Source organism: Microvirga sp. BF8 (genome assembly GCF_059888585.1).
On the sequence record NZ_CM187619.1, the window covers coordinates 968,104 to 1,079,910 of the forward strand.

The window sequence follows — 111,807 nt, forward strand, 5'->3', positions numbered from 1 at the left end:
GACGATGAAGCGCGCCGCCTCGAGAAGCGGGACGCGGGCCGCGCGGGCATGGTTGTGCAGAACCTGGATCGTGGCGTCGCCGAGGCCACGCTTCGGAACATTGACAATGCGCTCGAAGGCGAGATCGTCCGCGGGCTGGTTGACGACGCGCAGATAGGCGAGGGCGTCCCGGATCTCCGCGCGCTCATAGAAGCGCGGACCACCAATGACGCGATACGGCACGCCGAGCGTCACCAGCCGGTCTTCTAGCTCGCGCATCTGGGCGGAAATGCGCACGAGAATGGCGATCTCGGAGAGGGAATGGCGCTTGGCATGAAGCGCCTCGATTTCCTCGCCTACCAGGCGCGCCTCGTCCTCCGAGTCCCAGGCACCGGTGATCGAGACCTTCTCGCCCGGCTCGTCCTCCGTCCGCAGGGTCTTGCCGAGGCGGCTCTGGTTCTTGGCGATGAGGCCCGAGGCGGCGGACAGGATATGTGCCGTGGAGCGGTAATTGCGCTCGAGACGGATCACGGTGGCGCCAGGGAAATCGTGCTCGAAGCGCAGGATGTTGTCGACCTCGGCGCCGCGCCAGCCATAGATCGACTGGTCGTCGTCGCCGACGCAGCACAGGTTCTTGCGGGCCTGGGCGAGGAGCCGGAGCCAGAGATACTGGGCGACGTTGGTATCCTGGTACTCGTCCACCAGCATGTAGCGGAAGCGGTTTTGGTATTGCTGGAGGATGTCGGGATGCTCACGCCACAGGCGCAGGCATTCCAGCAGCAGATCTCCGAAATCGACGGCGTTCAGGGTCTTCAATCGGTCCTGGTACGCACGGTAGAGCTTTCCGCCCCGGCCATTGGCGAAGGCGCCGGCTTCTCCCGCGGGCACCTGATCGGGGCCGAGACCGCGGTTCTTCCAGCCGTCGATGATGGAGGCGAGTTGCCGTGCCGGCCAGCGCTTCTCGTCGATTCCCTCCGCCTCGATCACCTGTTTCATCAGGCGGAGCTGATCGTCGGTGCCGAGAATGGTGAAATCGGAGCGCAGATCCACGAGCTCGGCATGGCGGCGCAGGATCTTGGTTCCGATGGAGTGGAACGTGCCGAGCCATTGCATCCCCTCGGAGACCGGGCCGATCAGGGATGCCACGCGCTCGCGCATCTCGCGCGCCGCCTTGTTGGTGAAGGTCACGGCGAGGATATCGAAGGGACGGGCCTTGCCCGTCGCGATCAGGTGGGCGATGCGGGTGGTCAGCACCCGCGTCTTGCCGGTGCCGGCGCCCGCCAGCACGAGAACGGGACCCTCCGTGGCTTCCACGGCGGCGCGCTGTTCCGGATTGAGGCCGGAGAGATAGGGCGATTGCGGCGCGACCGCCGCACGGGCACGGGCGCTCAAGGAGGCAGACGATGGCTCCCGGGCGGATTCGTCCTGCGGATCGGGTCTTGGATCAGGCTGATTCATTGGCGCGACCATGGATCAAAAGGCGAACGACGTCGAGCCCGGAATAGGGGCGATCCTGCCGCAGGCGGAACTTCGTTGTCGAGGACGGCCTCAGGAGCCATATGGTCATAGTCGGCGTGGAAAGGAATGGACCATGCGCAATGCGCTGAAGGCTGTCGTCTGTTTAAGCGTGGCTTTGCCTCTGGCCCTGCCTGCGGCGGCGCAGACCCGGCTGCCGCGCAAGAGTCCGGCCGAGCGCCAGGTGCAGGGCATCAACCGGGACCTGCAGCAACAGCAGCGCCTCCAGCGATTCGAGCAGCAGAACCAGTTCGAACTCAATCAGATGCAGCAGAGGATCGACCGACAGAGGACGTTCACCAATCCGACGCCGCCTGCGGGGATCAGGACCTGCCCGCCCGGCTCGGTCGGTTGCTGAGAAGGAAAGGCACGACGGCCCGTCGTCCTAATGGCAGGTGCCCGAGGCGAGCATCGGTTCGCGCAACGGGCTGGCCGTCTCGGACCGGCCCGGGATTCCCATGATGCGCCCCAGCGTCTGGGGCTTCGCAAGGCGGGAATGGGTTGCCTTCATGATGGCGAGATTGGTGAGGATATCGTCCGGGAAAGGCACGACCTTCCGCGTCTCCATGTCCACATGGAGGGCCATTCCTTCGGCGGTCGCCGAAAGCCATCCTTCCGTCGCATGGCGGATTTCCATGTAGAAATGAAGGCGCTTCTCGTCGAAGTCGATCAGCTGGAGGGTCACCCGGACCGCATCCCGCATCTGCAATTCGCGCTTGTAGAGGGTATGGGTCTCCGCCATGAAATACGAGGCGTTGCGCTCCTCGAGATAATCCTCGCCAAGGCCGACAAGGCCGAACGCTTCCTCCACGGCGCGGTCGAAGAGCACGTGGTAATAGGCCATGTTCATGTGGCCGTTGTAGTCGATCCATGCCGGCTGGACCCGCATGGTCGAGGATACGAACGGAGCGAAGAAGAAAACCGGCGCGCGCTCACTCATGATCAGTATGCTCCTCCGACCCCGACCATGCTCCCAACGCCTCCTCGTCTCGCAACACTAGCACATTTCCCGCGTCTCACCAGAGGGTTGCAGCGTCATTCTCACGCAGAGTGTTGCCTTTGCAACGGTTCTGGTAGCTATGGGACGAGTCAGCATCGCAACCGGACCTGAAGCACCGATGAACGCATCCTACCCGTCCAGCCGCACCAAGCCCTCCAAGACCGCCCTGGCTTCCCTAACGGATGAACTCATCAAACGGTTCGGCAATCAGGTCGTGACCTCGGACGCCGTGCGCGAGCAGCATGGTCATTTCCTGACCTGGATCGAAAACCAGCCGCCGGACGCCGTGGTCTATCCCCGCACCACGGACGAAGTGTCCGAGATCGTCAAACTGTGCCTCACGCACGATGTGCCTGTCATTCCCTTCGGCACCGGCACGTCGCTCGAGGGCCACATCAACGCCCCGTTCGGGGGCGTGTCCGTCGATCTGAGCCTCATGAAGCGCATTGTCGCCGTCCATGAGGAGGATCTGGATTGCGTCGTCGAGGCGGGCGTGACCCGGAAGGAGCTGAACGAGCATCTGCGCGACAAGGGCCTGTTCTTTCCCATCGATCCGGGAGCCGACGCCTCCATCGGCGGCATGGTCGCGACGCGGGCCTCCGGAACCAACGCGGTCCGATACGGCACCATGAAGGACGCGGTGCTGTCCCTGACGGTGGTCACGCCGGACGGGGAGGTGGTCAAGACCGCCAGCCGGGCGAAGAAGAGCGCCGCCGGCTACGACCTGACGCGCCTTTTCATCGGCTCCGAGGGCACGCTCGGGATCGTCACGGAGATCACCCTGAAGCTGCACGGAATTCCCGAAGCGATTTCTGCCGGGATCTGCCCCTTCCCCTCCGTCAAGGCGGCCTGCGATGCGGTCATCATGACCATTCAATCGGGCATTCCGGTCGCCCGGATCGAACTGCTCGACGAGTTGCAGGTGAGGGCGGTCAACCAGCACTCGAAACTCACGCTTCCCGAAAGCCCGCTGCTGCTCCTGGAATTCCACGGATCCGTCGCCGGCGTGCAGGAGCAGGCGGAGCGTTTCGGCGAGATTGCCGCAGAGTTCTCCGGCGGCTCCTTCGAATGGGCGACGAAGCCCGAGGAGCGCTCCCGCCTGTGGCAGGCGCGGCATGACGCCTATTGGGCCGCGCGCGGCCTGCGACCGGGGGCTCAGTCGGTCGCGACCGATGTGTGCGTCCCGATCTCGCGGCTGGCGGAATGCGTCGACGAAACGAAGCGAGACATCCTGGAAAGCGGGCTCGTTGCGCCCATCGTCGGCCATGTCGGCGACGGCAACTTCCACGTCCAGCCGCTCGTGAACACGGACGATCCGGCGGAGGTCGCGGCCTGCGAGGCCTTCATCGACCGCCTCGTCCGGCGGGCGCTCGCCATGGAGGGCACCTGCACGGGAGAGCACGGGGTCGGTCAGAAGAAGATGAAATATCTTCAGATCGAGCACGGGCCGGCGGCGCTTGCGCTCATGCGCACCTTGAAACAGGCCGTCGATCCGCGCAACATCATGAACCCAGGAAAGATTGTTGCGTTTTGACGGTGGATGGAAACCGCAATCCGCTCCCGCTGTTTTTGCCTTTGAGATAAAGAGCTTGCGACGACACGGAGAAAAGGCCGCCTCTTGCGCGACATTCTGACGATTATCGCATCGATCGTGATCCTCATCCTGGCGGTTGCGGTGGCGGCTCCTCCCTTTGTGGATTGGGAGGCGCACCGCGCCTCCATCGATCACCTGATCTCGCGTGCATCGGGGACGGAAGCCCATACGGAAGGCCGCATCGGCCTGCGCATCCTGCCGTCGCCGCGCCTTCGCTTCGACCGTCTGAGGCTCGGCGGCAAGACGCCGGACTCACCGTCCTTCACCGCCGACTTCGTCTGGGCCGAGCTGGCGTTGACCCCTCTCCTGCGCGGCGAGGTGCGCTTTACCGAGACCCGGATCGGCCGCGCCGACATCCGGGTTCCCGTCGGGCCGGACGGAGGCTGGCGCCTGCCGCAGGACCTCACCGGGGGAAGTAACCGCGGGCGTGAATGGGCCATCGACAGCCTCAAGGTCGCCCAGCTCCTGGTGACGACGCAGACGCCGACCACGGGCCGTACGGACCAGGCCTACGCGGAGAACGTCTCCATCGAGGGCCAGCGGCTGATCGGCCCCTGGCGAGTCGAGGGCACCACCGCGGGCGTTCCCTTCCGGCTTGTGACCGGGGAACTGACCCCTGACAAGAGCGTCCAGGTGAGGCTGTCCGGCGGCGGCGACATCTATCCCCGCTTCGACATCGACGCGAAGCTTGCTCTCGAAGGCGACAATCCCGCAGCTTCCACCCCGAGCCTGGCGGGGAAGGCCAAGATCCTCTTCGGCCCGCCGGCCCAGGTGGCGGCCGCCGGCATCCCGATTCCAATCGCCATCGAGGCCGACTTCAAGGCGGATTCCGGGGCCGTCATGCTCAGCCCCGTCAGCCTCGAAGCGGGCGAGGGTGGTGCCAGCCTCCGCATGGCGGGCGAGGGAAGCATCCAGCTTAACGATCCCCGGATCTCCCTGAAGCTCGAAGGCCGGCGGCTCGACGCCGACAGCTTCATCCTGTCCTCCAACGGGCAGGATTTCAAAAGCCGGCTGGCGGCATGGTCGCTACCGCGGATCACCATCCCCATCGATCTCGATCTGAAGATCGACAGCATCGGGCTCGGGCAGGACGACCTGTCGAACGCGGCGCTGCGCCTGTCTCTCGAAAAGGGCGAGGCCAGGATCAAGCGCATCGACTTCCAGGCGCCGGGAGAAACCCGCGTCGCCATGGAGGGAACGGTCGGGCTGACCGTCAAGGGCGGGGCGGAGGGCAAGCTCGCCCTCGCATCCAATGTCTCCGACCGGTTTGCCCGCTATCTCGACCGCATCGGCCTGCGGTCGCCCTTCCTCAAGGTTCTCGACGGACGTCCGCTCGAGATGTCTTCCGATGTGGCGTTCTCCAATCCCGTCCTGTCGTTCAGCCGGCTTCGGGTGAAGACGGGCGATGCGGTGATGACCGGCAACGTGCGCTATACGGCGCCGGAATCCGATGCGCGCGGCAGGCTGGAGGCGCAGGTCGCGATCCAGAACCTCAACCTCGATCAGTTGCCCCGGGTATCGAGCGTGTTCGAGGCGACGCAGAATCTCGATGTCGGGTTCATTCTCGATGCGCGCAATGTCCGCGCCGGCACGCGTCCCGAGGCGGGGCGGATCACGGCGCGCATCCTTTCGGATGGTCCGGCCCTGCTGGTCGAATCCCTCGACATCGTGAATCTCGCGGGGGCCAATGCCCGTGTGAGCGGCCGCATCGCGCCGGACGGCTCGGGACGCATCGCTGGAAAGGTCACGGCCCAGCGCGCCTCACCGCTGGTCGATCTGCTCGGGAGCGTGTGGATCGGCGGCATCTCGAAGCTCGTTCCCTATTTCCTGCGTGAGGGCGATCTGAACCTCGATATCGTGACGGAGCGCGTCGCGCCTCCGCCGAACTCGACCGAGTTGCGCCTTCGCACCACGGCCAACGGCACCGCTGCCGGCGGCAGCTTTCTCGGATCGGTCGATTCCCTCGACGGTCGGACCGAGAATCTCGATGTGACGCTCGCGACCGACAATACCGGGCGATGGGTCAACCGTCCGTCCGTGAGTTCACTGAACCGCCCGTCGAAGGTGGTTCTGCGGGGCACCCGCGTCAGTTCGGGCCAGTTCAATGTGACCGTGTCCGGTGACGTCGGCGGCGTCCGGGTCACGACCAAGCGTCCCTTCACCCTCAGTGCGGACGACGATGTGGTCGACAGCGGCGAGGCGGAAATCGCCACGGCCGATATCGCGCCCTTCCTGCTTCTCCTCGGTGATGGATCCGGCGTTGCCTCGCCGGTGCCGGCCGAGGCGCGGATCACTCTCGGACGCGAGCGCGACGCGTCTCTTCTCTCCGTGACGGGGCAGGTGGCCAAAAGCAATGTCCAGGCCCGCCTCGCGGTCCGTTCGCGCTCCGATGTCACCGGCGATGTGTCGCTCGACCGATTGTCGCTTCCGTGGCTCGTGACGACATTGGCGCTCAACACGCCTCCGAGCCCCGATGCGAACGCGATCTGGTCGACCGCGCGGTTCGGACAGAGTGCCCGGCTGATCACCGGCGGTCAGGTTGCGTTCAAGGTCGGGACGCTCGATCTCGGACGGGAGCTGCAGGGAACGCGCGCGGCCTTTACGGCCGAGGCGACGGCGGACGGCGTCACCATCCGCAATTTTGAGACCATCCTCGGAGGCGGGAAGCTGACGGGATCCACGACGATCACGCGCCAGGGTTCCCTTGCCTCCATTGTCGGGGAAGGAGCTGTCACCGACATTCCACTCTCGTCCCTGGGCGGCGCCACGCCGTTCGATGCACGGCTGTCCGGTACGCTGAAATTCGGATCGGCGGCCGACAGCATGGCGGGTCTCGTGGCGAATCTCGGTGGCGCGGGAGATTGGCGGATCACCAATCTGCGCTTGCCCGACACGGACCCGTCGGCCTTCGATCGGGCCCTCAAGCGCCTTCTGGCCGACAACGAGCCGCTGCTCGAGGGCAGGTCGGAAATGGTGCTTGGCGCCGAACTCAGCCGCGCCTCGCTCGCGGCTCCGTCGGTTGCGACATCCGCAGCCCTGGTGGCGGGCGTCCTGCGGCTGTCGCCCTTCGTCGTTCAGAACCCGGCGGCCATCTGGCAGGGTGCCGTTACCTACGACCTGAAGTCGCTGGCATTCGAAGCCCGCGGATCGCTCGCAGCGAAGACGTCGCCGCCCGGCTGGGTCGGCGCGCCGCCCTCGGTCGGGCTGACCTGGCGGGGCTCCCTGGCCGCCCCCGTGCGCGAGATCGATGCCGGGCCGTTCCGCAACGGCCTCGCCGCCATCGTCCTGAAGCAGGAGCTGGAAAAGATCGAGGCCTTCGAGAAGGCGCAGGCGGAGCGGCAGCGCCAGATTCAGGCACAGCAGGAGGCGGAGCGCCGGGCGAAGGCGGCGGCGGAGGAGGCCGCGCGTCAGGCAAAGGCACGGGAAGAGGCGGAGCGTGCGCGCATCGAGGCGGAGCGGATCCAGTCGCAGCAGCAGAACGATCCGAATGCGGCACTGCCGCCCCCCGACGGCCAGAGTTCATCGCCGTTCGTGATGCCGCCCCTGACGCCGCCGCTCGAAATCAATCCGCCGCCGCAGATCAATTCCCGTCCGGGCGGCTGAGGCTTTCCCGCAGGTTTTCGAGCACGAAGACGCGGATCGCGGAGGAGAGGTTCTGCTCGCCCCGCTCCGCGTCGATGCGGCCGATCAGGGCCTGGACCGAAAGGGAGCGCTGCGTGGCGATCGCGCGCAGGGCGTCCCAGAAGGGTTCCTCCAGGGAGATGCTGGTGCGGTGCCCGGCGATGGAAACCGAGCGCTTGAGGATGCCGGCGCCCATGTCAGGGCTTGTCCTCGTCGCGCTTGTGTCCGTCGAGGCGGCGCTCGTTCAGGGTCTTCTGTGCGTCCGTCCGCTCACGCTCGGCCCTGGTTCGGCCGAACTGGACGCGGTTCTCGGCGGCGCGGGCCTCTTTCTCGGCCCGCGCCTTGCGTTTGCGCGCCTGGCGCAGATTGACGATCTCCGCCATCAGCCCGGCGACAGCATGGTCTCGGGCCGCACGACCGCATCGAAATCGGCCTCGGAGACGCCGGCCTTCAGGGCCTCCTCCTTCAAGGTAGTGCCGTGCTTGTGCGCCGCCTTCGCGATGGCGGCGGCCTTGTCGTAACCGATCTTCGGGGCCAGTGCCGTCACGAGCATGAGCGAGCGCTCCATCAGGTCCTTCAGGCGATCAAGGTTGGGCTCGATGCCGACCACGCAGTTGTCCGTGAAGCTGACGGCGCCTTCCGCGAGGAGCTTGATCGATTGCAGGACGGCGTTGGCGATCACCGGCTTGAACACGTTCAACTCGAAGTGTCCCTGGCTGCCGGCGAAGGTGACGGTGGTCTGGTTGCCCGCGACCTGGGCGCAGATCATCGTCAGGGCTTCCGCCTGCGTGGGGTTCACCTTGCCGGGCATGATCGACGAGCCGGGCTCGTTTTCGGGCAGGGAGATCTCGCCAAGGCCGGAGCGCGGGCCCGAGCCCATGAGACGGATGTCGTTGGCAATCTTGAACAGTCCTGCGGAGAGGCTTGCCAGCGCGCCCTGGGTGAAGACGAGTGCGTCATGCGAGGCGAGAGCCTCGAACTTGTTCGCGGCCGAGGTGAAGGGCTGCGCGGTCAGCTCCATCACCTTCGCGGCGAAGCGGTCTGCAAATTCCGGATGGGCGTTGAGGCCCGTGCCGACGGCGGTGCCGCCCTGGGCAAGGGCATAGATCCCGGGGAGCGTCATTTCGATGCGGGCGATGCCGAGTTGGACCTGCATCGCATAGCCGGAGAATTCCTGTCCGAGAGTGACCGGGGTCGCATCCTGGAGATGCGTGCGGCCGATCTTCACGATGTCCTTGAACTCCTCCGCCTTCCTGTTCAGCGCGGCGTGCAGGTGCCGGAGCGCCGGGAGGAGCCGGTTGTTGATCTCGCGCGCCACGGCGATGTGCATCGCGGTCGGGAACGAGTCGTTGGAGGACTGGCCCATGTTGACGTGGTCGTTCGGATGAACGGGCTTCTTCGAGCCGCGCTCTCCGCCGAGGCGCTCGATGGCGAGGTTCGAGAGAACCTCGTTCATGTTCATGTTGGACTGCGTGCCCGAGCCTGTCTGCCAGATGACGAGGGGAAACTCCTCGTCGTATTTTCCCTGCACCACGTCCGCGGCAGCGCTCACGATGGCGTCTGCAAGACGCGGATCGAGCTTGCCGAGATCCTTGTTTACCAGCGCCGCGGCCTGCTTCACGATGGCGAGAGCATGGACGAGCGGAATCGGCAGGCGCTCTCCGCCGATGCGGAAATTCTGAATCGAACGCTGAGTCTGGGCGCCCCAGAGCCTGTCTGCGGGAACTTCAATGGGGCCGAAGGTATCTGTTTCGGTACGGGTTGAGGGCGACATCCTGACCTCTTTCGATGGGAATGGGTGTTCTTATCTCAAGTTGGGTGGCCCGCAACAGCGAACGAGCGCGATGGCATGGCAAATTCTACGACTGGGTCCTTCGATGCGCCGCTTTTCAGGCCGCCGGCGCCGGAGCCTCGCACCGAGCCGATGGGATTGCTGGCCTTTCTCCTCGCCATCCGCCGAAATCCCCTGACCACATGGATGGACCGGCATTTCGAGGAGGCCGTGATCGCCGGGGACGGCGTGCTGGGCCGCATGACCGTAGTCAATGAACCCAGTATCATCCGGCATGTCCTTCTCGACAACGCCGCCAATTACCGCAAGGACGACCTTCAGATCCGCGTTCTGGCGCCGGGCCTGGGAAGGGGGCTGCTGACCGCCGACGGTGAGGACTGGCGGCTTCAGCGGCGGATCCTGGCCCCCCTTTTCACGCCGCGGGTGGTGGGCAGCTTCTTTCCGGCCATGGTGGAGGCCGCGGACCGGCTCGTGCGGCGCTGGCAGCGGCGCCCGGACGGCCGCATCGTCGATGCCTCCCTCGAGATGACCCGGATCACCCTCGATGTCCTGGAACGCACTATCTTCACGCAGGGCGTCGCCCGCGATCCGGATGGGCTGGCGCGGGCGATCAGCCGCTATTTCGAAGGGATCGGACGGCTCGACCCCATGGACATCTTTGGCTGGCCAAGCTGGATCCCCCGCGTCGGACAGCTCCGGGCGCGGCCCGCGATCCGCTATTTCGAGGAGCTCGTCGATGAGCTGATCGGGACCCGCAAGGCTCTTCTCGCCCGTGGAGAGCCCGCGCCGCAGGACCTGCTGTCGTTGCTCCTGAAGGCCTCGGATCCGGAGACCGGACAGGGACTGAGCGACGGGGACGTGCGCGCCAATATCGTCACCTTCATCGGTGCCGGGCACGAGACCACGGCCAACACCCTGTCCTGGTCTCTCTTCCTGCTCTCCCAGGATCCGAAATCCCGCGCCCGGATCGAGGAGGAGGTGGACAGCGTCCTCGGCGACGGGCCGTTCGAAGCGCGCCATCTCGAAAAGCTGGTCTTCACCCGGGCAGTCATCGACGAGGCGCTGCGCCTCTATCCGCCGGCGCCATTCCTGAGCCGGGCGGCCATAAAGGCCGAGGATATCGGATCCCTGCACATTCCCGCAGGTTCGGTCGTAACCATCGCGCCCTACGTCCTGCATCGGCATCGGAGGCTCTGGGACGACCCGGATGCCTTCAATCCCGAGAGGTTTCTGCCGGAGAACAAGGAGAAGATCGACCGCTTCGCCTATCTCCCGTTCGGAGCGGGTCCGCGCGTCTGCATCGGCGCGAGCTTCGCGCTGCAGGAAGCGACCATCGTCCTCGCAAGCGTCGTACGCGCCGTCAGGCTGGATCTGATGGAGGGACACGTCGTCCGCCCGGTGCACCGGATCACGCTGCGGCCCCAGGGCGGCCTGCCGATGAAACTTGCCCATCGCAGGCAGGAGCGTCCCATGCGCCGGGCAGCTCCGCTACCACAGATCGGAGGTTGATGCCGCGGATGCGGGGCTCCGGCTAGTTCTTCTTGCGGAAGGAGTCGAGACTGACGACCTGGGCTGTGCCTTCGCCGGTCTTCGGCTCCTCGGCCTTCTCGGCGTCGGCCGGCTCCTTCGCCTGGTCGGCCTTGGCGGCGGCATGCTTCTTCTCGTCCGGCTTCCTGGCGGTCGAAGCAGGGCCGGCCTTGGGCCGCTTCATCTCGACGGGCTGAGAATCGCCCGTGCGCGCCGGCGGTGGCGGCGGGGCCGGTTCCGTGGCATCGGTCTCCTCCTCCTCGCCTTCCGTATTGAACTTGAGGCCGAACTGGACGGAGGGATCGAAGAACCCGGTCAGCGAATCGAACGGCACCAGAAGGCGCTCCGGCACGCCCGAGAACGACAACCCGATCTCGAACGTGTGTTCGGTGACATTCAGGTCCCAGAACTGGTGCTGGAGGACGATCGTCATCTCCTGCGGATATTTCTCACGCAGGCGGTTCGACAGGCGCACGCCGGGAAAATCGGTGCGGAAGGAGATGTAGAAGTGATGCTCGCCGGGCAGGCCGTCCTTTCCGGCATCGATCAAAACCTTGCGGACCACGCCTTTCAGCGCGTCCTGCACAAGAAGATCGTAGCGGATCAGGTCTTTGCCGGCCATGAGGGATCCTTCGAGGATGAGAAAGTGGAGGCTTCTGTTGCCAGGTGCCTCCGGACCCCGCCTAACGGTGCTACCCGCTAGGACTTTGAATCGGCTTTAGGGACCGCTTACGCAGCCACTGCAACCGGAGCATAGTTGTCGTTGGCAACTATTGAATCGGCCCGATAACGGCGGAACCATGCCGAGCAAAAGTCTATCCTTTACGCCCTCGTCGATCCTATTTCGCCCCCGCCGAAACCCAAGCTCAGCCTGGGTTTTGGTGGAGGCGCCGGGTACCGCCCCCGGGTCCGATGGGTTTATTCCGATAGCCGTTTATCGCCATAGCTGACCTCGCGGCCAGCGCCCTCAATATAGGAAAGGACGCGGCAATTTGAAAGAGTGGGGGACAAGTTCTGCGGGGACGAATTGCGCTCTCGGAACCTTAGGGCGCGCTGGCCTATAAAAGGGGCGAGGAGCATTCCATGCAGGCCTATCACGATCTTCTCAAGCGCATTCTGGACGAGGGCGTCCGCAAGGACGACCGGACCGGCACCGGGACCCTCTCGATCTTCGGCCACCAGATGCGCTTCGATCTCAGCCAGGGATTTCCCCTGGTGACGACGAAGAAGCTGCACCTGCGCTCCATCGTCCACGAACTGCTCTGGTTCCTGAAGGGCGATACCAACGTCCGCTATCTGCGGGAGAACGGCGTCACGATCTGGGACGAATGGGCCGACGCGAACGGTGATCTCGGCCCGGTCTACGGCAAGCAGTGGCGCTCCTGGGCCAAGCCTGACGGCGGCACGGTCGACCAGATCCAGTGGGTCCTCGACGAGATTCGTCGCAACCCCGATTCACGCCGCCTCATCGTCTCCGCCTGGAACCCCGCCGAACTCGACAGGATGGCGCTGGCGCCCTGCCACTGCCTGTTCCAGTTCTATGTCGCGGAAGGGCGGCTCTCCTGCCAGCTCTATCAGCGCTCGGCCGACGTCTTCCTGGGCGTGCCCTTCAATATCGCATCCTATGCCCTGCTTACCCATATGATGGCGCAGGCGACCGGGTTGCAGCCGGGCGATTTCGTCCATTCCTTCGGAGATGCCCATCTCTACCTGAACCACCTCGAGCAGGCCCGCCTGCAATTGTCGCGGGAGCCCCGGTCCCTGCCGAAGCTTCGGCTCAACCCGGCCGTGCGCTCCCTGTTCGAGTTCACATTCGACGACATTTCCATCGAGGACTACGATCCCCATCCCGCCATCAAGGCGCCCGTCGCGGTCTGAGACCCATGAACAGGCGCGAGATCATCGAGAGCGCCGTCAGGATCCTCGCCCCCCGAATTCCGCGACACGAATTCGAGGCGGTGACGGACCATGCGCTCGGCAGCCGCGGCCTTCACACGGCGACGCCGGAAACTGCCGCCTGGCTTTCCCTCGTCTCGTATATCCGCCACAGGCTGACCGACTACGACGCGCTTCTGGACGACGGCTACGACGTGGACAGCGCCCGCTTCTTCGTCCTCGACGACATGAACGGGATCCTCGAGGAATGGGGATCGCCGCGCCGCGTCGAGGTCGAGGATACGGCGGATTGAGGCTCGACAGCGCCAGAAAGCTTGGGCACAAGGTTGCCATGACGCTGACCATCCGCCGCGCCGAAGCCCGCGACGCTTCCCTGATCCTCACGTTCATCCGCGAGCTCGCCGCCTATGAACGCCTGGCCCACGAGGTCGACGCGACGGAAGAGGGGCTCTCCGAGGCCCTGTTCGGATCCCAGCCCCGTGTTTTCGCCGATATCGCCGAATGGGAGGGCGAGCCTGCCGGCTTCGCCCTGTGGTTCTACAACTTCTCGACCTTCCGTGGCCGCCACGGCATCTATCTCGAAGATTTGTTCGTCAGCCCGGCCTTCCGGTCGAAAGGGGTCGGACGCGCGCTGCTGCGGCATCTGGCCCGGCGATGTGTCGCGGAGGGCCTCCCGCGCCTCGAATGGTGGGTTCTCGACTGGAACGAGCCGGCTTTGCGTTTCTATCGCTCCATCGGAGCCATTCCCATGGACGAATGGACCGTGCAGCGCGTGACCGGGGAGGCCCTGGAGAGGCTGGCGAAGGATGGTGGTTGCTAGACGGCCGATTCCCGTGTCTCCATAGCTGGATGCGGCGTCTGAAGACGCTCTCGCGGCCTGATCGAATTTCATCGCTTCCCGAAAGTCACCATGACCCTGCCTCTCATCCTCGTCGTCGCGGTCGCCGATAACGGCGTCATCGGGCGTGACAATCAGTTGCTTTGGCGCCTCCGTACGGATCTCAGGCGTTTCCGGGAACTCACTTGGGGCAAGCCGATGATCATGGGCCGCAAGACGTTCCAATCCATCGGCAAGCCTCTCCCGGGGCGCGAGACGATCGTCCTGACGCGGGATCCGGGTTTCTCCGCGGAGGGTGTCCATGTGGCCCATAGCTGGGAGGACGCCATGTCACAGGGCTCGACACTCGGCGAGAGAGCCGGGGCCGACGCGGTGGCAGTCGTCGGAGGTTCCGAAATCTACGCCCTCGCGCTGCCCCACGTGGCTAAAATCCATCTCACTCTGGTTCACACGGCCCCGGAAGGCGACGCCTCCTTTCCGGATTTCGACCGCTCGGCCTTCAAGGAAGTCAGGCGCAGCGATCATCCGAAAGCGGCGGATGACGAGCATCCGTTTACCTTTATCGATCTGGAACGTCGTTCCTGAGTGCTGCCAAGGTTGACGAAAGCCGCCACAATCCCCAAGTCGCAGCCTTGACAGGCGGGAGAAAGACCACCCACAACCGCCACTTATCCCATCGGCTCGAGCGGCCGGTCTTTTCAGAGTGAGGAAAGGCGATCATGCCTTGGAGTAACCAAAGCGGCGGCGGCCCCTGGGGGCAGCGCGGTGGATCGGGAGGCGGCAAGAGCCCATGGGGTTCGGGCGGCCCGCAGGGCAATGGAACGCCGCCCGACCTGGAGGACATCCTGCGCCGCGGTCAGGACCGTCTCAAGGATTTCATTCCGGGAGGATCGATGGGCGGCAAGGGGCTGATCGCCCTTCTGCTCGGTGCCATCGTCATTTGGCTGCTCACCGGCTTCTATACGGTCCGACCCAACGAGGTCGGCATCAACATGATCTTCGGCCGCTTCACCGGAACCTCCAGCGAGGGTCTGCGCTACAACCTGCCGTATCCGATTGGCCGGGTGATCAAGCCGAACGTGACCGAGCAGCAGCGCATCGAAGTCGGCTACCGCTCGACTCCGACGGGGCAGGGCCGTGCCCGCGACGTTCTCGAGGAGAGCCTGATGCTCACCGGCGACGAGAACATCGTCGATATCGATTTCGACGTGGTGTGGCAGGTCAATCCCGTCCGTCCGCAGGATTTCGTCTTCAACCTCCAGAATCCCGAAGGGACGATCAAGGCCGTCGGCGAGAGCGCCATGCGCGAGGTGATCGGCCGCCGCCAGATCCAGAACATCCTGACCACGGAGCAGGCGAGCGTCGCCCAGGAAGTCCGCCAGATCATGCAGACGACCCTCGACGCCTATGGGGCCGGCGTCCTCGTCAACGTGGTCCAGCTCCAGGCCGCCCAGCCGCCGGCAGAGGTCCGTCAGGCCTTCTTCGACGTGAACGCGGCTCAGCAGGACGCCGTCCGCGTCCAGAACGAGGCCGAGACCTTCGCCAGCCGCGTCGTCCCTGAGGCCCGCGGCGAGGCGGCCCGGACCGTCCAGCAGGCCGAGGCCTATCGCGAACAGGCCGTGGCCGACGCCACCGGCCAGGCAGCGCGGTTCCGCCAGATCTACGAGGCCTATCGCCTCGCGCCCGACATCAGCCGGGAGCGGATGTTCCTGGAAACCATGGAACGGGTCATGAGCGGGGTCGACAAGGTGATCATCGATCAGAACGGGCAAGGGGTCGTTCCCTATCTGCCGCTCACGCAGTTGCCGCGCCAGCAGGTCCCGCAGGGCCAGCAGGGTCAGGGCACCACAGGCCAGCAGGGAGCCACGCGATGAACAGCTCAGCCATCAGGACGGGCCTCGTGATCCTCGCGGCGCTCGCGGCGATCATCCTTTACAGCGCGATCTTCATCGTGCAGCAGACCCAGTATGCCCTCGTGCTGCGCTTCGGCGCCGTGCAGTCGGCGCTCCGCGAGCCCGGGCCGTATTTCAAGCTGCCTCTGATCGACACCGTCACCTATTTCGACAAGCGGGTGCTGGATCTCGACCTTCCGGTCCAGACCCTTCTCTCCGCGGACCGGCAGAACCTGGAGGTGGATGCCTTCACGCGCTACCGGATCATCGATCCGCTGAAGTTCTACCAGGCTGTCGGCAGCATTCCGCTCGCCAACCAGAGGCTGGCAAGCTTCACCAACTCGGTGATGCGCAACGTGCTGGCCAGCGCCTCCCGGGATGCGATCGTTCGCACCGACCGCAGCAATCTGATGCAGCGCATTCAAGAAGACGTGAACAAGCAGGCGCAGAGTCTCGGCATCGAAATGATCGACGTGCGCCTGACCCGCGTCGACCTTCCGGCCGCCAACAGCCAGGCCGTCTATCAGCGCATGCGCACCGAGCGCGAGCGCGAGGCGGCTGATCTGCGTGCCAACGGTCAGCAGCAGGCGCAGACGATCCGCGCCCGCGCCGAGCGCGAGGCCACCATCATCCGTGCCGACGCCAATCGCAAATCGGAGGAATTGCGCGGCACGGGCGATGCGGATAGGAATCGTATTCTGGCCGACGCTTTCAGCCAGGATCCGGACTTCTTCGCCTTCTTCAGGTCGCTGCAGGCGTATGAGACGGGTCTCAAATCAGGAGAGACGCGCCTCGTGCTGAGTCCGAATTCCGATTTCTTCCGCTACTTCAACGACCCGACGGGCCGTGGAAACGGCTCGTCGTCACCCGCGAAGCCGGCCCAGCCGGCCCCGGCGCAATAACTCCATATGCTGGATCTCGTCGCAGCCCTCGGCCTCGCTCTCGTGGTCGAGGGCATTCTATTTGCGGCTTTCCCTGACGGCATGCGCCGGGCCATGTACGAGGCCGCTCATAGCCCGAGCGACAGGATGCGCCTCGTCGGCATCCTCTCGGCCATTGTCGGGCTCGGGATGATCTGGGCCATACGCCAGTTCGGGTGACTGCCTTGGAGCATCACACGCAAACGCGGGTCCGGCTTGGCGGCGACATGGTCCGGCCGTCGGCGAAATCGGCATCGGACCCGAGGGCAGGCTCCACTTTCAGGTCCGATGCCTTAGCCCCTCTTCCGCCGCAATCCGCGCTTGAATGGCGAAGCAGAGGGACAATCTATATCCACAGCTCTCCAAGAGAGGATTTTCAATGACCCAAGCCATGAATGCGCTGGCGCCCGCCGAAACGGTGCTTCCCAGGCGCCTGCCGCGCAGGCTGGCGGCCTCCTGCTTCGCCGTGGTGACCTTCGTCGCAACCGCGCTTCCCTTCGCGGTGCAGGCTCGTTCAGCACCGGAATCCTTTGCCGATCTCGCGGAAGAGGTGACCGGGGCTGTCGTCAACATCTCCGCGTCGACCACCGTCGAGGCCAAGAACCGCACGTTGCCCCAGCTGCCGCCGGGAACGCCCTTCGAGGATCTGTTCGAGGAGTTCTTCAACCGCCGGGGCCAGGGTAACGGCGACAGCAGCCCACTGCCTCGCCAGCGCAAGTCGAACTCTCTCGGCTCGGGGTTCGTCATCGACTCGTCCGGCATCGTCGTGACCAACAACCACGTCATCGGCGACGCCAACGACATCACCGTGATCTTCTCCGATGGGACGCGTCTCAAGGCTGACATCGTCGGCAAGGACAGCAAGGTCGACCTCGCCGTGCTCAAGGTGAAGTCCGACAAGCCCCTCAAGGCGGTAAAGTTCGGGAATTCCGACGCCCTTCGCCCCGGCGACTGGGTGATGGCGATCGGCAACCCGTTCGGCCTCGGTGGCTCCGTGACCGCCGGTATCGTCTCGGCCCGCGGCCGCAACATCGATTCCGGACCGTACGACAACTACATCCAGACCGACGCAGCCATCAACAAGGGCAACTCGGGCGGCCCGCTGTTCAACATGAACGGCGAGGTCGTCGGCATCAACACGGCCATCCTGTCGCCGACGGGCGGTTCGGTCGGCATCGGCTTCGCGGTTCCCGCGTCGACCGCTGCCCCGGTGATCGATCAGCTGCGTCAGTTCGGCGAAACCCGCCGCGGCTGGCTCGGCGTGCGCATCCAGAACGTGGATGACGCGACCGCGGAAGCCCTCGGCCTCGGCTCGGCCCGTGGCGCCCTGATCGCCGGCGTGGACGATAAGGGCCCGGCCAAGCCCGCCGGTCTCGATGTCGGGGACGTGATCACCCGGTTCGACGGCAAGGAGGTACGGGATTCCCGTGACCTGCCGCGCATCGTCGCCTCGACCCCGGTCGGCAAGTCCGTCGATGTCGTGATCGTCCGCAAGGGCAAGGAGGAGACCAAGCAGGTCGTCCTCGGACGCCTCGAGGACGGGGAGAAGCAGGCCAATCTGCAGCAGCCCTCGACCGATACGCCGACCGTGACCAAGCAGGCACTGGGCCTCGAACTGTCGGGGATCACCGATGAGCTGCGCCGCCGCTACGGTCTCAAGGACGACCAGAAGGGCGTCGTGATCACCCGCGTCGATCCGAACTCGACCGCCGCCGACAAGCGGATCCAGCCGGGCGAGGTCATCGTCGAGGTCGGCCAGGAGCCGGTTACGAGCCCGGCCGACGTGACCAAGCGGATCGATGCCATCAAGGCCCAGGGCCGCAAGTCGGCGCTGCTCCTCGTGGCCAACACGCAGGGCGAAGTGCGCTTCGTGGCCTTGTCCATCGAGTGATGGACAGAGGCAATTCGTTGTCAGAAAGGGCGGCTCCGAGCCGCCCTTTTTTCTTGAGGTTGGTTCTCTCTTCCCCGTCAGTCCTTCAGTCCTGGACGATCTCCGTCCCTCGATACCCCTGCACATAGAGCAGCGCCGTCAGGTCCGCATGGTCGATGCGGGCATGGGCTGCGGCCGCGACGGCGGGCTTGGCGCGGAAGGCGACGCCGAGGCCGGCCTCGCCGAGCATGGCGAGGTCGTTGGCTCCATCGCCCACCGCCATCGTGTCCGGCGAGGTCAGTCCGAAGCGGTTGCGCAGTTCGATCAGGGTCGCGAGCTTCGCCTCCCGGCCGAGGATCGGCTCCTCGACCTCTCCCGCCAGCATCTCGTTTTCGACGATCAGGTGGTTCGAGCGGTGCTCGTCGAAGCCCACCTTGGCGGCGACGGGGCCCGTGAAGAGGGTGAAGCCGCCCGAGACGAGGCAGGCATAGGCGCCGTTCGCCCGCATGGTCCGGACCAGGGCCCGCCCGCCCGGCGTCAGGGTGATCCGGCTTTCGATGATCTCGTCCACGACGCGGACCGGGAGGTTCTTGAGCAGGGCGACCCGCTCGCGCAGGGCGGGCTCGAAGGCGATCTCGCCCCGCATGGCCCGCTCGGTGATCTCCGACACCTCGGCCTTCAGGCCGACGAAATCGGCAAGCTCGTCGATGCATTCCTGGCCGATCATGGTGGAATCCATGTCAGCCAGGAACAGGCGCTTGCGCCGGCCCTCCAGAGGCTGCACCACGATGTCGATGGGCTCGTCGGCGATGCTCTCGCGCAGGATCGTTTCGATCTCGGCCCTCGGGCGCCCGGCAGGCAGGATCACGTCCGCCGCGATTCCGCTTGCCAGGACGACGGGTTCCGTTTCTTGTCCGAGCGCTCCTGCCGCCGCTTTCAGGACCGCGTCCGTCACGGCTGGACGGTTGGGATTGGCGACGAGCGTCGCGACGACGAGATCGGAGGGGGAAGCCATCGTGGGGACCGGGTGTGAGTGAAGTTCGGGTCGGCGCGGTTCTCATTGCAGGGCCGACCGCATCAGGCAAGTCCGCATTGGGCCTTCGCCTCGCCGAACGGCTCGGCGGCGTCGTCATCAACGCCGATTCCATGCAGGTCTACCGGGATCTGCGGGTGCTGAGCGCGCGCCCGACGCCGGAGGAGGAGAGCCTGGTTCCGCACCGGCTCTACGGCCATGTGGACGCCGCGGTGAACTATTCGGTCGGGCGCTATGCCGATGACGCCGCTGCGCTCCTGCGGGAGCTGGAGGGCCGGAAGCTGCCGATCCTCGTCGGCGGGACGGGACTGTACTTCAAGGCTCTCACCGAAGGCCTCTCGGACATGCCCGCGGTTCCGGAGGCGGTCCGCGAGGCTGTGCGCCGGGAGAGCGAGGGCCTGGAAACGCCGGAGCTCCATCGCCTGCTCATGGAGCGCGATCCCGAAACCGCGGGAACGCTGAGACCGTCGGACCGCCTGCGGGTACAGCGCGCCCTGGAAATCTTCGCCGCGACCGGGCGGCCCATCGTTTCCTTCCATGGCGCCCGTCAGCCCGGACCCCTGGCCGGCAGGCCCCTCGTCAAGCTCTTCCTGGCTCCGGATCGGGACGAGTTGCGCCGGCGCATCGATGCCCGCTTCCTCGCCATGATGGACGGCGGCGCCCTTGAGGAGGTGCGTGCCCTCGCAGGGCGCAACCTCGACCCCATGCTGCCCGCCATGCGCGCCCATGGGGTTCCGGGACTCCTGGCCCATCTGCGCTGCGAAATCTCCCTGGACGAAGCCATCGCGAAAGGCCAGAGCGACACGAGGCGCTATGCCAAGCGCCAGTTCACCTGGTTCCGGCACCAGTTGCCGGATTGGCGGTGGGTCGGGCCGGGGGAGGGTTTCGAGGCCGCCATGGCGGCCCTCAATGCCCCGGCGTCCCCGTCGCCATCTGATAGAAGGTGATGACGATCTCGAAGACGATCAGAATGACGATGATCAGCTCGAGGCGCAGCGAGCGTTCGGTATCGATGAGATCGGTCAGCGCCTGGGTCGTGTCGCCGATCACGTCGAGCTTGCGGTGGAGGGCGGTGGCCCGCTCCTTGAGTTCGTATTCGTCCTCGAGACGGGCGTAGAGGCGCTCCAGATCGGGGCGGTCCCAGAGCACATCCGGCTTCTCCTCCACGGCGACGCGGCCCGAAACCCGCTGGCGGACGAGGAGGGCATTGCCGACATGCTTGAGGATCTCGCGGCGTCCGCCGGGGCGCCGGCCCTTCTCGGCGAGAAAGCGGGCGAAGGGCTCCATGACCTCGAAGACGGCCGCGGCCTCGCGCTCGTCCCTGGCGAGGGCGGCGCTCTTGGCCAGGGCATCGGCGATGACCGCCAGGCGCTCCGTGGACAGTTGCCGCACGTAGATCGGCCCGCCGGGGGGAATCTGGTCGTCCCTCTCTGCCGAAATCTCGATGATCGCGGTCTCCTCCTCGTGCCGCGCGAACTCGCCGACGATGCGCTGGCGCAGGCCCCTGATCACATCGTCCTCCTCGATGGGCGTGAGGCCCACGAGGACGGCGACGCCGAAGCGGAACAGGGCCACGAAGCCTTCGTGCCCGGCCCGGAAGGCGAGGGGCGAGGTCGACAGGACGTCGCTGCGCTCGAGCCCGGCCACGTCGATCCGGTCCCCGAGGAGGAGGGCGCGGGCCGTGATTCGCGGCCCGCGGGAGGGAGACTCTATTGATGAAACGGTATCGGTCATGACATTGTGTCTAAAGGCCCTGGCATCCTAAGAGCTAGGCCGTGATCCGCCAAATGCGAGGCGCTTGACCGAATGAAATGCATCGGCTAGCGTCGGCGCAACTTTTGAACCGAAGAGCTGCATTCATGCGCAAGCTTATTCTCGTAGTACGAGCGCCATCGACGGAGCGGGGTTGACCCCCGCAGGTCCGGCGATGGCGCACAGGCCCCCACAGGGGCCTTTTTTATTGCCCGAATTTCCCAAGACAGTGATGAGACCAGACGGAGCGAGTGACATGAGCGAGACGATGACGGGAGCCGAAATGGTGATCCGCGCTCTCCAGGATCAGGGAGTCGAACATCTCTTCGGCTATCCCGGCGGCGCGGTCCTGCCGATCTACGATGCGCTTTTCCACCAGGACAAGATCCGTCACGTCCTCGTCCGTCACGAGCAGGGCGCGGTCCATGCGGCCGAGGGCTATGCGCGCTCCTCCGGCAAGCCGGGCGTGGTGCTCGTGACCTCCGGGCCTGGCGCGACCAATGCCGTGACCGGCCTCGCCGACGCGATGATGGATTCGATCCCGCTGGTCTGCATCACGGGGCAGGTCCCGACCCATCTCATCGGGTCCGACGCCTTCCAGGAATGCGACACGGTCGGCATCACGCGTCACTGCACGAAGCACAACTATCTCGTGAAATCGATCGAGGACCTGCCGCGCATCCTGCACGAAGCCTTCTACGTGGCGATGAACGGCCGCCCCGGTCCTGTCGTGATCGACCTGCCGAAGGACATCCAGTTCAAGACCGGCACCTATGTGCGTCCCGCCAACAACCAGCACAAGACGTACCATCCGACCGTCAAGGGCGACATGGAGCGCATCCGCGCCGCCATCGACCTGATGGCGAATGCCAAGCGCCCTGTCTTCTATACCGGCGGCGGCGTCATCAATTCGGGAACCCATGCCGCGGCGCTTCTGCGCGAGCTCGTGCACCTGACCGGTTTTCCCATCACCTCGACCCTGATGGGCCTTGGCGCCTTTCCGGCGTCCGACCCGCAGTTCCTCGGCATGGTCGGCATGCATGGCACATACGAGTCGAACCTCGCGATGCATGAATGCGACGTGATGATCAACATCGGCGCACGCTTCGACGACCGCATCACCGGTCGTCTCGATGCGTTCTCGCCGTATTCCAAGCGCATCCATGTCGATATCGACCCGTCCTCCATCAACAAGAACGTCAAGGTCGATATCCCGATCATCGGCGACTGTGCGCATGTGCTGGAGGACATGGTCCGTCTCTGGCGTCAGAAGGCGCCGCAGGTGGACAAGGTCGCCCTCAAGGAATGGTGGAACAAGGTCGAGGGATGGCGGGCCCGCAACTGCCTCGCCTATCGCAACTCGGACGAGACCATCAAGCCGCAGCATGCGATCCAACGGCTCTACGAGCTCACGAAGGACCGGGAAACCTACATCACCACCGAGGTGGGGCAGCACCAGATGTGGGCGGCGCAATATTTCAAGTTCGAGGAGCCGAACCGCTGGATGACCTCGGGCGGCCACGGCACCATGGGCTATGGCCTGCCGGCCGCGGTCGGCGCGCAGCTCGCCCATCCGGATGCGCTCGTCATCGACATCGCGGGCGAGGCCTCAATCCAGATGATGCTGCAGGAAATGTCCACGGCCCTGCAATACGACCTGCCGATCAAGGTCTTCATCCTCAACAACGAGTATATGGGCATGGTGCGGCAATGGCAGGAACTGCTGCACGGCGGGCGCTACTCGCACAGCTATTCGGAATCGCTGCCCGATTTCGTGAAGCTCGCCGAGGCTTACGGCGGCGTGGGCATCCGCTGCGACAAGCCGGCGGATCTCGATGCGGCGATCCTGAAGATGATCAATTCCGACCGCCCCGTGATCTTCGACTGCATCGTCGACAAGACCGAGAACTGCTTCCCGATGATCCCTTCGGGCAAGGCGCATAACGAGATGCTGCTCAACGACTATCTCGGTGAAACGGGAACCGACATCGGCTCCGTCATCGACGAGAAGGGCAAGATGCTGGTTTAATCGAACAACCCCTCTCCCGGGTCGGAGAGGGAGGGAGATTTCTCGAAATGCCCACACTCGTGATCGGCAATAAGCTCTATTCCTCCTGGTCGCTGCGGCCGTGGCTGCTGATGAAGCAGCTCGGCATCGCGTTCGACGAAGTCCTCATTCCCCTCGACCTGCCGGACACGAAGGCCCGGGTCCTGAAGCATTCGCCTGCCGGCAAGGTGCCGATCCTCGTCGACGGCGACGTGACGGTCTGGGAAACGCTCGCCATCATGGAATATGTCGGTGACGCTCTCGGGGGGCGTGTCTGGCCCGAGGACCGCAAGGCGCGGGCAATGGCACGGGCCGTAGCCTGCGAGATGCATGCGGGTTTCCAGGCACTGCGCTCCGCCTGCCCGATGAATCTGGGCAAAAAGTATGCGCGCAGGAATCGCGGCGAGGCGGTGGACCGCGATGTCACGCGCTTTGCGGACATCGTCCGCGAGGCGCGGCAGCGGTTCGGCGCGGAGGGGCCATTCCTCTTCGGGGCGTTCTCGGCCGCGGATGCCATGTATGCGCCGCTCGCCACCCGTCTCGATACCTATTCCATTCCTCTCGACGATACGACGCGAGCCTATGTCGACGCCGTGCTCGGCCTGCCCGGCTTTCGCGAGTGGCGGGACGCGGGGCTCAAGGAGGGCTGGATCGTCGCTGCCGACGAGGTCGACGAGGAGCCCATCGCCATTTATCGCAACGCCGCCTGAAACGGTAACAGGCCCCGGAACTCAAGAATCATGAGCCAGATGAGCACCCACTATCCCGCCGCAACCCGCATCGAGCCGGTCAACCGGCATACGCTCGCGATCATCGTCGACAACGAGCCGGGCGTTCTCGCCCGGATCGCCGGGATGTTCTCGGGACGCGGCTACAACATCGAGAGCCTGACCGTCACGGAGACCGAGCACGAGGCGCATATCTCGCGCATCACCATCGTGACCACCGGCACCGACAGCATCATCGAGCAGATCAAGAGCCAGCTCGAGCGGCTCGTGCCCGTTCACCGCGTCGTCGATCTGACGATGACCGGCGATGCGGTCGAGCGCGAGCTCTGCCTCGTGAAGGTGGTCGGGAAGGGCGATCATCGGGTCGAAGCCATGCGCCTCGCCTCGGCCTTCGGCGCCCGCACCATGGATGCCACGCTGACGTCGTTCGTCTACGAGCTCACCGGGACGACGGAGGAGGTCGAGCGGTTCATCAAGCTAATGACGGCCGTCGGCCTCGTCGAGGTCTCCCGCACCGGCGTCGCCGCGATGGCGCGCGGTGGGGACAGCATGTGAGATCAGCCCTGGAAGCCGTCGGCCCTGAGGAACTCTTCCTCCGCCGGGGTCGTCTCGCGGCCGAGGATGGCATTCCGATGCGGGAAGCGGCCGAATCGGGCGATGATGTCGTGATGGTGATGAGCGAATTTGACGGATTCGGGGATGCCGAGAGCTTCATTCAGGGCGACGGAGCGTTCCTGGTGCCGCAGGGATTCCGAATGCATGAACGGCAGGTAGAAGAAGCGGCGAAGCCCCGGTTCGACCTGCCTGTCATAGCCTTTTTCGATCGCCCGGTCGGCGACCAGAAGCGCAACGGCATCGGTCTTATAGACGTCCCGGGTCCCCCGAAACATGTTTCGCGGAAACTGGTCGAGAAGAAGCACGACGGCCAGTGCGCCGTCGGGAGAGAGTTCCCACTCGTTGAGGTCGCCGCGGGCGGCAGCCCGGTAGGTGGGCATGAAACGGTCGCGGCAGGTCTGGTCGAAGACCTCGTCCTTTGCGAACCATTTGTCGGGTCCGGCTTCGCGCCAGAACGCGAGAACCGTGTCGGGAGAAACGATCTGATCCATCGGCCCATTTCTCCACAACCGAACCGCAAATTCAATGAGGCAAGCGACGTTGCGAAACACGACGCGGCGAACTTCGTCACAGGCGGTGCCGGCAATGGAATACTGTTTGGCCTGTTCACCCAAGGGGAGGCGCGAAGCAATCGCTACAAGGACTATCTGTGAGACGAACGAAAATAACGGTTTCGCTGCTTCCCTCTGAAACAAAAGGTCGCTAAGAAGCCGCATCCCGCAGTGCCCCGGATCAAGCGGGGCCAATCAAAGCAATACAAACGTTGAAGGAAGAGGGCCGCCATGCGCGTTTACTATGATCGCGATGCCGACATCAATCTCATCAAAGGCAAGAAGGTCGTCATCGTCGGCTACGGCAGCCAGGGCCATGCCCATGCGCTGAACCTGCGCGATTCCGGCGTGAAGGACATCGCCGTCGCTCTCCGCAAAGGTTCGTCCTCCGTGGCCAAGGCCGAGAAGGAAGGCCTGAAGGTGATGGAAGTGGCAGAGGCCGCCAAGTGGGCCGACGTGGTCATGATGCTGACCCCTGACGAGCTGCAGGCCGACATCTACCGCGACGAGCTCCATGCCAACATGAAGAATGGCGCGGCCCTCCTGTTCGCCCACGGTCTGAACGTTCACTTCAACCTCATCGAGCCGCGCAAGGACCTCGACGTTCTCATGGTGGCGCCGAAGGGCCCCGGCCATACGGTTCGTTCCGAGTACCTGCGTGGCGGCGGCGTGCCCACCCTCATCGCGATCCATCAGGACGCGACCGGCAACGCCCACGATCTCGGCCTGTCCTATGCGTCCGCAAATGGCGGCGGCCGGGCCGGCATCATCGAGACCACGTTCAAGGAAGAGTGCGAGACCGATCTCTTCGGCGAGCAGGTGGTGCTCTGCGGCGGCCTCGTCGAGCTCATCAGGGCCGGTTTTGAGACCCTGGTCGAGGCGGGCTACGCACCGGAGATGGCCTATTTCGAGTGCCTGCACGAAGTGAAGCTGATCGTCGACCTCATCTACGAGGGCGGCATCGCCAACATGAACTATTCGATCTCCAATACGGCGGAATACGGCGAATACGTCACCGGCCCGCGCATCATCACGCCGGAGACCAAGGCTGAGATGAAGCGGGTCCTGACCGACATCCAGACCGGCAAGTTCACCCGTGACTGGATGCTGGAGAACAAGGTCAACCAGACCTCGTTCAAGGCGGTTCGCGCACGTAATGCCGCGCATCAGATCGAGGACGTCGGCGGACGCCTGCGCGAGATGATGCCCTGGATCAAGTCGAAGGCCCTCGTCGACAAGAGCCGGAACTGATCGCCGGGAGCGATTGCGAACAAAAAGAAAGGGGCGGTTGATCCGCCCCTATTTTTTGGCCCCCACGAGAGGAAAAGTTACGCCATGTGCTGTAGAAGCAGCACGATGGCGCTGAGAATGCATAGGACATGACCCAGCGTGCGATACCGGGGCATGCAGAATTTATAGATTCCGTAGCAGACGGCTACGGCGAGCGAGAGCCCCCAGAAACTTTCGGCCGAACGGCCGATGCCCTCTTGTCCGGCCGAGGGACTGGTTCGGCTCCAACTCTCGAACATCCAGAGCGCCGCGAACGTGATGCCGCCGATCCACCAACCGAGGTTCCGCCAAGTCGGCGGCAGCCCGGGTCGTGTGCCCCCAGGCACCCCGGCGACAGGCCGGGATGCGTCATCGTCGTCGTACCAAACGTACGTATCTGGCGGGCTCTGGTCCATGACATTGCTTTGTGAAAAGGCAATGCTGTCATGTAGCATTTCAAAACCCGGCTGCCACCTGCCGAAACAGAGAGTAAAAGCCACTTACCTGCCCTAAAAGACGGCACAAAGGGGCTATTGATCGTTACTCTTCGTGTTCGTGGCCTTGTTGTTGCTTTGCTTGCCCGGATCGAGGCGCTTCTTGGTCGTGCCGCCGGAACCTCGCGTCATGTCGCCCGGGTGCTGCTTGCTCTCGGACGAATTGTCGCCGCTCATCTTGCCTTTACCCATGAGAACCTCCTCAAACAGTGAGGTCAATGACAGGAGCCGAGGAGGGTTCCGTGCGGGCGGAAGGCGGCTCTACCAGAGCACGTACTGCGCGAACCCCGCTCCCGGGGCGAGCAGCACGAAGGCCCAGACGGAGGCGGAGGCCAGGTTCGCAGCCTGGAACAGGATGGTCGGCATGAGGAACATGCCCGCGATCAGCGGGATCACCGCCCGCGTCGGCCCGAAGAACCGTCCGAGGAAGACCGCCCAGGGACCGAAGCGATGGAAGAAGGATTCTCCGCGTGCGAGCAGGGAGGGAGTCCGCGACAAGGGCCACAGGCCGAAGGCCGCCGCCTTGTAGCGGCGCCCGATGGAAAACGAGATCCAGTTGCTGGCGATGGCGCCGACGACGGCGCCGCCCCAGACCTGCCAGAAGGGAATGTCCGCCGCCGCAAGCATGAAGCCGACCGCGACGATGATGGCGGCCGTGGGAAGCAGGAGGGAGACGAAGGCGAACGATTCGGCGAAGGTCATCAATCCGACGACCAGCGGCGCGAATTCCCTGTTGTCGCGCATGAAGCCGAGGATGGCCTGGGTGAGACTTTCGAGCATCGGGATCCCTCCCATGTTCGGCGCGCCCGGGCAAGGCGGGAATACGGCAAGGTTCGAACGATCATGCTTCTGTGATCGAACCCATCACAGCACGCAATTTGCTGCGGCGGAGACGATGCGCTAACCGGAGGCGGTCAGCGGGGCAAGTGCCATGAACGTCCTTTCGATCCAATCCCATGTCGCCTACGGCCATGTCGGGAACGCGTCCGCCGTCTTTCCGATGCAGCGGCTCGGCGTCGAGGTCTGGCCGATCCATACGGTGCAGTTCTCCAACCATACCGGCTACGGCTCGTGGAAGGGGCGTGTTTTCGATGGCCCGGCCATCGAGGAGTTGCTGGACGGCATCGCCGACCGGGGCGTGCTCGAACGCTGCGACGGCGTGCTCTCGGGCTATATGGGCTCGGCGGATATCGGCAATGCCGTTCTCTCCGCCGTCTCCCGCGTGCGCGGCCTCAACCCCGATGCGCTCTATTGCTGCGATCCGGTGATCGGAGATGTGGGGCGCGGCGTCTTCGTGCGTCCCGGTATTCCCGAGTTCATGAAGGAGCAGGCGGTTCCTGCCGCCGACATCATCACGCCGAACCAGTTCGAGCTGGATTATCTCTCCGGCATCGCCACGGACACGCTCTCGGCGGTGAAGGAGGCGATCGCCGCCGTTCATCTTATCGGTCCCAAGGTCGTCCTGGTGACCTCCGTCGTCTCCCGCGAGACCCCCGACGATTCGGTCGATCTGATCGCAGGGCAGGGGGGACGCTTCTGGCGTGTCCGGACGCCGAAGCTTTCGCTCAGCGTCAACGGCGCCGGCGACGCCATCGCCGCCCTGTTCTTCGTCCATTATGCGCGCTCCCTCTCCGCGGCCACGGCTCTCGCGGAGGCCTCCGCATCCGTGTTCGGGCTTCTCAAACGTACCGAGGAGGCCGGATCGCGGGAGATCCTGACGATCCCGGCGCAGGACGAGTTCGTCTCGCCCACCTATCGTTTCCCGGCCGAGGAGGTTTGACCGATGCCCCGCCGCTTCGTCACGCTCGATGTCTTCACGCGCCGGCCCTTCGCCGGAAATCCGCTCGCCGTGGTGCTCGACGCCGAGGGCCTCGACGATGCGGCCATGCAGGCGATCGCCCGGGAGTTCAATCTCTCCGAGACGGTGTTCGTCCTCCCGCCGGACGATCCGCGCCAGCGGGCAGATCTGCGCATCTTCACGCCCGCCCGCGAATTGCCCTTCGCCGGCCATCCGACGGTCGGCACGGCCGTGCTCCTGGCATGGCTCGACCGCGAGGGCGCGCCCGGCGCCGTCGCCTTCGGACTGAAGGAGAAGGTGGGCATCGTTCCGTGCGCGGTCGAGATCACAGGCGCGACGGAAGGGCGCGCCCGCTTCAAGCTTCCACGCCTTCCCTTCGCCTGGGGAGAGGGCAAGGAAGCGAGCGACTGCGCCTGGGCGCTCGGTCTCGATCCGACGGAGATCGGCTTCGAGCGCCATGAGCCGAGCCGCCACTCGGCCGGTGTCGCCTATGATCTGGTCCCAGTCTCGTCCCTCGATGCGCTCGCGCGCGCGAAGCCGCAGGGCGAAGCCTTCGACAAGACATTTGCGGACAGCGATCATCCCGCCGCCTACGTCTACGCCCGCATTCCCGGTGTGGAAGGCCTGCGGTTCAGGGCGCGCATGTTCGGCCCGGGCATGGGCTTGGCGGAGGATCCCGCCACCGGATCGGCGGCCGCGGCCTTCGCCGGTGCCCTGATGCAATGCGAACCGCTGGGCGACGGCGAGCACGACGTAGTGATCGAGCAGGGCGTCGAGATGGGCCGTCCGAGCGAGATCGCCCTCCAGCTCACGATCAAGGGCGGGGCTATCGTCACGGCGGAGATCGGCGGACATGCCGTTCTGGTGAACCGCGGCGAGATCCTGGCATGACGAAGGACCCCGTCATCACCACCGTCTCGCGGGTCGAGGCCGCGTCGCAACCCTTCGTGTGGCGCTGGGCGGAGGAGAACCGCGCCGCCATCGCGGAGAACTGGCAGCGGCGGGTGGCTTCGAAACCCAAGATGTTCAACGGACGCGTCCTGCTTCTCAGCGATATCTCCCTATCGCCCGACCTGTGCCGCAACACCTATTTTGAAACCGACTACGCCAACCTCGTCGCCTGGATCGACATGGGACATCCCGACCCCACCGTCGCCAACGGATTCGCGATGGCGGCCCTGCGCGGCTCCGACGGCGCCTTCATCTGCGGCGTGATGAGCCATGACACGGTGAACGGGGGGCGGGTCTATTTCCCGGCCGGCACGCCGGATCGTGCCGACATGCGGGCGGATGGCATCGTCGATCTCGCCACGAGCCTGACACGGGAACTCGGCGAGGAGACGGGCCTGTCCGAGGACGATTACCGGGTTTCGGACGAATGGATCGTCGTCCAGCACTGGCCGTCCGTCGCCGTCATGCGTTATGCGACGCTCAACGTCCCGGCCCGCGAGGGCGCGGAGAAGATCCGCGCCGCCATTGCCGCGCAGGACGAGCCTGAGCTCAGCGATGTGCGGATCGTGCGCGGCATGAAGGATGTCGACCCGAAGGCGATGCCGCGCTTTCTGCAGTCGTTCTTCGGGTGGAGCTTTGCCGAAAGTCCGGATGCTCTTCAGCGATAGCCGTGGCGGGATTTGGTGGCGTTGACCATGCGGATGGCATCCGCATCGCGCCCGGCCGCACAGGCGCTGCTCGCCTGCTCCAGTTCCGTCTCGATCCGGTCGTAGACGGATCGGTTAACGTGCCCCATGGCCAGATCGTTGCCCATGACTGCGCGGTAGCGGTCGATCTCGCCCTTGCAGCCCGTTCCCTCCGGCATGCGGAAGCTGGACGGAGTCACCGTCATCATCGCGGCCGATGGGGCAGGCGGCGCGGTCTGGTTGCAGGCGGCGAGCGGCAGCGCCGCCAGGCCGGCGAGCCAGACGGAACGGAGGGCAATCGTCATCGGTGGTGAACTCCCTTGTGCTTCATCCATTCGGGCATTGTGTCCTATCTAGCTGCGCGCACCGCGCTGAAAAGGGATGTTCTCCTGTCATTCTGGATTGCCGTAAGGCAGGTCCGGGGCCCATGGCCACGACGATTCAGAAGTGAGAAATTATAGCAGCCGCTGCTGACGTGGTGACAAGCGTGACGGATTCGTGCGCGCCGGAGCTTTTGGGATTTCATTTGTTTCAAGCGCTTGCCATCGCAGGGAAGCCCCGTTACAAACGGTCATCGGCCGCCAAGAGCAATGCGGCCTCGGGAGGAATGGGACGCGATGCATATCGACGCCCTCAGCGCTAGGACGAACGGATCCGCTTCGGCGGCTGCTCGCGCGCGCCTCCTCGGTCTCCTTCTCCTTAGTCGCCCCTGAGGGTCGGCTGGGCGCTGTCGCCTGGGCTCTCAGGGGTTCGTGAAAAGGAACCAACCTTGAGCGCTTGTGCCGCTCGCCCCGAGAAGGATGAGATTGATGACCGTTTCCCCCGCCGCCGGCTCCGCCAAGGACCGCGTCCTGATCTTCGACACGACCCTGCGCGACGGCGAGCAATGCCCCGGCGCCACGATGACGTTGGAGGAGAAGCTCGAAGTCGCCCAACTCCTCGACACCATGGGGGTCGACATCATCGAGGCCGGATTCCCGATTGCCTCGAACGGTGATTTCGAGGCCGTCTCGCTGATCGCGGAGCGGGTGAAGAACGCCACCGTCGCTGGCCTCGCCCGCGCGATTTCCGCCGATATCGCCCGCGCCGGAGAAGCTGTGCGTCACGCGGTACGGCCGCGCATCCACACCTTCGTCTCTACGTCGCCGATCCATCTGGCGCACCAGATGCGCAAGACGGAGGAAGAGGTTCTGGAGATCATCACCGCCACGGTCGGCCAGGCCCGCAATCTGGTCGAAGATGTGGAATGGTCGGCCATGGACGCCACCCGCACCTCCATCGACTATCTGTGCCGCTGCGTCGAAGTCGCCATCAGGGCCGGCGCCACGACCATCAACCTGCCCGACACGGTCGGCTACGCTACGCCGGACGAGTATCGCGCCATGTTCCGCGCCATTCGGGAGCGTGTCCCCAACGCCGACAAGGCCATCTTCTCGGCCCATTGCCACAACGACCTCGGCCTCGCCGTCGCCAACTCCCTGGCGGCTCTGGAGGGCGGTGCGCGCCAGATCGAGTGCACGATCAACGGCATCGGGGAGCGCGCGGGCAACGCGGCCCTGGAAGAGGTCGTCATGGCCATTCGGACCCGCGGCGACGTGCTGCCCTACGAGACCGGCATCGACGCCACCATGCTGACCCGCGCCTCGAAGCTCGCCTCTGCCGCGACGTCGTTCCCTGTGCAGTACAACAAGGCCATCGTCGGCCGGAACGCCTTCGCCCATGAGAGCGGCATCCACCAGGACGGCATGCTGAAGAATGCCCAGACCTACGAGATCATGACGCCTGAAAGCGTCGGCGTGACCAAGACCAGTCTCGTCATGGGCAAGCATTCCGGACGCGCCGCCTTCCGCAACAAGCTGGAGGAACTAGGCTACAATCTCTCCGACAACCAGTTCCAGGATGCGTTCGAGCGCTTCAAGGACCTGGCCGACCGCAAGAAGCATGTCTACGACGAGGACATCGAGGCGCTCGTCGACCAGAACATCGCCATGGCCCATGACCGCATCAAGCTGGTCTCGCTGTCGATCGTCGCCGGAACCCGCGGACCGCAGCGCGCCACCATGAAACTCCAGGTCGACGACAGGATCATCACCGAGGAGCAGGAGGGCAATGGCCCGGTGGACGCCACCTTCAACGCCATCAAGGCCCTGGTGCCTCATGAGGCGGTACTGGAGCTCTATCAGGTCCACGCGGTGACCGAGGGCACCGATGCGCAGGCCGAGGTCTCCGTGCGTCTCTCTGCGGACGATCGCAGCGTCACCTCCCGCGCCGCCGACCCCGACACCCTTGTCGCCTCGGCACAGGCGTATCTCGGCGCTCTCAACAAGCTCATGAGCCGCGGCGTCCGCCTGCACGCCCAGGCGGCGGAGTAGGCGGCCGCTTCTCCCGACCGGGGATCTCGGGGACACCCGAGATTCATCTAAAGGACACGGATCGGAAACACCTGAACCAGCCCCGTCATGCCGGGGCTGCTCCCGTTGCCGTCATTCCGGGACAGCGCATCACGCTGGGCCCGGAACCCATCGCCACCAGCGGGGCAGGATCGCGCGTGGTGATCTCCGCGGCTGTTCCTTCGGCACTGGCAGCGGTGATGGGTTCCGGACTGGCCTTCGGCCATCCGGAATGACAGCTCATCCAGAAACGCGACGGGCGCACTTATCTCCCCGCACTGTCATGGGGCCGCGAAGGGGAGCCCGCAACCCATCACCGCCAACGGTTGCGGATGGAGCGCGACGGCAACCATAGCCCTCCTTCTGAAACCTCAGCGGTTGGCGTCCCCCGGGTCGGGCCCGGCGCGATGCGCTGTGCCGGAAGGACGGCGGCGGGGAGCGTCAGCGGCCGATGTTCCGTCTTTGTTCTTGACACCCCGCTCAAGCTAGGCTATATCATGACCTGTCCCGCCGCAGCGAGGGGCGCGCGCGCGAGGCGTCGCTGGTGTGGCGGTGGGAACGGTCCCGCAGGCAAGGTCACGCCGCCTTTGCCGGGCGGGGGGCCCAGGCTGTGCCCGGGGCTGCCGGTTGGTCCGCCGCCGCCCGCTGTCGCGAACAGCGGTGTCCGCGCCGGGCAGCAGGCCCGCCCTGCGCCGCCTGTCCGCCGCAACGAACCGTGCGCGATGACGCTTCGGCTCTTCGCTTCACTCCCATCCCACCCGAGCCGGAGCCGACACCGCGCCCCCCTCGAGCCTGCTTCCCCTCCGGGCCACCAAGCCCGGAGGCCGAAGCGGCGTGGCCGAAGCACCGAACCTGTGGATTGTTGGCCGAAAATGACCACGATGCGGTCGTATCCTGTCCGTCGAACGTGGAGGAACCGCCATGAGCAGCGTGACAGGCAGCGACGATCCGCGCGACTACCTCGTCCAGCAGGGATTCGAGACCTACACCGAGACGGACCATTCCACGTGGCGAACGCTGGCACGCCGCCAGCGCGAGATCCTCAAAGGCCGCATCGCAGATCAGTTCCTGGAGGGTCTCGACCGGCTCGGCATCGGAGAGGAGGGGATCCCCGATTTCCGTGTCCTGAACCCGCGCCTGAACGCGGCAACCGGCTGGGAGGTTGTGCCGGTGCCTGGCCTGATTCCGGACCTCGCATTCTTCCGCCTCCTCGCCGATCGCAAGTTTCCGGCAGGGTTCTGGATCCGCAAGCCGGAGCAGATCGACTATATCGAGGAGCCCGACATCTTCCATGACGTGTTCGGCCATGTGCCCCTGATCATGCAGCCGATCTATGCGGATTATCTCGCGGCCTACGGCAGGGCTGGGCTCGTCGCAGCCGAGCACGGGGCCCTGAAGCGCCTGGCGCGGCTCTACTGGTACACGGTGGAGTTCGGCCTTGCACAGACCCCCGGGGGCCTGCGCATCGTCGGCGCCGGCATCGCCTCGTCGCCGTCGGAGACCGTCTTTGCCCTGGAAAGTGCATCGCCCAACCGGGTCGGCTTCGACCTCGCGCGCGTCATGCGGACCCTCTACCGGATCGACGACTTCCAGGAGACCTACTTCGTCCTCGACGGCATCGAAGCCTGGCCGAGCCTGGACCTCGACCGCCTGATCCCTCTCTGGCGCGATCTCGAGACACAGGAGGACATCGAGCCGGGCGATCTGCAGCCCGAAGACCGCATCCTCACGAGAGGCGATGGGAGCTATCATCGCGACAAAGCGAAGTCCGCAGCCTGAGCGCTCAAAAACCTCTCTGAATGGGGTAGACAGGCGCCGTGCCGTTTGTTACACGCACGGCCTCTTCGGCGGATAACGCACCGCCGGATTTCGCTTCGGCGACGGGTGTATAGCTCAGTTGGTAGAGCAGCTGACTCTTAATCAGCGGGTCCAAGGTTCGAGTCCTTGTACACCCACCAATCTTTTCAAAGATTTAGGCAGACAGTTGGCGGCGAGGCATTCTTCCCCGCCTTTAGGTTACGCCTGAGGTAAGACTTCCAGCTGTTTTGCATTGATCCGGTTAGAGCGCTATTGCTCTCCTTCAAAACACTTTCTGACTTTTATCAGAGGGCCCTGGGTTCGAGTCCCAGCGCGCTCACCAATCATTTCAAAGGGTTACCGGCATCTGGCCTTTGAGCCGTTTTCTTCCAGGTAGCCAATAGGTAGCCAAACGTTGAGATTAATGTTGGCTTTGCAGCCGAGACCGAGTCGGGTCCGCGGACCTCGGTTGGCGCGACGAGTTGTTCGAAACTCCCGGATCATCGGGCGCTCTGCTCCGTATGCTCGGACCCAACAGCCGGCGCCTAATCCAGAAATGTCGGCTCTCCCGCTCGAAGCAGACCTTCGCTCGGCTCACCTGAACTTCCGAGGTTGACCCGGTGCGGACCTTTCGTTGATCGTCTCACCTGTCTACGGAGGCGCTCTGATCTCGAACGCGACGTTCGGCAGTTCCCGTTTTGCGAGATCCGATCTGCTGGGCACTCAGTCCCGACCGTCTGTGAACTGAACAAGATCCCACAGATTGCCGTACAGATCCTCGAACACGGCAACGGTGCCATAGGGAGCCTTCTTTGGTTCGCGAACGAACTTGATGCCCTGCTCAACCATCGCAGCGTAATCCCTCTGAAAGTCATCAGTCCGAAGGAACAGGAAAACGCGGCCACCAGCTTGGTCGCCGATGAATGTCTCCTGGTGGGGAGTGGAGGCGCGTGCCAGAAGCAACGACGTCGTTCCGTCGCCTCGAGGGCGTACGACAACCCAGCGTTTGTCCTGCTCCGGCTGGTACGTGTCCTCCACCAGCTCAAACCGGAGCTTGTTGACATAGAAGTCGATGGCCTCATCGTAGTCGCGAACCACGAGAGCGATATGGGCGATACTCTGCTTCAAACGGACCTCCTCTGTCAGACGTATCCTGTTGGATCATGATGTCGTCAGCTCGCCTCAGGCATTCTGGGCAGCAGCAGAAGCAAGCCGACAGACAAGGCATGGATCGCGCAGGTCACCGCGCCAAGGGCCCACAAACCCTGGTCGATGAAAGGCGCGGCGACCATTGTGCCCAGACTGGTCGCGGCCAGGATGAAGAAAACGATCAGAGCCGAGCCACGAGCGCTGTTGGTGCCGGACGCAACGATCCCGCGGTAGAAGCCGAGCGGCCCACGAAGTCCCAAACCGACGTTCATCGGCAGGAACAGTGCCGGGAGCAATGCACTGTCGCTGCCGCCGGCGAGAGCATAGGCCAGGATCGTTACGGCGCTTGCCAGGGACATGGCTGTGCCCAGGAAGATGATGCGCTCGGTGCCCCAGCGCCCGGCGCATCGAGAGGTCAGATTGGCCGCTACGATGAAGCCAGCGACGCCGCACACCTGCATGGCAATGAAGTCATGCAGGGTGCCGCCCATGGTCCCGACGATCACGGCCGGGGCACCGAAGACAAAGACAACCAGGCCGGCCAATGTCATCGCCTGTGACAGCGCATACCGCATGAACACCGGGTCCAGGAGGAGCGCATGGTAGCCGCCCTGCGCTCCCGCCGCTTTCGGCTGTCGCGGCAATCCCAGCACAAAGATCAGCGCCGCCGCGACGATCGCCACGACGCCAACAAGCTCGAACGAGCTTTGCCACCCGAACCTGGCGAGGAGGAAGACGCCGAGGATGGGCGCTAGGGCAGGAACGAGGGATTCGACGCTGCCGAGAAAGCCAATGGCACGAACACCGGCCTTCTCGCTGAAGATCTGTCGGATGATGGCGGGCCCGAAGACAGGCGCGGCGGCCGATGCAGTTCCCTGCACGAAGCGCAGCAGGATCAACGCCCAGATGTTCGGTGACTTGGCGCAAGCCACCGATGTGAGCGCAAAAACAACGAGCGAGGACGCGACCAGGGTTCGCGGGGTCAGGCGATCCGCCAAGGCCCCGAAGAGCAAGAGCCCCATGGCCGTGCCGGCGACATAGGACGCCAGCACGAGCTGAGCGGTGGCCTCGCTTGTCGCAAAGATCTGCGGCAGAGCCGGCACGGCTGGCAGGATGAGGTCGGTTCCTGCCAGGGACAGGGCCGCGCAGAGTATAAGCAGGGCGAAGATGACTCGACGACGGGAGATGGTCATGGGGCCTTCCCGTCGATCTCGAGAAGATGCGAGCATGATTGAAACTGTCTTTGATGTCAGGAAGGCCGCTTGTTGCACCGTCTCCGGGCGGGAGAGGACGGCCTAGCCGGGTCCCGCTGCTATCCGGAGACGCAAATAGGGAACTCGCCCGCCGGGCGACCGGCGAACGGAACATTGGCGGTAGCAATGTTCTGGATCGAAGACATTGGGATGAGATACCGCGTCCCAGGCGCCGGGACAAGCCATGAAGCCCTGGCTTATGTCCGTGGCACCATCCCCGCGATTTCCCGAGTGCGGCGGGGACCGATCACTTCGGACACACGAAGAGCCCACCAGATCGCCAGCGGCTGGAACAGAAGACGGATCCAATAGTACCACGACGCCGTCGGCAGACCCTCGACGACCACCCCTTCGACAGCGTTCTTGATGTTGGCTGGAAACACACAGACGAAGTAGATCGCCAGCATGATGCCTGCCAGACGTCGGGTCCGAGGGACAAGCAGACCGATTGCCCCGGCGAGTTCGCATAGCCCGGTCAGGAGGACGATTTCCGCCGGGTACCGCAACACGGATGGAATCATCGGCAAGTACCGATCCGGCGTCAGCAGATGATCCATTCCAAAAAAGACAAGTGCCACTGCCATGCCCCAGCGCATGGACGACGCCCAATCCTTCATTCCCGGAACCCCCAGAAACCCGCCCAGGCGGGCAACGAGCGTTGCGGTCAGGACGAACACGAAGAACAACATCATGGAGCTCCAGGGTTGACTGTCTTGCGTCATTTGCCATGTTGACGGCGCCAACATGCGAGGAGATGTTGACATTGTCAACACGCGAGACTGACCCGAACAAGCCTTTCCATCATGGAGATCTGAGACATGCACTCATCGAAGCCACGGCAGAACTGATCGAGCGGGATGGTCCGGCTTCTGTCAGCCTGCGCGAGGCGGCCCGTATCGCAGGGGTCTCGCACAATGCGCCCTACCGCCACTTCCCTACGCGGGAAGCCCTCCTGGCCGCCGTCGCGGCGTATGGCTTTCGGCAATTGCGGGCGGCATTCGAGGAGGCCGCAGCCACACCGCAGAACCGCATGCTGGCTCTTGGACAAGAGTATGTGCGCTTTGCCTTGGCTCATCCTGGCCTGTTCCGGCTGATGTTCGGCAGCGGGCTCGATCGGCAATCGCACCCCGATCTTGCGCAAGCCGCTCAAGGCGCTTTTGGAGTTCTGCAACGTGCGACCCTTGATAGAGGATCTCCATCGCCTCGCGACGCGGCCCTTGGCGCTTGGGCTCTCGTCCACGGCCTTTCGCATCTGATCGTCGACAATCAGCTCTCTCAAGACTTGCAGGAGGATGCAGCAAGTGGACGGCTGCTGGAGCGGATCGCGGAGCTCTATGGGTTGAGCACACCTAGGGAAGGCGGTTTCGTTCCATGAACGGGCATTCCTGAAATCAGATCTTTGAAACAGGAAGGTCCAGTAGTGGCACGCGCCGGTCGTTTGTCTCGTGGCTGCTTAAGCCTCAAGTCCGGACGTTGCTCCGATATGCGTGAAGTCTGAGGCGGCTCGTCGGGGAGCCGCCTCTGCGTTTAGATGTCAACCTGTTCTGCAATCAGAAGAGCATCGTCGACGTCGATCCCAAGATACCGAACTGTGCTCTCGATCTTGGTGTGCCCCAGCAGAAGCTGGACGGCACGGAGATTTCCCGTTCTCCGATAGATCATCGACGCTTTGGTCCGTCGTAGGGAATGGGTGCCGTAGGCGAGGGGATCCAGACCAATCGCACGAAGCCAGGACGCCAGCAGGCGAGCGTATTGGCGCGTCGTCATAGGCCTCGCTCGATTGCCCCCGGCTCGGAAACAGCGGTTCGCCCTTATGCAGATCCTTCTGCTCGAGCCAGCGCCCCACAGCCGCCCGGGTCTGCTCGGTGACCTCGAACTGAACGGGTCGGCCCATCTTCCGCTGCATGATCGTGGCGCGGGATCGCACCCGCCCATTGAGGGCCACGTCATCGACTCGAAGCGCAACGAGGTCGCAGGCTCGCAGCTTACTGTCGAGGGCTAGATTGAACAGAGCCAAATCGCGGATGCGATGAGCAACTTGGAGCCTGATCCGAATGGACCAAATCTCTTTCGCTTTGAGGGGCGGCTTGGGTCCAATCAGATTGCCGCGATTCCATGGGGAGTTGGTTCGGCAGGGATGGTCAGAGATACTGTTTTGCATTGCAGTGCTCCTGAAACGAAAGCCCAACAATGAACCTTGGCCATCGCTGCTGATAACAAAACCCGGCTGATCGCTCCTCCTAAGGTTTTCGTCAGCTTACCGGGGTAAGCCAGACGTCCCTTACTTTGCGCCGGTCTCCTGATCGTGACCCCGAGCGGGCATTCCGGCTTACGATGCTTTGATGTTGGTCCCCCAGCGGCTGTGGAGAAACCGCTCCCAGGGCGAGAACAGGATGCGGTCGGCGAGAAGCCCGATCACCACGATCACGATCATGATGCCGATCACCTGATCCATGGCGTTCAGCTCGCGCCCGTAATGGAGGAGATGGCCGAGGCCGAAGCCGGTCAGGATCGTGACGTAAATCTCCGCCGCCATCAGCGACCGCCAGGCAAACGCCCAGCCCTGCTTCATGCCGCTGACGAGGAACGGAAGCGAGGCCGGCAGGATCACCCGCGTCCATTGATGAAAACCCTCTGATCCCATGGTGCGAGCGGCGCGGGCATAGATCGGCGGAATGTTGCGCGCCCCGTTGTCGGTGGCGATGATGACCGACCATACGGTGCCCATGATGACGACGAACAACATCGCGCCTTCCGTCTGTCCGAACCAGATCAGGGCCAGCGGCACCCAGCACACGCTTGGCAGGGTCTGGAGGCCGAGTGCGAGGGCGCCTACCGTGTCCTCCAGGACCTGCGACTTGCTGGTCAGGAGGCCCAACGGCAGGCCGATGAGTACGCCTGCGGCGTAGCCGATGAGAAGCCGCTTCAGCGTGACCCAGATGGCTTCAGGGAGAGTGCCGTCGAGGAGCGCAGCCCAGATGTATTCCGCCACGAACAGCGGCGACGGCAGGAGCACCGCCGACCAGCGCCCGCTGCGCACGGCGATGTCCCACAGGCCGATGAGCACTGCAAAGAACAGAAGGGCAATGCTTAAGCGCTTCATTCGGATGCCGTCTTGTATTCAGAGCCCTTGAGTGCGGCCGCGATTTTGGAAGCATATCCTGCGAGCTCAGGGCTGTTGATGTCGCGCGGACGGGGCAGGGGAATCTCGAAGATCTGCGCGATGCGCCCGGGGGAGGGTGACATCAGAACCACGCGGTCGCCCAGGCAGACCGCCTCGCGCACGTTGTGCGTCACGAACACAATGGTCTTGCGGCTCTCCATCCAGATGCGCTGGATGTCGTCGTAAAAGTGATCGCGGGTCATCGCATCGAGGGCCCCGAAAGGCTCGTCCATCAGCAGGACCTGCGGATCGGGGGCAAGCGCCCGCGCGAGCGCCACCCGCTGCTTCATGCCGCCCGAGAGCTCATGCACATGGGCATGCTTGAATTTCTCCAGCCCGACGAGTTCGAGAAAGTAATCGGCGATCTTCTTCCGCTCCTTGTTGGTGAGGTCCGCACGCAGTTTCAACCCGAACATGACGTTGCCGAAGGCATCCAGCCACGGGAACAGGGCCGATTCCTGGAACATCACCAGTCGCTGCCGCCCAGGTCCCTCGACCCGTTTGCCATCGGCCAGCACCTGGCCGCTGTCCGGGTTGGTCAAGCCGGCCATGATGTCAAGGAGGGTGGACTTGCCGCACCCGCTCGGTCCAATCAGGCAGACGAACTCGCCCTCGGCCACCGTGAGTGACACGTTGTCGAGCGCCTGCACCGTCGCTCGGGACGAGGTGAACCGTTTCGAGACGCCGTCCACAATGAGCTTGGCCGGGAGGCCTGTCCCGGGGGGCGGACGGGACTCCATCAAGGGCTCTCGATCAGGCGCGACAGGTCGGGGGCTCCACGCATAAAACCGATCTGCTGGGCGCTGGTCACGAACGACTGGAAGGCCTCGCGGGTCACATCGGGCGTGAGGCTCATGCGGCCCCAGGCGCGGGCGACCAAGTCTGGCGCCATGGCGATGCGAAACGAAGCCTTGAGCTCCTCGCGCGCCAGACGCTGCGCTTCCTCCGGGTTCCGCCGGATCCACTCGGTCAGTTCCCGGTGGGCTGCCACGAAGCGCCTGGCCAGATCCCGGTTCTTGGCCAGGAAGTCCGCGCGTGAGACGAGTACGGCGGTGATCGCATCCTTCTCCTCCACTAAGATCTTGCCGCCGGCCTCGGATTCAAGACGCGAGACCCAAGGTTCGACCGTCCAGACCGCGTCGAGCTGCTTGCTCCGGAAGAGCGAGAGCTGGTCGGGGTTGCTGGTGGGCAGGACCTGCGCGTCGCCGCCGGTCTGGGTAATGCGCAGGCCCCCGGTGATGAGCCAGGCCCGGGCGGCCACGTCCTGCGTGTTGCCGAATTGCGGAGTGGCGATGCGCTTCCCCCGGAAATCGGCTGGTTGGGCGAGGCCGGAATCCGGCTGGACCACCAGGGCCGACCCGCCATTCACCGCGCCGGCGATCACGCGCACCTCGTCGCCGCGCGAGCGCGCATAGGCGTTGAGCGCGGGATTAGGCCCGACATAGGAGAGGTCGAGCGAGCTGGCGAAGATCGCCTCCATGGCGCTTGGGCCCGCATTGTAGACATACCACTCGATCTTGACCCCCGGCCCAAGCCGGTCCCCGAACCAGTTCTTGCCCTGCCTTTCGAGGGCGCGGGCGACGAGGGCCTGAACATGGGTGATGTTCGGAAAATGACCGACCCGCACCGTGGTGCCCTGTGCGACGGCAGCGAGCTTTGGCCCCAGGAGAGAGAACGCCAGCAACAGGAGCAATCGGAATCCATGGCGCATCGAGCTAGCTCCCGTGAGATCAGAGTAGGCTAGGCGCTGGCCTTTGGACGTCAATAGATCAAAGCCAAGAATGAGATTGAGCCGACCTCATCCGCATGGTGCTAATGTCGCGTTCTGGCACTGAGCCGAAGTCGGCCCATGGTCCGCAGCCGTGGGGTCAGCGGACCTTCATATGGCCACGATTAAAGGCCGAATCTGACCTGGAGCGATCCTTCGAGGGAAGTTGAGCAGATTTCCGCTTTGGCGAGCAGGTCTTCATCTACCAGCCGAAGGATGGTGTCCACCGCCCCGCCGGCGAAAAGCTGGATTAATGCTCAGGCTGCACAAGATCAGTAATGCGCTCAGCAAGGGCGCAGAAGTCAGTGCAGCCGGTCATGAAGGCGGCTCTAAGGGAGAATACCGGGCGTCCATGCTGCGATGAACTGCGGGATATCTCTGGCAGGCATGGGGCGTCCGAAGTGATAGCCTTGCCCGATATCACAGCCAGACAATCGCAGGAGCGATGCTTGGGCAGCAGTCTCTACCCCTTCTGCCACCACCGCGATGCCCAGATTGCAACCGAGGCTCCGCACGGCTTGGACGATCGCGGCATTATCCGCATCGATCTCCATGTCGCTGATGAATGAGCGGTCAATCTTGATCACGTCGACTGGGAACCGTTTGAGATGTGTAAGCGAGGCATAGCCCGTGCCGAAGTCGTCCAGTGCAATCGTTACACCTGCCGTGCTCAAGGTGCGGAGCGTCCGTTCGACATTCGCCACGCTGCGGTCGAGGAGCACACTTTCGATCACCTCAACCTCAAGACAGCGCGGTGGCACATCCGCCTGGTGGAGAAGCTCGAGTACCCGTTCGGCATAGGTGTCGCGGCGGAACTCGGCGGGCGAGGCATTGATTGCGATCCGACCGAAGTTGAGGCCAGCATCGAGCCAGCGGCGCATGTCGGCGAGCGCACGGGAGAGCATGTGCTCGCCTATCGCCGTGCCGAGCTCCCTGTCGCCGAAGGCGGGTGCCAGCGCCTCGGGAGTTTGGAGGCCCAAACGAGGATGGTACCAGCGCATGAGCGCTTCGAAACCAACCAGGGCGCCCGACCCTAGTTCTACTTTCGGCTGATAGAACGGCACGATCCAGTCGAGCGCCAGCGCCTTGCGGGCGACTTCCATAGCCGCGGCGGTTTTCTGGGCCTCTTCGCGCATGGCCGGTCTGAACATCATGGCTGCGCCAGGTCCGGTCGCCTTACAGCTATAGAGCGCCAGATCTACCCGTTTCAGTAAGTCCTCCGCGCCGCTACTAGGCCCGCCGGAGACTGCGCCTCCGATGCTGGTGCGGCACTCGTGTGCTCCAGTGCTGAGCCTGAGAGGTTTCTGCAGTCCGGTCTGAATGGATCCGGCCGTCGCCGCGACCTCGGCCTCGCCGCCGATATTGGTCACGATGACGGCGAACTCGTCGCCGCCTAAGCGGGTAACGGTGGACCCCGGAGGCACGAGACGAGCCAGCCGTTCGCCAAATGCTCTCAGAAGCCTGTCACCGGCATCGTGCCCAAACCGGTCGTTGATCTGCTTAAAGTCATCCAGATCCAGGATCAGCAGGCCGACCTGATCTCCCGTCCGGTCGGCTTGGTCGAGCGCTTGCTGCAAGCGCTCCCGAAAGAGCCTGCGGTTGGGCAGGCCCGTCAAATCGTCATGGTAGGCGGCCCAATGCAGTTGCTCCTGGACAAGCCTCCGATCATGAATGTCCTCCAGCGTCCCATACCAACGGACTATGGAACCATCCTCAGTTCGCCGGGCCGCAGCGCGGGCGCGGAACCAGCGATAGGTTCCATCGGCCAGACGCACCCGATAGTCCAGGTCGAAGGCTTCGCCCGAGGACACCGACTGCATCCACCGCTGCTGCGCCAGTGCCCAATCGTCGGGATGCAGGGCTTTGATCCATCCAGCACCAAGCGCCTCTTCAACAGGCGTGCCCGTCAGCTCGAACCACCGTGTGGATGCATCAACAATGTGTCCGTGTGGGTCGGCCGCCCAGGGGATATGCGGACTCAACTCGACCAAATAGCGGTAATGCTCCTCGCTCTCACGCAAGGCCTGTTCAGCCTTCTTGTAGTCGAATTCGATGCGCTCCTTGGCCATGGACAGGAAGACAAAGGCCAAGGCAGGGGCATAGACCACCAGCACCAGCGCCATGTCCGCTGACCACCTGTTGGCAAACGCATCAATCCAGACGATCGAAGTTAGCTTCAGCGCAAGCAGTGCGCGAACGAGATTGAAGGTAGCCAAAGCGAACAGAAGGATGACGGCCGCTTTTTGTGAAGTTAGACGCTGCGGAGCATGCCTCCAAAGCTCCCACGCTGACAGGACTGCATACCCGCCGGCAATCAGCGACAGAAGCAGAAGCCTGGCATTTGCCGCCTCGTGAATGATGGGGAAAACAGCAATCCAGGCGACAGCGCCACAGATGATGGCAGAAGGCGTGCTTCTACGGTTATTGAAGGTTCGGCAGCCCGCGTACAGGACGCCATAGGCGAGCGCCACCAAAGCATTCGCGACGAGCAACACGAAATAGCCTGGTGCCCCGTGTCCGAGGTTTGCCATGCCAATCCCGATGGCGAACAAGCTGAAGGTAGCCCCCCACCATGCCAGCGAATGGACCTTCCGGTTATGCATCCAGGCGAAGAGCAAAAGCGCTCCGAGCATGGCTGAAAGAAGCACGAATGCGGCGCCTAGGGTGCGGGGATCAAGGGCCATTACGTTGTCGATCGGAAGTTTAGGGCAGTGCTGGAGAGGTATTCCTCGCATCATCTTTGGCGAAAGCTGAATCGTATTACGCTTCCGTTGCGAGGCTGAGTTTAGCTGGACCAGGATATCCTGATAATTCAGGCACCAATTCTAATCGATTGGATCAAAGGTGTCGTAATGTATTCCGGAAGCGGGATCATTGATCGTTTCTATTCGTCCAAACTGTTTGTTGATGGAAACCATAACCTTCTCTCCAGCTCTAAACACGTGGCAGGTTCCGTCTTTGAATCCGATCTTAACGCGTTCATCGAATTCCTCGGGATTTCCATAGTTGCGGGCAATTAACTTGATGAAATCACGGCTTTTGCAGGCGACGTAGTCTTTTTCTAAGTGGAGAGACTCCAAATAATAAGACTGCCCATTATCAGTACACGCTCCCAGGATAGGGGCTGCCGAAAGAGCCAAAGCGATTCTTTTCATGTTGTATTGCGGCCTGGATGTTGCTCTGGCGCCTGAGCCTTGGCTGCCCGACGCCTTAAGATTTCGGAACCTGATTGAGCAGTAGGTCTCTGTCGCAACCACCGAGTTGAAAGCAGGGCGCATCTGAAGCGCCTTTGATACCGCATGGGGCTGAGGGCAACTTTTCTAATGGAAAGAGCACGTCCTTAAGGGCCATGGCTCCAAGGGGATCACCCAGACCACCTCACCGATGCCGTTGGTGATCTCCATTCTCCAGCCGAGCCACTCTTCCGACGGCGACGGGGCCTCAGCCCTCAGTTCCTCGATCGCCTTGATGGCGTAGCCGACGGCTGTATCGATGTCCGCAAGTTGGAGACCCCCGCCGTCACAAATAATCTTATTTCCGTCAGTGAGGTTGAAATAGTAACGAGAACGCATGTGTGGGACGATTCACAAGGTTATATGTTTCATGACGGCACGGGGAGACGTATCGGATAGGGTAAGCCTGCGACTATTCATGGCCTTTCAATTTGCCCTTGACGTAGGACGATAGTAGCGTTGGCTTATACTTGTCGGGGCACCGCAAGGATCGGCTGAACGGGAACAACTTCTCGACCAATTTAACGCGACGCTGGGATTCAGATGATGGAAATGCTGTTCTCGACGAGCGCGGTTCACCCGCGCGACCGATTTGATTTCTGGCACAGCGTTGCGTGCAAAAATCTCATCGCGCATGACTCCACGCCTGAATGCCGCCCCACCTTCGAGGCTGAGTTGCATGCCGGTGCCTTGGCCGAGCTGGGCCTGGTCCTCTTTGAGACCGCGCCGATGAGGGTTTCGCATACACAGCAGCACTGTGCTCGGATGCAGAGCGGTGAGATTTTTGTCTGTCACCTGACCTCTGGGCAACTCGTATTGGAGCAGGCTGGCCGCGAGATTATCATGGAGGCTGGAGACATGACGCTGCTCGACCCGCTTTTGCCATATGAGGGGAGGTTCTCGGGGGGTGTGAAGTTGCTGGTTCTCAAGGCGCCCCGATATGCTCTGGAGGCCCGGGTCGGCAAGACGACCGACATGGTCACCCGGTCCATGAAGCCTGTGGAGGCGGAGCACCGCTTGGCCTCAGCATTTATAGCAATGCTGCCGGATTACGCAGGTCAATTGGGTACGGCCGCCACAGAGATGGTCAAGGATCAGACGCTTGATCTCGTGGCCGTCTCGCTGGCGAAGGCGCATGAGAGGCCAAGGCCGTATCTTTCGTCGGCCAAGGCATCCGCTCTTTTGAATGTGCGTGCCGCAATCGAAGCTCGTTTAAGCAATCCCCGGCTTGACGCTGAGACTGTTGCAGCCGTTGCCGGAGTGAGCGTGCGTTACGCGAACGCTCTGCTTGCTCAAGAAGGTACGTCGATTGCCCGCCTCATCCAGTCCCGACGGCTGGACCGCTGCCACCGAGCTCTCATGGACCCGCTCCAGGTCCATAGAACCGTGGCCGAGATCGCAGCTGGCTGGGGCTTTTCAGACATGACTCATTTCGGCCGCCGTTTCAAAACGGCGTACGGTGTTCTCCCAAGTGAATTCCGCAGGCTCAAGAAGCAAAATTGATTCTTTTGCGAGCTGGTGATTCGACCCAAAGAGGCCAGCAGATCGTCGTGTGACAGCGTTTCTTTCGCGATCTCCCTCAATCTGGCGGGTTGCCCGGCTTCCATCTCACGCCATTTTGCTCAGGGAAAGTGGAGGTGTCGCGCCGAAGCGGCTTCAGAGCCACCTCTTCCTAATTCCTGACGGAGGCGATCTTGTCGGCTGACTGGATCTCGGCGCTGGCCAATCTCATGACAGGCTTGGCAGCCGTCGTCGCCGGCTGGGCCGGCGTCCGCGGGCTCAATGCCTGGCGGAGCGAGATGGTCGGCCGGCGCAAGACTGAACTTGCCGAGGAGGTGCTGGCGGGGTTCTACCGGGCCAGGGACATCCTAACATGGGCGCGCTTTCCCTCCTCAGATGACAACGACGGTGGGGAGGATGGCCGTCCCGGAGCGGGACCGGACGAGGAGCTTGAACGGGGCGAGATCTTCGCGCCCGTCGACCGCCTGACCAAGGAGAGCCAAGTGTTTTCCGAGCTCCAAGCGAGTCGGTACCGCTTCATGGCCTATTTTGGAGAGGAGGCCGCCCAGCCCTTCGAGGAGATTCGGGCCATTCACAGCGAGGTCATCGACTCGGCCCACAACCTGATCCGCACCTACGGCCAGGACCAGACGGGCTCGGAGGAAGCGAGGCGCAACCAATGGGAAGCGGCGATTGGCTGGGGCGAACAACGGGACGGAGACACTCTCAGGAAGCGGCTCGACCTGGCGGTGAAGGCCATTGAGCAGACTTGCCGTCCCCTGATCGAGGAGCGCCATAAAACGCGCCGCAATGGTCTCGTTTAAGGCCTTTGGACAGATTCACGCCAGCCCGGCAATTGTACCTGAGTGATTGGCTGTGGCAAGCTGGCGTTTATTGGCTTCTTGCTCTCTGCTTCCCGGCAGCAGACGGCGGCACCCATGCTTCCTCTTTGAATCAGAGCATCGTTCGCACAAGACCGGGGCCACTTTTGTGCACGATGCTCTAGTCGGCAGTCCCTCCGGCCTGATCCTGCTCGGCGGCATCCTTCCTGTCCTGGTCGCGCACGAGCCAATGGACCAAGCCGAGTGCCAGGAGAGCCGCGGCCAGCCCGAGGATGGTGAGCGGGTCGGTCTTGCTCGCATCCAGGATGATGAATTTGCGCACCAGCGCCAGCAGGGCGATCAACACCACTGTGCGCACCTGCACGATGCTTTCCTTGCGGTGAAGGATGCTGATGATCGAATGGTTGAACTCCAGGGCGATCAGCACCGTGAAGATCATGCCGAAGACCGCCTGGAACACGCCCGTCTCCGCCGGGTCGAGCAGTCCCGACAGCAACAACAAGAGGATGCGGAAGCTCAGGTGGATCACTGCTGCCGCGATCACCAGCCCGATGAGGCTGGTCAGCACCAGCGAGACGACCTGCTCGAAACGCTCGTAGGTGCTCAGGCCGGGCCAAGCCTCGCGGGTGTCGCGCAGGGCGCGGCCCATGGCGCTCGGGGGCCGGCCAGTTCCCATCGTGGAGCGGGGATCGTCTCGCTCGGTCCGGGGGCGGTCTTCCTCGTCCGATAGCTGCGTCATGTGTGATCTGCCGGACTCAGGAGCTTACGCCGACGGGCGTGCTGCCCGGTGCGCTACCTTGTCCGCCTCGGCTGCCTCCACCACCGGTGCCGCCTGACGCGCCCTGACCGCCCTGAGAAGCCTGACCACTCGAGCTGCGGCCCTGCACCTGGATGCGGCGGGAGCGCTCCTGTTGCCCGGTCTTCGGTACGGTCACGGTGAGCACGCCGTTCTCGAAGCTTGCCTGCACCCGCTCCGGATCCACCGGGTAGGGCAACCGCAGCGAGCGCTGGAAGGTACCGTAGGACCGTTCGACGAAGTGGAAGTTTTCTTTGTCGTCCGTGCGCTCGAACTTCTTCTCGCCCCGGATGGTGAGCACGTCGTCGTCAAGGCTGACGTCGATGTCCTGCTCGGTGACGCCGGGCAGTTCCGCCGTGATGCGGATCTCGTTCTGCGTCTCCGACACGTTCATGCTGGCATTGACGAAGTTGCCGACCCTGCCCTGGCCTTGGTTACCCGCCGCGGCGGGCAGGCCTGTGCCGCGCAGGACATCGTCGAACAGGCGGTTCATCTCGCGATGGAGCGAGAGGAAGGGGTCGCTTCCCCCCGGAGTGCCAAAACCGGAGCCAAAGGGGGTCAGGGGATTGCGTGCCATGAGGTGTCTCCTTTCAATGGGCATTCCTTCGGGATGCTCCAACACGCTCGGTTGCCAGGACATCGGCCTTTGAAATATTCCCTCTCGGGAGCCTAGAAGTCTTTGCCGGCCATGCCGCTGCCGGGCATGGCCGGGGCTGACTCCTTCTTCGGCAACTCGGCCACCGTGGCCTCGGTGCCACCGCGGTCTTGGCGTGGAGCAGGGCGATGCCGCCGGGCACAACGCCCTCTTCCGCGGCGGCCTTGGTGTCGTGCATGGTGTCGTGGACGCGGTCCTTCCTCTCCTCGGCCTCGACCAGGCGCACCACCACGCGGTCATGGAGCGGGCGGAAGGTCATGATGCGGCTCCTTTGACAGGGGTGGTGCTCGGGGTGGTGCTGATGTCGCTGGAGGCCGGATTGGTGGCTTCCGACGTGGTGCTGGTGGTGCCAGGCATGGAGACGTTGGCGCCAGACAGGGCGGCCTGGAGCCGGGCCTCCTGCTCGGGCGAAAGGGAGGAGCGCAGGACACGTCCGCGGAAGCGCTTCAGCTCGTCCAACACCTTCTCCGGCTGCACCTTGCGGAGCAGCACGAAGAGGGCCGACGTGTTGGGCTGGAGCGTCTCGCCTATCGAGCGGATGAAGTCGTCGTCAATGCCGTAATCCGCCAGTTTCCCGGACAGCGCCCCTGCGCCGGCACCCAGGGCGGCCCCCGTCGCAAGCCCGAGCAGCGGGTTCAGGAATAGCAGGCCGACGAGCGAGCCCCACATGGCGCCCCACAGGCCTCCAGATGCGGCGCCGACGCCCACCAGATCGACGCTCTGCTTCAGCCGCAGCTTACCGTCAGGGCCGCGGATCGCGACCACCGCATCCTCCAGGTCAATCAGATACTCCTTCTGTAGGCGCGCCAGTTCGGTCAGGGCATGATCCGCTTCGTTGGGGTCATCGAAGCCAATCACGATGAGTTCAGCCATGCTCTTCCTCCATGTCGCTCGGGAGCCGAGTGGTCTGTCCCGCCCGATGGAGACTCCTGTCCATGAGGTGGATCCGAGGTGGAAAGTGGCTCAGGGGCGGTCCCTTCAATGATGTTGGAGCGGAGCTCTCCTATCCTTGTCGGTGTGGATCGGCCATGATGTCCGACGATCCTCGCCGCCGTCAGTCCCTACCCCGGCGATCCGATTGATTTGTCGACGGGTCGCCTCGCCGGCAACCGGCTCCACGGACGGCGAGGCGCGCCGAATGGCGTTGGCCAGCTCGTACCTGAACCGGTCGGCGTAGGACAGAAGGTGCGTCCGTTGTGGCGGCGGATCCTCGACGCGGTAGGGCCAGCCGTGCCGCTCGGCAAAGACGATGGCGCTTTGCAGGTCCGGGAAGTTCAATCGAATTTGGGCGAACGGATCGTCGCCTCCGGTCCAGCCCATGAGCGGCTCGATGTATGGGGCCGAGCTGCGCTCAAACTCCAGCACCCATCCTGTCCGGGCGGGTGCGGATGATGTCACGGAGCGGCCTGGCCGATGGATGCGGGCGGGCGGCAGCGAACCGGCCTCCGTGTTGGAGCCGGGCAGGAGGGCAGGAGCCCACCCTTGGTTGTGTTGCCGATCCACCGGGCCTCTTTGCGCTGTCATGGCTCCAGTCCTTGCATACGAACCTGGATCAGCTTCCAAAGGTGGCCATGACAAGGGCACCCGTGAGCACCCCGGCCCGAAGTGTCGATCACAAGATGCGAAACGGCACGCGATGTCCTCCGGACGTGTCGCCGGGCAGCCGAGGTTATCACTCGGCGGCCGTCCTGCTGTCGTCGCCAGCCCCGCGTTGGGCTTCCCGGTCTAGCTCGACCGTATTGCGGTGGTCGTCGGTTGCGCCTGCGGCCTTTGTCGCTCCCTCTGCCTTGGGCTGAGGCTCCAGTACTACCCTCTGCTGGTCTCCGTCCCAGCGCGCGAGCACCCGGTCACCTTCCTGAACCTCGTTTGCCAGCATTGCGCGGGCAAGCTGGGTCTCCAGCTCGGAGCGAATGAGACGCCGCAGCTCGCGGGCTCCGAACTCCGGCCGGAAGCCAGCGGCCGCCAGGTGGTCGACGAGGCTGCCGTCGATGACGAGGTCGACCCCCTGACCATGAGCCGTGCGTTTCACACGCTCCAGCTGCATCTCCACAATGGAGCGGATCTCGCTGCGGGCCAGGGCGTGGAAGACGATGACCTCATCGATGCGATTGATGAATTCCGGCCGGAAGTGGCCGCGCAGCACGTCCATCAGCTCGCGCTTAAGTTTGGCCTGGTCATCCTCGGCCGTGCCTCGCAGGTTGAGGTGGCGCTGGATGATGTCGGACCCCAGATTCGACGTGGCGATCAGGATCGTGTTGGTGAAGTCCACAACCCGGCCCTTGCCGTCGGTCAGCCGCCCATCGTCGAACACCTGCAGGAGGACGTTATAGACGTCCGGATGCGCCTTCTCGATCTCGTCGAGGAGCACCACCGAATACGGCCGCCGCCGCACGCGCTCGGTCAGCTGTCCGCCCTCCTCATACCCGACATAGCCGGGAGGTGCGCCGATGAGGCGAGCTACCGCGTGCCGCTCCATGTACTCCGACATGTCGAGGCGGATCATCGCGTCCTCCTCGCCGAACACTGTCTCCGCGAGAGCCTTGGCGAGTTCCGTCTTGCCGACGCCGGTGGGCCCGAGGAACAGGAACGTCGCAATGGGACGACGTCCCTCGCGAAGGCCGGCACGCGCCAGGCGCACGGCATCGCTCACCGCCTTGACCGCCTCCTCCTGGCCGATGACGCGCTTGTGAAGGCGCTCCTCCATGTTCACGAGACGCTGGCGCTCCTCGGTCGTGAGTTCGTTGACCGGAACGCCGGTGAGCTTCGAGACCACTTGGGCAATGTGCTCCGTGCGCACCTCCGCCGAGGCCGAGCCGCGCCCGCGGCGCCAGCGCTCGGTTGCGTCCTGCAGGTCCTTGTTCCGAGCATCGTGCTGGGCCTGGATCTGGGACGCGCGGTCGAACTGCTTGCGGGATGCCGCATAGTCCTGCTCACGCTTGAGCTGGCGCACCTCAGCCTCCAGTTCCTGGACGTCCACCGGCCGGGCGGTGGCGGAGATCTTAACCCGCGCGGCGGCCTGATCGATCAGATCGATGGCTTTATCAGGCAGAAACCGACTGGTGATGTAGCGGTCGGACAGCTCTGCCGCCGCGATGATCGCCTCGTCGGTGATGGCGACCTTGTGGTGTGCCTCCAGGGTGTCGCGCAGGCCGCGCAGGATCATGATGGTCTGGGCAACCGTCGGCTCAGGGACGAAGACCGGCTGGAAACGGCGCTCCAGGGCGGCGTCCTTCTCGATATGCTTCTGGTACTCGTTGAGGGTCGTCGCGCCGACCAGGTTGAGTTCGCCACGGGCGAGCGCTGGCTTGAACACGTTGGCGATGTCGAGCCCGCCTTCGCCGCCGCCCTGGCCGGCGCCGACGATGGTGTGGATTTCGTCGATGAACAGGATCAGCTCGTCCTCGCGCTCGGTGACTTCCTTGAGGATCTGCTGGACGCGCTCCTCGAATTCACCACGGTACTTGGAGCCTGCGACCAGCGAGTTGATCGAGAGCTCGACCAAGCGCTTGTCCCGCAGGCCCTCGGGGACCTCTCCCGCCACGATGCGCTGGGCGAGGCCTTCCACGATCGCCGTCTTGCCGACGCCGGGCTCGCCGATAAGGACCGGGTTGTTCTTCTTGCGCCGGGCCAACACTTCGACGGTGGTCTCGATCTCCTGCGCCCTCCCGATTACCGGGTCGAGCTTGCCCTCGCGGGCGAGCTTGGTCAGGTCGCGCGAGTACTTGTCGAGGTTGGGCGTATTGGTGGGCGTCTCGACCCGTCCTTCCTCGGCACCGCGGCCGACCACCTTGGTGACCTGCTGGCGGATGGCCGGGGGGGTGAGGCCATAGCGGCGCAGCATGTCGGCAGCCAGGCCCTCACCCTCTTCGGCCAAGCCGATAAGCAGGTGCTCCGGTCCGACATAAGAGTGCCCCAGTTCCGCGGAGGCCCGGAAGGCGCGGGAGAGCGCATCCTTCATGCGCGGCGAGACACCGATTTCGCCGCCCTCCTGCGGCTCAGCCTCGCCATGTGGGCTTTCCTGCACGATTTGGTTGCGCAGGTCGTCGAGAGAGACCTTGAACTGCTCCAGGACGGTGCGGACGACGTCGCTTTCTGTCAGGGCGAGCAGCAGATGTTCAGTGTCAACCTCGCGGCGCCCGAAGTCGGCCGCTCGGCGGGCGGCTGACTGGAGGATCTCCTCCGCGTGTTCGGAGAGGCGCTCGGCGGCGCCAGCCGCGCCGCGGGCTCGCCCGCGTCCGGGCCTGACTGGAATGGAGGTGCCGCCACTTTCAGCGTCGGGCGCTTCAGTTGCGCGCCCTCTTGCACCCGTGAATGGGCTCTCTCCGAAGAAATCGTCGTCAAAGAAATCCTCGAACAGGCTTCCCCGCCCACCGAACAGAGACTCCAGGGGCGAGTGCATCCGCCCCTGCTGGCGAGCCAAGCGGCGGTAGTCGAAGTCGCACAGCTCCAAAGTCTCCTGATGATCATTCCTGGCAACCTGAGCCCGAACGGTGGCAGGCCGGATCCCACAGATGTCACACATTCCGTTCGCCATGGATCAGTCTCCCAGGCTCACGATTTTTTGTTATCAGGGCAAGTTGCCATCCGCTGCATTGTTTCAGCTTAGCCGATAATAAAATTTGTCGGGACGGCTCTCTACTACCCGCGCCGGCTTTCTCTCTGCTGGTCGATGCACTGCGCTACGGGAGTTGAAAACAAGCACCTGCGTCATGAGAGAGGCTGAGAGTACCGGTACACGAATTGAAGTGGGTCGAGAGGACCGCTTCTGGCACTCCTCAGACCTAAGGCCTTGGTCAGGCTAGAGGCTTAAAGCGGACATCCCAAAGGGGCAGAGGATATCGCTTGCTCCTCCTTCCCTCAGGATCTCGCGATGGTGTCGATCCACTGCCCAAATCGATCAGCAGTTTGCCGGCTGCTGGCGAGAGGAAAATGCTCGTCAACCATCTCTTGTCTTGGTACTGTAGCAACCCACTCGCGACATGCGGTTGGGATCACGCCTAATACCGCGCTATGCAGGCTTTGCATTGGGGAGGTCATGTAGGCAAGGAGCGTTCCCGACAATTGACGCGGTGATCTCGATAATCGTCCTCTCAACATTGACCATAGCGAAGGCGCCTCCATACTGCCGGGTCTAGAGGAAATTTAATTAGGAGACGACACTTCGGATCTGCCTCGAAGCGGCTCCCCAGACTTCATGCAGAGGTCTATTTTGTGAGCTCTCGTATGATTGCGGTCAGCTCGAGGCCGGCCCGCCGAGTTGAGTCGCTGTCGTAATGCTCATCACCGACCCGCGCACTGTTGTGTTGCAGCACTCCTTGGGTCAGGTGAGGGTATTCCCCGCCAAAATAGGTCACCGTCGCTCTAGCGGCGAAACGCGTGTGGGCTCAGCCCGACTCCAACTGTGACTTCTGCTGTATTGGTGATTGCTGCTCCCACAGCAGAGTAGGTGAGGGGCTGTCCTGTGGCCGCGATCCATAGCGGGCCGGATAGGTTCTCCAATAAGCTATCCGGAAGAGGCTGATTGCCTACCCTCTTCCCCTTCGTGCCATCGGCCTCTTCTCCGAGGAGAAGAGGCCTATAGGTGGTGAGATATCGGACTATGAGTGGGTTCAGATAGTCCGGCACGCATCTCTCATCCACGCGGCCGCCCTTCGTATCCTCGGCCTCGAGGATGATCCACCAGCTGCCGTCAAGTTGGCGGAAGCTGGATCCTAGCATTAGCTCGCAAAAGTTCTTATGCCGGATGGGGCGAACCGCGGCAGTCTTGAACCACTTTGAGCTGGCCGGACGAATGTCTGCAGCCGCGCAATAAGCGGACCTTTACATGGCCACGCTTAATGGCGGTTCGTGACCCGAATGCCACCTTGGAACTTGTGCAAGAAGGGCATTATGTTCTCTGTCAAAAGGGTATTGACTGCCCATCCCAGGCAAAGAATTGACCAGTTTGCGCCGCCGTCAGGGCATCCGTAAGAGCCAGCAACCGCTCGGCACAATACGCCGGTGAGAACACCTTCTGGATTGTTCTGCCACCCTGAAAGGGGTGACTCAGGGCTGTATCGACCGTTCCAGGATGGAGAGCGACACATACGGCTTCCGGTCTTTGGCGAGCGAGCTCAATCGCAATGGTTCGCATGAACTGGTTCAGGGCTGCCTTCGATGCCCGGTAGCCGTACCAGCCCCCGAGGCGGTTGTCCTCGATGCTGCCGACTCGCGCAGAGAGGACCGCAAAGACGCTTTTGCCCGCTTTCGGCATGAACGGAAGCACATGCTTGGCCACAAGGGCCGGACCAATCGCATTAATGCAGAAGCTCCGGAGAAGACGCTCCAGATCAAGGGTGCGATAGGTCTTCTCAGGCAGGAGGGTGGTATCGTGGAGCAACCCTGTCGCCACCAGGACGAAGCGCAGGGGACAGCCTTCGACAAGCTGCTCGGCTGCGGCGGCAATACTCGCTTCGCTCTCAAGGTCGATCCGTCCCTCACGCACGCCCGCCAAGCTTCGGTCGGATCCTGAGCGCGAAAGCGCATGAACGGTTTCAAACCCTCCGCGCGCGAGAAGGTCTGTGACGGCGGATCCGATGCCGCCGGATGCACCGATGACAAGGGCGCGAGCCGGGCGTTCAAGGCTGTTCAAGAGGGATGAGGTTGAGGCAGATGGAGGCATCGCAACATCCGTTCTTTGTGGCATGAGCTCAGGCTTGGATGATCTGCATCCTGACGGCGTAGCGAACCAGGTCGGGCAGAGAGTTGAGCTCCAACTTCCGCATCGCGGCGGTGCGATGGGTCTCTACCGTCTTGACGCTGAGGTCCAAGAGGCGCGCGATCTGCTTGTTGCTTTTGCCTTCGGCCAGAAGTTGCACGACCTCGCGTTCGCGTGACGTCAGGCGTTCGGTCGTTGGCCCCCCCTGCGTGACCTGTCCCCCTTTGAGAAAGCCGTCCAGGACAACTTCCGACACACGCCCAGCGAAGTAAGGCTTTTTCTGCGAGAGGCTTTCGACGGCCGGGATAAGCTGACGCACCGCATCTGATTTGAGCAGGTAGCCCCGGGCGCCAGCGCTCAGTACCTCCCTGATCAACTCCTCGCTCTCGTGCATTGTAAAGATCAGGACTTCGGTGTCCGGCAGGCTCTGCCGGATCCGACGGGTCGCTTCGAGGCCGTTGAGCTCGGGCATGGACAGGTCGATAACGGCCACGTGGGGCCGATGCTCGAGGGCGAGTTCGATGGCATCCCTGCCGTTCGAAGCTTCCGCGCAGACCTGCCAGCCGACATGCTGTTCCAGGAGATCCTTGAGCCCACGCCGGACGATATCGTGGTCATCGGCGAGAAGAATGCGAAGCATGATGAATCCTAACGGCAGACCGGGGCATCCCTGAGCACTCGGCCGCTCAAAGCGGTTGATCCGAAGCCACGGGCGTGATCGGCGCCCTGGCGCTCACGTGGGTCCCCGAAGGGCCCGAACGGATATCGAGCTCGCCGCCGAGTTGTTCAAGGCGCAGCCTCATGCCTGAGATGCCGACACCGATCTGTCGGGCTTCCTCGCTGCCGGGGTTCACGAGACTTCTGAGCCCTGTGCCACTATCCACAACGTCGAGCTGAACCATATCCTCAGTTCGATACAGAGCAAGCCGTGCCCGCTTGCTGCCCGAGTGGCGGTGAACGTTCGACAGCGCCTCCTGAGCGACCCGGTAGAGCGCGGTGGCAGTGGGCCTAGGCAAAGGCGCACCGCCATTCTCGATGCTAATGTCGACCTGAATGCCGCTTCGTTGGGAAAATCCTCTGGCGAGCCAGCTCAAAGCGGCCGTGAGCCCGATGTCGTCGAGGAGCGGTGGGTGTAGGAGATACGACAATGTGCGGACTTCTTGGAGGCTCTGCTCGGCCAGTTCGAGGGTCTCCACGAGGACGCGGCGGGCCGGCTGCCCGGCATCGCGCAGCCCCTCGTGCAGGCGTGTCGCGTTCAACGTGATGGCCAGCAGGTTCTGGGCCGTGGTGTCATGAAGCTCGCGCGCGATGGCGCGCCGCTCCTCGTCTTGCAGATGCATGAGGCGGCCGCTCAGCCGGGCTAATTCCTCCTGCGTGCGTTTGACCTCGGTTATGTCTTCATGCGCGATGACGATCCGGCGCGTCTGCGTCTGGTCCGGCCGGGTCACCCGGAGCTGGAACCAGCGCGGCCCCTGCGGGCTGCGGCACGGATATTCCATCCGAAACTCGGAGCGGTTGCCTGCCATGATCTCCCGCAGCGCCTCCGCGGTTCGTGCCGCATCTTGCGACACGGCTGCCGCCGCCTCGCAAATAGCCAGATAATTCATGCCGACACCGTGGTTCTCGGAGGCATAGCCGGAAGCATGGGCAAAGGTACGCCAAGCCTGGTTGACCGCGATGATCGTCCCGGCTTCGTCAAGCACCGCGATATGGGCCGACAGGGCATCCAGGGTGGAGCGCAGTACGGCCTCGGCCTCAACCTCGGGCGCGATCAGAGTCGGAAGGCTTTGAGCGTGCGGCGCCCTTGAGGCCGCGCGACGCCGTTTTTTGGATCCTGAATGCTCCGCGGATGAGGCATCGTTGGGGGTGAGATGGTCCATTCTGGCCTCAATCTCGGCTGTGGGGTGCTGCCATATGGAAGTCTATCTCAGTTCCTCTTGGTCTTCACATGGCAACTGCAGTGAAAGCAGGCCTCTACGGTGATTTTCCGGCGTCACTCAGGATACTCCCGATGCAAAGCAGGTCGGTCTCCGGACATATCCATCGAGGCTAGCGCCGGTGAACCGACAGGGCGCAGCGATCAGAGGACAGGACAATGAACGTGAAGTATAGTGCTTACGCCGTAGCCGCCATGCTCGTCGCGGCAAGTCCGGCCGCTGCGGCGGACCTCGTTGAGACCGCTGTCAGCAACGGCAGCTTCAAGACTCTGACGGCCGCCCTTCAGGCAGCCGGACTCGTTGAAACGCTCAAAGGCAAGGGGCCCTACACGGTCTTTGCGCCTACCGACGAAGCTTTCAAGAAGCTTCCGGCCGGTACGGTCGAGACACTCCTAAAGCCCGAGAACAAGGCGCAGCTTCAGAAGGTACTGACCTATCATGTGGTCGCCGGAAACGTCATGTCTGGCGACCTCAAGGGTAAGACGACAAACGCCAAGACCGTCGAGGGCGGCGCCGTGCGGATAGATGCAAGCGGCAATACCGTCAAGGTAGATGACGCGGTTGTCACACAGGCTGATGTCAAGGCATCCAACGGCGTCATCCATGTGATTGACAGGGTGATTATGCCGAAATCGTAGTGTCTTCGCTTCGTGAGGATGGCGGCGCGGCACCATCCATGACTAGGCAGCGCCATTTGTAACTAGGAGGAGTCAATGAAAACTCTCAATATCGTTACGCTTGTTCTTGCCATCGTGGGCGCCGTGAATTGGGGGCTCGTTGGCCTCTTCCAATTTGATCTTGTGGCGGAACTTTTTGGGGGACAGCAGGCTGCCCTCGCACGGATGGTCTACACGCTCGTCGGCGTGGCGGGCGGTGTCCAGATCGTGATGCTGATACGTGCGCTGTCTGGCGGGACCGGTGACTCTCGACTCACGGCGAGCGTTCATCGCTAGAACCGTACCTGCTGACAGCAACAGCTTAGATCTCTAGGAGGTTGGCGATCTCGTGGGATCGCCAACCTCCTGTCCGCCCTGAAAGTAAAAGGGCGTAACAAGCCGCAATGCCGGAGGCACACGCGCAGGGGCGATAGCGAGTATCCTGGAACAGGATGTCGGCCTATGTGATCTCGACAAGACGCATGCGGGTCCCAACTTGACCGCTCCAAAATACGCTCGCGTCCAATTCCACTGTAAGGCCGGGGACTAAAGCACTTCAAAGCATTGATCAGCGCAGGGCTTCTGCATTGTCGCTTTGCCGGATTGTACTGCTCACTCTTGTTGCGCCGGCGAAACCGCAAATGGTTCACGAAGTATGGGCAAAGGTCAGGTCCTGACCCTGAGCCCACCTTCCGCGCTGGCCTCAAGCCTCAAGGCGCGGGCGTCGGAGCCCAAAGCAGCCGCCTGCCGTTGCGCGTCGGCAATCTGCGCCGGTGTCATGGACGCAGCGACACTTGCGAGATTCGCTTCTGCCGTCTCGATTAGCGTGCTTTCTATGGGCCGCAGGGCAGCCAGCTGAAACCAGAGATAAGCCTGCCTCAAGTCCGGCGGCACGCCCCGGCCGTTGGTATAAATTATGCCAAAATTGTACGACGTATCGGCGTACCCTTGCCACCGGCCTTGCGGTACAACGCGAGCGCCCGAGCATCGCTCTGCGGTATGCCTCGACCGTGGAAATACATCAGACCAAGATTGTACTGCGCGGCCGCGACCCCCTGTTCGCCGGCTTTGCGGTACCAAGCCGCACAGAGAAGACGGGCACGCTCACGGGAGACACTACATGGACGGTAAAGCGGTCCGATGCGCTTGAGGGGAGCCCGTGGTTTGGGTCGTCTCAAAGCTAGTCTTCGCAAGGCAGTTCGCGGGCCATGCTCAGTCACAGTGACATTTCCGGTGCACCCATCGCGAACTCAGCATGACGCTGCAGATGTTCTGTCGCTGGAAATTCGGTTCCTTTTCCGCAAGGAAATCGTCGTTCATGGTGCCGAATGTGCTGTCAGGCCGATGCTTCATCCCCTGATAGAACGCTTCAATCATCCGGTGCTCGAAGTCGTTGCCACGCGGATAGGCAGCGATCACCGCCTTGCGCTGTTTGTCCGTGAAGTCATCATAGTCGCGCCCGGCGACGTCCATTCCCGCCCCCGCCTGGATCAAAGCGATCTCCGGATCCATGAACTCAGGAATGCCTGGGGTCGTGTGGAGAGCGATCGCGATCCAAACCTTCTTGATATCCGCTTCAGGAATGCTGCGGCTTCGCAGAAAGTCGCGTGCGGCATTCGCCCCATCCACCTCGAAGCGAAGCTGACTTTTCCGATAATTCTCTGTGAGACCGATATCGTGGAACATAGCGCCCGTATAGAGCAGCTCCGGATCGAACTTGAGGCCTCTTCGCTTTCCTGTCAGGGCGGCCCAAAAATAAACCCGAGTGGAATGATTGAAGAGCAGTTCGGATTCCGTGTCGCGAACGATCTCCGTCACCTCATGCGCGAGCTTGCTATCAGGGACTTTGACGTCGTCAGTGATAGTCATTGATGTGCCTCCGTTCAGTCCTTCGACCTTAAGGAACTGCAGCCCTCTTCTCCATGTTCGCGACAATGCAAAAATGGACACCTGATCCGTCAAATATGACACGCACTCGATCCAAGTGCGATCGACATCCTGGCCTTGCTTGGTGTCCAGATGCTCGACATCACGGGACATCCGGAAGACTTTCCAGGAGGGAACATTCAAGCCAGCAAGCCCGCGCTTCACACGCCCGGCCTTTACGCTAAAGACCGGGAGTGGCTCCGCCGGCTTTCCCCGGAGCGCATAGTCTATCACCCGGACGGGCCTGAGGTCAGCATCTCTTCGAGAGGCTTCCATCCATGCCTGCTACGGACAACATAAAGCTGTTAGGTTCGCGTAGGCAGCCCAGACAGAGCGGTGTTTTCGGTCGGATGCACGTCGTTTTGGGTCAGGCCGCCTCCGCAGGCCAGTCGGTCAAAGCAGTGAGTCGTACGTGGAACCTAAGTGACGCCAACCGGCTCACGGGTCGGACTCGCCTGGCGAAAGCTGGCGCGATACTGGGCCGGCGTTACGCCGAGCCGCTCATGGAAAACAATCCGCATGCGATCCGCTGTCCCAAACCCGCAATCATACGCAACCGCCTTGAGCGGACGATCGCTCCCCTCGAGCAGCATGCGAGCGGCATCGATCCGGGCACGCTCGACGAATTCGTGCGGCGTGATTCCGGTTTCCTGCACGAAATGGCGGGCGAGATTGCGGGCGCTCATGCCGACGACGGCCGCAAGGGATTCGAGGGTATGACGGCCTCCGATATTGGCCATCACATGATCCTGGATGCGAGCTATTGGCGAGGCCGGATCGGCCGGCGCGGTGAGATACGGGCTGAACTGCGATTGACCGCCCTGGCGCTGGGCCGCCACCACCAGCCGTTTCGCCACGGCTAAGGCAACACCCGGCCCGTGCCGCTCGCGTGCCAGCGCCAGAGCGAGATCGATCCCTGCGGTAACACCAGCTGATGTGACCAGCCGGCTATCGCGAACATAGATGAGATCCGGCTCGACAATGGCGGCTGGGAAACGCGCAGCGAGCTTTTGGGCAATCTGCCAGTGGGTCGTGACCCGGTGCCCGTCGAGCAATCCGGCATGACCGAGCGCGAAAGCTCCCGTGCAGATTGAACCATAGAGGCGCCCACGTGACGGTGCCGACCGGAGCCATTCGGTCAGCTGCGGATCAGGGGCGGCGTAGGGCAACTCGGGGCCGCCCGCCACCAGCAGGACATCAAAGCCGCCGGCGGCCTCCTCGAAGCTCAAATCAGCGATCATCTGCATGTTGTTCGATGCTCGCAGCGGCGCACGGTGGGGGCCGACCAGCACCGTCTCGTATCGCTCCGCCGCCGGGATATAGGCATTGGTCTCCGCGAACACGTCCACCGGCCCGGCGACGTCGAGGGCCTGGACGCCCTCGTGAATCACTATTGCAATCGTCTGAACCGTCATGGTTGGTCCTTACCGATCTGGCGCAAATCAATGTGCCGTTGTCCTGATCGGCAGGTCAAGCCGCGTTGTCAACCCGACCCGCAAACGCCAGAAAGGACACAGGACTTGCGCCGGCGCTCCAGTCTGATCTGCCAGCTGGCACGGTTCTATTGACAGCAACGACAAGGTCTCTCGCGCGCCGGTTCACGCCACGGCGAAGCCTTGTCTCGACAAAGAGTGCATCCCATGGCCGAGATCATTGCTGGCATTCGTGTCCCTGACAGCGCGATCGCACGTGCGGCGACGCAACTCGTGCGGGATACTGAGGACAATCTGCTATACAATCACAGCTGCCGCGTCTTCTTGTGGGGTGCGCTCACCGGTGAACGGCGAGGCCTCAGGTACGATCCCGAGCTGCTCTATCTGGGGGCGATGTTCCATGACATGGGGCTCACAGAGCGCTACTCGAGCCCCGACCTCCGCTTTGAGGTGGATGGTGCCAATGCGGCACGGGAGTTCATGAAGGGCTACGGCGTTTCCGAGCGCGACATTGAGGACGTCTGGACCGCGATTGCCCTCCACACGACGCCTGGCATCCCCGAGCACATGCGCCCGACGATCGCACTCGTGACAGCGGGTGTCGAGATGGACGTGCTCGGCATCGCCTATGATGAATTCTCACATGAACACCGGCACGAAGTTTGTGCGTGCCACCCGCGCGAGGCGAACTTCAAGGAAAATATCATCGATCACTTTGCTCAAGGCATCATCAAAAAGCCCGAGACGACGTTCGGCAATGTAAAAACCGACGTCCTGGCGCTGAAGGATTCCAGCTACCAGCGGAAGAACTTCTGCTCGATCATTCTCGGCTCGGCTTGGCCGAGCTGACCTCCGCCTTGCGGAGAGGGTTCCTAGGTCACCAACGAAGGAAGACAGCCCCATGACCGAGAACGGCACCAAAGTCGCCACTGTCACCGGGGCCCCGCGTGGCATCGGGAGGTCAGTCTCGCGGTGAGGGATGACCAGTGCCGGCTGGTGCTGGCCCTGAGCTTGGAGCTCACGGTCGAGCGGCTTGTGCCAATCATGACGGCAGGATCAGCTCGGTTCTTGCCTTAAGATAAGGACAGGACAATGAAACTAGGAAATATTACGCGCTCCATCGGCACCGCCGTTGTAGCAGTTGCGCTTGGGATAGGGACTGGGCACGCCCACGGGCCTGAGTGGAAGGCCGCCGCTGTTTCGCAGAAGGCGGGAGAGCCGGACCTGCATGAGACAGTGACGCCTGTCTTCCAGCGCACAATCCCCAATGTTCCAGGCCGAAGCATGATCGCCGTCGTCGTGAGCTACCCACCCGGCGCGAAGTCGGCGGTTCATCGCCATGCCCCGTCGGCCTTCATCTATGCTCATGTGCTGTCAGGCGCAATCCGCAGCCAGGTCGACGATGGGCCTGCGAAAATCTACCATGCTGGCGAAGGTTTCTACGAGGAGCCAGGCGCACAGCACAGAGTCAGCGAGAACGCGAGCGTCAACGAACCTGCCAGCCTGCTGGCTGTCTTCATAGTCGATCCCAAAGAGAACCCTCTGACGATACCGAAGCGGAAGTAAAAATTCCCGCGTCCCTAAGTCTCTCGCAAGGAGCCTAAGATGACCACCGAAAGCACTGGCCATGAAGCCGTTCCGGACCAAGTCCATGCATTGATGATGGCATGGCGTGTGCATGAGTTTGGTCCTCCGCAAACCATGCAGTTGGAGCAAATCCCTCGGCCAGACCCTGGCCCCGGTGAGGTTCTGGTCAAGGTTAGCGCAGCCGGGGTTGGTCCCTGGGATGGTTGGATCAGAGGCGGGCAAAGCGCGCTTCCGCAGCCGCTGCCGCTGACGCTCGGCTCGGACCTGTCCGGCGTTGTCGAGGCCGTCGGTCAGGATGTGACCGACCTTCGCGTCAGAGATCAGGTTTATGGCGTCACGAACCCGCGGTTCATCGGGGCCTACGCTGAATACGCCGTCGCTACGGCGGCGATGGTCGCACGCAAGCCAACCTCGCTCAGCCACATCGAAGCAGCCTCCGTTCCCGTCATCGCCGTGACGGCCTGGCAGGGACTGTTCGATCAGGCGCAACTCATGGCTGACCAGACCGTCCTCATTCATGGGGCTGCTGGCAATGTCGGTTCGTACGCGATCCAACTCGCCCGGCAAGCCGGCGTTCGGACCATAGCCACGGCTGCTGCAGAGGACCTCAGCTATGTGCGCGAGCTTGGCGCGGACACGGTGGTTGACTACCAGAGCGAGCATTTCGAGGATGTGGCCAGGGACGTGGATGCCGTGTTTGATCTGGTCGGCGGTGACGCGCAAACGCGCTCGTTCCAGGTCCTGCGTCGTGGCGGCAAGCTGATCTCTGCCGTTTCCCAACCGGACCAGGAGCTTGCAAAAAGCCTCAATGTCGATGCAGCCTTCTTTCTGGTCAATGTCACAACCAGGCACCTGACGGAGATCGCTGGCCTGATCGACCGAGGTGCATTGAGAACGCGGGTCGGCGCAGTCCTTCCCTTTGCGGATGCACGTGAGGCTCACCTGATGCTGGAAGGCATACGGCGTCCGCCGAAAGGAAAAATCGTTCTCGCAGTATCCGCCAAGTAGATCATGTCGGCGGGCGCTTCAGGACGGAGACATGGCAGCGGCACAGGGCCCGCGCTTAGCAAGCAACTGAGGTCTGTCCGCGCGCACCACCATTGTGCTGCGTGTTGCCAGAGCACGTTTTAGTGGGTCGTGCCGACGAGGCGGAGCAGAACGTGATCCGGCCCTGTGTGAGCACACTCGGTTTAGCAATAGGAGAAAGACCATGAGGATTCGTACGATCTTCACTGCTACTTGCGCTGCTCTCACCATCGCGGTTGCCGCGGTCGTTTCGACCCCAGACGGTCAGGCCGAAACGCCCGCGCCTCAATCCGGTCAGCCGGTGCCGGACGCCAACGATGGGGCTTCCGGAATAAGAATTCCTGACAGCCAATTGGCGCGCGACGCAGCTAAACTTATCCGCGACACCGAGGGCGATCTTCTGTTTCAACACTCCACGCGCGTCTATTACTGGGCTGCCTTGGCAGGCAAGCGCAAGGGCTTGGGTTTTGACGCGGAGCTTCTCTACGTCGCGGCTATGTTCCATGATTTCGGCCTGACGGCAGGCTACGGGGAGAGCCACGCGCGCTTCGAGGTGGATGGCGCGAACGCGGCACGTGACTTTCTACGCAGCCACGGCGTTTCGGAAGTCGACAGCGAGAGAATCTGGCTTGCGATCGCGCTCCACACGACCAATGGAATTTCCACGCACCTGTTCCCTATTGCGGCACTCCTCGCCGAAGGTGCCAACATGGACCTTGTGGGCGCGGGCTATGACGATTTCACCGCCGCCGAGCGGAACGCCGTTGAAGCCGCTCATCCGCATCCGCCACAATTCGCGGAAGATTTCCAGCAAGCCCTCTATAACGGCCTCAAGCATCGTCCCGAGACTACCCAAGGCACCGGTCTGGCCGATGTAATGGCCTATAAAGATCCGAATTTCCGTCGCAGAGACTTCAGCAGCCTGATGCGCAACTCGCACTGGGCTACCGGAAAATGACTGGGATATACCACGGTCCGACTGACACCTTCCGCCATGTGTACAGGCGTAGAGCTTCCTCCGGCTCCACTAGGGCGAGACTGGCGCTGAAGATGCTCGATCTGCCGCCGTGATCCAATGCAAAGGGCCGGCTCGGGCTAGCCGCCCGTCAGAAATCGTAATTCCGGGTCAGGCGCGCTTGCGGCCACCCTTGTTCACGAAGGACAATGACATCATGACAAAACGGACATTTCTCGTCACCGGCGCCAGCAAAGGCATTGGTCGCGCGCTCTCAACGCGGCTCGCCGATGCGGGTCATCATGTGGTCGGCATCGCCCGTGGCCAGGATCCGAGCTTTCCTGGCACGCTGGTGTCGGTTGACCTCAATGACAGCAAGGCCTCAGCGGAAGCCTTCGCCGATCTCGCTCAGCGCCATTCCTTCGATGGCGTCGTCAACAACGTCGGCCTTGTGCGGCTGCATCGCGTCGGCGAGATCGAGCTCAAAGACGTGGACGACATCATGCGCGTCAACCTGCACCCGACGATCCAGACGGTGCAGGCGGTCCTGCCGACCTTGCGGGCGAAGGGCTGGGGCCGTATTGTCAACATTTCCAGCCTGACCGTCGTCGGCATTGCTCAGCGCTCTGCGTATGCGGCCGCCAAGGCAGCGATCAACAGCTTCACGCGCACCTGGGCGCTGGAACTGGCCGAGACCGGCATCACCGTCAACGCGGTGGCACCTGGCCCGGTGGAAACCGCCTTGTTCCGTCAGAACACGCCCGTCGGCAGTGAGGCTGAGCGGGGATTCCTTTCGCTCATCCCGATGCGGCGCCTCGGCAAGCCGGAAGAAATTGCAGCGGCCGTTGCCTTCCTGCTCTCGGAAGAGGCTGGTTATATCACCGGGCAGACCCTGTTCGTCGATGGCGGTGGATCGATCGGGAGGGTGGCTATCTGAGCTGAAAGGACAGGGTGACAAGGAACTATGATTCCGTCGTTCGCGGTGGCAGCACGGATGCTACCGTTAGGATGCGGAGTAGGTCCGGTCGCAGCAGGAGGCTGAAGAAACGCTTTGGTCTGATCATGGGGTCATTAGCGGGCATTCGTGAGGGCCAGAAGAATGCCAGCATCTGACCCGGTGCGGACCTTCCGCAATCCGAGCAGCACATTAAGCTCAAGTCCCAAAGCACTTACGTACGATCTAAACGTCAAAGACATCGGCCGCTTGAGAATTTTGCGTCCAATTGGTCAAAGTTATGGATGCGTCCTATACTTCATCTTAACTCAATTCGGGCTCGTAAGTCTGTACTAACAAGGACAGAAATCAGAATAAATCCGTTGTCGCACGTTCGGCTCTTTTGCTTTACTGCCACAGTAGATCTGGCTATGCCTACCGAAAGATCCGTCTCTAGCCATTTGCAGTGATCGGATCTGGTCGAGCACTAGTCTCTGGCGCTCGTGTCCGCCAGCTTTCCGATGACGAGATCTAGGAGCGCCCGGAGCCGGGCTAACCGTCTCATGTCCCGGTGATAGCCAACCCACGTGTCGCGGTCGGGCGGTTCCTCACCGAGGTCGACCCGCTCCACTCCGGGGAGCGCATCGCCGAGTGGTCGTGGCAAAACGGCGACACCAGCGCCTTGGGCACACATCTGCCCCTGTACGTCCCTGTTGTTGCTCCGTGACACGACGTGAGCATTCGGAAGCATCCGCTTTAACCAGGCCGCATCCGGCAGGGTCGCCAAGGCTGTATCCATAGTGATCAGTGGCGTGCCGATCCCGTCGCCAGCACGCGGGTGCTCCAGGCCAGATTTGATGTAGACACCATAAGGAATGCGCAGGAGGCGGCGAGAGATCACATCCGGGTCATCGAATGGTCGGATCCGGAATGCCATGTCGGCCTCCCGTCGCACCAAGCTAAGATGTTGTGCGCTCGTCACCAACTCGACGACGACCCGTGGGTGCAAGCGAGCGAACTCGGCCAGGATGGGTGTCAGCATATGGGTCCCGAACCAGTCCGAAGACGAGACGCGGATGGCCCCTTCGAGTTGCTGGTCCTGACCCGAAAGCTGGCGCTGGATTGCCAGCACCTCTTCCTCAATCCGCTCGGCGTGAGACAGCATTGCGCTACCCTCATCCGTTAGGATGAAGCCGTCGCCTGTGCGTTGAAACAGTGTTTGGTCAACGTCCTGTTCCAGTGCACGCAGACGTCTGCCCATCGTTGGCTGGCTCTGGCCGAGCTTACGCGCCGCTGCCCCGAGAGTACCCTCGCGAGCAATGGCCAGAAAGATACGTAGGTCACTCCACTCCACGTGCGCTCTCCAGTCATTCATTTATGAATGGATTACGTGCATCATTGTCGATTTTCAAACAAGAACATTGCGCCCACCTTGTGGCCGGAATGCAAAAGGAGCAATTCATGTCTACAGCAAACGTGATGACGGCGGCGGTTCTCGATAGCCATGACGCTTCGTTCCGTGTGGGAACTGTCGCCCGTCCAGAACCAGGAGCCGGCCAAGTACTCGTTCGGATTATAGCCAGCGGCGTCAATCCGCTTGATACCAAAATTCATGCGGGCCAAGCGGCTCACGCCCGCCACCCAATGCCGGCCATACTGGGGATCGATCTCGCGGGCGTCGTCGAGGCGGTCGGTCCCGGTGTTACGGAATTCCAAAGGGGCGAGGAAGTTTATGGCATGACCGGTGGCGTCGGCGGCCATCAAGGGTCACTTGCGGAATTTGCGGCGGTTGATGCAGATCTGCTTGCGCCCAAGCCTGAGAACTTGACCATGCGAGAGGCGGCATCGTTGCCGTTGATCTTCATCACTGCATGGGAAGGGCTTGTCGACCGCGCTAACGTGCAGGCTGGGCAGAAAGTTCTAATCCAGGGAGGTGCTGGCGGCGTTGGTCATATTGCGGTCCAGATTGCCCGTGCCCGTGGTGCAGAGGTGTTCGCAACAGATTCCGGAGCCAACAGTCCCTACATCGAGCAACTCGGGGCTGTCCCAATCAACTATCATGCGATGTCCGTTGAGGACTATGTCGCCGCATACACCAACGGCAAAGGCTTCGATATCATTCTGGACACCGTGGGCGGTTCCACGCTGGATGCATCATTCCAAGCCATCCGCCGGTTCGGACATGTTGTGAGCATTCTGGGATGGGGTACGCATTCTTTGGCTCCGCTGTCTTTTCGTGCGGCAACCTATTCCGGCGTGTTCACATTGCTTCCTCTGCTGACCGGCGAAGGAAGAAAACATCATGGTGAGATCATGCGTCAGGCGACCCAGTTGGCAGAGGCAGGCAAGCTCGTCCCCCGTGTCGATCAACGCCACTTCACCCTGGAAACTGTCGGTGAGGCCTATCAGGCCATTCGGGATCGCGACGCGAGCGGCAAGCTGATCGTCAACATCGCGGACAAGTGAGTTCCAAATCCTATCGCTATAGATTTGAAAGGCCGCGTTTGGCGGCCTTTATAGCTCTTCAACACCAACGAGATGCTGTCCGGTAAGCGGCTGGCGCTCGCGCCGTGCGAATTCGTAAAATCAATGCGTTGTGGCAAGACGCTCTCGGATAAGGCTGCAACCATGCCGCTATCGCAGGTCCGCGGATATCTCAAGGCACCTCAAGGCTCAGTTCAGAATCATGGGTTGGGAGCAATCTGGTGCCTCGGACAGCCTTAACTGCGGTCGGCACCAAGTCCCTGACAACTGCTGTGGTGCTGAACTGCTCTTCGATCGGCGGAGCCCTGCGGAGGATGCAGTGAGACTTGAAAGCCCTTATTCATTCGCCGACACTCTGATCCGGTTGCAATCAACCCTTGAGAAAAAAAGCTTGAGGGTATTTGTGACGATCGACCATCGTGCGGCTGCCCGCTCGGTCGGACTGGACCTGCCTCCAACGACCGTCGTCGTGTATGGCAACCCAAAAGGAGGGACGCCGCTGATGCTCGCAGCGCCGGACTTCGCCCTCGAGCTCCCCCTCCGCGTTCTGGTTCGAGAGGACCAGCAAGGGAGGGTTTACGTGACCTACAATCCTTCAACAGCGCTCGAGGGCAAGCATGGACTTCCGAGAGGCATGGCCGAGCGGCTCGCGTCAGCGGAGACCGTCATCGCCGACGCTCTCGCAGCGCCAACATGTCAGAGTTGAACAGGCAACACTCAAAGTAAGGATGGAAACCATGCCTTTCGTGAATGTGAAGCTCGTCGAGGGCGTCTTTTCGACCGAGGAAAAACATGAGATGGCCAAGGCTCTGACCGACGTCATGGTCCGCTTTGAGGGATCCGAGGCCTTCCGTGAAGTCGTGTGGGTTTTGATTGAAGAGTTGCATCCGGATGGCTGGCATATTGGCGGCCGGCCCTTTGCAGGCCCAAAGTCGCTTATGGAGTCGTTAGGGCGCTCAAAAAGCATCGTGGAGTCAATTGACGGCCACCCAACCACTCGTGCCGAGTTTACCAAGGCAGCGCCTGTGCGCCTCTGACCTGCTCCCATGGAAGCAGCCTTCCTTCTGGAAGCATAACGTTGGCAAAAGGCCACCGCAGCCATTGGCCTTCGCCATGCCGCAGCTCGAGGCCATACGGCCGACTGTGCCAATCTAGTCCCCAGACCCGCACTGAACATTAGGTCTTTGCGCCTGAGGCCTGCACTCTGCGGCTCCGGCGCATTGTGCCTAGGCACGCCGGACCTGGCAATGCGCCTGCCGAAGACCTGCATGCATCATGACCGATACCTAGGTATAACGCCGATTGCGCTTATTGCTAAGAGACGCGTCCTCCAGGGTAAAAGATCGATCGCTTCATCGGGGCTAACGTCAGGTCATCGGGCCCAAGCCGATCTACTACGAAGGGGACGTTTCGATGTTTGTGAGTCAGCGCGCACAGATCGGGGCCCTCTCCGTCCGACGTTACGGGCCGCAAAGGTCGGAGACTCTCCCGCCGGATGCGGGACTGCCGATCGCTGGACCGATAGGGGAGCAACTTATCAAACAATTGACGCTCGCCCTTGAGCAAGCCCATGTGTCAGATCGCGCGCTGAAGGCGATCCTCACTGATGCGATCCAGATGGTGCTTGGGTCTTCAGAGAACCGACCTGATGACAATGCCGCGCATCCATCTACATACCTTAGCGGCAAAGGGCTCGCAAAATGGCGCTTGGGTCGCGTGGAGCGATATATTCGTGAGCACTTGCACCGGAACATCACTCTCCCGGAACTCGCCTTGGCGGCCGGCCTGAGCCGGATGCATTTCGCCAAACAGTTCAAGGCTGCTGTCGGCCTGCGTCCGCACGACTACGTGCTTGGCAAGAGGATCGAGTTGGCCAAATCTCTTATGCTCAATCCTGACGTTCCGCTCGTCGACGTCGCCATGAGTTCTGGGTTCCAGAGCCAGTCTCACTTCACGACCGTCTTCAGGCGGCTCGTGGGTGAGACGCCTCACAGATGGCGTTGTGTAAGAACAGCGGTCCCGCAGGGCGTTTCATCCGATCGTGGGGTTCCGTTCAGCAGCCATGTCCATCTGTCAGAATTGGAGCGCTCCTGACTGACCAATCAAAGAGTTGCCTGCAACTATGAGGGTAGCACCCGCGCGGCATTCCTCTGCAACCAGTCTTCGCTGGCGCTTCCTGACCTGGGTAGCCTCCGGGTTGAAGGGAGAGGACCTATCACCGCCGTGAGGCAGCCTCCCTGATGATTCCGATGAACGCCCGCAAGCTGGCAGGCACGTGCCGGTGGCCTGGGTAGTAGAGCGAAAGGCCAGGGAACGGCGGTGTCCAGTCCTCAAGGACCCGGATCAGTCGTCCCGAGGAAATCTCATGGGACACGGACCATTCGTTGACATAAGCCAGCCCGGCACCCTCCCGAGCAGCTTCGATCCAGAGCTCGTAATGATCGAGGGTGAGCGCCCCTTTCACGTCAACCACCATTTGTTCGCCCCACTTCTCAAACTCCCACTTGAGCATCGCGCCGCTCGGCAGGCGGCCGCGGATGCATTCGTGCGCGACAAGATCCCCAGGCGTTTTCGGACGCGCGTGGCTGTCGAAGTATACTGGCGCCCCGACCACGGCATACCGCTGCTCTGGCCCACAAGGGATCGCAATCATGTCCTGCGGCACCGCCTCAGCCAAGCGGATCCCGGCATCGAACCCCTCGGCGACGATGTCGACCAGACGGCCCTGGGTCACGAGGTCGACCTGCATTTGCGGGTAGCGCCGCATGAACTCGAGTACGATAGGCGTCAGGAGCTGCCGGGCGGCTCCTTCCGACATGTTGAGCCGCAGGGTGCCGGCGGGGCTATCCCGAAACACGTTGGTTGCGTCGATGGCCTCCGCGATCTCGCGCAGTGCCGGCCTGACCTTGGCCAAGAACTGATCCCCGGCTTCCGTGAGCGATACACTCCGGGTCGTGCGATTGAACAGCCGGACACCCATCCGCGCCTCTAACGCTGCAATGGCGTGGCTCAGAGCCGACGGCGACATCCCGAGCTCCGTCGCCGCAGCCCGGAAGCTGCGATGGGAGGCGACCGCCACAACGGCATTCAGTTCGACCAGACCAGTACGCGTCATTGTTCGATTTCCTGCATCACCTCATACGAATTTATCCTGCTTATCGCATGAGTGGGAGGGATTTACCTACGCACCAAGCTTCGGCTGATCAAAAGCCCCAGCAGCCACCACGCGAAGGAATGAACAATGACGCTCGTTACAACACCTTTTGGATTTGGCTCGACCGCCGCGGAGGTCGTGGCCGATGTCAACCTAACGGGAAAGCGCGTTGTCGTGACGGGCGCCTCCTCCGGCATCGGGATCGAGACGGCGCGAGCTTTGGCGGGAGCCGGAGCCGAGGTCACTTTGGGAGTGCGAAACGTCGAAGCGGGTGAGGAAACGGCTGCCGGGATCCGGTCGTCGACAGGCAATTCTGCTGTTTGGGTCCGCCATCTCGACCTGTCCGATCAAGGGAGCCTCCGCACATTTGTGGCCGACTGGGAGGGCCCCCTGCACATCCTGGTGAACAATGCCGGCATCATGGCTCTACCCAGCCTGGAACGCACCCCGGAAGGCTGGGAGATGCAGTTCGCCACCAACTTCCTCGGGCACTTCGCACTCACCTTCGGGTTGCACCGCGCGCTCGCAGCAGCACATGGCGCCCGGATCGTGTCGGTCAGCTCAAGTGGGAACCTGATCGCACCGGTGATCTTCGACGACCTTCATTTCGATTTCCTCCCCTATGATCCGCTCGTGGCCTATGGGCAGTCCAAGACTGCTTGCGCCCTGCTGGCAGTGGAGGCAACGCGGCGCTGGACCAGTGACGGCATCGTTGCCAATGCCCTCAACCCTGGCGCAATCGCCACCAACCTCCAGAAACACACGGGTGGTTTGAAGACGCCGGCCGAGCGCCGGAAAACGCCGCAGCAAGGTGCCGCTACGTCAGTGCTGCTGGCGGCATCTCCGCTCCTGGAGGGAGTCGGCGGGCGCTACTTCGAGGACTGCAACGAGGCCGCCACCGTTTCCAAACGTCCCACCGACTGGATGGGTGTCGCACATTATGCTCTCGACCCAGCCAATGCTGAGCGCCTCTGGAACGTCTCTGTGGGATTGATCTCTTGACGCGAAAGTCTGGCGCCACTCGTGCCGCTGGAGCCTGCACGATGAGGCAGGTCGGCCACGTCGGCATCCCTGCTGTGTCAGGAAGTGCAGATCATCGGGCCAAGGAGGCCTCTACTCATGACAACAACACATGAGACGAAACCAAGTTTCAACATCGGATTTATTGGTCTTGGAGACCAGGGTGGACCTATGGCCCGAGCCATTGGCGACTCTGGGCTCAAGCTGCACGTGTGGGCTCGCCGAACCCGATCCCTGGAGGCGGTTGCTGGCGTTCCTCATACCGCGCACACCAGCATCACGGCGCTTGCGGAGGCATGCGAAATCATCGGATTGTGCCTGAGGGACGATTGCGACCTATGGGATATCCTGGATCGGCAGGGGCTGCTGAAGGCGCTAAAGCCGGGTGCGATCGTGATCAACCATGGCACAGGCGATCCGGACGAGAACCGCCGCATCGCCTCCTACTTGGATGAAGTCCGCGTTGTTTTTCTGGACGCGCCCGTCAGCGGCGGCCGACCGGGAGCGGTCGCGCGCGCACTCACCACCTTTGTTGGCGGAGATGCGAGAGCGTTCGAACAGTCCCAACCTGTGTTTCGCTCCTTCTCAACACAAGCTGTGCACATGGGGCGCTCGGGCTCCGGGCAGGTCGCAAAGCTTCTGAACAACGCCTTGACGATGACGAACCTCAAGAATGCGGTCGACGTGTTTGGCTTGGCGGACACGTTGGGGCTAAATATCGCAAGTTTGTTCGACGCAGTTTCGGCGAGCAGTGGGTCGAGCGCTATATTGAGGGCCCTAGGAACCGCGATCACTCCCGGAATTGCGCCGCATCTCCAAGAGTTGATGAGAAAGGACATCGAGCACTTCGCCGACGCGATGTTGAGCAAGGGGATTGATGCGAACGAGGTGGTCGAACGGGGATTAGCCGGGGCAAACGGATTGCTCGATCTTGTTCAGCGGGTGACAGCGAGCGGACCCAACGCCTAACCGGTCCGACCAGTCTTGTCGCCGTGCGATCGTGAAGCAATCGGGCGGTTTGACAAGACAGCCCTCCGCGAAGAGCGCACGTTTCTGGTCGGGGAGGACACGAGGATGGCTGTGGGTCACGCAAGCAACACCTGCTCCGCCGCCGCTGACAGGACAATTGGGGCCACATGGGAGCGAGAGCGCATCCTCATTATCGATGCAAATCTGGTCGATCGGGAAAGGCTCACACGGGAGTTCAGGGCAGCTGGCTATGATGTGGCTGCCGTGAGAACGGGCGAGCAAGCCCTTCTCCTCCTGAGAAGCTGGCTGTCATGTTGATCGGATTAGCAGATCTGATCGGCTTGAAACCGTTGGCAGAGGTCTTTGGTGGATCAGCACAAGTGTAACAGGCTTGACGAAGACGAACCGGACAGGGCGACCTCGTCTGGGAACCGCTCTGGGTTGGCGGCGGCCCTCATCGTCAAGTCTGCAAACGTTGCAAGTTAATTCTGGACAGAATGCCACCATTATCTGCAATGATCTATCTGCTGGTCCGTGCGCACATCGAAGATGTGCTCAAGCGCTACACGCGGGCTGTCGACCGACTTGATGAAGATGCACTTCGAGCTGCTTTCATCCAGGCGCAACAATGCATGCGGCTGGGGCGGAAACTACTGCGGCAAACTTTTGTGACGTAGTCGTAGGCATCCTCCAGGAACTTGAGCTGATGCACCACCAGATCGGTAACATCCAGATCGACTTCGACGATCATGCCAACGGCGACGGCACAGTAGCGTTTGTCGAAACGTATTTCACGGCCATCCATAGGATTGGCCCGGCGGGATGGTCGCCGTTCGCACAGGCCAAACCTGGCGAAGATCTCATGATGCGTGGCCGTTACGTTGACCGCTTTGAGGATCGAGCCGGTCAATGGGCCATCGCCCATCGAGCCGTTGCTATCGATTGGGCACGGTTCGATCCGCCTGGTGATTGTGGAGTCGTCGGGATCTCCTCCCAACCCCGTGGCAGCTGCGATCATTCCCATCCGGTCCATCATCCAAGGAAATCAGCATGAGCAAGAACACAATCGGTGTTGGCGTGATTGGCGCAAGCACTCTCAATCCCGGCTGGGCCATGGCCTCGCACATCCCGGCGATCCAGGCGCTCCCTGACTTTGAACTGCGGGCTGTCAGCACAAGCAGCAAGGCCTCTGCCGAAGCAACAGGGCAAGTCCTCGGTGTGCCCGCCTTCGACAACCCTGAGGCACTCATCAATCATCCCGACGTTGATCTGGTCGTGGTCGCCGTGAAGGTTCCGCATCACCATAGCCTGACGGTCGCCGCGCTCAATGCAGGTAAGATGGTGTTCACCGAGTGGCCATTGGGCCGGACTCTGGATGAGGCCGAAGACCTTTCGGCCCGGGCCCAAAGGGCCGGCGTGCGAACGGTCATTGGGCTGCAAGCCAGATTTGCTCCAGCGGTGCAGTATGTCCGTGACCTGATCGCGCAAGGCCACATTGGTGATGTCCTGGCGACGAACCTCATCGGCACAGGCATGATCTGGGGGGATCAGATCCCCCGATCCTTCGCCTATACCCTTGACCGGCACCAGGGCGCCGGTGTGCTGCCAGTCCCAATGCTGCATGCTTTGGAGGCTGTAAACTTTGCTCTCGGCAACTTCGTCAGTGTCGATGCTGCCGCGGCAGTGCGCAGGTCAACTGTTCGTCTCATCGAAGAAGACCGTTCGATCCACGCTACTGCCTTTGATCATATTGCCCTCAGTGCAGCCTTGCAGAGTGGCGCTATCGTGTCTGTTCTGTACCGTGGAGCTCCGTCACGCGGTGATAATCTGCGTTGGGAGATCAACGGCACCAAAGGCGATCTTGTCCTGACAGCCGCCAACGGGAACGTCCAGGTTGCCGATCTGAAGCTCCAAGGCGCGTGGAACGACCAGACCGATGTTGCTCTGCTCGCGTTGCCCGAGACGTTTGCCGCTGCTCCCGGCGGGCTATCCGGCGATTTTGGCGCGAATACCCTGCGTGAGTATGCAGCACTCGCACGCGATCTCCGGGAGGGCACACAGCTCGCTCCCGATTTTGCCTACGCGGTGCAGCGTCACAAATTGCTTGATGCGATTCAAGAGGCAGCCAGAACTGGCAGTCGGCAGAATGTGGCATGACATGGCACAGCGCATAAAGCGGTGGGAGTTGAGTACCCCCCGGCATCGAGGCCCTGCGTCTTTTCGAGGCGGAGCGTCCTGTCCCAGGGGTAGGTGATGTACTTCTGCGAACGCAGGCCGTCTCGCTGAACGACCGCGACGGCGCCATCATTGAAGGCGCCATGGGGTCACCATGGAACGGCGCCTTGGTTCCCGACTCTGAAATGGCGGGTGAGGTGGTCGCACTGGGTGCGGGCGTGACACGGCTTGCTGTCGGCGACAGGGCGGTCATCAGCGACAATGTCAGCTGGACCGATGGGTCCAAGCCGCCGGGCGATGCCAATCAAGAGGCCGTTCTGGGCCGCCTGGCCGAGTATGCCGTCGCTCCAGAAGCACAGCTGGTCAGAGCGCCAGCGTCTCTCGATGCGGTAGCAGCAAGCACCCTTTCGGTTGCAGGCTTGACGGCCTGGTTTGCGGTCGTCGAGTTAAGCGCTGTTCGGGTCGGCCAAACGCTGGTGGTCCAGGGCACCGGGGGCTCGCTGTTCGCCCTTCAGTTTGCCGTCGCTCATGGCGCTCAGGTGATCGTCACCTCGAGCAGCAACAGCAAGCTCCAAAGGGCAACAGCTTTCGGAGCCAGTGACGGCATCAACCGCGTGGATCATCCGGAATGGCACCAGCGCGTGCTGGGATCACGGACGGGCGCGGGGCCGAGCACATCTTGGAAATGGCCGGAGGCGATAATGTCGCCCGTTCGTTAGAAGCGCTTTCGATTGGCGGCCGGGTGATCGGCCGGGTGTCCAGCCGCGAGAAAGTGGAACTCGCCAGGGCAGCCGGAGCCGATCACGTCGTGGTCGACGGGACTGGTGACTTCGCTGACGAAGTCCTGCACCTCACGGACGGAGCAGGTGCTCACGTGGTGTATGACGGGGTAGGGGCGGACACATTCCAGGGATCTCTGGCATCCCTGCGCCATCATGGAATGCTGGCCTATTACGGCCAGACCATCAAGCGGCAGCCGCCGATCGATCTGCTGGATCTGCCCAAGGGCGTGCTGGTCACCTATCCCGTGGTTCACCACCACGCCAGGACACGTTCGGATCTCCTCGGGCGTTCGCAGGCCCTGTTCGATCGAGTCCGGGAGGGCAGCCTTAAAGTACGGATCGGACACCAATACCCACTAGCAGAGGCAGCGCAGGCCCACACCGACATCGCATCGCGACGTACAACCGGCAAGCTTCTTCTCGTCCCATAATCGGCAGTTGTACCGAGTACCGGAAGGCTGACATTGCCTCGAACCCGGTCTGTTGCGTGGTCGATGGACTGGGTGCATGATAATTCGTCGGACGCAACGATGTCATGTTGTTACACATCGGAATCGGGTTCTGTGCTGTAGAGCTTTCCGGTAGGGCAGTCGTGTGATTTGGTAATCGGATGAGGAAACCTTTGACTGAAGGCGCTACCACAGGGTGAGTTGGGCACCCGGGGTTCTCCGTGTCTGAGGGTTCACGTCGGCGGATGCGGCTCCAGGCTTCATGCCGCATCTCTCGGGTCAACGTCGCAAGAGCCGCTGGTGGAACGCCATGAGAGAGGAACAGCCGGTTGTCTTCATTGTCGATGATGACCCAAAAGTCCGTAACTCCCTCGAGAATCTCTTTGGCTCCGTCGGTCTTGAGGTGCGGTTGTTCGGATCGACGCTCGAGTTCCTGAACAGTCCGCGCCCCGATGTCCCCGCTTGCCTCGTTCTCGATGTCAGGCTGCCGGGACTGAGTGGACTGGACTTGCAGCGGGAACTGAACCGTCTGAGCATCGATCTTCCGATCATCTTCGTGTCCGGCCACGCCGACGTTCCCATGACGGTGCGAGCCATGAAGGCGGGTGCGGTCGAATTCCTGACCAAGCCGTATCGCGAACAGGACCTGCTCGACGCGATCCAGGTCGCGTTTGAGCGGGACCGGTCCCGGCGGCAGGAAATGCGATCGTTGTCAGGCTTGCAGCAGCGCTTTGCTGCACTGACCCCAAGGGAGCATGAGGTCATGGACCTCGTTGTCTCCGGCCTTATGAACAAACAGATCGCAGCCAAGCTTCAGGTCAGCGAGATTACGGTCAAGGTTCATCGTGCTCATGTGATGCGCAAAATGCAGGCCAAGTCACTCGCGGATCTGGTGCGGATCGCGGAGCGACTCAACACCATGATCAGACCAGTGCCATCAACGTAGATTGCCCAATTGAGAATCGGCGCCGGCTTGCCAGCGCCTGAAGTCTGGAATTCTAGACAGTTGGTTTATCGATCGTGCGAACTTGGCAAAGCCGTTCAAATGCGGAAGAGCCACTTCCCGCTCCAGATTACATTGCGTGCACGGACTGGGGTCTCCCTCTGTCCCGGCTGAATCGGATCGTCCGGGAGTGCACTGATGTCCAAATCAAAGTCTGATGGGTCTTTGTTGCCATCACGCCGGGCTGTGCTTGCTGGAACAGCCGGCGCGCTTATCGCACCAGCCCTCATCGCTGCTCCCAACATGGCAGCAGCGCAGCTTCGTCCCAGCCAGCCAGCTAAGGGGAATTCCATGACGACGATCACAACAAAGGACGGTACGCAGATCTATTACAAGGATTGGGGCAAGGGCCAGCCGGTCGTGTTCAGCCATGGGTGGCCACTCACGTCGGACGCGTGGGAGGACCAGATGTTCTTTCTGGCCAGCCATGGCTACCGCTGCATCGCTCATGACCGTCGCGGCCATGGCCGGTCAAGCCAGCCGTGGGACGGCAACGACCTCAATGCTTACGCCGACGACCTCGCCGAGCTGGTCCAGGCACTCGATTTGAGGAGTGTCGTACATGTTGGGCATTCCACCGGTGGCGGCGAAGTGACCCGCTACATTGGTCGGCATGGAACCTCGCGGGTGGCCAAAGTGGTCCTGGTGGGCGCAATCCCGCCATTGATGCTGAAGACGGAGGGCAACCCCGACGGAACGCCCATGGAAGTGTTCGATCAGCTCCGCTCCAGTGTGCTCGCCGACCGGACGCAACTCTGGAAGGATTTGACAATGGCCTTCTATAGCTACAACCGGCCGGGCGCCAAAGTCTCGGAAGGGGTTCGTGAGCAGTTCGTCCACCAAAGCATGATGGCTGGCTTCCCGGCGTCGTACTTCTGCATCAAAGCATTCTCTGAGACCGACCTGACCGAGGACTTGAAGAAGATTGATGTACCAACCCTGGTTGTGCACGGTGATGATGATCAAATCGTGCCGATCAAGGCGGCCGCGTTGCGATCGGTCAAGTTGATCCCCCATGCAACGCTCAAGATCTATGAGGGCGCACCCCACGGCCTTGCGACAACCCACAAGGACCGACTGAACGAGGATCTGCTCGGGTTTATCAAGAGCTAGCGGTCGAGATGATTGAGGATGCTGCTATGACCTATGCCAATCATACCCGCTTTACGCGCCGCGGTTTCTGCCTCTGCTGCGTCGGCGCCACGACTTTCGCGGCCACCGGTGGGTGGCTGACGCCAAGGGAAGCCTACGCGCAGGCACAAGGCATCGTCGACATGATCCGCTCGGCCGCTGCGAAAGCGCCAATCGAGGTCCATAAACTGCGGGGCAATGTCAGTGTCCTTGAAGGATCCGGCGGCAATGTTGCTGTGCTGACCGGACCTGACGGCAAGGTCCTGATCGACGCTGGCATCACAGCATCGCGACCTCGCATGCTCGAGGCCATGAGCGGTCTCGGCCGGGAGCCGATACGGCATCTTATCAACACACACTGGCACTTCGATCATACGGACGGCAACGAGTGGCTCAACAAGGAAGGGGCGACGATCCTTGCTCAGGAGAACGCACGCAAGCATCTCATGTCCGCCCAAAGGGTCGAAGACTGGGATTTCAACTTCCCGCCATCACCTCCGGCGGCGCTTCCCAGCGAAACTGTGTCAGCCGAGAAGACGCTTCGGCTGAACAACTCGACACTTCTTCTCAAGCATCAGCCAAACGCGCACACGGACGGCGACGTCACGGTTGCATTCGCCGAAGCGGACATTTTCCACACCGGCGACATCTACTGGAACGGGATCTATCCATTCATTGATTACTCGACTGGAGGAAGCATTGACGGGACGATCCGTGCTGTCGAAGCGATTCTTGCCAGCATAGGTGATGGGACGATTGTTGTTCCCGGGCACGGCCAGCCCGTGAGCAACAAGGCCGAATTGCAGGCCTATCGGGATATGCTGGCCGCAATCCGCACAAATGTAGCCACCCTAAAGAAGGAGGGCAGGTCACTTAACGACATTGTTGCGGCCAAGCCAACTGATGCCTTCGATGCCAAGTGGGGGCAGTTTGTCATCGGACCAGCCTTCTTCACGAAGCTGGTTTACGAAGGTGTCTGACTAAAAGGATCAAACCTATGTCCGATTCCGCTAACTCTCTCGTCATCGATATCCCGGTGGAGCTGCAACTCGTCAAGTCGGTGCACAGCATCGGTGACTTACAATTTGAGGGCGATCTGCCGGCCTCGCTCTTCCACCTTCAGCTCATCACGGGCGACATCGCCGAATGGCACGCCCAATCCGACGTGATCGCGGTGTTTCACACGAATGCGGGTCATGTGACGCTCAACGATGATGCTTACAATGCCTCGCGCAACATCTCGACGGGAAACCCGTACAAGAACCTGGTGGCGGATTTGACGAGGCGTGGCGCAAAAATCGAGCTCTGTGGCGCAACCGCCAGGGTCAACGGGTGGGGTAATGCGGATCTGCTTCCGGGCGTTAAAATCAACCTGGATGCCATGGCCAGGACAATTCAGCTTGTCCAGCAAGGGTTTGTGAAGATCACGGAGTGATTAGGTGCTCACCGTGAGTTGCTCCTGACACCTCCATGGCTCAGGATAGTCCAGGAGGGTCGGCGGAAGGCATTCTGATATCAAACAAAGAGAATGCGAGCGGCTGAGCAAGACAGAGCTTCAACGTCGGCGCCATCGCATCCGAATGTTGTTTAACGAAACATTGCTTTGGTACAGTGCGGGCTCGGTAAGTATGGGCCCGCACACGGAGTACCGTTGCGATGGATCGTTCCATTTCCTTTGGACGGCACAATGTGACAATTGTGCTAGGCTGTACTGGTATTGCGCTCAGTTGGCTGTCCGGCGACACCTCGGGCCTCATCGCAGTGACCGCGCCACTGTACGTCTTGATAGGAAGACAATCACGGTGGTTCACGATCGGGCTTTGCATTCTTGTCCTTGTCGCCTTGGTACTGCTTACCGATGCGGCTGGAGCGCTGGGATCCAGTGCTCTTCTGGGTCTATCTTCCTTTGTGGTGGCTCTACTTGCCGTCCGCTTGACTATCCAAGGTTGTGAGCATGATGCTTCTAATCGGCATGTGGACCGGGAGGCACGGCTGATCGTGGAGAGCATGCCAGGACTTGGATGGTCGACCGATGCCAGCGGCAATTTCATTTACGTCAGTCCAAGCGTTGTCGACTATGTCGGCAAACAAACCGAGGAGTTCAACCGCACCGGGCGCACCGGACTGGAGGCGGTCCATCCGGACGATGCTGAGCGTGTCACAAACGCATGGCTCCGCAGCCTCCAGACTGGGGAACCGTTTGAGACAGAGCACCGGATACGGCGGTATGACGGTACTTACCGTTGGTTCCATGCCTTGGGGCGACCGGTCCTGGACCGTAGCGGCCGCCCTACCGGTTGGTACGGCACAACGATTGATATCGAGGAGCGGAAGCAGGCTGAAGAGACAGCTGCGAAAAGCAAGCAGCAGCTGCAGGAAATCATCGATACCATGCCGGCCCTGGCATGGACCACGAATGCTGTCGGCGAGGCATCCTATTTCAGCAAGCGAACACTCGACTACGTTGGCTTCTCCAGCGAGGAGTTGTACAAGGAACCCTTTGCAGCAATGCATCCGGAGGATATCCCTGCCTTCAAGGAGGTATGGGCACAATCGGTCGCGTCCGGTAAGTCTTTCTCATTCACATACCGACTTCGTCGCTTCGATGGGGAGTATCGCTGGCATGTAGGACGTGCCGAACCCTTGCGCAATGGAGCCGGTTCGATTGTCGAGTGGATTGGTGCGAATATCGATATCAATGAATGGCATGAGGCTGAGGAGGCGCTGCGTGCCAGAGAGCTTCAGCTGCGCCTGCTCGTCGATACGATCCCGACAATGGTCTGGTGCATGACCCCCGAAGGGGAGCCATCCTATCTGAATAAGAAACTGATGGATTACGTGGGACTAACCCTCAACGATCTCGAAGCTCCCGACGGAACCCGCCTCGCAGGTGCCATTGAATCGGTGGTCTTTCCAGAAGATCGAGCTAACGTCCGAGCAAATCTGGAGCATTCCTTCCACACCGGAAAGCCCTTCAGCATGAAATACCGGCAAGTGCGGGCTGATGGTGTGTATCGGTGGGTCGAAGGCCGAGCAGAACCACTCCGGGACGATGATGACCGGATCATCCAGTGGTACGGCGTTACGGTCGACATCGACGATGAGACGAGGATGCATGAGACGCTTCGTCTGGCACAGGATCGTCTGGCGCGGGCTACACAGGCAGCGAGCCTCTCAGAATTGTCTGCGTCCATCGCTCATGAGGTCAATCAACCCCTGGCTGCGGTGGTGACGAACAGTGAGGCGGCCTTGCGCTGGCTGTCATCGGAACCGGCTAATGTCGAGCGGACCCGGGCGACATTGGATTGGATCATACGCGATGCAACGGAAGCTGCCGAGGTGGTCAGCCGCATCCGGGCCTTGTTCAGACAGTCGCCTCAAACCCAGACAATGGTGAGGATCAACGAGGTCATCGGAGAAGTGCTCCGCCTGATGCAGGCGGAGGTTTCCGGAAAGGGCATCCGCATAGATGTCGAGCTGGCTCCGGATCTTCCTCCAATTGCGGCCGATCGTGTTCAGATGCAGCAGGTTCTTGTCAACCTGATCCGCAACGGGATCGATGCGATCGAAACTGCAAACGGAGCACGCAAGCTGCTACGGGTCCAAACACAGTTGGACGAGGAAAACGACATGATATGTGTTGAAGTCCGGGACCATGGCTGTGGGATCAAGGAACCGGAGCGGATCTTTGAGGCTTTTTATACAACGAAGGCAACTGGCATGGGCATGGGCTTGGCAATCTGCCGGTCCATCATCGAAGCTCACAACGGTCGCCTATGGGCAGAGCCCGCTGAATCAACTGGATCCGTGCTCAAGTTCTGCCTTCCGATGGGCTCAGGTGAGCTCGAATAACCCGGGAGATGCTTCAATCTTCGATCACTCCACCCGGCGCACAGGAAATCGCTGATATGCCTGCTGAGCGTAGATTGGTCATAGCAGTTGTCGATGACGATCAGCGAATTCTCGAGTCTCTGAAGAACCTGTTCGAGTCTGCGGGATTCGCCGTTCGAACGTATTTGTCCGCCCGGTCATTTTTGGAGGATGCTCCTCTCTAGGAGATCGATTGCCTGATCACCGACATTGGCATGCCCGAAATCGATGGGTTCGAGCTGCAGCGCCGGGTCGAGCGGGCTCGACCTGACGTACCCATTATTCTCATTACGGGGGATCACGCGATCTCCGCCCGCCAGCGTGCCATAGGGAATGACAAGGAGAACTTCATTCGAAAGCCCTTTAGCGGTCAGGAACTGCTTTCAACAGTATGCCAAGGGTTGTCTTCGTCTCGTAAGCTGCCTTAAAAAATCTTGGTTTCATGGCGATCTCTGATACTCGTTCATAGGCTAGGCCGCCTTGCGACAGGCCTCCCCGACCATCTTACCGATCTGCTGACGCACAGCCTCGATCGCCTGATCGCGGGCCTCAGGGCCGAAAGCCAGCTTCTCCGCCCGCAGGAAGATCACCTCGGTGATGCCCATGAAGGCGAGAAGGTTGCGCAGATGGGGTTCCTGCGAGTCGAGCGCCTGCGCCGGTCCTTCGCTGTAGAGGCCACCACGGCTCTGGACGACCACTGCGCGCTTGCCCTTGAGAAGTCCCTCGGGGCCGCTCTCGCTGTAGCTGAACGTGATGCCTGCCCGCAGAACATGGTCGAACCAGGCCTTTAGGGTTGAGGGCATGCCGAAGTTGTACATGGGCGCGCCGATGACGAGGGTATCGGCGGCCTTGAGCTCAGCGATGAGGTCGTTCGAAAGGGAGAGGGCAGTGACCTGGGCATAGTTGGAAGGCTCGGCCCCGCGCAGCGCCGTGGCAGAGTCGATATCCAGGTGCGGAACTGGATTACGGCCGAGATCCCGGGCGATGACCCGCAGGGCGGGATCATGGGACCGCAGGCGGGCGACAGTTTCCGCGACAAGCTGGTTGGACACGGAAGCTTCTCCGAGGGCGCTGCTTGTGATCACGAGAGCTGTGGACATGAGACAAACCTTCCGAGCGTTCTGGTCCTTGCGATACGACCGAGGTAATGGTTCATCGGATGCAGCAGAAGGCGCATATTCCGCACCACGCTGTTGCAAAGAGAGGAACACCGCCATGACCGAGCTGGAGGAGCTGAGGACTTTCGTTGAGGTTATCGAGAGCGGCGGGCTCAACCGCGCCGCGACCCGCCTGGGTGTCTCGAAGTCCATTGTCAGTCGGAGGATCACGCGCCTGGAGACGGATCTCGGCGCACGGCTGCTCGACCGGAGCACGCGCGGCATCAGCCCGACCGAGGCTGGCATCGAATTCAAGGCGCGATGTGATCGGATCCTGGCGGACCTTGAGGAGGCGCGCGATGCGGTGGCGCAGCAGGGCCGATCCGCACGCGGGCGCCTGCGCCTGTCCGCACCGCTGGCATTCGGCGTGCGTCACCTGGCGCCGGTCCTGGCGGAGTTGGCACGACTCCATCCCGCTCTCGAACTGGACGTGTCCTATACCGATCGGGTCGTGGACCTGATCGGAGAGCGGTACGATGCCGCGGTCCGCATCGGCTCCCTCAGAGACTCCAGCCTTGTCGTTCGCCGGATTGCCCCTGTTCATGCGGTGCTGATCGCAAGTCCCGATTACCTGTCCCGTCATGGACGGCCAGGGACGCCGCTGGATCTTTCCGGGCACGAATGCCTGATCTACACAGGCAGCCTTGTGCCCGAGTGGCAATTCCAGTCGGGCAAGCGCCGGTTCTCAATCCGTCCCGAGGGACGGCTGAGGTCGGACAGTGGAGAGGCCATTCTCCAGTGGGCGATCGCGGGCCTCGGGATCGCGGACGCTCCTTCGTTCCTGGTTGCAGACGCCATTGAAAGCGGTGCGCTCGTCCCCCTTCTGTTGGACCATCCGCGGCCCGAGTTCGGCATCCACGTCGTGCGGCCGCCGGGCACGCATGTCCCAGGCAAGGTGCGGGTTCTGATCGATACGCTCGCCGAGCGCTTCGGCGACACGCCGGACTGGGATCGCTGCTTGGTCAGCTCCGGTGCCCCGAAGCATATCGTCTAAGACATTTTCCAGGGAACTGGGCTATCGACGTGATTGTCGGCAGTCGATAGGAGAGATGTGTATGAGTATCGAAACATCCCAGCGAAGTGACTTCGGGAGGTAAAGCTAGTGTCGACTGCTCCTCCGTCTCGGGACTGCTAGGATTCAGAATCGGTTCTTGGCTAAGCTCGGCAGTGCCAGGGCCACTTTTGGTTCTCATCCAGCGTTGCATCGCCGCCTGGGATGCTGGAGCGAGAAGTTCCCACGACGTGATCGCGGAGAAAGTGAAGCTGAGATTCTCCGCCGAAGGTCCGCGAATGGCACGTTCCGGAAGTAATCCCGATGTCCGCTGAGGGTAGGAGCACCGGACGTCCCTGAGGGGTGAGGGATCGTCTCTGCCTGACCCCAAGCGGATCTGCTGATGCATCAATCCTGGACGCGGCTTCAAGGCTCCCAATAAGGCGGCTCTCCGAACGCCTCACGCAAGCAGTCGGCAAAAGCCCTCACTTTGGCCGATGGCCGCCGTCCTTCCAGATGGGCGACATAGATAAATTCCGGGGCGGACTGGAGCCCCACGTCGATGACCACAAGACGGCTGCTCGCGATGTCGGAACCGACGATAAAGGTCGGCAGAAGGGCGATGCCGATCCCGGATAGCGCGGCGTCCCGCATCATATCGCCGTTGTTCACGCGCAGGGCCGTTCGGCTGCGTACGATTGTTGCCCCGTCCGGCCCTGGGAACCGCCAGTCATCGACACCCCGGTTGGTATAGAAGATCCCGCGATGGCCCTTGAGGTCGCCGGCCGCGCCGGGTGTGCCATGCCGCGCCAGGTAATCCGGCGAAGCGACGAGAACCCGCCGACTGGGCGCCAGCCGCCAGGCAACCAGGCGTGAGTCCAGGAGCGGACCATGCCGGACCACAGCATCATAGCCCTCGGCGGATAGATCTTTCCGCCGATCGTCAAGATCGAGCGTCAGCTCGATGCCGGGATGCTGGGCGAGAAACGGATAAACCGCCGGCCCAAGATGCAATCGGCCGAATGTAACAGGCGCCGAGATGCGCAACGGGCCGACCAAAGCGCCGCTGCGCTGGGCCATTTCTGCCATCGCCTCGTCGACTTCATGGGCGATGCGGGATGCCCTTTCGCGGAAGGTGATCCCATCCTCCGTCAGGCTCAGCCTGCGCGTGCTTCGATGCACGAGCCTCACGCCCAGGCTGCGCTCGAGCTCGACCAATCGGTCGCTGACCACGGACTTTGACAGTCCTAAGCGGCGCGCGGCCTCGCTGATCGACCCGGCTTGCGCAACGGCGACGAAGGCCGCAATTCCATCGAGTTTCAGCATCGTTCGGATTTTCCGGAGACCAGTTTCTCCTTTTGGAGCCTAATCCGGAAGGTGCTCGAACGCTATCTCAGCCTCGAACCGCGAGGCACCGACCGCCTCGCGGCGAAAGCTCTCATGTTGATCGGAGATGACAGATGCTCAGGCTCGTAATCACTGCTTTCGGAGCCGCGGCCATAGCGCTGCCAGCTGCGGCGCAGGTCCCGTTCCCGGCCGAGGTCCGGACGCAGGAGGTCACGACCAACGGCGCCACGATCCACGTCCGCGTCGGCGGCACGGGTCCGGCTGTGGTTCTGTTGCACGGCTATGGCGAAACAGGTGATATGTGGGCACCTATGGCCGAGGATCTTATCCGTGATCATACGGTCGTGGTTCCGGATCTGCGCGGCTTGGGGCTGTCCTCCAAGCCAGGTGGGGGGTTCGACAAGAAAACTCAGGCCGGGGACGTGGCAGGCGTTCTCGATGCGCTCAACATCGATCGCACCGATCTGGTTACGCACGACATCGGCAACATGGTCGGCTACGCCTTCGCCGTCCAGCACCCGGAACAGGTGAGGCGGTTTGTTCTGATCGATGCTCCGGTGCCAGGCATCGGTCCATGGGAAGAGATCCTGAAAAGCCCGTTGTTGTGGCATTTCCGGTTTGGAGGACCCGACATGGAGCGCCTCGTGGCAGGCCGCGAGCGCATCTATCTCGATCGTTTCTGGAACGAGTTCTCGGCCACGCCCAGCCGCTTCTCCGAGGCCGCTCGGGAGCACTATGCCAGGCTGTACGCCCTGCCGGGCGCCATGCATTCAGGGTTCGCCCAGTTTGCCGCGTTTGATCAGGATGCCGTCGACAACAGGGCCTTTCTTGCTGCCAAGGGCAAGCTCGGGATGCCGGTGCTGGCGATCGGGGGCGAGAAGTCGTTTGGGCCGATGATGGCGACTGTCATGCGATTTGCCGCCAGCAACGTGACCGAAGGAATCATTCCCGATTCAGGCCATTGGATCATGGAGGAGAACCCGACGGCGACGAGCACCATGGTCCGCGCCTTCCTCTCGTCCCAGTGAACGACATCGCGTTGCTCCCGTCTGATCACGCCGACGCGCAACCACGGAACAGACGTCCCTTTGTGGCACGCGCCGGTCGTTTGCCTTGCGGCTGCTTAAGCCTCAGGTCAAGACCTTGCTCCGAACATGCAGTAGGCCATGAGGCGGCACGTGAGCGGGCCGCCTCAGTCGGTTCGATCTCAACCTGCTCCGCGATCAGGAGGGCATCGTCGATGTCGATGCCGAGATACCGCACGGTACTCTCGATCTTGGTGTGACCCAACAGGAGCTGGACGGCCGGGAGATTGCCGGTCCTTCGATAGATCATCGAGGCTTTGGTGCGTCGCAGGGAGTGGGTCCCGTAGGCGAGGGGGACGAGACCAATCGCATGGGTCCAATCAGCTTGCTGCGGCTCCAAGGTGCGGTGGTTCGGCCAGTATGGTCAGCGATTGTTTCTTGCATTGCAGTGCCCCTGAAGCGAAGCCCTCCCGCTGTTCTGCGGGCAAACCTAGGCTGAGTGTTCCTCCTAAAATCTCTAACAGCTCACAAAGGTAAGTCCCCATCCGGTTCCTTGCCCCGGTACTCCTCCTGACCCACACCGGACCTTCTCATATTTGCGGGGCTTTCTGATGGTTAGAGTGGCAGGTTATGTCATGAATTTGGGTAATGCGGCTGCCAACGCATCGACCGCAAGACGGACCTTCCGTGGCAACTGAGGAGTCTGCAACCATAGTGCATAGCAGTCGTATGGAAACCCCGGCTGCTCTAGCACCAGTGGGACCAGTTCACCTGCCTGAATGCGCTCACGAACCAGCCAGGAGGGAAGCCAAGCCAACCCCATGCCGGTGGTCACGGTATCGGCAATCGCATCAAGATCATCGAGCCGCAGCCGGCTCTTTGGCATGATCTCCACCGACGGCTGGCCATCGCGGGGAAACAGCCACGGCGAAACCGGGCCTGTCCGATGGTAGAGGACGGCCTGATGATCGGCCAGATCTTCAAGCCGCTCAGGCCTGCCGTGGCTCTCAAGATAAGATGGAGACGCGCAGACGATCATGCGCTGGCGGGCGACGCGGCGGGCAATCACCCCGGCCTTGCTTTCCAAATGGCCGGTCCGGATGGCAAGATCATAGCCATCCTCTGCAAGATCGACGATACGATCGTTAAATGACAGATTGAGCTCCAGCGTGGGATATTGCTGTGCGAGCTCGAGCAGGATGGGAGTGACGCAGCGCCGGCCGAAATGCACCGGCATGCTGACACGCAGCTTGCCGCGAGGTTCGGATAGTTGATCGGCTGCGAGGGCATCCGCAGCCTCAGCCTCAGCAAGGACTACCCGGCAGCGATCATAGTAAGCCCGGCCGAAGTCCGTCAGGCTCTGCCGGCGGGTAGTCCGGTTGATGAGACGCACACTCAGACGCTCTTCGAGAAACCGGACATGCTTGCCGACCATCGGTCCGGAGAGATCGAGTGCGACCGCCGCCGCCGCGAACGAACCCAAATCGACGGCTTTGACGAACACGGCCATGCTAGTCAGGCGATCCATGTTTCCAAACTCTCAGTTTCGACTGTTCTGCCTCTGGCGCTCTTTATCTGCTTGATATCCCCCAGCATAGCTTATTCGGTTCAATAACTTTGGAATTATGGCCGATGGCACGAGTGGTTCGCTTTCACCAGCATGGTGGTCCAGAGGTTCTGCGCATTGAGGACGTCGATGTTCCAGGCCCCGGTCGGGGTGAGGTTCAAATCCGGGTCCGGGCACTGGGCTTGAATCGGGCTGAGGTGTTGCTCCGCGCGGGCTCATATATCGAAACGCCGTCCTTCCCGTCCGGCCTTGGCCTTGAGGCAGCAGGCACCGTCGAAGCGATCGGCGAGGACGTAGACGGCTTGGCACCCGGCGACGTCGTAAGCATCGTACCGCCGATCTCAATGGTCCGCTGGCCTGCCTATGGGGAACTGGCGACATTTCCGGCTGAGCTCGTTGTGAAGCACCCGCCATCGCTCGGCTGGGAAGCGGCGGCCGCCGTTTGGATGCAGTATCTTACCGCTTATGGAGCGCTGATCGACATTGCTCAACTCCGCAGAGGAGACTTTATCGTGGTTACCGCGGCCTCCAGCAGTGTCGGACTGGCGGCGATACAGATTGCCAACAGGGTTGGCGCGACCCCGATCGCGGTCACGCGGACGTCTGGCAAGAAGCAGGCGTTGCTTGAGGCTGGCGCTGCGCATGTCATTGCTTCAGCAGAGGAAGTTCTGGAAGTCCGTCTGATGGACATTGCCGGCTCGGCGGATGTACGCGTTGTGTTCGACCCGATCGGCGGTCCGATATTCGAGCCTCTGACGGCAGCGATGGCGCGGGGCGGCATTCTCATTGAATATGGCGGCTTGAGCCCCGAGTCGACTCCCTTTCCGCTGTTCAACGTACTGAGCAAGAGCTTGACGCTGCGCGGCTACCTCGTTCACGAGATCGTCAGTGACCCGGCGCGGTTGGAAGCCGCTAAAGCATTCATCCTCAAGGGACTGGAGGCGGGTGCTCTGACGCCAATCATCGCCAGGACCTTTCCGTTTGAACGGATTGTGGAGGCGCATCGCTTTCTGGAGTCGAACAAGCAGTTCGGCAAGATAGTCGTGACCGTTTGATGGGTCATAAAGTCGTAGAGCTGGTCGGCTGACGTATCGGAGCGCCAGGCCTACGGAGGATCCCGTCACCTGCATGTTGAACTGATGCTGTCCTCTGAAACTCACTCTTCGCCAAGTCCAAGCCGATTGTGCTATCCTCTCCCATAGACGCCTCCAAATTGGCACACCAATGCCGTTGGGGCGTCTACCCTATCAAATCCCTAAGGATTGCCGGCTCTCCAGTTGCTTCGCCGGTCCTGCTCGTCGTAGAGGCCAACAGCCTGCTGGCTGTTGGCCCAGCTCTGCATCAGCAGAGCCAGCCAATCGCCCTGCCATGAAGGCCCGAAACTGTCGTCAGGTCCTCATGTGCAACTCGGGTAGGGTTCCAAACTTGGCCAAAGGGTATTCCGAATCCTACCTACGCGTTAACCACGAACCGACGTGGGAGGTCGGTGGCCACAATGGATGTCGCCGTTACGCCCGCGCCAGCACCACGCAGTCGAGCACGGCGCCATAATGGCAGGCCGCGGCCACGAGCACGAGGGCATGCCAGATCGCATTGTGAAAGCGCAGGCTTTCCCACACGTGGAAGACCACCCCCGCCGTGTACAGGAGGCCACCCGCGGCCAATAGGGTGAGGGTCGAGCCTGGCAGGCTGCCGAGCACGGCCTCGTACGCCATGACGCCGCTCCAGCCGAGGAGCAGGTAGAGCAGGATTGCAAGCCGATCAAACCGACCCGGCAGGCATAGCTTCAGGACCATCCCGGCCAAGGAGCCGGTCCAGACGCCGACCAGCAGGATGATGGCGGTGGTCTCGCTTCTCATCTGCATGATGAACGGCGTGTAGGTGCCGGCGATCAGGAGGTAGATGGCCGAGTGGTCGAACCGCCGCAGTATCCATTTGACCGGGGACACCGGCCACAGATTGTAGACGGCTGAGATGACGAGCACGGCCAACAGGCCTCCGCCATAGATCGCCACTGAGGTCAGCTCCCAGGGACCGACGGCTGGCGCGGCGAGAACCAACAGGACGATCACTGCGGCGAGGCCGCCAATGACCCCCAAGGCATGCACGATGCCGTCTGCCAAGATCTCGTGCTTATCGTAGTCCCACCTGATCATCGTCCTCACATCGTTGAAGGCAGCCTAGCGCCGGCACAGCAGAATCCGGCTTCTGAAGCTACAAGCTTGGCTTCGGGAGAACCCGCCACCAGAACGCCGGTTCCTGCGACTTGGTGGCGGGTCGTCAAGATGTTGGGATTCAGGCCGTGGACTTCCTAGTCCTAGCGGGAACTTGGCTTGTCCGGGCGCGACCCGGCGGTTTCGACAAGGCAGACCAGCACGAAGACGGCCACGACCGTGACCAGCTCCACGGTCTGGGTCGCCCATTCAGGCGCACTGTTCGACAGAAGACCAAGCGTCAGGCCCGGCAGCAGGGCCGCAGCAAGAGCGAACCAGATCAGCATGTCGATCTCATTTGGCAGCGGATACGGATGTTTAGGCCAAGGTGTCTGAACCGGACCTGTACAGGTCCGGTTCAGCCGGCCCCTTGCGCTGATCAACCTTGTCAATGCAGATTTACCCGTCTCGGGTGGCCTTTGATACCGTCCGATCTCAGCCTGGGCGCGTGGTGATGCCGGGCACACCATCTCTATCGCAGACTTCTGTCTTACGTCTTATTCGAGCTGTCCCGGCCTCCTGCTGTGAGAATGACGGATCAGTTCGTCCTGAGCAGGTGCGGGTGGATGCGCCTGTCGATCTCGAGCGCATAAGCCTGGATCCAACGAAAGAGGGAGGCGTAATCCACCTGAACACCACGGTCAGAGAGCATGCATTGGAGATCACGGTAGCTGATCGGGAAGCGCAGATACCAGCGCGCTGCCCACAGAATGATCTCCGCCGTGAATTGCGGACCCTTGAACGGGTACTTATTGCTCCGCTACACCGCTAACCCCTCTTAGCACCCTCGCTTCATAGCCGGGGTCGCGAAGCATCAAAGCTGCAACTGAACCAACGCCGATGCCATCGACTCCACCTCAGTCACGGCAGGCTATGGCAGTCTGGGAGATCTAAGCCGTTTCCGCCGGTCGGGGGAAGCTGGAACGGCGCTGCTTGCACGGAGTTGGTTATTGAAAGCGGGGCCGCACCCCGGCCCTGGGAGAGTGCCAATGATCAATCCATCATCCGTAAATTCACTGGCTGGGACATGTCCGCCGGATAAAGAACTGCCGGAGAACAGCCAGGAACATCTGGACGAGAAGCTCGACCATGCCATCGAGGAAACCTTTCCAACCAGCGACCCGGTCTCGGTCAGTGTCACCAAGGGCGGGGCCATAGATTATGATCGGCCGGACGAGCCGGGATCAAGCCGCCAGGATCAGGGAAGGGCGAGCCAAGCGGGGAACCGTCCAGAGCAGGCCTATAACTCGCTGCGAGAGACCGTTGACCGGGCATCCGAAGCAACCCGTGACGCGTATCTTCAAACCAAGAACTATGTCCGCCAGGTCCGTGAACGCTATCCAGAAGCAGATCGCTTTTATCAGGAAGGCGCTCACAGAGCTGGTCAGCATGTGACCGAACATCCGTGGATCGCTCTGCTCGTGGCGGGAGCCGTTGGGTACGGTGTGGCTTGGTTGATCCATGGTCGAAGTGGCAGTCATGACAGGCGTATCCCCGCTTATGCCAGAACCGCGAACGGCTACACGGCGAGTAGATACGTGGAGGATGAGCCGTAACCATAGACTCGGGAGTTCACTTCAGCGTTGGAAGGGTTCGCTATCGGAATTCCAGAGCGATGTCTGCGAGCCTAGTCCATTTGATTTGGCAGTGGAGATGATGATGACCCAGGCAGACACTCCCGGCGCAATGACCGGTAAACCCTTAATCGAGAGTGATCGCGTCGAGGGTACGCCCGTTTATGACCTAAAGGGCGATCATCTCGGAACCATCAAACGGCTCATGATCGAGAAGCTCAGTGGCAAGGTTGCCTATACGGTGATGCGGTTCGGCGGTTTTCTGGGCATGGGTGAGGAGGAGTTTACCATTCCGTGGGGCAAGCTCACCTACGATACCGACTTGGGCGGGTATCGTACTGACGTTACCGAAGAGCAGATCCGAGGTGCGCCGGATTTCTATCGTGGTCGCGACGATTACGACTGGAACGACCGGGAGCGCGAGCGCGAGCTCCACGATTATTGGCGGGCTCCTTATTACTGGCCCATGTGAATACTCCAGGCCTCGCAGCGAGCTGACGAGCTCAACGCACCGAACAAAAGCTCGGGTGAGCAGGCAGGGAAGATGATGGTCGCGCACTTGGCTTCGCCTGCGCCGGCGAAATCCGGCGCAGGCGTTGTATCGGCCTTGCAGATGCAAGCATCAGCGCTGCCAGCGGCCCTCGTATTTGAACTCGGGTGCAGCCTTGAGCTGATCTTTCGTGGCATTCATCACGGCATGCCACTTCCGGTCGTTTTCGGTATAGCTGACCTTGACGGCGCTCGGACGGACGATGACGTAGCGCTCGCCCATACCAAGGAAGCCACCGACCGAGACGATATAGCCGGCGAGATCGCCCTGGGAGAGGATCAAGTCCTTGATTTCGCCGATCGTGTCGTTGGCCTCATTGGTCACATTGAGACCGATCAAATTGTTGCCCAATACATCGGTCGGCTTGGCTGTCACGAAGGTCTCAGTTTTCGTCGCTACGGCGGCTTGAGCCATGGCGCCGCCAGCCATCAGGCTTGTCGCTGCGATCGCAATCAGGATCTGGCGCATGTTTCCACTCCCTAGAAGCAGGTACGCGGTGGAAAATTCCAGCCAGAGGCTAAGGTTCCGATTGGAAAGCTCTGGAGATGGCTGCGGGATCGGTTAGTGCTTCGTTTTGGACTGTGCCTCGACCTTCTCGCTGACGGTCCACCTTGGCGATCGCGCCTGCATGCCCCCTTTCGGTTTTTCCTTTCCCGGCTTCTTTGCTTCGCGGTTTCCGTGCTGCTCGCGGTGTGCCATTGCCAAACCCTCCAGCTGCCTTGGATCAGCTTATATGCCGCCGACCTGTACTCGGTTCCAGGGTTGGTCGTGGTAGGAGCCGAGTACCGCGGAGGACCCGCGACCCGTGTTCATACTGGATGTCATCGGTTTGTCTCCTTATCATTGTTGGTCGATCCGTCCAGAACCTTACGCTCCACGATACCGCGTTGCTTGCGCAGGGAAACTGGCACCTCGACGGCTTCGGTTTCAACGCGGTGCCGGATCTGCAGTCCATCTTTGAGAACCAGACGCTTCTCGACTACGAGCGCCTCCAGCACTGGAACGATCATGACATCGCCGTCGGTCCTGATCTCGAGTGCCGTCTCGACCACCCTGTCGATGGGCACGCGGGTGACCTCTACATCCTCGCGCTGCACGTCCGCATGTGCCAGCTCCTCAACTGTGTCGGTGACCGTTCGCGCTCGCACTCGCCCGGTCGCGATCTGCCGTTTGCCAACGGACACGGTTTCCTCGACGAGGGGAATGACTTCTTCAGACCCAATGCGGGCCCTGTTTCTTAGTACATCGTCAGGGACGGGTTAGGCTCCTCCTCGCGCGGCGGCACGCCTGGAATTCGCGTAGGATCGCCCATGACTGCTTGCGGATGAACGAGAACCAACGGGCGCTGCCCGGCGTAGTTCCCAACTGCAGAGATCGACATTATCAAAGACAACTTTTCCTTTGCGGTTAAGGTTTTGAGTGAGATTCTGATCGTGTGATCGATGACGCGATCGGAATCCGGTATGGATCTGTCTGTATGCGAGGTGCTGGAGCGGATCACCACGGTGCCGGATGTGGTCAAAGCATCCCGGGATGAGAACCATGGCTGGCCCCTAGGTGAACCGTTGTTCCTTTGTGCCCTTATACCATCTCGCTCGACCGTGAATGCCGACGGTCCTGGGAATAAATCGATCCATCATCCGTTTGCATGAAAAATGGGCGGCGCGGAGCAGCGATGTCGACAGCCATTGGACAGGAACTCGTGTCGCTTCTGCCACGCCTGAGGCGCCTTGCCCTTGTGCTCTGCCGCTCGCCGTCTCTGGCGGATGACCTCGTACAGGGCGCCTGCGAACGAGCGCTGGCAAACGCTGGAAGTTTCACCCCGGGCACCCGCTTTGACGCCTGGGCCTTCCGCATCCTGCGCAACTATTGGATTGACCACCTGAGGCGCTCAAGGACCGCGAGCATGAGCGAGGACGTGACGGTGCAGACGCATATCATTGGCGATCCAGGCGAGGAGCCGATCCTGAACAAGCTGCTGCTGTTCGAAGTTCAGCAGATTATCGACGCGATGCCGCCGGAACAGCGGGAGGTGCTGCTCCTCGTCTGTGTCGAGGAACTCGCCTATCGAGAAGCGGCAGAGATTCTGGGCGTTCCGATCGGGACAGTGATGAGCCGTCTCGCACGGGCCCGCAAGCGGCTCGTTGAAATGACGGCCGCGGCCTGACAGTGGGAGGGGGCGTATGGCGCAGATTCATCTCAGTGACGAAATCCTCATGGCGTTCGCCGATGGAGAACTCGACGAGCCGGTCGCTACTGCAGTCGAAAAGGCCATGGCAGGCGATCCGGCCATCGCCAAGCAAGTCGCCGAGTTCCTGCGCAGTCGGCGGTTGGCTCGGTCGGCTTTTCCCGAGGAAACGGCAGCCGACGTATCTCCCGAACTGCAGGCTGCCGTCCAGGCCATGATCGATCGCTTCGAGCTGCCCAGTCGCCAGGGGGCTCAGTCCAGGCTCTGGACATGGATCAGTATGCCCTTCGCGAGAAGGCAGCCACTTTGGCTGACTCTGGCGGCGAGTGTAGCGGGTTTGGTCCTTGTGACAGCCGTCTATGTTGCCCGACCTCACTATTTTCCAGCGGCTGAGGCTGCCGGCCCCATCGCGCTCCTGGCCGATCCGAAGCTCGGCCGCGTCCTGAGCGAAAGTCGTTCCGGACAGGAGCAGGATCTGCCCTTCGGACGGATACGGGTCGTTTCGACGTTCCGCGTCACGAACGGTGCCCTGTGCCGCGAGTTCAAGTTCCAGGCATCCTCTGGGACCGCGGACGCTGTGGCCTGCCGCAACGCCGGCTGGAAGATCACCTTTGCGGTGACTCCGTCGATGGCTGGCGGCGCCTATGTTCCGAGCGGGGAAGGCGACCTGCTCGAGAGCTATCTTCAGAGTGTCGGGGCGGGCGAGCCGCTCTTGGATGCGGCGGAAATCGCAGCACTGCGCGAACCCGAACGCTAGCTATGACGTCGCATGGGCGATGGCATGTCAGCCAGCGGCCGGCCAAGGTAAAAACTCACAAATTCGGGAATAAGACGAGCCTGCATCCGTTTCTCATTCAGTCGGTGTGAGAGGTCTCGTATGCGGACACCATACATCCTGGCCTTCGCAATCTTTCCGCTTGGAGCAGTGGCGACCCTGTCCGGCCCGGTCCCGGAATCGTCGCGCATTAAGGTGGCAGACGCACCATCCGGAACCCTCAGCAGTGCCATTTCCGCCGTCCGAAAGATCACCTACCGCCCCTCCGCTTCCGGCACGCAGGCCCAGTCGGATTCTCCTCCGACAGATCAGGACAACCTGCGTCTCGAGGTCGGCGAGGTGCTCCCTGTGGGAACCGTGCTTCGTTCAGTTCCCAGGCATGCATCCTATCGATACGCCATCGTTCAGGGACAGAGAGCCATCGTCGATGCGGCTTCGCGGCGGATTGTCTACATCATCCGGTGATGAGGTTGGTTCAAATCGCCGGGCAACAGTCTTCCCATCATCAGAACAAGGACTATCCGATGCTCTTCGAACAATGCAGTGCGGAACAGAGTGGGCGGACCATCGATCCCGTTTCATCCGTGGCGTTGAGAATCTGCGCCGGTCCCCTCGTCCGTGCGGGATTGGAAGAGATCCTCAAGTCCACGCGCTTCGTCGTCTTAGCCGAAGAGCCGGGTCTCGACGACATGCTGTGCAATCTTCTCATCGTGGACGAAACCCACCATCCGAGTGGTCTCGCAGACCTGATTATCCAGTTGAAATCGCGGCACCGGGCCTCGCGCGTCGTGGCCCTCGCGGATCATTTTGACATCCGCGACCTAGTCTCGGCGCGGCATGCCGGCGTGGATGGCTTCTGCCTCACAACGTCACCTCGCGATGTGCTGCTTCATTCTCTCGAGTTGGTGATGCTAGGAGAGGTCATTGTTCCGTCAGACGTGATCCTGACGGTTATCGGCGAGGTGGTACATAAGGTAGGTGACTCACTTGGAACCGGGTCCGGGATCCTAAACGGCTCTGCTTCGCCGAGGCGCCCTCTATCGAGCCGGGAAATGGAGATCCTGGGCTGGTTGAAAGAGGGCGCTCCGAACAAGGTCATCGCCCGCAAGCTCAATGTAGCCGAGGCAACCGTGAAGGTGCACATCAAGGCGATTCTGCGGAAGATTGGCGCCGGTAATCGGACCCAGGCAGCGATTTGGGCAGCCGATCATCTGCCGCATGTCGCTGCAATCCGATGATCATGCCATGACCGCAACATATCGCCATTCACATCACGGCAGCATTGGACCCCTGGCCCGCTTGGCCAACGACCCAGCAAGCTCGGGATGCCTCAAGCTGGCCTACAATCTGTTCCGGCATAAGGATGAAGTGGGCCTGTACTGTGCGGTCCCGCAGGACAGGCCGGTTCCGACATTCCTGACCGAGGATAAGTGGGACTACGCCTGCCTTGCGGACACCAGCGCGTTGCCCGGCTTCGACGCCGACGCTGCCCGCGCATCCACACAGGCCGATGGCTTCTATCTCTTTGGTGCAGAGCCGTGAGTCATGACGGTAGCAATCAACGTCCGTCGGCCATGCTGGTGGGAAGCTAGGTCAGACACGAAGAGGGCGGCCTCATCGGCCGCCTGCTCTGGTGTCCACTGCGGAGCGGGGCCTTCGATTTGCCCTATGAGCCGGGGGACGGCGAGCCTTGCTGGCTCCTGACCTGCCTCTGCCGGCGGCCGACTGATCCGCAGGGTCTGGATGGCTCAGCGCGCCTCAAGGTGCCCGCCGGTTGGTGACACACCCGGTGCCTCGTGGCTTGTCGCGATGGCGGGGGGCTCGGGCCGCGTGCACAGGCCTGCCAACTGGATGAGGCCGAAGCCGAAGACCGGATCGCGCCCCGGCTGGCCCAGATCGCGAGCGCTCTCCTCCAGGCTCGTCTGGACGGCCTTGGCGTCCAACTCCGGGTGAGAGGCTAGAACCAGCCCTGCAGCGGCCGACACGAAGGGAACCGCATAGGATGTCCCTGTCCTCAACATGCCGCTGCCCTGGGCGGCGGCCGTCCAGACGTTCACTCCGGGGGCGGACAAGTCGACATAGGATCCACGGGTGGCGCGTCGGTACACGTTCAGGTCGTGATCGATGGCCGTGACAGCGACAACGCCCGGATAGGCCGCCGGATAAGAGGGCTCTGCCCCGGCCCCGTTGTTGCCCGCGGCCGCCACGATCACGATGCCCTTGGCTTGGGCCGCCGCGATCGCCGTCGCCAGGACCTCGTTGGACGGTCCCGACAGACTCATGTTCATGACTCGCACCCCGCGCTTGGCAAGGGCCTCGATGGCAGCCACGAGCGTCATCACGTCAGTCCGGTCAGCTGTGCCGCCGTCGCGATAGAAGGCGTCGACCGCAATGACTTTTGCCTGCGGCAGGAGGCCGGGCGTCTGGCTAGCCTGGTTCCCGACAAGAAGCGCCGCGACGGCCGTGCCGTGATCCTGCAACGAGTCGGTGGCATGGCGCTCAGGCAGACGGACGACCTCGACTGCCTGTTCCTTCAGGGCTGCATGGTTCACGTTCACGCCCGTGTCGATCATGCCGATGAGCGGAACCGGGCCGCATGGGGACGTCCGTGGTCCTGGCCAGTCGACGAGCGAAGCCCAGTCGGTCCGGGGAAGGACGCGACACGCGGTGCCCATGCAGGCAGACCGGGCATCATCGAGGTAGTAGAACTGATCGAAATCCACCGCGGCCCGCGCGTCGACCAGGCGGACTCTTTGCCGGGCCCGCGCCACTGATAGGCGGCCGGGCACCCGCAGCCTGACCACCTCAGGCGCGACGCTGCCCTGGGTGCGAGCCTCGACGCGAAAGCCCCGCGCCGTCAGCGTGGCCAGATCCTTCTGGGACAGGCCCGAGGCCAAGATGAAGCGCGTGGATTGCCGTGGCTTGGGTCGTCGGTCGATGGCCTCGACGGGCTGCGTCCTGACCAGAGCCCCCATCCTGGCTGCCGGCGTCCGCGCACCCACCTGGATCTGATCGGACGTCGTCCGAGCGGAGGCTGCAGCCCTGTTTCGACTCGCCCGGGCCCTTTCGCTGGCGAGTTGGCCGTTGCCGGTCGACGCGGTTCGGGAACCCGATGAATTGACCTTCGCGCTCCCCCTGGGACCTGGGCTCGCGCTCAATCCGCTGTTGGACCCGGCCTTTCCATTATTGCTGGAACTGGCATTGCCGTTGCCGCTAGCACTGTTGTTGCCCTTGCCCGCCCCGATGCCGCCGCCCGCGCTCGCTCCGCCACCGTTTGCGTGGCCCACTCCGCCGTCAGCGTTGCCGCCAAGGGCTCCGGCGTTGGAATGGCCGCCGCCGTTGCCGTTGCTACCATCGCGCCCACTATTGCCGTTTCCACCACCGGCATTCCCGTGATTACCGGCGTTGCCACCTCCGCCGTTTCCGCCATGGCTCCCGCTGCTGCCCCCGTTGCCGTTGTTGCCGCCGTCGCCTCCCTTGGCGAGGACGGACTCATTCACGATGGATAGGCTCAATCTATGGCCGAATTCCAGTTGAATGCGGAAGGGAACGGCGACCGCAAGTCCAGCAATCCCGACGAGGATGGGTCGCCACCAGCGTGCCATGCTTCTCCTCTCCGACCAGCAACGCGGCTGTTAGCGCGGCCGTTGCAGGGCGATTGATAAGTACACGCAATCCCGACCTTGACCATCGATCGCGCAAGGCACTGCACCGCATGTTGTTTATCGTACCTGAGATGAATCGAAACGAACTAATCAAAAGATGTTTCAGATCTTAAGCTTGGCAACAGGCGCGGCCTGTCTAGGGTCAGGACCTTTTAGTTAAGCTTTAGGTCTAATTCAGGCCTTCCGTCACAGGCGGCGACGCTACCGGACACGCAAGAAGAGGTCGACCGCGAATGCAACATGGTGAGGCTGACGCTTCCGACCCCGTTATTCCGCAGCTCATGCCGACCGCGGACAGAACCATGACCCGACAAGTAATATCAGCCAGACGTACAAAGGCGCCGTTCAAAGAGCTTGACCAAAAGCCTCGGAATAAGAAAACAGAGCCTGAGATGCTGCCTGAATTGAGTACCCACGTTGCTCCATTTAGCTGTTGGCCATGACGGATAATCTCACGCATAATGAAAGAATGACTAAACGGCATCGGGAGGCGTTCCTTGCGCACCGTAAGCCAAATTACCGCGCCTCAAACCTTGTATTTTACTCTACCCTGGCCTTCGCGCAATCTCCGGCAATCGCTTCCCCAGTGGTTCCTTTTTCGGATATCAAATTCGTTATCGCGGCGCTTCAATTCGATCCGCATAAACAAGGAGCATCGACGTACTGGCGTTCGGCCGCCGACGGAGAGAGCGGACCTTCCGTTGGATGCGGCGGAGGTGAAAGTGCAGGACGAGGCCGCTTATAAAATTGGATCTTCGGGCACGCAGAAGTTTATACGAGCAAACCTGGCCTGCCACGACAGCTATGAGCCTTGGTCGCGTATCCGGATGTACTTGGCGAGCATAGGAACGTCATCCACGAGAGGTGCGTTGTGTGCAGCAGTTTTGGGGAGCCCTTACTGCAAACGCAACTGGTTTCGCTGCGGCGAGAGCTCCATCGAAGGAGCCTCTTAGCAGGTCACCCGGGCCCGAAGGGCCTGCATCGGCAAATTTGTCTGGAGGTGCCATGCTTCGAGCTTTACTTGTCCCTATCATTGCAATTGTGCTGCTTTCAGGTTCGCCAGTTTCTGCCAAGGGAGAAGGCAACGGAGACAAAGGCGGTGGAAATGGTGGAAGCGGCGGCAAGGGGAGCGAGGATGGAGGCGCAGCGAGTCACGGCAATGGGCGTAGCGCAGGCGAAGGCCGTGGCAACGATGCCGGAGGTGGTGGCAGCCATGCAAACGGAAATAGTGGCAAATCAGGCGGGGCCGGGCAAGAAGGCGGATCCGCTCTCGGCGGCCAAGGTAGTGCGAGCAGCAGCAGAAGCGGAGACCGCCAGAGCGATAGGAGCAGTGGCAGCCAAGTAGGAGGGGATCTTGGCGGCGAAGGCCGCACCGCTGGTAGTCAGAGTAACGGAAATGGCAGCTTAGGGAACCGAAGCAGCAACAGCGTTAGCGTAAAATCCGGCCCGGCCCCGGTTTCGCCGTCCACCTCAACAACACCAGACAGGTTGGGCACAATAAGCCCGCCCACGATGCCTACAGATGCGGTCGCGACAAACACTGTACTAACAGCAACCCCGCTTAACATTGGAGAAAGCAATAACGAGCCGACGCTACCGCTCTCGCTAGCTCCTCGTTTTGATACACGAAACTTCACACAGACCAGTGTTCAAGGGTCAATCCTCCCGCGCGGAAGCATCCCAGTCCAAATAGTCCAAATGTGTCGTAATTCCATAATCAGGGCGGCGGTCCCTTATGGAGCAGTACGAGTAGATGCAGCTAGCGCTGGACAGCTCAATCGTACTCGAGGCGGGGGACTCGTGGCTCCAATCGAGGTGAGAGTGGCCTACACTCGAGCGACGGTTCACCAGATCCGCCAGTCTCGCATCTCATGCCGCCTCAATGCTGCCGGAGCGGTTGTAGGTTTGCAGGGATAATCAATAGGGAAGACATGGTCGAAGCGGAATGTTGCCGAGATATCAATATCTACTCGTATGCATGCTGTTTCAGCTGTCGACCCTGATCGATCCATCCGCCGTCTCTGGCGATACGGCCGTGGGAGCCTCGGTATGATGCAACAGACAACCTTGCCTTGCTACAGGAGATGGCTCTGGGACACACCGCGGGGCCAACATAGACGATCCGGCATTATTGCGATTGCAACAATGACAGGGATGCTCCTTTGCTCTCCGACAGCAACCGCGGACGAGGATGCCGCTGGCACGGCCATTCTCACAGGCACAATCGATGCAAAGGATGTCCAAGGAGTGCTGGAACCAGAACACAGCAATGCATTGCAAACAGCGACACCAACCCCGCGTACGGTAAAAGCCTTGGTTGACTGGAACCGGGTACTTCCAGTCCTGGCCGCCTCACCTGAGAGAATGGGACTTATTGCAAATATTGATACCTTCATGCGACAAGGAGACCAGGTCGGAGCAAAGCAGTTGCTTGCAACCGTCACAGACGTATGCGGGCTGGCAGTGACGCTGGACGATCATTTTCATGAAACTTCTTTGCAAGCGGCATTGCAGAAGATGGCAGCCAACAGGCCGAGTTCAAATGCGTCGGTGCTTCCCCTGCCTTCCGTTACTGGTACGATGGCCAGCGAAGCCGGAGTAAATAATGTCAACGAGGCGCTTGAGCGCGATCGGAGACGCGCCGATGCGATGCAGCGGCAATTGGAAATGGCCAGAGAAGAGCTTGAAACTCTCAAGGCAGAAAAGTCGAGGACGGTAGAGCTTTCGAGTGCACTAGAGCAGGAGAAGAAACGGGCAGCATCTACAGCGAATGACTTGAAGTTGGCACAGGACCGGCTAGCGTCAGCCGGATCCAGTGAGGATAACGTCGTTAAACTCAGAGAGGCAATGATCGAAGAGAGAGACCGAGCAGATAGAGCCCAATCGGCTTTTGCTGCAGCACAGGGCGAGCTTGGGGTTTTAAGATCGAATGAGACGCAACTTTCAGCGCTGAAGGATGCGCTTCACGAGGAACGAAAGCGCGCCACATTGATTGCCGGCAAGCTAACCTCCGTGAAAGCGCAACTTGTTGCTTTTCAGACGAGGGCAGTCAATGCCGAGAGCGCATTGCGACAGGAACAGGAGACTTCGGCCGTGGCACTCCGCAACCTGCATTTGGCAATAGCGGAGCTTGCCGCCTTGGAGACTCCAAGGTCGCTCAACCCTGCGAGGGTAGTTCCCGACATCCCACCCATGCAGAATGAGCCTCCCGCCTTCGCGTCAGATGACAAAAAAGCAGGACAAGAAAGCAATAAGGACAAACGTCGCGAGCCTTCTCAAAAAGCACGACAGGCTGCGCTACCACCAGGATCACGAGCACCAGGTGAGGCAACTGGCAGAGCTGGTCCACCCCATGATGTAGGTAACCGAGCTATTTCTCGCGACAAGAAGCTATCTGCCAAGCTGAGTCGGACGCCACGCGTGCTTATCCAGAATGGCGTGGAGATCCAGGGCGGAGATGATCTCGATTTACCGACAATCCTGCTGCCGGATGCTCGCTATTGGCAGACTGACTGAGATTGACCCTTTATCAGTTTGCGGCACTTACACAGTCGAAGGTATTGTCGATTTGCACTTTGCAAGCGAGGAACTTAAGGCACTGTCCGACGACGCGCTGAGACTCACGACGTCCGAGAGGCTATTCGGTTCACCATCCGAGATGAAGGGCAAGTACCGCGAGCGCGCCATCGGCGCGCTGGCCGGGATCTACGGCAACCCGGCCGAGGAGGGCCTCTACCCATCATACATGACGGGCTATGAAGGTCGGCTGCTCGATGCGTCCAAGCACCGCTACGCATTCCGCTTCACGAAGGACACGCTGCCACCCGTGGGCGCGTTCTGGTCCATCACCATGTACAATGGGACAACCCGGTTCCTCGTTGACAACCGATCGACCGCTATCTGATCAGTTCACCGATGCTGCCCGGTCTCAAAGAGAACGAGAACGGCGTGATCGTCATCTACATGCAGCACGAAAGTCCGGGTGACGATCTCAGGTCGAACTGGCTGCCGGCTCCGGACGGACTGATGGGTGTCGTCATGTGCCTCTATTTGCCAAAGCTTGACGCTCTGGACGGGCGGTGGAAACCTCCGGTCGTCGAGATCCTGCCCTGATCAGACGACACCGACAGAGCCGGGCGACTTTACGGACGTGAAGCCGGGGACCGGATTGGCGGCAACAGCATGCACATTGGCTTGGGTACGGCCACGAGGTAGAAGCAGCCGGCTCGTTCTGGAGCGATTGGCGTTCTGGCCCTGATGGCTGGCCTCGCCTGCGGAGCGGTGCAGTCAACCGGGGACGGCGTCAGCCTTTACATGCCGGGCTTGCGGGGGCGGCTGGCCGGCGTTATGCCCCCGCCCGTGTTCTACTTCCAGAACGACGCCTATTATTACTACGGCGAGCTGCCCGGAGCCCGACGACTCCAGATTGGCAGCGCCGTCGTCTCCAACGTCAAGCAGCGCGCCGGGATCGCCAAGGACCGCGGCGCCGACGGGAGCCGAGCCGAGAACAAGCAGCGCGGCAACGAAGATGGATGCCACCAATCCACGGACCGTGGCTGATGCACGTGCTTGTTTCATGGGGTCTTCCTTTCTGTGGACTGCCTACTCGGCGATCGCATGACCCGGATCGGCCTCATAGTCCTCGACTCGTGCAACCTCCGTGCCCTTAGACTTGGTGCCGGGCATGATCTCGAAGCGCGGATCGAAGTTGACGAAGGTCGATGCGAGCTGCTTCAGGATGCCGACGTTGCCCTCGGCCTTTGCGGTCCCGTCCGCGATCTGCGCGTCAAGGGTCTTCTCCCCGGTCATGGTCTGCTCCAGATCGGAGCGATTGATCGTGAGGGTCAGGTCCGGATTGGGGGCCGTGAAGCCCTTGATGTTCGTGAGCGTTGCGTTCCCCAGCTCGACTACAAACCGCTCGCCGTTGTCGGGCGTGATCAGGTTCATCGTGAACCGCATGTCCTCGGCCTTGCGGCTGTCCATACGAATGGCCAGGAAATTGAGGAACAGTTCGGTCGACATGGCCCGGACCACGTCGGGGCTGCTCGAGCTGGCGGTCGCCCCCTCCGGAATGCCCGTCCGCAGCTCATACGCGGCCGCGAGATAGCAGTTCCGGAGACCGGGATTTTCCTGCTGGTATCCGACCTGCTCGAAGGTGTCGGCCAGCAGGTCCTTGGCGGTCTGGTTCTCCGGTTCGGCCTGCACCAGCTTGTTCACGATCTCCTGGGCCAGCAGGTACTTGCCTTCGTCATGCAGTTGCCGTCCGCGGTCGATGATCTTCTCGCTGCCGCCCATCATCTCGACATAGAGCGGCGCGGAGTCCGCCGGTGACAGCGGGACGAGGGTTGTCGGGTTGCCGTCCCAGAAGCCGAGGTAGCGCTGCACGACGCCGCGGCTGTTGTGCTCCGGAGAGCCGTGATAGCCCCGGCAGTGCCACTTGTCCTGCAAGCTCTTCGGCACTTGGTAGACATTGTGGATCTCGTTGATCGTGACGCCCTGGTTGGCGAGATGAAGGACCTGGTTGTTCATGTGGGCGTAGAGATCGCGTTGGGCGCGCAGCACCTCCTGCACGCGGTCATTGCCCCAGCGCGGCCAATGGTGTGAAGCGAACATGACGTCCGCCTCAACGCCGAAGCGGTAGAGCGCCTCGCCGATGTACTTCGACCAGCGCAGCGGGTCGCGGACCTGAGCACCGCGCATCGTGTAGATGTTGTGCAGCGACGCGATGACGTTCTCGGCCATCCAGAGGGCCTTCATATCGGGAATGTAGGTGTTCATCTCCCGCGGCGCCTCGGTGTTCGGCGTGTTCTGGAAGACCATCCTGACGCCGTCGACCTCGAACTCCTCGATATCCTTCTCGACATGGCGCGTGGGTGCAAACAGGCCCGACGCCCCCGACGAGACGGCTTGGCCGAGGCCCTGACCGACATAGCCGTACGGACTGGCGGGGAGCAGGATGCCGTACTGGTAGAACAGGCGCCGGTTCATGGCGTTGCCGGCATAGACGTTCTCGGACACCGTGAAATCCATGAAATCGACAGGAGCGATGATGGGAACCTTCCCGGACCTCACGTCCGCCTCATCAATAAGGCCGCGCACGCCGCCCCAGTGGTCGCCATGGGTGTGGGAATAGATTACGGCCGAGACTGGCAGGCCTTCGCCGACGTGCTCCTGGAACAGCTTCCAGGCGGCGCGGACCGGTTCCGCGCTGACCATCGGATCGAAGACGATCCAGCCGGTCTTGCCCCTGACGAACGTGAGGTCGGACAGGTCGAAGCCGCGGACCTGGTAGATGCCGGGCAGGACCTCGTAGAGGCCGTAATTATTGTTCAACTTGGAAATGCGCAGCAGCGAAGGATGGATGCTGTCGAAGTCCTCCTTCTCGTCCAGGAAGCGGAAGCGCTCCATGTCCCAGGCCGCATGGCCGGCATCGGCCATGATCTTCATGTCCTGCATGGGTGCGATGAGGCCCCGCTTCTGTTCCTCGAAATCCCTCGTGTCGCCGAACGGCAGCTTGGTCCGAGCCTCCTTGAGCACCTCCAGCGTGTACTTCGACGGCGCCTTGCCCTTGGGATGGAAGTGCCCGGCAAGTGGAGCGGATGCGGGCTGCGCCTGTGCGGGACTGTCGTCCAGGACCAAACGGCCGGCAACAGCGAAGGCGGCGCCCGCCGGAAGGGATTTGATGATGTCTCGTCGGGTCGCCATCGATCTCTCCTCAATGAAGATCTGATTGTGTGCAATACGCAACGCCATTGATCATGGAATTCTGCTGCGACCAGGCTCCTCCTGGAGCTGATCCTTCTCAACCGGAAACCGTTCTCGATCCGCAAACTCCGCTTCGTCAGGCACCGGCATCGCAACGGCACAACGATTTGGTGACGAGGTCCGGCCCACCCGCCATACCAACCTGTTTCAAGGCTGACGCTTCAATGCCAAGCCCATGCCGCTCCAACCGATGCCAGCGAGGATCAGATCAATGCCGAGAAGATCCCGAGCATGAACAGACTCAAGACCGGCCACTGGGCGAGAACCGTACCGCCTACGAGCACGGTAATGACACCCGACAGCGCGACCCAACCCCATGACGTCCCCTGCATCATCTGCATGGCCAGGAAGATGCGCAGAAAGCCCGAGACGATCAGGTCGATGCCGAGGATCAGCGTCAGGACGGTGGCAGCCAGAAGCGGGATTCGGAAGGTGACGAGACCCGCGATGACATAGAGTGCCCCGAGCAGCGCCCACAGGAAGAACTTGCCCCACGTCTTCACCCTGAAAGCGTTGACGACTTCGGCGATCCCGCTGACCAGCATCATCGCGCCGACGACGGCCACGGAGGCGACGGTCGCCATGACCACGCTTCCGAGAGCGATGACGCCGGCGGCCACGTAGACGACGCCGAGTGCGACGATCCAGCCCCAACTGACACGAAGGGGATCGATGTCCTGGTCCGCACGTCTTGGAAGCGGCGTGCCGAGTCTGGCAGTGTCCGACATGGGTCAGTCCTCCGCGAGAACGGATCGCTCCGATATGGATGATCAATAAAACCATGTTCTTTGAGGGGGGCGCTTGACCGATTCAGACAATGACTTGACATCTGCGACACGTCCCTCCGGTCGATGGGCCAAATTAAGAGGTGCCTGGCTGGTGGCACATCAGGAGATCGGAGGAGTATTTTTGATCGAAAGACGGGTAAGCTTCATCCCTTGGCCAGGTGGCACTGTATGCCGATGATGCAAGCACTGCTCTTTCGTAGGCTGATGCCTTTGCAGTGCATTCTTGGCGCCTCGACTGGCAGAGCTTGTGGCAAGAAACGTCTCGTATCGTCTCTTTTCGGTGCGGCAAAATTGACCAGGCTCGCGATCGAGATCCGTCGATGCTGTCGTGAAATGTTCAGCAATTGTCCATTCTGGTCAAGCACCGACTGGACCGAAATGATATGAGGTGTGCTCACAGAGTGAAGGATGCAACGCATCCACCTCTTTGTGGAGGCGCTTCGAGGGCTGCACTTTCGGCAGTGACATGCCCAGACAGCGCCGAATGGCGGGGGCGTCAGTTTCATCCCTAACGTAGTCGCACATCGCTTCTTTGCAAAAGCGCTATGAGGAGGCTCTTATGAAAGTACTATTGAGTCTGATGTCGGCGGCCGCCTTACTGGTATCGCTCAGTGGGCCAGCTTCAGCACAGTCAACTCCCTCGAACAGGCCTTGCAAGCAGGGAGAGCAGATGATCGGTGGCGTGTGCAAGCCGCTCACGAGAACGTCTCCCCGACATGAAGGTTACTACAACGCCCCTCGCACCACCGGTAGCACATCCCGGACGGCTTCGACACGGGGAACTCCCTCGAGCAGATCCTGCAAGCGAGGAGAACAATTGATCGGTGGCGTGTGCAAGCCGCTCACGAGAGGCAATCCCCGCTAGACTCGGCAGGGCGCGCCCAACGGGAACCGCGCCCAGTTGCCCCGCTTGCATTGACCCAATGCGGCAGGATGGTCCGTTGCCTCAAGGGAATTCGTTGGGATCATTGCGGTGTGGCTTATTTCCTGGTTCCGGGAAGTGAACGACAGGCATGTCTGACCATGGGTCGGGCATCATAGCAGCGGAGGCGGCAACGCAGGTCAAGCTGAATTCCGGCGACCATCCGTCATTCCAGAACATCTCTGCCCCGCTGTGCTGGCGGGTTGTGGGCAAGATGGACGGACATCCGTGAGGCGTCCGGACTCCGAGCGAGGGTTTCCTCACGCTCTGCCTCGGCGAGGTTTCGGTTCAACCGTATCGGTTGTTGGCACCACTCGCACGGCGCACCCCGCCGTGGCCGCGCTCGCATGCATTCTCTTGCCACGAAGTAGTCCTTCGTTCCATCTCGAGACGTGTCGGTCGGCTTGTTCGGGCTTCGTTAGTCAGATGCAGAGAATCTCCTCAACGTTCCCGCGACAGTGGTCCAGATGCCGTCCTTCACGGCCACGAGGGCGGGCGTCGAGAGCACGACAGGCGGCTGCGGACGTCTTTCCCCTGCCATGACGAGGACGGCGACCCAGACCTCGCCATCGGTGTGATAGGGATCGCCCTCACCGTTGCGCCCGTTCAGCGTAGGGCCGATGCCGGACACCTGGTACCTTATCGTCACCATTCCGGCCTGAACCAGATCGTCAATCAGGCCATCGCGTTCGGCGTCGATGTCGGATGCGATGTGATGCGTGACCTGACCGGTGTAGCGGCTCACGCCGACACCGCGATCGAACGTCACGGATCCGAGCCAGACGGGCCGGCCTTCCTGGCCGCTTTCCAGGACTTTCCAGAACCGCACATGATGGCGCTGGTCCGCGCTTGATCCGACGGGCTTTTCGTAGGCGAGGTCCTCTCGTCGACCGTCGTAGAAAAGGGGGCTCACCGGCGCGTCATGGTAGGGTCGGTCGAGGAGCACGCTGTCGACGATCTCGAGACTGCTCCGCAGCGTGACCGGATCGGCCGGGTACCAGCCCGCCGCATGCATGCCGCGAACGACGTCCTCTTTTGATCCGACGAGGCCCACGTTCAGCGGATCACCGGGAATGCCTTGCGCCGTGTGCGTCACCATCGGCCGGCCTTCGAGGCCGTGCTGGTGCTCGTAGTGGGTCCACGCCGCGGGCAGTGCGACATAGGCCAGGAGAGCGTAGGCTGCGAGGATGATAATGGCGGCGACCACACCTTTCCGCAGCCGGGATGCTCCCGGGAACGAGTGCCGATCATGTACTTTCATAACGGAAACCTCCGCAAGCGGAGCCGGAGATGCGCAGGGCGACAAAAGACCCCGTCCGGTCTTTTCCGGACGGGGTGAAGGTCGGACACGCCGCGACGGAGGAAGGGATCTGGGACATCCGTGGTGGCAGCCTATCGCATCCTGGGCATTCTCCCGTGCCGCGACAGTGAGAATTGCCGCGGCGCTCACATATGGCGACTTCCAGGCTCGGGCCGCCACCCCACTGATGCCGAGGTCTCGCGACCCCGGCACCGTTTGTTGATGCGTTCAGCTACTTGACGGTCACCCTGTAGCTGAGCACCGACCTGCCAGGCTTCTGGTCGATGCTCTGCCCCTGCGCCGTGATCGCGAAGCTGTCGGGTCCGTGGTAGCCAGCGCTGGGCTCATAGGTCCACGTGTCTTTGTCGACCATCTTGAGGGTTCCGTGCTGCGGGCGCTGGCTTACCTCGGAGCTGGTGAGTGTGCCTTGAGGGCTGATGTCTGACATGCAGCCCTGTCCGGCCTGGACTTCAAAGGCGGCGTTCATGTTGGCTCCCATGATGGCCCGGTTTCCATCGATGACGCACATGCTCTGGGCAAGCGCTGGCCCGGCGGACAGAACTGCCAACGGGAGTGCTACGATCGAAAACGACTTCCTCATGATGATCTCCTCTCGATGATCCTCGATAACCAGTCGAGGTCCGCCCCCTGCACAGCTCTTGTTGGCCTTCGATCGGCGGGCACCTGGTCCGAGCACGGGACCCGCCAGTCTCGGACGGCCTGTCACGATTTGCGCTTCGACGCGGGTCGCTGGCCACGTTCGCAGCCGTATCGATCGGGTGCCTTCAAAAATCGTCGGACCCGTCCTTGCACCGGTAGCCGATGAAGCATTGCGGGTTGTTGGAGCTCGGAACCCATGCCGGCTCGGGGAACTGGTCGGCCAAGCACTCCGCGCCGCTCCTGACGAAGCGGGCATAGGTGGATGGGCTAGTATCGAGGACTACCGCGCCTTCCCGCGTGACCAGCTGGCGGTTGGCGCCGCATGTCCGCTGTGATGTGGGCGGACCGACCTGTGCGGACGCTACGGTCGCAGTTAATGCGAGCACGGATATTGCGAGCAGATATCTCATCGATTCCTCCTCTGTGTTGAAGGGCAGTTACCGGCGCACAGCTATGCCCGATCGGTCACCTTCTTGACCGGTGGGATCGTCCAAGTGCCGTCGATGATCGACGGGTTGGCCTCATTCGGCCAGTACATCCGCAGCATCAGGATGAACTTGCCGGCGGGCGCAGGCAGCCAGTTCGACTCCTTGTCCGCTCCGGGCGAGTCCTTCTGGATGTAGAGGTCGACCGAGCCGTCCGGATTGGCCTTCAGGTCCTGGCGCGCGCTGATCGAGTAGCGGTTGATCGGATTTGGCACAAAGAAGTAGGCGCCGTCGTACATCGTCAGCGACCAGAAGCCCTCTACCGGCGGCAATTGGCCCTTGGCAAAGCGCATCACGTACCTGTTTGCGCCGTCATAGGCCCGGCCTTCGCCGTCCTTGAGCGAGGTCGGATAGACGGCATCCTGCGGGCGGTTGGCCCCGAGGCCGATCGCCGTGACGAGAGCCCGCATCAGGTAATCGGTGCCGTAGATCCCGGTCTTCGTCGTGAAGCCCCAGCCGTCAATGTCGTGGACATCCTTGTTGATCTTGAATTGGATCATGATCCGGTCGTTGGCGATCTCCGGGATGCGCCTGGCGAAGTCGGCACGCAGCTTGCTCGCATCGAAGTCCTGGCCGGGCACGAGCCCGATCCGGGCGAACTTCGCAAGGGCGGGAGCATCCGCCGCCGACGGTGGATTCGTCTTCATCAGCTCCGCCAGCAGGGTGAAGTACGCCACCGCGTCCATGAGGTTCACCTGGTCGCGCACGGCGGTCTTCATGTCGATCGAGGGAT

110 protein-coding genes, 1 tRNA gene, 1 other RNA gene and 3 pseudogenes (2 of these 115 cut by a window edge) are annotated in these 111,807 nt (G+C 62.0%); 62 read left to right on the plus strand and 53 right to left on the minus strand.

All coding sequences use genetic code 11. The annotated features are described in order from the left end of the window. On the minus strand, nt 1–1,437 hold the 5' portion of the coding sequence (locus AC522E_RS04565; protein ID WP_500749206.1) for an ATP-dependent helicase. The gene continues 942 nt to the left of window position 1, outside the view; only the first 1,437 of its 2,379 coding nucleotides appear in the window; its start codon is at nt 1,435–1,437; the stop codon falls past the left edge of the window. A gap of 133 nt (nt 1,438–1,570) precedes the next feature. Between AC522E_RS04565 and AC522E_RS04570 the strand changes: the two genes are divergently transcribed. Beyond that, nucleotides 1,571–1,852 carry a hypothetical protein gene (locus AC522E_RS04570; RefSeq protein ID WP_500749207.1) on the plus strand — a complete coding sequence of 94 codons (282 nt, stop codon included), beginning with the start codon at nt 1,571–1,573 and terminating at the stop codon, nt 1,850–1,852. 27 nt (nt 1,853–1,879) lie between these two features. On the opposite strand, the gene AC522E_RS04575 is transcribed toward AC522E_RS04570, so the two are convergent. Continuing rightward, nucleotides 1,880–2,434 (minus strand): thioesterase family protein, encoded by a 555-nt coding sequence (locus tag AC522E_RS04575; RefSeq protein ID WP_500749208.1) that lies wholly within the window; start codon nt 2,432–2,434, stop codon nt 1,880–1,882. A 178-nt stretch (nt 2,435–2,612) separates the two neighbouring features. Here AC522E_RS04575 and AC522E_RS04580 point away from each other — a divergent pair, with 178 nt between their 5' ends. Both AC522E_RS04580 and AC522E_RS04585 read left to right on the plus strand, forming a co-directional pair. Continuing rightward, on the plus strand, nt 2,613–4,028 hold the full coding sequence (locus AC522E_RS04580) for an FAD-binding oxidoreductase (RefSeq protein ID WP_500749209.1): 1,416 nt from the start codon (nt 2,613–2,615) through the stop codon (nt 4,026–4,028). A gap of 84 nt (nt 4,029–4,112) precedes the next feature. Continuing rightward, nucleotides 4,113–7,691, plus strand: coding sequence for an AsmA family protein (locus AC522E_RS04585; protein ID WP_500749210.1), 3,579 nt, complete (start codon nt 4,113–4,115; stop codon nt 7,689–7,691). Here the strand turns inward: AC522E_RS04585 and AC522E_RS04590 are convergent. The 3 genes from AC522E_RS04590 to fumC are packed head-to-tail and all read right to left on the minus strand — an operon-like array spanning nt 7,669 to nt 9,483. Then, nucleotides 7,669–7,905 carry a ribbon-helix-helix domain-containing protein gene (locus tag AC522E_RS04590; protein ID WP_500749211.1) on the minus strand — a complete coding sequence of 79 codons (237 nt, stop codon included), beginning with the start codon at nt 7,903–7,905 and terminating at the stop codon, nt 7,669–7,671. The two genes, AC522E_RS04585 and AC522E_RS04590, sit on opposite strands and share 23 nt — an antisense overlap. A gap of 1 nt (nt 7,906) precedes the next feature. After that, a complete protein-coding gene (locus tag AC522E_RS04595) occupies nt 7,907–8,092 on the minus strand; it encodes a DUF4169 family protein (RefSeq protein WP_500749212.1) in 186 nt (61 codons plus the stop codon). Continuing rightward, nucleotides 8,092–9,483, minus strand: a complete 1,392-nt coding sequence (gene fumC, locus AC522E_RS04600) for a class II fumarate hydratase (protein ID WP_500749213.1) — start codon at nt 9,481–9,483, stop codon at nt 8,092–8,094. The genes AC522E_RS04595 and fumC overlap by 1 nt, the downstream gene beginning before the upstream one ends. Nucleotides 9,484–9,558: 75 nt before the next feature. On the opposite strand from fumC, the gene AC522E_RS04605 reads away from it, so the two are divergent. Then, entirely contained in the window at nt 9,559–11,010 is a 1,452-nt protein-coding gene (locus AC522E_RS04605; RefSeq protein ID WP_500749214.1) for a cytochrome P450, read from the plus strand. A 22-nt stretch (nt 11,011–11,032) separates the two neighbouring features. Here AC522E_RS04605 and AC522E_RS04610 read toward each other — a convergent pair whose 3' ends face one another. Then, nucleotides 11,033–11,650, minus strand: coding sequence for an SspB family protein (locus AC522E_RS04610; RefSeq protein ID WP_500749215.1), 618 nt, complete (start codon nt 11,648–11,650; stop codon nt 11,033–11,035). A gap of 23 nt (nt 11,651–11,673) precedes the next feature. Beyond that, nucleotides 11,674–12,030: a transfer-messenger RNA gene (gene ssrA / locus AC522E_RS04615) on the minus strand. An 81-nt stretch (nt 12,031–12,111) separates the two neighbouring features. Between ssrA and AC522E_RS04620 the strand changes: the two genes are divergently transcribed. The 8 genes from AC522E_RS04620 to AC522E_RS04655 all read left to right on the plus strand — a co-directional run bounded on the left by AC522E_RS04620 (nt 12,112) and on the right by AC522E_RS04655 (nt 18,465). After that, nucleotides 12,112–12,906: a thymidylate synthase gene (locus AC522E_RS04620; protein ID WP_500749216.1), complete on the plus strand. Its 795-nt coding sequence runs from the start codon at nt 12,112–12,114 to the stop codon at nt 12,904–12,906. A gap of 5 nt (nt 12,907–12,911) precedes the next feature. Next, nucleotides 12,912–13,217: a DUF2293 domain-containing protein gene (locus AC522E_RS04625; protein WP_500749217.1), complete on the plus strand. Its 306-nt coding sequence runs from the start codon at nt 12,912–12,914 to the stop codon at nt 13,215–13,217. Nucleotides 13,218–13,255: 38 nt separating this feature from the next. Next, a complete protein-coding gene (locus tag AC522E_RS04630; protein ID WP_500749218.1) occupies nt 13,256–13,744 on the plus strand; it encodes a GNAT family N-acetyltransferase in 489 nt (162 codons plus the stop codon). 90 nt (nt 13,745–13,834) lie between these two features. Then, nucleotides 13,835–14,347 (plus strand): dihydrofolate reductase, encoded by a 513-nt coding sequence (locus AC522E_RS04635; protein WP_500749219.1) that lies wholly within the window; start codon nt 13,835–13,837, stop codon nt 14,345–14,347. A gap of 134 nt (nt 14,348–14,481) precedes the next feature. Then, nucleotides 14,482–15,636, plus strand: coding sequence for an FtsH protease activity modulator HflK (gene hflK, locus AC522E_RS04640; protein WP_500749220.1), 1,155 nt, complete (start codon nt 14,482–14,484; stop codon nt 15,634–15,636). Further along, the gene (gene hflC / locus AC522E_RS04645; RefSeq protein ID WP_500749221.1) at nt 15,633–16,556 is read left to right on the plus strand and encodes a protease modulator HflC; all 924 of its coding nucleotides are present in this window, start codon (nt 15,633–15,635) and stop codon (nt 16,554–16,556) included. The genes hflK and hflC overlap by 4 nt, the downstream gene beginning before the upstream one ends. Before the next feature lie 6 nt (nt 16,557–16,562). Further along, entirely contained in the window at nt 16,563–16,754 is a 192-nt protein-coding gene (locus AC522E_RS04650; RefSeq protein WP_500749222.1) for a DUF2065 domain-containing protein, read from the plus strand. Between the two features lie 199 nt (nt 16,755–16,953). Beyond that, nucleotides 16,954–18,465, plus strand: coding sequence for a DegQ family serine endoprotease (locus AC522E_RS04655; RefSeq protein WP_500749223.1), 1,512 nt, complete (start codon nt 16,954–16,956; stop codon nt 18,463–18,465). Nucleotides 18,466–18,550: 85 nt separating this feature from the next. Here the strand turns inward: AC522E_RS04655 and serB are convergent, their stop codons facing one another. Then, nucleotides 18,551–19,459 (minus strand): phosphoserine phosphatase SerB, encoded by a 909-nt coding sequence (serB, locus tag AC522E_RS04660; RefSeq protein ID WP_500749224.1) that lies wholly within the window; start codon nt 19,457–19,459, stop codon nt 18,551–18,553. A gap of 14 nt (nt 19,460–19,473) precedes the next feature. Here serB and miaA point away from each other — a divergent pair, with 14 nt between their 5' ends. After that, nucleotides 19,474–20,424: a tRNA (adenosine(37)-N6)-dimethylallyltransferase MiaA gene (gene miaA / locus AC522E_RS04665; RefSeq protein ID WP_500749225.1), complete on the plus strand. Its 951-nt coding sequence runs from the start codon at nt 19,474–19,476 to the stop codon at nt 20,422–20,424. Here the strand turns inward: miaA and AC522E_RS04670 are convergent. Further along, complete coding sequence (locus AC522E_RS04670; RefSeq protein ID WP_500749226.1) at nt 20,384–21,211, minus strand: RMD1 family protein; 828 nt, start codon at nt 21,209–21,211, stop codon at nt 20,384–20,386. The two genes, miaA and AC522E_RS04670, sit on opposite strands and share 41 nt — an antisense overlap. 274 nt (nt 21,212–21,485) lie before the next feature. Between AC522E_RS04670 and AC522E_RS04675 the strand changes: the two genes are divergently transcribed. Genes AC522E_RS04675 through ilvN form a run of 3 tightly spaced genes read left to right on the plus strand, consistent with a single transcriptional unit; the run spans nt 21,486 to nt 24,559 of the window. Next, entirely contained in the window at nt 21,486–23,258 is a 1,773-nt protein-coding gene (locus tag AC522E_RS04675) for an acetolactate synthase 3 large subunit (RefSeq protein ID WP_500749227.1), read from the plus strand. A 47-nt stretch (nt 23,259–23,305) separates the two neighbouring features. Continuing rightward, nucleotides 23,306–23,986 (plus strand): glutathione S-transferase family protein, encoded by a 681-nt coding sequence (locus AC522E_RS04680; RefSeq protein WP_500749228.1) that lies wholly within the window; start codon nt 23,306–23,308, stop codon nt 23,984–23,986. 30 nt (nt 23,987–24,016) lie between these two features. Further along, nucleotides 24,017–24,559 (plus strand): acetolactate synthase small subunit, encoded by a 543-nt coding sequence (gene ilvN / locus AC522E_RS04685; RefSeq protein WP_500749229.1) that lies wholly within the window; start codon nt 24,017–24,019, stop codon nt 24,557–24,559. 2 nt (nt 24,560–24,561) lie between these two features. Here ilvN and AC522E_RS04690 read toward each other — a convergent pair whose 3' ends face one another. After that, nucleotides 24,562–25,110 carry a DUF924 family protein gene (locus tag AC522E_RS04690; protein ID WP_500749230.1) on the minus strand — a complete coding sequence of 183 codons (549 nt, stop codon included), beginning with the start codon at nt 25,108–25,110 and terminating at the stop codon, nt 24,562–24,564. A 291-nt stretch (nt 25,111–25,401) separates the two neighbouring features. On the opposite strand from AC522E_RS04690, the gene ilvC reads away from it, so the two are divergent. After that, a complete protein-coding gene (gene ilvC / locus AC522E_RS04695) occupies nt 25,402–26,421 on the plus strand; it encodes a ketol-acid reductoisomerase (RefSeq protein ID WP_500749231.1) in 1,020 nt (339 codons plus the stop codon). A gap of 77 nt (nt 26,422–26,498) precedes the next feature. Here ilvC and AC522E_RS04700 read toward each other — a convergent pair whose 3' ends face one another. The 3 genes from AC522E_RS04700 to AC522E_RS04710 all read right to left on the minus strand — a co-directional run bounded on the left by AC522E_RS04700 (nt 26,499) and on the right by AC522E_RS04710 (nt 27,713). Further along, the gene (locus tag AC522E_RS04700; RefSeq protein WP_500749232.1) at nt 26,499–26,855 is read right to left on the minus strand and encodes a hypothetical protein; all 357 of its coding nucleotides are present in this window, start codon (nt 26,853–26,855) and stop codon (nt 26,499–26,501) included. A 114-nt stretch (nt 26,856–26,969) separates the two neighbouring features. Continuing rightward, on the minus strand, nt 26,970–27,125 hold the full coding sequence (locus tag AC522E_RS04705) for a hypothetical protein (protein ID WP_500749233.1): 156 nt from the start codon (nt 27,123–27,125) through the stop codon (nt 26,970–26,972). Nucleotides 27,126–27,194: 69 nt separating this feature from the next. After that, the gene (locus AC522E_RS04710; protein WP_500749234.1) at nt 27,195–27,713 is read right to left on the minus strand and encodes a DedA family protein; all 519 of its coding nucleotides are present in this window, start codon (nt 27,711–27,713) and stop codon (nt 27,195–27,197) included. Nucleotides 27,714–27,864: 151 nt separating this feature from the next. Between AC522E_RS04710 and pdxY the strand changes: the two genes are divergently transcribed. Genes pdxY through AC522E_RS04725 form a run of 3 tightly spaced genes read left to right on the plus strand, consistent with a single transcriptional unit; the run spans nt 27,865 to nt 30,350 of the window. Then, nucleotides 27,865–28,713 carry a pyridoxal kinase PdxY gene (pdxY, locus tag AC522E_RS04715; RefSeq protein ID WP_500749235.1) on the plus strand — a complete coding sequence of 283 codons (849 nt, stop codon included), beginning with the start codon at nt 27,865–27,867 and terminating at the stop codon, nt 28,711–28,713. A 3-nt stretch (nt 28,714–28,716) separates the two neighbouring features. Beyond that, nucleotides 28,717–29,622, plus strand: a complete 906-nt coding sequence (locus AC522E_RS04720) for a PhzF family phenazine biosynthesis protein (RefSeq protein WP_500749236.1) — start codon at nt 28,717–28,719, stop codon at nt 29,620–29,622. Continuing rightward, nucleotides 29,619–30,350, plus strand: coding sequence for an NUDIX hydrolase (locus tag AC522E_RS04725; protein ID WP_500749237.1), 732 nt, complete (start codon nt 29,619–29,621; stop codon nt 30,348–30,350). Before AC522E_RS04720 ends, AC522E_RS04725 begins: the two co-directional genes overlap by 4 nt. Here the strand turns inward: AC522E_RS04725 and AC522E_RS04730 are convergent. Next, a complete protein-coding gene (locus AC522E_RS04730) occupies nt 30,341–30,673 on the minus strand; it encodes a hypothetical protein (protein WP_500749238.1) in 333 nt (110 codons plus the stop codon). The two genes, AC522E_RS04725 and AC522E_RS04730, sit on opposite strands and share 10 nt — an antisense overlap. A gap of 504 nt (nt 30,674–31,177) precedes the next feature. Between AC522E_RS04730 and AC522E_RS04735 the strand changes: the two genes are divergently transcribed. The 3 genes from AC522E_RS04735 to AC522E_RS04745 all read left to right on the plus strand — a co-directional run bounded on the left by AC522E_RS04735 (nt 31,178) and on the right by AC522E_RS04745 (nt 34,716). Further along, nucleotides 31,178–32,740 (plus strand): 2-isopropylmalate synthase, encoded by a 1,563-nt coding sequence (locus AC522E_RS04735; protein WP_500749239.1) that lies wholly within the window; start codon nt 31,178–31,180, stop codon nt 32,738–32,740. A 939-nt stretch (nt 32,741–33,679) separates the two neighbouring features. After that, nucleotides 33,680–34,537 (plus strand): phenylalanine 4-monooxygenase, encoded by an 858-nt coding sequence (gene phhA, locus AC522E_RS04740; RefSeq protein ID WP_500749240.1) that lies wholly within the window; start codon nt 33,680–33,682, stop codon nt 34,535–34,537. 103 nt (nt 34,538–34,640) lie between these two features. Next, a tRNA-Lys gene (locus tag AC522E_RS04745) sits at nt 34,641–34,716 on the plus strand. 562 nt (nt 34,717–35,278) lie between these two features. On the opposite strand, the gene AC522E_RS04750 is transcribed toward AC522E_RS04745, so the two are convergent. The 3 genes from AC522E_RS04750 to AC522E_RS04760 all read right to left on the minus strand — a co-directional run bounded on the left by AC522E_RS04750 (nt 35,279) and on the right by AC522E_RS04760 (nt 37,649). Then, a complete protein-coding gene (locus tag AC522E_RS04750; RefSeq protein WP_500749241.1) occupies nt 35,279–35,683 on the minus strand; it encodes a VOC family protein in 405 nt (134 codons plus the stop codon). Between the two features lie 44 nt (nt 35,684–35,727). After that, nucleotides 35,728–36,897 carry an MFS transporter gene (locus tag AC522E_RS04755; RefSeq protein WP_500749242.1) on the minus strand — a complete coding sequence of 390 codons (1,170 nt, stop codon included), beginning with the start codon at nt 36,895–36,897 and terminating at the stop codon, nt 35,728–35,730. 257 nt (nt 36,898–37,154) lie between these two features. Continuing rightward, complete coding sequence (locus tag AC522E_RS04760) at nt 37,155–37,649, minus strand: DoxX family protein (RefSeq protein WP_500749243.1); 495 nt, start codon at nt 37,647–37,649, stop codon at nt 37,155–37,157. A 62-nt stretch (nt 37,650–37,711) separates the two neighbouring features. Between AC522E_RS04760 and AC522E_RS04765 the strand changes: the two genes are divergently transcribed. Next, complete coding sequence (locus AC522E_RS04765; protein ID WP_500749244.1) at nt 37,712–38,332, plus strand: TetR/AcrR family transcriptional regulator; 621 nt, start codon at nt 37,712–37,714, stop codon at nt 38,330–38,332. Nucleotides 38,333–38,484: 152 nt separating this feature from the next. Here the strand turns inward: AC522E_RS04765 and AC522E_RS04770 are convergent. From AC522E_RS04770 to AC522E_RS04800, 7 genes and pseudogenes are all read right to left on the minus strand, one after another. Continuing rightward, nucleotides 38,485–39,118, minus strand: a pseudogene (locus AC522E_RS04770) (tyrosine-type recombinase/integrase). A gap of 168 nt (nt 39,119–39,286) precedes the next feature. Next, nucleotides 39,287–40,060, minus strand: a complete 774-nt coding sequence (locus AC522E_RS04775; RefSeq protein WP_500749245.1) for an ABC transporter permease — start codon at nt 40,058–40,060, stop codon at nt 39,287–39,289. Continuing rightward, the gene (locus AC522E_RS04780) at nt 40,057–40,860 is read right to left on the minus strand and encodes an ABC transporter ATP-binding protein (protein WP_500749246.1); all 804 of its coding nucleotides are present in this window, start codon (nt 40,858–40,860) and stop codon (nt 40,057–40,059) included. The genes AC522E_RS04775 and AC522E_RS04780 overlap by 4 nt, the downstream gene beginning before the upstream one ends. Next, on the minus strand, nt 40,860–41,831 hold the full coding sequence (locus AC522E_RS04785) for an ABC transporter substrate-binding protein (RefSeq protein ID WP_500749247.1): 972 nt from the start codon (nt 41,829–41,831) through the stop codon (nt 40,860–40,862). The genes AC522E_RS04780 and AC522E_RS04785 overlap by 1 nt, the downstream gene beginning before the upstream one ends. Before the next feature lie 386 nt (nt 41,832–42,217). Continuing rightward, on the minus strand, nt 42,218–44,572 hold the full coding sequence (locus AC522E_RS04790) for a putative bifunctional diguanylate cyclase/phosphodiesterase (protein ID WP_500749248.1): 2,355 nt from the start codon (nt 44,570–44,572) through the stop codon (nt 42,218–42,220). A gap of 141 nt (nt 44,573–44,713) precedes the next feature. Continuing rightward, a complete protein-coding gene (locus AC522E_RS04795; RefSeq protein WP_500749249.1) occupies nt 44,714–45,043 on the minus strand; it encodes a hypothetical protein in 330 nt (109 codons plus the stop codon). Between the two features lie 165 nt (nt 45,044–45,208). Beyond that, nucleotides 45,209–45,460 (minus strand): DUF6894 family protein, encoded by a 252-nt coding sequence (locus tag AC522E_RS04800; RefSeq protein WP_500749250.1) that lies wholly within the window; start codon nt 45,458–45,460, stop codon nt 45,209–45,211. A 204-nt stretch (nt 45,461–45,664) separates the two neighbouring features. On the opposite strand from AC522E_RS04800, the gene AC522E_RS04805 reads away from it, so the two are divergent. Both AC522E_RS04805 and AC522E_RS04810 read left to right on the plus strand, forming a co-directional pair. Continuing rightward, nucleotides 45,665–46,624, plus strand: a complete 960-nt coding sequence (locus tag AC522E_RS04805; protein WP_500749251.1) for a helix-turn-helix domain-containing protein — start codon at nt 45,665–45,667, stop codon at nt 46,622–46,624. Nucleotides 46,625–46,815: 191 nt separating this feature from the next. Continuing rightward, nucleotides 46,816–47,445, plus strand: coding sequence for a hypothetical protein (locus AC522E_RS04810; RefSeq protein ID WP_500749252.1), 630 nt, complete (start codon nt 46,816–46,818; stop codon nt 47,443–47,445). A 178-nt stretch (nt 47,446–47,623) separates the two neighbouring features. Here the strand turns inward: AC522E_RS04810 and AC522E_RS04815 are convergent, their stop codons facing one another. From AC522E_RS04815 to AC522E_RS04850, 8 genes are all read right to left on the minus strand, one after another. Next, on the minus strand, nt 47,624–48,112 hold the full coding sequence (locus AC522E_RS04815) for a phosphate-starvation-inducible PsiE family protein (protein ID WP_500750588.1): 489 nt from the start codon (nt 48,110–48,112) through the stop codon (nt 47,624–47,626). Between the two features lie 106 nt (nt 48,113–48,218). Beyond that, nucleotides 48,219–48,836 carry an Hsp20/alpha crystallin family protein gene (locus AC522E_RS04820; RefSeq protein ID WP_500749253.1) on the minus strand — a complete coding sequence of 206 codons (618 nt, stop codon included), beginning with the start codon at nt 48,834–48,836 and terminating at the stop codon, nt 48,219–48,221. A gap of 333 nt (nt 48,837–49,169) precedes the next feature. Continuing rightward, a complete protein-coding gene (locus AC522E_RS04825) occupies nt 49,170–49,787 on the minus strand; it encodes a DUF1269 domain-containing protein (RefSeq protein WP_500749254.1) in 618 nt (205 codons plus the stop codon). Between the two features lie 105 nt (nt 49,788–49,892). Next, nucleotides 49,893–50,438, minus strand: a complete 546-nt coding sequence (locus AC522E_RS04830; RefSeq protein WP_500749255.1) for an ETC complex I subunit — start codon at nt 50,436–50,438, stop codon at nt 49,893–49,895. A gap of 148 nt (nt 50,439–50,586) precedes the next feature. Next, nucleotides 50,587–53,448 (minus strand): ATP-dependent Clp protease ATP-binding subunit, encoded by a 2,862-nt coding sequence (locus tag AC522E_RS04835; protein ID WP_500749256.1) that lies wholly within the window; start codon nt 53,446–53,448, stop codon nt 50,587–50,589. Between the two features lie 1,365 nt (nt 53,449–54,813). Then, nucleotides 54,814–55,599, minus strand: coding sequence for an SDR family NAD(P)-dependent oxidoreductase (locus tag AC522E_RS04840; RefSeq protein WP_500749257.1), 786 nt, complete (start codon nt 55,597–55,599; stop codon nt 54,814–54,816). 4 nt (nt 55,600–55,603) lie between these two features. Then, the gene (locus AC522E_RS04845; protein ID WP_500749258.1) at nt 55,604–56,251 is read right to left on the minus strand and encodes a response regulator; all 648 of its coding nucleotides are present in this window, start codon (nt 56,249–56,251) and stop codon (nt 55,604–55,606) included. Between the two features lie 46 nt (nt 56,252–56,297). Further along, on the minus strand, nt 56,298–57,491 hold the full coding sequence (locus AC522E_RS04850) for a sensor histidine kinase (protein WP_500749259.1): 1,194 nt from the start codon (nt 57,489–57,491) through the stop codon (nt 56,298–56,300). Between the two features lie 215 nt (nt 57,492–57,706). Between AC522E_RS04850 and AC522E_RS04855 the strand changes: the two genes are divergently transcribed. Together AC522E_RS04855 and AC522E_RS04860 are read left to right on the plus strand one after the other, a co-directional pair. Then, entirely contained in the window at nt 57,707–58,186 is a 480-nt protein-coding gene (locus AC522E_RS04855) for a fasciclin domain-containing protein (RefSeq protein WP_500749260.1), read from the plus strand. A gap of 75 nt (nt 58,187–58,261) precedes the next feature. Then, a complete protein-coding gene (locus AC522E_RS04860; RefSeq protein ID WP_500749261.1) occupies nt 58,262–58,501 on the plus strand; it encodes a DUF378 domain-containing protein in 240 nt (79 codons plus the stop codon). Between the two features lie 617 nt (nt 58,502–59,118). Here AC522E_RS04860 and AC522E_RS04865 read toward each other — a convergent pair. From AC522E_RS04865 to AC522E_RS04875, 3 genes are all read right to left on the minus strand, one after another. Next, nucleotides 59,119–59,424 carry a tetratricopeptide repeat protein gene (locus tag AC522E_RS04865; protein WP_500749262.1) on the minus strand — a complete coding sequence of 102 codons (306 nt, stop codon included), beginning with the start codon at nt 59,422–59,424 and terminating at the stop codon, nt 59,119–59,121. Beyond that, entirely contained in the window at nt 59,417–60,073 is a 657-nt protein-coding gene (locus tag AC522E_RS04870) for an HD domain-containing protein (protein WP_500750589.1), read from the minus strand. The genes AC522E_RS04865 and AC522E_RS04870 overlap by 8 nt, the downstream gene beginning before the upstream one ends. 476 nt (nt 60,074–60,549) lie before the next feature. Next, nucleotides 60,550–61,545 carry a GlxA family transcriptional regulator gene (locus tag AC522E_RS04875; RefSeq protein WP_500749263.1) on the minus strand — a complete coding sequence of 332 codons (996 nt, stop codon included), beginning with the start codon at nt 61,543–61,545 and terminating at the stop codon, nt 60,550–60,552. A 225-nt stretch (nt 61,546–61,770) separates the two neighbouring features. Here AC522E_RS04875 and AC522E_RS04880 point away from each other — a divergent pair, with 225 nt between their 5' ends. From AC522E_RS04880 to AC522E_RS04900, 5 genes are all read left to right on the plus strand, one after another. Then, a complete protein-coding gene (locus AC522E_RS04880) occupies nt 61,771–62,412 on the plus strand; it encodes an HD domain-containing protein (protein WP_500749264.1) in 642 nt (213 codons plus the stop codon). A 243-nt stretch (nt 62,413–62,655) separates the two neighbouring features. After that, on the plus strand, nt 62,656–63,129 hold the full coding sequence (locus AC522E_RS04885) for a cupin domain-containing protein (RefSeq protein ID WP_500749265.1): 474 nt from the start codon (nt 62,656–62,658) through the stop codon (nt 63,127–63,129). Between the two features lie 39 nt (nt 63,130–63,168). Beyond that, the gene (locus AC522E_RS04890) at nt 63,169–64,158 is read left to right on the plus strand and encodes an NADP-dependent oxidoreductase (RefSeq protein ID WP_500749266.1); all 990 of its coding nucleotides are present in this window, start codon (nt 63,169–63,171) and stop codon (nt 64,156–64,158) included. 202 nt (nt 64,159–64,360) lie between these two features. Further along, entirely contained in the window at nt 64,361–65,134 is a 774-nt protein-coding gene (locus AC522E_RS04895; protein WP_500749267.1) for an HD domain-containing protein, read from the plus strand. A 214-nt stretch (nt 65,135–65,348) separates the two neighbouring features. Continuing rightward, on the plus strand, nt 65,349–66,068 hold the full coding sequence (locus AC522E_RS04900) for an SDR family oxidoreductase (protein WP_500749268.1): 720 nt from the start codon (nt 65,349–65,351) through the stop codon (nt 66,066–66,068). Between the two features lie 484 nt (nt 66,069–66,552). Here AC522E_RS04900 and AC522E_RS04905 read toward each other — a convergent pair whose 3' ends face one another. Further along, a complete protein-coding gene (locus tag AC522E_RS04905) occupies nt 66,553–67,419 on the minus strand; it encodes a LysR family transcriptional regulator (protein WP_500749269.1) in 867 nt (288 codons plus the stop codon). 107 nt (nt 67,420–67,526) lie between these two features. On the opposite strand from AC522E_RS04905, the gene AC522E_RS04910 reads away from it, so the two are divergent. The 4 genes from AC522E_RS04910 to AC522E_RS04925 all read left to right on the plus strand — a co-directional run bounded on the left by AC522E_RS04910 (nt 67,527) and on the right by AC522E_RS04925 (nt 70,643). Continuing rightward, nucleotides 67,527–68,531 (plus strand): zinc-dependent alcohol dehydrogenase family protein, encoded by a 1,005-nt coding sequence (locus AC522E_RS04910; protein ID WP_500749270.1) that lies wholly within the window; start codon nt 67,527–67,529, stop codon nt 68,529–68,531. Between the two features lie 220 nt (nt 68,532–68,751). Beyond that, the gene (locus AC522E_RS04915; RefSeq protein WP_500749271.1) at nt 68,752–69,255 is read left to right on the plus strand and encodes a DUF302 domain-containing protein; all 504 of its coding nucleotides are present in this window, start codon (nt 68,752–68,754) and stop codon (nt 69,253–69,255) included. Between the two features lie 31 nt (nt 69,256–69,286). Next, a complete protein-coding gene (locus AC522E_RS04920) occupies nt 69,287–69,586 on the plus strand; it encodes a tautomerase family protein (protein ID WP_500749272.1) in 300 nt (99 codons plus the stop codon). Between the two features lie 508 nt (nt 69,587–70,094). Then, nucleotides 70,095–70,643, plus strand: a complete 549-nt coding sequence (locus AC522E_RS04925; RefSeq protein ID WP_500749273.1) for a helix-turn-helix transcriptional regulator — start codon at nt 70,095–70,097, stop codon at nt 70,641–70,643. A gap of 121 nt (nt 70,644–70,764) precedes the next feature. Here the strand turns inward: AC522E_RS04925 and AC522E_RS04930 are convergent, their stop codons facing one another. Beyond that, nucleotides 70,765–71,664 carry a LysR family transcriptional regulator gene (locus AC522E_RS04930; RefSeq protein WP_500749274.1) on the minus strand — a complete coding sequence of 300 codons (900 nt, stop codon included), beginning with the start codon at nt 71,662–71,664 and terminating at the stop codon, nt 70,765–70,767. Between the two features lie 126 nt (nt 71,665–71,790). Here AC522E_RS04930 and AC522E_RS04935 point away from each other — a divergent pair, with 126 nt between their 5' ends. The 12 genes from AC522E_RS04935 to AC522E_RS04990 all read left to right on the plus strand — a co-directional run bounded on the left by AC522E_RS04935 (nt 71,791) and on the right by AC522E_RS04990 (nt 83,530). Continuing rightward, a complete protein-coding gene (locus AC522E_RS04935) occupies nt 71,791–72,705 on the plus strand; it encodes an SDR family NAD(P)-dependent oxidoreductase (RefSeq protein ID WP_500749275.1) in 915 nt (304 codons plus the stop codon). A gap of 117 nt (nt 72,706–72,822) precedes the next feature. Then, a complete protein-coding gene (locus AC522E_RS04940) occupies nt 72,823–73,692 on the plus strand; it encodes an NAD(P)-dependent oxidoreductase (protein ID WP_500749276.1) in 870 nt (289 codons plus the stop codon). A gap of 628 nt (nt 73,693–74,320) precedes the next feature. After that, the gene (locus AC522E_RS04945) at nt 74,321–74,746 is read left to right on the plus strand and encodes a nuclear transport factor 2 family protein (RefSeq protein WP_500749277.1); all 426 of its coding nucleotides are present in this window, start codon (nt 74,321–74,323) and stop codon (nt 74,744–74,746) included. Beyond that, nucleotides 74,743–75,849, plus strand: coding sequence for a Gfo/Idh/MocA family protein (locus AC522E_RS04950; protein WP_500749278.1), 1,107 nt, complete (start codon nt 74,743–74,745; stop codon nt 75,847–75,849). Before AC522E_RS04945 ends, AC522E_RS04950 begins: the two co-directional genes overlap by 4 nt. Nucleotides 75,850–75,953: 104 nt before the next feature. Then, a complete protein-coding gene (locus AC522E_RS04955) occupies nt 75,954–76,586 on the plus strand; it encodes an alcohol dehydrogenase catalytic domain-containing protein (RefSeq protein ID WP_500750590.1) in 633 nt (210 codons plus the stop codon). Continuing rightward, the gene (locus tag AC522E_RS04960; RefSeq protein WP_500749279.1) at nt 76,496–77,080 is read left to right on the plus strand and encodes a zinc-binding dehydrogenase; all 585 of its coding nucleotides are present in this window, start codon (nt 76,496–76,498) and stop codon (nt 77,078–77,080) included. The genes AC522E_RS04955 and AC522E_RS04960 overlap by 91 nt, the downstream gene beginning before the upstream one ends. A 328-nt stretch (nt 77,081–77,408) precedes the next feature. Continuing rightward, the gene (locus AC522E_RS04965; RefSeq protein WP_500749280.1) at nt 77,409–78,044 is read left to right on the plus strand and encodes a response regulator transcription factor; all 636 of its coding nucleotides are present in this window, start codon (nt 77,409–77,411) and stop codon (nt 78,042–78,044) included. A 348-nt stretch (nt 78,045–78,392) separates the two neighbouring features. Continuing rightward, nucleotides 78,393–79,214: an alpha/beta fold hydrolase gene (locus tag AC522E_RS04970; protein WP_500749281.1), complete on the plus strand. Its 822-nt coding sequence runs from the start codon at nt 78,393–78,395 to the stop codon at nt 79,212–79,214. A 26-nt stretch (nt 79,215–79,240) separates the two neighbouring features. Next, complete coding sequence (locus tag AC522E_RS04975) at nt 79,241–80,212, plus strand: MBL fold metallo-hydrolase (protein WP_500749282.1); 972 nt, start codon at nt 79,241–79,243, stop codon at nt 80,210–80,212. Between the two features lie 17 nt (nt 80,213–80,229). Further along, a complete protein-coding gene (locus AC522E_RS04980; RefSeq protein WP_500749283.1) occupies nt 80,230–80,667 on the plus strand; it encodes a DsrE family protein in 438 nt (145 codons plus the stop codon). A gap of 221 nt (nt 80,668–80,888) precedes the next feature. Beyond that, nucleotides 80,889–83,084 carry a PAS domain-containing protein gene (locus AC522E_RS04985; protein WP_500749284.1) on the plus strand — a complete coding sequence of 732 codons (2,196 nt, stop codon included), beginning with the start codon at nt 80,889–80,891 and terminating at the stop codon, nt 83,082–83,084. A 218-nt stretch (nt 83,085–83,302) separates the two neighbouring features. Beyond that, entirely contained in the window at nt 83,303–83,530 is a 228-nt protein-coding gene (locus AC522E_RS04990) for a response regulator (RefSeq protein ID WP_500750591.1), read from the plus strand. Between the two features lie 42 nt (nt 83,531–83,572). Here the strand turns inward: AC522E_RS04990 and AC522E_RS04995 are convergent, their stop codons facing one another. Beyond that, nucleotides 83,573–84,202 carry an FMN-dependent NADH-azoreductase gene (locus AC522E_RS04995; RefSeq protein ID WP_500749285.1) on the minus strand — a complete coding sequence of 210 codons (630 nt, stop codon included), beginning with the start codon at nt 84,200–84,202 and terminating at the stop codon, nt 83,573–83,575. Between the two features lie 115 nt (nt 84,203–84,317). Here AC522E_RS04995 and AC522E_RS05000 point away from each other — a divergent pair, with 115 nt between their 5' ends. Then, nucleotides 84,318–85,253: a LysR family transcriptional regulator gene (locus AC522E_RS05000; protein ID WP_500749286.1), complete on the plus strand. Its 936-nt coding sequence runs from the start codon at nt 84,318–84,320 to the stop codon at nt 85,251–85,253. Between the two features lie 423 nt (nt 85,254–85,676). On the opposite strand, the gene AC522E_RS05005 is transcribed toward AC522E_RS05000, so the two are convergent. Further along, nucleotides 85,677–86,576: a LysR family transcriptional regulator gene (locus tag AC522E_RS05005; RefSeq protein ID WP_500749287.1), complete on the minus strand. Its 900-nt coding sequence runs from the start codon at nt 86,574–86,576 to the stop codon at nt 85,677–85,679. Between the two features lie 134 nt (nt 86,577–86,710). On the opposite strand from AC522E_RS05005, the gene AC522E_RS05010 reads away from it, so the two are divergent. After that, on the plus strand, nt 86,711–87,625 hold the full coding sequence (locus AC522E_RS05010) for an alpha/beta fold hydrolase (RefSeq protein ID WP_500749288.1): 915 nt from the start codon (nt 86,711–86,713) through the stop codon (nt 87,623–87,625). A gap of 25 nt (nt 87,626–87,650) precedes the next feature. Here AC522E_RS05010 and AC522E_RS05015 read toward each other — a convergent pair whose 3' ends face one another. Then, nucleotides 87,651–88,022, minus strand: coding sequence for a tyrosine-type recombinase/integrase (locus AC522E_RS05015; protein WP_500749289.1), 372 nt, complete (start codon nt 88,020–88,022; stop codon nt 87,651–87,653). A 228-nt stretch (nt 88,023–88,250) separates the two neighbouring features. Further along, nucleotides 88,251–89,150 carry a LysR family transcriptional regulator gene (locus AC522E_RS05020; RefSeq protein WP_500749290.1) on the minus strand — a complete coding sequence of 300 codons (900 nt, stop codon included), beginning with the start codon at nt 89,148–89,150 and terminating at the stop codon, nt 88,251–88,253. A gap of 104 nt (nt 89,151–89,254) precedes the next feature. On the opposite strand from AC522E_RS05020, the gene AC522E_RS05025 reads away from it, so the two are divergent. Next, nucleotides 89,255–90,244: a zinc-dependent alcohol dehydrogenase family protein gene (locus tag AC522E_RS05025; protein ID WP_500749291.1), complete on the plus strand. Its 990-nt coding sequence runs from the start codon at nt 89,255–89,257 to the stop codon at nt 90,242–90,244. 453 nt (nt 90,245–90,697) lie between these two features. Here the strand turns inward: AC522E_RS05025 and trhA are convergent, their stop codons facing one another. The 3 genes and pseudogenes from trhA to AC522E_RS05040 form a co-directional block, all read right to left on the minus strand. Beyond that, nucleotides 90,698–91,345: a PAQR family membrane homeostasis protein TrhA gene (trhA, locus tag AC522E_RS05030; RefSeq protein WP_500749292.1), complete on the minus strand. Its 648-nt coding sequence runs from the start codon at nt 91,343–91,345 to the stop codon at nt 90,698–90,700. A 161-nt stretch (nt 91,346–91,506) separates the two neighbouring features. After that, entirely contained in the window at nt 91,507–91,689 is a 183-nt protein-coding gene (locus AC522E_RS05035) for a hypothetical protein (protein ID WP_500749293.1), read from the minus strand. A gap of 254 nt (nt 91,690–91,943) precedes the next feature. Further along, nucleotides 91,944–92,117 (minus strand): annotated as a pseudogene (locus AC522E_RS05040) (IS6 family transposase); the annotation flags it as partial. Nucleotides 92,118–92,391: 274 nt separating this feature from the next. Here AC522E_RS05040 and AC522E_RS05045 point away from each other — a divergent pair. Beyond that, on the plus strand, nt 92,392–92,958 hold the full coding sequence (locus tag AC522E_RS05045; protein WP_500750823.1) for a hypothetical protein: 567 nt from the start codon (nt 92,392–92,394) through the stop codon (nt 92,956–92,958). 97 nt (nt 92,959–93,055) lie between these two features. Next, nucleotides 93,056–93,448, plus strand: coding sequence for a PRC-barrel domain-containing protein (locus tag AC522E_RS05050; protein WP_500749294.1), 393 nt, complete (start codon nt 93,056–93,058; stop codon nt 93,446–93,448). Nucleotides 93,449–93,598: 150 nt separating this feature from the next. Here AC522E_RS05050 and AC522E_RS05055 read toward each other — a convergent pair whose 3' ends face one another. Together AC522E_RS05055 and AC522E_RS05060 are read right to left on the minus strand one after the other, a co-directional pair. Continuing rightward, nucleotides 93,599–93,994 (minus strand): PRC-barrel domain-containing protein, encoded by a 396-nt coding sequence (locus tag AC522E_RS05055; protein WP_500749295.1) that lies wholly within the window; start codon nt 93,992–93,994, stop codon nt 93,599–93,601. 353 nt (nt 93,995–94,347) lie between these two features. Further along, complete coding sequence (locus AC522E_RS05060; protein ID WP_500749296.1) at nt 94,348–94,710, minus strand: DUF2382 domain-containing protein; 363 nt, start codon at nt 94,708–94,710, stop codon at nt 94,348–94,350. A 491-nt stretch (nt 94,711–95,201) separates the two neighbouring features. On the opposite strand from AC522E_RS05060, the gene AC522E_RS05065 reads away from it, so the two are divergent. The 5 genes from AC522E_RS05065 to AC522E_RS05085 all read left to right on the plus strand — a co-directional run bounded on the left by AC522E_RS05065 (nt 95,202) and on the right by AC522E_RS05085 (nt 98,031). Continuing rightward, on the plus strand, nt 95,202–95,693 hold the full coding sequence (locus AC522E_RS05065) for an RNA polymerase sigma factor (protein ID WP_500749297.1): 492 nt from the start codon (nt 95,202–95,204) through the stop codon (nt 95,691–95,693). Nucleotides 95,694–95,709: 16 nt separating this feature from the next. Continuing rightward, nucleotides 95,710–96,471, plus strand: coding sequence for an anti-sigma factor family protein (locus tag AC522E_RS05070; RefSeq protein WP_500749298.1), 762 nt, complete (start codon nt 95,710–95,712; stop codon nt 96,469–96,471). Nucleotides 96,472–96,591: 120 nt separating this feature from the next. After that, on the plus strand, nt 96,592–96,954 hold the full coding sequence (locus AC522E_RS05075; protein ID WP_500749299.1) for a DUF1236 domain-containing protein: 363 nt from the start codon (nt 96,592–96,594) through the stop codon (nt 96,952–96,954). A gap of 161 nt (nt 96,955–97,115) precedes the next feature. Further along, nucleotides 97,116–97,727 carry a response regulator transcription factor gene (locus AC522E_RS05080; RefSeq protein ID WP_500749300.1) on the plus strand — a complete coding sequence of 204 codons (612 nt, stop codon included), beginning with the start codon at nt 97,116–97,118 and terminating at the stop codon, nt 97,725–97,727. 7 nt (nt 97,728–97,734) lie between these two features. Beyond that, a complete protein-coding gene (locus tag AC522E_RS05085; RefSeq protein ID WP_500749301.1) occupies nt 97,735–98,031 on the plus strand; it encodes a hypothetical protein in 297 nt (98 codons plus the stop codon). A gap of 206 nt (nt 98,032–98,237) precedes the next feature. Here AC522E_RS05085 and AC522E_RS05090 read toward each other — a convergent pair whose 3' ends face one another. Beyond that, nucleotides 98,238–100,094, minus strand: coding sequence for a S8 family serine peptidase (locus tag AC522E_RS05090; protein WP_500749302.1), 1,857 nt, complete (start codon nt 100,092–100,094; stop codon nt 98,238–98,240). A gap of 2,205 nt (nt 100,095–102,299) precedes the next feature. On the opposite strand from AC522E_RS05090, the gene AC522E_RS05095 reads away from it, so the two are divergent. The 3 genes and pseudogenes from AC522E_RS05095 to AC522E_RS05105 all read left to right on the plus strand — a co-directional run bounded on the left by AC522E_RS05095 (nt 102,300) and on the right by AC522E_RS05105 (nt 104,714). Next, on the plus strand, nt 102,300–103,670 hold the full coding sequence (locus AC522E_RS05095) for a hypothetical protein (RefSeq protein WP_500749303.1): 1,371 nt from the start codon (nt 102,300–102,302) through the stop codon (nt 103,668–103,670). Between the two features lie 229 nt (nt 103,671–103,899). After that, nucleotides 103,900–104,267: pseudogene (locus tag AC522E_RS05100) on the plus strand (DUF1214 domain-containing protein). Between the two features lie 168 nt (nt 104,268–104,435). After that, nucleotides 104,436–104,714 carry a hypothetical protein gene (locus tag AC522E_RS05105; protein WP_500749304.1) on the plus strand — a complete coding sequence of 93 codons (279 nt, stop codon included), beginning with the start codon at nt 104,436–104,438 and terminating at the stop codon, nt 104,712–104,714. 42 nt (nt 104,715–104,756) lie between these two features. Here AC522E_RS05105 and AC522E_RS05110 read toward each other — a convergent pair whose 3' ends face one another. From AC522E_RS05110 to AC522E_RS05135, 6 genes are all read right to left on the minus strand, one after another. After that, entirely contained in the window at nt 104,757–106,859 is a 2,103-nt protein-coding gene (locus AC522E_RS05110; RefSeq protein ID WP_500749305.1) for an alkyl/aryl-sulfatase, read from the minus strand. Nucleotides 106,860–107,122: 263 nt separating this feature from the next. Continuing rightward, the gene (locus AC522E_RS05115; protein WP_500749306.1) at nt 107,123–107,647 is read right to left on the minus strand and encodes an HdeD family acid-resistance protein; all 525 of its coding nucleotides are present in this window, start codon (nt 107,645–107,647) and stop codon (nt 107,123–107,125) included. A 1,400-nt stretch (nt 107,648–109,047) separates the two neighbouring features. Beyond that, nucleotides 109,048–109,890 (minus strand): LssY C-terminal domain-containing protein, encoded by an 843-nt coding sequence (locus tag AC522E_RS05120; protein ID WP_500749307.1) that lies wholly within the window; start codon nt 109,888–109,890, stop codon nt 109,048–109,050. Between the two features lie 271 nt (nt 109,891–110,161). Further along, nucleotides 110,162–110,530 carry an Ig-like domain-containing protein gene (locus AC522E_RS05125; protein WP_500749308.1) on the minus strand — a complete coding sequence of 123 codons (369 nt, stop codon included), beginning with the start codon at nt 110,528–110,530 and terminating at the stop codon, nt 110,162–110,164. A 184-nt stretch (nt 110,531–110,714) separates the two neighbouring features. After that, nucleotides 110,715–110,999, minus strand: coding sequence for a hypothetical protein (locus tag AC522E_RS05130; protein ID WP_500749309.1), 285 nt, complete (start codon nt 110,997–110,999; stop codon nt 110,715–110,717). Between the two features lie 41 nt (nt 111,000–111,040). Continuing rightward, a protein-coding gene (locus AC522E_RS05135) for a DUF1254 domain-containing protein (protein WP_500750592.1) crosses the window boundary here: on the minus strand, nt 111,041–111,807 show its 3' portion. Its footprint extends 673 nt past the window's final position; the window shows 767 of its 1,440 coding nt (coding positions 674–1,440); the start codon falls outside the window, past its right edge; its stop codon occupies nt 111,041–111,043.

Excerpts from the sequence above, each read along its gene's own strand:
- AC522E_RS04570 (WP_500749207.1), top strand. The coding sequence starts at position 1,571 with ATGCGCAATGCGCTGAAGGCTGTCGTCTGTTTAAGCGTGGCTTTGCCT.
- AC522E_RS04575 (WP_500749208.1), bottom strand. The coding sequence starts at position 2,434 with ATGAGTGAGCGCGCGCCGGTTTTCTTCTTCGCTCCGTTCGTATCCTCG.
- AC522E_RS04580 (WP_500749209.1), top strand. The coding sequence starts at position 2,613 with ATGAACGCATCCTACCCGTCCAGCCGCACCAAGCCCTCCAAGACCGCC.
- AC522E_RS04590 (WP_500749211.1), bottom strand. The coding sequence starts at position 7,905 with ATGGGCGCCGGCATCCTCAAGCGCTCGGTTTCCATCGCCGGGCACCGC.
- AC522E_RS04595 (WP_500749212.1), bottom strand. The coding sequence starts at position 8,092 with ATGGCGGAGATCGTCAATCTGCGCCAGGCGCGCAAACGCAAGGCGCGG.
- fumC (WP_500749213.1), bottom strand. The coding sequence starts at position 9,483 with ATGTCGCCCTCAACCCGTACCGAAACAGATACCTTCGGCCCCATTGAA.
- AC522E_RS04605 (WP_500749214.1), top strand. The coding sequence starts at position 9,559 with ATGGCAAATTCTACGACTGGGTCCTTCGATGCGCCGCTTTTCAGGCCG.
- AC522E_RS04610 (WP_500749215.1), bottom strand. The coding sequence starts at position 11,650 with ATGGCCGGCAAAGACCTGATCCGCTACGATCTTCTTGTGCAGGACGCG.
- AC522E_RS04620 (WP_500749216.1), top strand. The coding sequence starts at position 12,112 with ATGCAGGCCTATCACGATCTTCTCAAGCGCATTCTGGACGAGGGCGTC.
- AC522E_RS04625 (WP_500749217.1), top strand. The coding sequence starts at position 12,912 with ATGAACAGGCGCGAGATCATCGAGAGCGCCGTCAGGATCCTCGCCCCC.
- AC522E_RS04630 (WP_500749218.1), top strand. The coding sequence starts at position 13,256 with ATGACGCTGACCATCCGCCGCGCCGAAGCCCGCGACGCTTCCCTGATC.
- AC522E_RS04635 (WP_500749219.1), top strand. The coding sequence starts at position 13,835 with ATGACCCTGCCTCTCATCCTCGTCGTCGCGGTCGCCGATAACGGCGTC.
- hflK (WP_500749220.1), top strand. The coding sequence starts at position 14,482 with ATGCCTTGGAGTAACCAAAGCGGCGGCGGCCCCTGGGGGCAGCGCGGT.
- hflC (WP_500749221.1), top strand. The coding sequence starts at position 15,633 with ATGAACAGCTCAGCCATCAGGACGGGCCTCGTGATCCTCGCGGCGCTC.
- AC522E_RS04650 (WP_500749222.1), top strand. The coding sequence starts at position 16,563 with ATGCTGGATCTCGTCGCAGCCCTCGGCCTCGCTCTCGTGGTCGAGGGC.
- AC522E_RS04655 (WP_500749223.1), top strand. The coding sequence starts at position 16,954 with ATGACCCAAGCCATGAATGCGCTGGCGCCCGCCGAAACGGTGCTTCCC.
- serB (WP_500749224.1), bottom strand. The coding sequence starts at position 19,459 with ATGGCTTCCCCCTCCGATCTCGTCGTCGCGACGCTCGTCGCCAATCCC.
- AC522E_RS04670 (WP_500749226.1), bottom strand. The coding sequence starts at position 21,211 with ATGACCGATACCGTTTCATCAATAGAGTCTCCCTCCCGCGGGCCGCGA.
- AC522E_RS04675 (WP_500749227.1), top strand. The coding sequence starts at position 21,486 with ATGAGCGAGACGATGACGGGAGCCGAAATGGTGATCCGCGCTCTCCAG.
- AC522E_RS04680 (WP_500749228.1), top strand. The coding sequence starts at position 23,306 with ATGCCCACACTCGTGATCGGCAATAAGCTCTATTCCTCCTGGTCGCTG.
- ilvN (WP_500749229.1), top strand. The coding sequence starts at position 24,017 with ATGAGCCAGATGAGCACCCACTATCCCGCCGCAACCCGCATCGAGCCG.
- AC522E_RS04690 (WP_500749230.1), bottom strand. The coding sequence starts at position 25,110 with ATGGATCAGATCGTTTCTCCCGACACGGTTCTCGCGTTCTGGCGCGAA.
- ilvC (WP_500749231.1), top strand. The coding sequence starts at position 25,402 with ATGCGCGTTTACTATGATCGCGATGCCGACATCAATCTCATCAAAGGC.
- AC522E_RS04700 (WP_500749232.1), bottom strand. The coding sequence starts at position 26,855 with ATGGACCAGAGCCCGCCAGATACGTACGTTTGGTACGACGACGATGAC.
- AC522E_RS04705 (WP_500749233.1), bottom strand. The coding sequence starts at position 27,125 with ATGGGTAAAGGCAAGATGAGCGGCGACAATTCGTCCGAGAGCAAGCAG.
- AC522E_RS04710 (WP_500749234.1), bottom strand. The coding sequence starts at position 27,713 with ATGCTCGAAAGTCTCACCCAGGCCATCCTCGGCTTCATGCGCGACAAC.
- pdxY (WP_500749235.1), top strand. The coding sequence starts at position 27,865 with ATGAACGTCCTTTCGATCCAATCCCATGTCGCCTACGGCCATGTCGGG.
- AC522E_RS04720 (WP_500749236.1), top strand. The coding sequence starts at position 28,717 with ATGCCCCGCCGCTTCGTCACGCTCGATGTCTTCACGCGCCGGCCCTTC.
- AC522E_RS04725 (WP_500749237.1), top strand. The coding sequence starts at position 29,619 with ATGACGAAGGACCCCGTCATCACCACCGTCTCGCGGGTCGAGGCCGCG.
- AC522E_RS04730 (WP_500749238.1), bottom strand. The coding sequence starts at position 30,673 with ATGACGATTGCCCTCCGTTCCGTCTGGCTCGCCGGCCTGGCGGCGCTG.
- AC522E_RS04735 (WP_500749239.1), top strand. The coding sequence starts at position 31,178 with ATGACCGTTTCCCCCGCCGCCGGCTCCGCCAAGGACCGCGTCCTGATC.
- phhA (WP_500749240.1), top strand. The coding sequence starts at position 33,680 with ATGAGCAGCGTGACAGGCAGCGACGATCCGCGCGACTACCTCGTCCAG.
- AC522E_RS04755 (WP_500749242.1), bottom strand. The coding sequence starts at position 36,897 with ATGACCATCTCCCGTCGTCGAGTCATCTTCGCCCTGCTTATACTCTGC.
- AC522E_RS04760 (WP_500749243.1), bottom strand. The coding sequence starts at position 37,649 with ATGATGTTGTTCTTCGTGTTCGTCCTGACCGCAACGCTCGTTGCCCGC.
- AC522E_RS04765 (WP_500749244.1), top strand. The coding sequence starts at position 37,712 with ATGTTGACATTGTCAACACGCGAGACTGACCCGAACAAGCCTTTCCAT.
- AC522E_RS04775 (WP_500749245.1), bottom strand. The coding sequence starts at position 40,060 with ATGAAGCGCTTAAGCATTGCCCTTCTGTTCTTTGCAGTGCTCATCGGC.
- AC522E_RS04780 (WP_500749246.1), bottom strand. The coding sequence starts at position 40,860 with ATGGAGTCCCGTCCGCCCCCCGGGACAGGCCTCCCGGCCAAGCTCATT.
- AC522E_RS04785 (WP_500749247.1), bottom strand. The coding sequence starts at position 41,831 with ATGCGCCATGGATTCCGATTGCTCCTGTTGCTGGCGTTCTCTCTCCTG.
- AC522E_RS04790 (WP_500749248.1), bottom strand. The coding sequence starts at position 44,572 with ATGGCCCTTGATCCCCGCACCCTAGGCGCCGCATTCGTGCTTCTTTCA.
- AC522E_RS04795 (WP_500749249.1), bottom strand. The coding sequence starts at position 45,043 with ATGAAAAGAATCGCTTTGGCTCTTTCGGCAGCCCCTATCCTGGGAGCG.
- AC522E_RS04800 (WP_500749250.1), bottom strand. The coding sequence starts at position 45,460 with ATGCGTTCTCGTTACTATTTCAACCTCACTGACGGAAATAAGATTATT.
- AC522E_RS04805 (WP_500749251.1), top strand. The coding sequence starts at position 45,665 with ATGATGGAAATGCTGTTCTCGACGAGCGCGGTTCACCCGCGCGACCGA.
- AC522E_RS04815 (WP_500750588.1), bottom strand. The coding sequence starts at position 48,112 with ATGGGCCGCGCCCTGCGCGACACCCGCGAGGCTTGGCCCGGCCTGAGC.
- AC522E_RS04820 (WP_500749253.1), bottom strand. The coding sequence starts at position 48,836 with ATGGCACGCAATCCCCTGACCCCCTTTGGCTCCGGTTTTGGCACTCCG.
- AC522E_RS04825 (WP_500749254.1), bottom strand. The coding sequence starts at position 49,787 with ATGGCTGAACTCATCGTGATTGGCTTCGATGACCCCAACGAAGCGGAT.
- AC522E_RS04830 (WP_500749255.1), bottom strand. The coding sequence starts at position 50,438 with ATGACAGCGCAAAGAGGCCCGGTGGATCGGCAACACAACCAAGGGTGG.
- AC522E_RS04835 (WP_500749256.1), bottom strand. The coding sequence starts at position 53,448 with ATGGCGAACGGAATGTGTGACATCTGTGGGATCCGGCCTGCCACCGTT.
- AC522E_RS04840 (WP_500749257.1), bottom strand. The coding sequence starts at position 55,599 with ATGCCACAAAGAACGGATGTTGCGATGCCTCCATCTGCCTCAACCTCA.
- AC522E_RS04845 (WP_500749258.1), bottom strand. The coding sequence starts at position 56,251 with ATGCTTCGCATTCTTCTCGCCGATGACCACGATATCGTCCGGCGTGGG.
- AC522E_RS04850 (WP_500749259.1), bottom strand. The coding sequence starts at position 57,491 with ATGGACCATCTCACCCCCAACGATGCCTCATCCGCGGAGCATTCAGGA.
- AC522E_RS04855 (WP_500749260.1), top strand. The coding sequence starts at position 57,707 with ATGAACGTGAAGTATAGTGCTTACGCCGTAGCCGCCATGCTCGTCGCG.
- AC522E_RS04860 (WP_500749261.1), top strand. The coding sequence starts at position 58,262 with ATGAAAACTCTCAATATCGTTACGCTTGTTCTTGCCATCGTGGGCGCC.
- AC522E_RS04870 (WP_500750589.1), bottom strand. The coding sequence starts at position 60,073 with ATGACTATCACTGACGACGTCAAAGTCCCTGATAGCAAGCTCGCGCAT.
- AC522E_RS04875 (WP_500749263.1), bottom strand. The coding sequence starts at position 61,545 with ATGACGGTTCAGACGATTGCAATAGTGATTCACGAGGGCGTCCAGGCC.
- AC522E_RS04880 (WP_500749264.1), top strand. The coding sequence starts at position 61,771 with ATGGCCGAGATCATTGCTGGCATTCGTGTCCCTGACAGCGCGATCGCA.
- AC522E_RS04885 (WP_500749265.1), top strand. The coding sequence starts at position 62,656 with ATGAAACTAGGAAATATTACGCGCTCCATCGGCACCGCCGTTGTAGCA.
- AC522E_RS04890 (WP_500749266.1), top strand. The coding sequence starts at position 63,169 with ATGACCACCGAAAGCACTGGCCATGAAGCCGTTCCGGACCAAGTCCAT.
- AC522E_RS04895 (WP_500749267.1), top strand. The coding sequence starts at position 64,361 with ATGAGGATTCGTACGATCTTCACTGCTACTTGCGCTGCTCTCACCATC.
- AC522E_RS04900 (WP_500749268.1), top strand. The coding sequence starts at position 65,349 with ATGACAAAACGGACATTTCTCGTCACCGGCGCCAGCAAAGGCATTGGT.
- AC522E_RS04910 (WP_500749270.1), top strand. The coding sequence starts at position 67,527 with ATGTCTACAGCAAACGTGATGACGGCGGCGGTTCTCGATAGCCATGAC.
- AC522E_RS04915 (WP_500749271.1), top strand. The coding sequence starts at position 68,752 with ATGGGTTGGGAGCAATCTGGTGCCTCGGACAGCCTTAACTGCGGTCGG.
- AC522E_RS04920 (WP_500749272.1), top strand. The coding sequence starts at position 69,287 with ATGCCTTTCGTGAATGTGAAGCTCGTCGAGGGCGTCTTTTCGACCGAG.
- AC522E_RS04930 (WP_500749274.1), bottom strand. The coding sequence starts at position 71,664 with ATGACGCGTACTGGTCTGGTCGAACTGAATGCCGTTGTGGCGGTCGCC.
- AC522E_RS04935 (WP_500749275.1), top strand. The coding sequence starts at position 71,791 with ATGACGCTCGTTACAACACCTTTTGGATTTGGCTCGACCGCCGCGGAG.
- AC522E_RS04940 (WP_500749276.1), top strand. The coding sequence starts at position 72,823 with ATGACAACAACACATGAGACGAAACCAAGTTTCAACATCGGATTTATT.
- AC522E_RS04945 (WP_500749277.1), top strand. The coding sequence starts at position 74,321 with ATGCATGCGGCTGGGGCGGAAACTACTGCGGCAAACTTTTGTGACGTA.
- AC522E_RS04950 (WP_500749278.1), top strand. The coding sequence starts at position 74,743 with ATGAGCAAGAACACAATCGGTGTTGGCGTGATTGGCGCAAGCACTCTC.
- AC522E_RS04960 (WP_500749279.1), top strand. The coding sequence starts at position 76,496 with ATGGCACCAGCGCGTGCTGGGATCACGGACGGGCGCGGGGCCGAGCAC.
- AC522E_RS04965 (WP_500749280.1), top strand. The coding sequence starts at position 77,409 with ATGAGAGAGGAACAGCCGGTTGTCTTCATTGTCGATGATGACCCAAAA.
- AC522E_RS04970 (WP_500749281.1), top strand. The coding sequence starts at position 78,393 with ATGACGACGATCACAACAAAGGACGGTACGCAGATCTATTACAAGGAT.
- AC522E_RS04975 (WP_500749282.1), top strand. The coding sequence starts at position 79,241 with ATGACCTATGCCAATCATACCCGCTTTACGCGCCGCGGTTTCTGCCTC.
- AC522E_RS04980 (WP_500749283.1), top strand. The coding sequence starts at position 80,230 with ATGTCCGATTCCGCTAACTCTCTCGTCATCGATATCCCGGTGGAGCTG.
- AC522E_RS04985 (WP_500749284.1), top strand. The coding sequence starts at position 80,889 with ATGGATCGTTCCATTTCCTTTGGACGGCACAATGTGACAATTGTGCTA.
- AC522E_RS04995 (WP_500749285.1), bottom strand. The coding sequence starts at position 84,202 with ATGTCCACAGCTCTCGTGATCACAAGCAGCGCCCTCGGAGAAGCTTCC.
- AC522E_RS05000 (WP_500749286.1), top strand. The coding sequence starts at position 84,318 with ATGACCGAGCTGGAGGAGCTGAGGACTTTCGTTGAGGTTATCGAGAGC.
- AC522E_RS05005 (WP_500749287.1), bottom strand. The coding sequence starts at position 86,576 with ATGCTGAAACTCGATGGAATTGCGGCCTTCGTCGCCGTTGCGCAAGCC.
- AC522E_RS05010 (WP_500749288.1), top strand. The coding sequence starts at position 86,711 with ATGCTCAGGCTCGTAATCACTGCTTTCGGAGCCGCGGCCATAGCGCTG.
- AC522E_RS05020 (WP_500749290.1), bottom strand. The coding sequence starts at position 89,150 with ATGGATCGCCTGACTAGCATGGCCGTGTTCGTCAAAGCCGTCGATTTG.
- AC522E_RS05025 (WP_500749291.1), top strand. The coding sequence starts at position 89,255 with ATGGCACGAGTGGTTCGCTTTCACCAGCATGGTGGTCCAGAGGTTCTG.
- trhA (WP_500749292.1), bottom strand. The coding sequence starts at position 91,345 with ATGATCAGGTGGGACTACGATAAGCACGAGATCTTGGCAGACGGCATC.
- AC522E_RS05035 (WP_500749293.1), bottom strand. The coding sequence starts at position 91,689 with ATGCTGATCTGGTTCGCTCTTGCTGCGGCCCTGCTGCCGGGCCTGACG.
- AC522E_RS05045 (WP_500750823.1), top strand. The coding sequence starts at position 92,392 with ATGATCAATCCATCATCCGTAAATTCACTGGCTGGGACATGTCCGCCG.
- AC522E_RS05050 (WP_500749294.1), top strand. The coding sequence starts at position 93,056 with ATGATGATGACCCAGGCAGACACTCCCGGCGCAATGACCGGTAAACCC.
- AC522E_RS05055 (WP_500749295.1), bottom strand. The coding sequence starts at position 93,994 with ATGCGCCAGATCCTGATTGCGATCGCAGCGACAAGCCTGATGGCTGGC.
- AC522E_RS05065 (WP_500749297.1), top strand. The coding sequence starts at position 95,202 with ATGTCGACAGCCATTGGACAGGAACTCGTGTCGCTTCTGCCACGCCTG.
- AC522E_RS05070 (WP_500749298.1), top strand. The coding sequence starts at position 95,710 with ATGGCGCAGATTCATCTCAGTGACGAAATCCTCATGGCGTTCGCCGAT.
- AC522E_RS05075 (WP_500749299.1), top strand. The coding sequence starts at position 96,592 with ATGCGGACACCATACATCCTGGCCTTCGCAATCTTTCCGCTTGGAGCA.
- AC522E_RS05085 (WP_500749301.1), top strand. The coding sequence starts at position 97,735 with ATGACCGCAACATATCGCCATTCACATCACGGCAGCATTGGACCCCTG.
- AC522E_RS05090 (WP_500749302.1), bottom strand. The coding sequence starts at position 100,094 with ATGGCACGCTGGTGGCGACCCATCCTCGTCGGGATTGCTGGACTTGCG.
- AC522E_RS05095 (WP_500749303.1), top strand. The coding sequence starts at position 102,300 with ATGACAGGGATGCTCCTTTGCTCTCCGACAGCAACCGCGGACGAGGAT.
- AC522E_RS05110 (WP_500749305.1), bottom strand. The coding sequence starts at position 106,859 with ATGGCGACCCGACGAGACATCATCAAATCCCTTCCGGCGGGCGCCGCC.
- AC522E_RS05115 (WP_500749306.1), bottom strand. The coding sequence starts at position 107,647 with ATGTCGGACACTGCCAGACTCGGCACGCCGCTTCCAAGACGTGCGGAC.
- AC522E_RS05120 (WP_500749307.1), bottom strand. The coding sequence starts at position 109,890 with ATGAAAGTACATGATCGGCACTCGTTCCCGGGAGCATCCCGGCTGCGG.
- AC522E_RS05125 (WP_500749308.1), bottom strand. The coding sequence starts at position 110,530 with ATGAGGAAGTCGTTTTCGATCGTAGCACTCCCGTTGGCAGTTCTGTCC.
- AC522E_RS05130 (WP_500749309.1), bottom strand. The coding sequence starts at position 110,999 with ATGAGATATCTGCTCGCAATATCCGTGCTCGCATTAACTGCGACCGTA.